This window comes from Pseudomonas sp. P116, assembly GCF_020149425.1.
GTDB classification, from domain to species: Bacteria; Pseudomonadota; Gammaproteobacteria; order Pseudomonadales; family Pseudomonadaceae; genus Aquipseudomonas; species Aquipseudomonas anatoliensis.
This window is the reverse complement of the sequence record NZ_JACVHB010000001.1, coordinates 166,873-272,566: the sequence shown is the minus strand read 5'-3', so window position 1 is coordinate 272,566 and position 105,694 is coordinate 166,873. Positions and strand designations below refer to the sequence as shown.

The 105,694-nt window shown below is 56.2% G+C and carries 140 protein-coding genes, 2 tRNA genes and 5 pseudogenes (2 of these 147 running past the window's edge); 79 read left to right on the top strand and 68 right to left on the bottom strand.

The window, feature by feature from the left end; translation table 11 throughout:
- The 3 genes in view from rbsK to ICA15_RS01570 are tightly spaced (at most 31 nt apart) and all read left to right on the top strand, a layout consistent with a single transcriptional unit that may run on beyond the window.
- Positions 1-818 carry the 3' portion of a ribokinase gene (rbsK, locus tag ICA15_RS01580; protein ID WP_150616644.1) on the top strand. Its footprint begins 100 nt before the window's first position, so 818 of the gene's 918 nt are visible here — the last part of the coding sequence; the start codon falls outside the window, past its left edge; the stop codon is at positions 816-818.
- Positions 815-1,219, top strand: a complete 405-nt coding sequence (gene rbsD / locus ICA15_RS01575; RefSeq protein WP_150601458.1) for a D-ribose pyranase — start codon at positions 815-817, stop codon at positions 1,217-1,219. The genes rbsK and rbsD overlap by 4 nt, the downstream gene beginning before the upstream one ends.
- A 31-nt stretch (positions 1,220-1,250) precedes the next feature.
- Positions 1,251-2,279 (top strand): nucleoside hydrolase, encoded by a 1,029-nt coding sequence (locus tag ICA15_RS01570; RefSeq protein ID WP_150616642.1) that lies wholly within the window; start codon positions 1,251-1,253, stop codon positions 2,277-2,279.
- A gap of 30 nt (positions 2,280-2,309) precedes the next feature.
- Here the strand turns inward: ICA15_RS01570 and ICA15_RS01565 are convergent, their stop codons facing one another.
- On the bottom strand, positions 2,310-2,516 hold the full coding sequence (locus tag ICA15_RS01565) for a hypothetical protein (protein ID WP_150616641.1): 207 nt from the start codon (positions 2,514-2,516) through the stop codon (positions 2,310-2,312).
- A 132-nt stretch (positions 2,517-2,648) separates the two neighbouring features.
- On the opposite strand from ICA15_RS01565, the gene ICA15_RS01560 reads away from it, so the two are divergent.
- Entirely contained in the window at positions 2,649-2,954 is a 306-nt protein-coding gene (locus tag ICA15_RS01560; RefSeq protein ID WP_150601526.1) for a hypothetical protein, read from the top strand.
- A gap of 165 nt (positions 2,955-3,119) precedes the next feature.
- Complete coding sequence (locus tag ICA15_RS01555; RefSeq protein WP_150601461.1) at positions 3,120-3,437, top strand: I78 family peptidase inhibitor; 318 nt, start codon at positions 3,120-3,122, stop codon at positions 3,435-3,437.
- A gap of 72 nt (positions 3,438-3,509) precedes the next feature.
- Here the strand turns inward: ICA15_RS01555 and ICA15_RS01550 are convergent, their stop codons facing one another.
- Together ICA15_RS01550 and ICA15_RS01545 are read right to left on the bottom strand one after the other, a co-directional pair.
- The gene (locus tag ICA15_RS01550) at positions 3,510-3,722 is read right to left on the bottom strand and encodes a cold-shock protein (protein WP_007905882.1); all 213 of its coding nucleotides are present in this window, start codon (positions 3,720-3,722) and stop codon (positions 3,510-3,512) included.
- Positions 3,723-4,009: 287 nt separating this feature from the next.
- Complete coding sequence (locus tag ICA15_RS01545; protein WP_150601462.1) at positions 4,010-4,312, bottom strand: hypothetical protein; 303 nt, start codon at positions 4,310-4,312, stop codon at positions 4,010-4,012.
- Positions 4,313-4,684: 372 nt separating this feature from the next.
- Between ICA15_RS01545 and thrS the strand changes: the two genes are divergently transcribed.
- From thrS to ICA15_RS01480, 13 genes and pseudogenes are all read left to right on the top strand, one after another.
- On the top strand, positions 4,685-6,607 hold the full coding sequence (gene thrS, locus ICA15_RS01540; protein WP_042558692.1) for a threonine--tRNA ligase: 1,923 nt from the start codon (positions 4,685-4,687) through the stop codon (positions 6,605-6,607).
- Positions 6,607-7,158 carry a translation initiation factor IF-3 gene (infC, locus tag ICA15_RS01535; protein WP_176469887.1) on the top strand — a complete coding sequence of 184 codons (552 nt, stop codon included), beginning with the start codon at positions 6,607-6,609 and terminating at the stop codon, positions 7,156-7,158. Before thrS ends, infC begins: the two co-directional genes overlap by 1 nt.
- Positions 7,159-7,217: 59 nt before the next feature.
- Positions 7,218-7,412 carry a 50S ribosomal protein L35 gene (gene rpmI / locus ICA15_RS01530; RefSeq protein ID WP_002553160.1) on the top strand — a complete coding sequence of 65 codons (195 nt, stop codon included), beginning with the start codon at positions 7,218-7,220 and terminating at the stop codon, positions 7,410-7,412.
- Between the two features lie 28 nt (positions 7,413-7,440).
- Positions 7,441-7,797: a 50S ribosomal protein L20 gene (gene rplT / locus ICA15_RS01525; RefSeq protein WP_042558693.1), complete on the top strand. Its 357-nt coding sequence runs from the start codon at positions 7,441-7,443 to the stop codon at positions 7,795-7,797.
- A gap of 109 nt (positions 7,798-7,906) precedes the next feature.
- On the top strand, positions 7,907-8,923 hold the full coding sequence (gene pheS, locus ICA15_RS01520; RefSeq protein WP_003226365.1) for a phenylalanine--tRNA ligase subunit alpha: 1,017 nt from the start codon (positions 7,907-7,909) through the stop codon (positions 8,921-8,923).
- Positions 8,924-8,949: 26 nt separating this feature from the next.
- Positions 8,950-11,328, top strand: coding sequence for a phenylalanine--tRNA ligase subunit beta (gene pheT, locus ICA15_RS01515; RefSeq protein WP_210555610.1), 2,379 nt, complete (start codon positions 8,950-8,952; stop codon positions 11,326-11,328).
- A gap of 3 nt (positions 11,329-11,331) precedes the next feature.
- Positions 11,332-11,634 (top strand): integration host factor subunit alpha, encoded by a 303-nt coding sequence (gene ihfA / locus ICA15_RS01510; RefSeq protein ID WP_002553164.1) that lies wholly within the window; start codon positions 11,332-11,334, stop codon positions 11,632-11,634.
- The gene (locus ICA15_RS01505; protein ID WP_003179985.1) at positions 11,615-11,971 is read left to right on the top strand and encodes a MerR family transcriptional regulator; all 357 of its coding nucleotides are present in this window, start codon (positions 11,615-11,617) and stop codon (positions 11,969-11,971) included. Before ihfA ends, ICA15_RS01505 begins: the two co-directional genes overlap by 20 nt.
- 89 nt (positions 11,972-12,060) lie before the next feature.
- Positions 12,061-12,137 (top strand) — tRNA-Pro (locus tag ICA15_RS01500).
- A 730-nt stretch (positions 12,138-12,867) separates the two neighbouring features.
- Positions 12,868-13,530 (top strand): inovirus Gp2 family protein, encoded by a 663-nt coding sequence (locus tag ICA15_RS01495; protein WP_047300475.1) that lies wholly within the window; start codon positions 12,868-12,870, stop codon positions 13,528-13,530.
- A gap of 142 nt (positions 13,531-13,672) precedes the next feature.
- Positions 13,673-13,969, top strand: a complete 297-nt coding sequence (locus ICA15_RS01490; RefSeq protein WP_047300476.1) for an ArsR/SmtB family transcription factor — start codon at positions 13,673-13,675, stop codon at positions 13,967-13,969.
- Positions 13,970-14,025: 56 nt separating this feature from the next.
- The gene (locus ICA15_RS01485; RefSeq protein WP_047300477.1) at positions 14,026-15,036 is read left to right on the top strand and encodes a zinc-dependent alcohol dehydrogenase family protein; all 1,011 of its coding nucleotides are present in this window, start codon (positions 14,026-14,028) and stop codon (positions 15,034-15,036) included.
- Between the two features lie 250 nt (positions 15,037-15,286).
- A pseudogene (locus ICA15_RS01480) lies at positions 15,287-15,781 on the top strand (IS5 family transposase); the annotation flags it as partial.
- Positions 15,782-16,030: 249 nt separating this feature from the next.
- Here ICA15_RS01480 and ICA15_RS01475 read toward each other — a convergent pair.
- A pseudogene (locus ICA15_RS01475) lies at positions 16,031-17,047 on the bottom strand (IS110 family transposase).
- Positions 17,048-17,128: 81 nt separating this feature from the next.
- On the opposite strand from ICA15_RS01475, the pseudogene ICA15_RS01470 reads away from it, so the two are divergent.
- A pseudogene (locus ICA15_RS01470) lies at positions 17,129-17,608 on the top strand (transposase); the annotation flags it as partial.
- A gap of 256 nt (positions 17,609-17,864) precedes the next feature.
- Here the strand turns inward: ICA15_RS01470 and ICA15_RS01465 are convergent.
- Positions 17,865-18,485 (bottom strand): glutathione S-transferase family protein, encoded by a 621-nt coding sequence (locus tag ICA15_RS01465; protein WP_047300479.1) that lies wholly within the window; start codon positions 18,483-18,485, stop codon positions 17,865-17,867.
- Positions 18,486-18,897: 412 nt separating this feature from the next.
- Here ICA15_RS01465 and ICA15_RS01460 point away from each other — a divergent pair, with 412 nt between their 5' ends.
- From ICA15_RS01460 to ICA15_RS01420, 8 genes and pseudogenes are all read left to right on the top strand, one after another.
- The gene (locus ICA15_RS01460; protein WP_047300480.1) at positions 18,898-19,491 is read left to right on the top strand and encodes a TetR/AcrR family transcriptional regulator; all 594 of its coding nucleotides are present in this window, start codon (positions 18,898-18,900) and stop codon (positions 19,489-19,491) included.
- A 113-nt stretch (positions 19,492-19,604) separates the two neighbouring features.
- Positions 19,605-20,639 carry an NADP-dependent oxidoreductase gene (locus tag ICA15_RS01455; protein WP_047300481.1) on the top strand — a complete coding sequence of 345 codons (1,035 nt, stop codon included), beginning with the start codon at positions 19,605-19,607 and terminating at the stop codon, positions 20,637-20,639.
- A gap of 442 nt (positions 20,640-21,081) precedes the next feature.
- Entirely contained in the window at positions 21,082-21,543 is a 462-nt protein-coding gene (locus ICA15_RS01445; protein ID WP_010562382.1) for a (2Fe-2S)-binding protein, read from the top strand.
- 1 nt (position 21,544) lies between these two features.
- Complete coding sequence (locus ICA15_RS01440) at positions 21,545-23,737, top strand: xanthine dehydrogenase family protein molybdopterin-binding subunit (protein WP_170058769.1); 2,193 nt, start codon at positions 21,545-21,547, stop codon at positions 23,735-23,737.
- 10 nt (positions 23,738-23,747) lie between these two features.
- A complete protein-coding gene (locus ICA15_RS01435) occupies positions 23,748-24,968 on the top strand; it encodes a cytochrome c (RefSeq protein WP_047300482.1) in 1,221 nt (406 codons plus the stop codon).
- A gap of 13 nt (positions 24,969-24,981) precedes the next feature.
- Positions 24,982-26,187: an XdhC family protein gene (locus tag ICA15_RS01430; protein ID WP_047300483.1), complete on the top strand. Its 1,206-nt coding sequence runs from the start codon at positions 24,982-24,984 to the stop codon at positions 26,185-26,187.
- A 28-nt stretch (positions 26,188-26,215) separates the two neighbouring features.
- Positions 26,216-26,554 (top strand): putative quinol monooxygenase, encoded by a 339-nt coding sequence (locus tag ICA15_RS01425; RefSeq protein WP_047300484.1) that lies wholly within the window; start codon positions 26,216-26,218, stop codon positions 26,552-26,554.
- Positions 26,551-27,422, top strand: a pseudogene (locus ICA15_RS01420) (radical SAM protein). The gene ICA15_RS01425 and the pseudogene ICA15_RS01420 overlap by 4 nt, the downstream one beginning before the upstream one ends.
- Here ICA15_RS01420 and ICA15_RS01415 read toward each other — a convergent pair.
- The 14 genes from ICA15_RS01415 to ICA15_RS01345 form a co-directional block, all read right to left on the bottom strand.
- The gene (locus tag ICA15_RS01415; RefSeq protein WP_038443632.1) at positions 27,400-27,999 is read right to left on the bottom strand and encodes an NTP transferase domain-containing protein; all 600 of its coding nucleotides are present in this window, start codon (positions 27,997-27,999) and stop codon (positions 27,400-27,402) included. The pseudogene ICA15_RS01420 and the gene ICA15_RS01415 sit on opposite strands and share 23 nt — an antisense overlap.
- A 412-nt stretch (positions 28,000-28,411) precedes the next feature.
- Positions 28,412-28,717 (bottom strand): ArsR/SmtB family transcription factor, encoded by a 306-nt coding sequence (locus tag ICA15_RS01405; protein ID WP_047300485.1) that lies wholly within the window; start codon positions 28,715-28,717, stop codon positions 28,412-28,414.
- 138 nt (positions 28,718-28,855) lie between these two features.
- Positions 28,856-29,839, bottom strand: a complete 984-nt coding sequence (locus tag ICA15_RS01400) for an LLM class oxidoreductase (protein WP_047300486.1) — start codon at positions 29,837-29,839, stop codon at positions 28,856-28,858.
- Positions 29,840-29,905: 66 nt separating this feature from the next.
- Complete coding sequence (locus ICA15_RS01395; RefSeq protein WP_010562392.1) at positions 29,906-31,030, bottom strand: alkene reductase; 1,125 nt, start codon at positions 31,028-31,030, stop codon at positions 29,906-29,908.
- A 63-nt stretch (positions 31,031-31,093) separates the two neighbouring features.
- On the bottom strand, positions 31,094-32,593 hold the full coding sequence (locus ICA15_RS01390; protein ID WP_047300487.1) for an aldehyde dehydrogenase family protein: 1,500 nt from the start codon (positions 32,591-32,593) through the stop codon (positions 31,094-31,096).
- Positions 32,594-32,853: 260 nt separating this feature from the next.
- Positions 32,854-34,245: an NAD-dependent succinate-semialdehyde dehydrogenase gene (locus ICA15_RS01385; protein WP_047300488.1), complete on the bottom strand. Its 1,392-nt coding sequence runs from the start codon at positions 34,243-34,245 to the stop codon at positions 32,854-32,856.
- A 93-nt stretch (positions 34,246-34,338) separates the two neighbouring features.
- On the bottom strand, positions 34,339-34,632 hold the full coding sequence (locus tag ICA15_RS01380) for a DUF1330 domain-containing protein (protein WP_010562395.1): 294 nt from the start codon (positions 34,630-34,632) through the stop codon (positions 34,339-34,341).
- 10 nt (positions 34,633-34,642) lie between these two features.
- Positions 34,643-35,320, bottom strand: a complete 678-nt coding sequence (locus ICA15_RS01375) for a type 1 glutamine amidotransferase domain-containing protein (protein WP_047300489.1) — start codon at positions 35,318-35,320, stop codon at positions 34,643-34,645.
- 265 nt (positions 35,321-35,585) lie between these two features.
- A complete protein-coding gene (locus ICA15_RS01370) occupies positions 35,586-36,227 on the bottom strand; it encodes a TetR/AcrR family transcriptional regulator (protein ID WP_047300490.1) in 642 nt (213 codons plus the stop codon).
- A gap of 221 nt (positions 36,228-36,448) precedes the next feature.
- Positions 36,449-36,946 (bottom strand): RadC family protein, encoded by a 498-nt coding sequence (gene radC / locus ICA15_RS01365; protein ID WP_047300491.1) that lies wholly within the window; start codon positions 36,944-36,946, stop codon positions 36,449-36,451.
- A gap of 52 nt (positions 36,947-36,998) precedes the next feature.
- Entirely contained in the window at positions 36,999-37,919 is a 921-nt protein-coding gene (locus ICA15_RS01360; RefSeq protein WP_210555423.1) for a hydrolase or metal-binding protein, read from the bottom strand.
- 98 nt (positions 37,920-38,017) lie between these two features.
- Entirely contained in the window at positions 38,018-39,022 is a 1,005-nt protein-coding gene (locus ICA15_RS01355) for a YqaJ viral recombinase family protein (protein WP_047300493.1), read from the bottom strand.
- An 81-nt stretch (positions 39,023-39,103) separates the two neighbouring features.
- A complete protein-coding gene (locus tag ICA15_RS01350; RefSeq protein WP_047300494.1) occupies positions 39,104-40,072 on the bottom strand; it encodes a DUF932 domain-containing protein in 969 nt (322 codons plus the stop codon).
- 77 nt (positions 40,073-40,149) lie between these two features.
- Complete coding sequence (locus ICA15_RS01345) at positions 40,150-40,479, bottom strand: hypothetical protein (RefSeq protein ID WP_080963908.1); 330 nt, start codon at positions 40,477-40,479, stop codon at positions 40,150-40,152.
- A gap of 295 nt (positions 40,480-40,774) precedes the next feature.
- Between ICA15_RS01345 and ICA15_RS28480 the strand changes: the two genes are divergently transcribed.
- Together ICA15_RS28480 and ICA15_RS01335 are read left to right on the top strand one after the other, a co-directional pair.
- Positions 40,775-41,089, top strand: a complete 315-nt coding sequence (locus ICA15_RS28480) for an AlpA family transcriptional regulator (RefSeq protein WP_318010466.1) — start codon at positions 40,775-40,777, stop codon at positions 41,087-41,089.
- On the top strand, positions 41,086-42,519 hold the full coding sequence (locus ICA15_RS01335) for a YfjI family protein (protein WP_052906063.1): 1,434 nt from the start codon (positions 41,086-41,088) through the stop codon (positions 42,517-42,519). Before ICA15_RS28480 ends, ICA15_RS01335 begins: the two co-directional genes overlap by 4 nt.
- A 116-nt stretch (positions 42,520-42,635) precedes the next feature.
- Here the strand turns inward: ICA15_RS01335 and ICA15_RS01330 are convergent, their stop codons facing one another.
- From ICA15_RS01330 to ICA15_RS01290, 9 genes and pseudogenes are all read right to left on the bottom strand, one after another.
- Positions 42,636-43,331: a hypothetical protein gene (locus ICA15_RS01330; RefSeq protein WP_170058774.1), complete on the bottom strand. Its 696-nt coding sequence runs from the start codon at positions 43,329-43,331 to the stop codon at positions 42,636-42,638.
- 75 nt (positions 43,332-43,406) lie between these two features.
- Positions 43,407-43,673: pseudogene (locus tag ICA15_RS01325) on the bottom strand (integrase); the annotation flags it as partial.
- A gap of 47 nt (positions 43,674-43,720) precedes the next feature.
- Entirely contained in the window at positions 43,721-45,130 is a 1,410-nt protein-coding gene (locus ICA15_RS01320; RefSeq protein ID WP_047300497.1) for a site-specific integrase, read from the bottom strand.
- 308 nt (positions 45,131-45,438) lie between these two features.
- On the bottom strand, positions 45,439-46,590 hold the full coding sequence (locus ICA15_RS01315; RefSeq protein ID WP_215731552.1) for a tyrosine-type recombinase/integrase: 1,152 nt from the start codon (positions 46,588-46,590) through the stop codon (positions 45,439-45,441).
- Complete coding sequence (locus ICA15_RS01310; protein WP_215731554.1) at positions 46,491-46,907, bottom strand: hypothetical protein; 417 nt, start codon at positions 46,905-46,907, stop codon at positions 46,491-46,493. Before ICA15_RS01310 ends, ICA15_RS01315 begins: the two co-directional genes overlap by 100 nt.
- 49 nt (positions 46,908-46,956) lie before the next feature.
- Positions 46,957-47,388, bottom strand: coding sequence for a hypothetical protein (locus ICA15_RS01305; protein ID WP_210555611.1), 432 nt, complete (start codon positions 47,386-47,388; stop codon positions 46,957-46,959).
- A gap of 51 nt (positions 47,389-47,439) precedes the next feature.
- A complete protein-coding gene (locus ICA15_RS01300) occupies positions 47,440-47,595 on the bottom strand; it encodes a hypothetical protein (RefSeq protein ID WP_210555612.1) in 156 nt (51 codons plus the stop codon).
- A 49-nt stretch (positions 47,596-47,644) separates the two neighbouring features.
- Complete coding sequence (locus ICA15_RS01295) at positions 47,645-47,953, bottom strand: ead/Ea22-like family protein (RefSeq protein ID WP_047302523.1); 309 nt, start codon at positions 47,951-47,953, stop codon at positions 47,645-47,647.
- A gap of 70 nt (positions 47,954-48,023) precedes the next feature.
- Positions 48,024-48,350 (bottom strand): hypothetical protein, encoded by a 327-nt coding sequence (locus ICA15_RS01290; RefSeq protein ID WP_060766147.1) that lies wholly within the window; start codon positions 48,348-48,350, stop codon positions 48,024-48,026.
- Between the two features lie 95 nt (positions 48,351-48,445).
- On the opposite strand from ICA15_RS01290, the gene ICA15_RS01285 reads away from it, so the two are divergent.
- On the top strand, positions 48,446-49,090 hold the full coding sequence (locus ICA15_RS01285; RefSeq protein WP_210555613.1) for a hypothetical protein: 645 nt from the start codon (positions 48,446-48,448) through the stop codon (positions 49,088-49,090).
- A gap of 15 nt (positions 49,091-49,105) precedes the next feature.
- On the opposite strand, the gene ICA15_RS01280 is transcribed toward ICA15_RS01285, so the two are convergent.
- The 19 genes from ICA15_RS01280 to ICA15_RS01190 form a co-directional block, all read right to left on the bottom strand.
- Entirely contained in the window at positions 49,106-49,633 is a 528-nt protein-coding gene (locus ICA15_RS01280; RefSeq protein WP_210555614.1) for a hypothetical protein, read from the bottom strand.
- Entirely contained in the window at positions 49,630-50,268 is a 639-nt protein-coding gene (locus ICA15_RS01275) for a hypothetical protein (protein ID WP_210555615.1), read from the bottom strand. The genes ICA15_RS01280 and ICA15_RS01275 overlap by 4 nt, the downstream gene beginning before the upstream one ends.
- A gap of 42 nt (positions 50,269-50,310) precedes the next feature.
- Positions 50,311-51,306: an RNA-directed DNA polymerase gene (locus tag ICA15_RS01270; protein WP_210555616.1), complete on the bottom strand. Its 996-nt coding sequence runs from the start codon at positions 51,304-51,306 to the stop codon at positions 50,311-50,313.
- 374 nt (positions 51,307-51,680) lie between these two features.
- On the bottom strand, positions 51,681-52,034 hold the full coding sequence (locus tag ICA15_RS01265) for a four helix bundle protein (protein ID WP_210555617.1): 354 nt from the start codon (positions 52,032-52,034) through the stop codon (positions 51,681-51,683).
- 57 nt (positions 52,035-52,091) lie between these two features.
- Positions 52,092-52,685 carry a DUF1566 domain-containing protein gene (locus ICA15_RS01260; protein ID WP_210555618.1) on the bottom strand — a complete coding sequence of 198 codons (594 nt, stop codon included), beginning with the start codon at positions 52,683-52,685 and terminating at the stop codon, positions 52,092-52,094.
- Between the two features lie 118 nt (positions 52,686-52,803).
- On the bottom strand, positions 52,804-53,280 hold the full coding sequence (locus ICA15_RS01255) for a hypothetical protein (protein WP_210555619.1): 477 nt from the start codon (positions 53,278-53,280) through the stop codon (positions 52,804-52,806).
- A 56-nt stretch (positions 53,281-53,336) separates the two neighbouring features.
- Positions 53,337-53,651, bottom strand: coding sequence for a hypothetical protein (locus ICA15_RS01250; protein ID WP_210555620.1), 315 nt, complete (start codon positions 53,649-53,651; stop codon positions 53,337-53,339).
- Positions 53,652-53,720: 69 nt separating this feature from the next.
- Entirely contained in the window at positions 53,721-54,314 is a 594-nt protein-coding gene (locus ICA15_RS01245; protein WP_210555621.1) for a hypothetical protein, read from the bottom strand.
- A 9-nt stretch (positions 54,315-54,323) separates the two neighbouring features.
- Positions 54,324-54,995 carry a 3'-5' exonuclease gene (locus ICA15_RS01240; protein WP_210555622.1) on the bottom strand — a complete coding sequence of 224 codons (672 nt, stop codon included), beginning with the start codon at positions 54,993-54,995 and terminating at the stop codon, positions 54,324-54,326.
- Positions 54,992-55,858: an ATP-binding protein gene (locus ICA15_RS01235; RefSeq protein ID WP_210555623.1), complete on the bottom strand. Its 867-nt coding sequence runs from the start codon at positions 55,856-55,858 to the stop codon at positions 54,992-54,994. Before ICA15_RS01235 ends, ICA15_RS01240 begins: the two co-directional genes overlap by 4 nt.
- Positions 55,859-55,868: 10 nt before the next feature.
- Complete coding sequence (locus ICA15_RS01230) at positions 55,869-56,009, bottom strand: hypothetical protein (RefSeq protein WP_210555670.1); 141 nt, start codon at positions 56,007-56,009, stop codon at positions 55,869-55,871.
- Entirely contained in the window at positions 56,006-56,500 is a 495-nt protein-coding gene (locus tag ICA15_RS01225; RefSeq protein WP_210555624.1) for a hypothetical protein, read from the bottom strand. The genes ICA15_RS01230 and ICA15_RS01225 overlap by 4 nt, the downstream gene beginning before the upstream one ends.
- A 157-nt stretch (positions 56,501-56,657) precedes the next feature.
- Positions 56,658-56,810 (bottom strand): hypothetical protein, encoded by a 153-nt coding sequence (locus ICA15_RS01220; protein ID WP_210555625.1) that lies wholly within the window; start codon positions 56,808-56,810, stop codon positions 56,658-56,660.
- On the bottom strand, positions 56,807-57,064 hold the full coding sequence (locus tag ICA15_RS01215; protein WP_210555626.1) for a hypothetical protein: 258 nt from the start codon (positions 57,062-57,064) through the stop codon (positions 56,807-56,809). Before ICA15_RS01215 ends, ICA15_RS01220 begins: the two co-directional genes overlap by 4 nt.
- Before the next feature lie 21 nt (positions 57,065-57,085).
- A complete protein-coding gene (locus ICA15_RS01210; RefSeq protein WP_215731547.1) occupies positions 57,086-57,277 on the bottom strand; it encodes a hypothetical protein in 192 nt (63 codons plus the stop codon).
- Positions 57,278-58,096: 819 nt separating this feature from the next.
- On the bottom strand, positions 58,097-58,336 hold the full coding sequence (locus tag ICA15_RS01205; protein ID WP_210555627.1) for a hypothetical protein: 240 nt from the start codon (positions 58,334-58,336) through the stop codon (positions 58,097-58,099).
- 517 nt (positions 58,337-58,853) lie between these two features.
- A complete protein-coding gene (locus ICA15_RS01200; protein ID WP_210555628.1) occupies positions 58,854-59,201 on the bottom strand; it encodes a hypothetical protein in 348 nt (115 codons plus the stop codon).
- A complete protein-coding gene (locus ICA15_RS01195) occupies positions 59,191-59,517 on the bottom strand; it encodes a hypothetical protein (RefSeq protein ID WP_210555629.1) in 327 nt (108 codons plus the stop codon). The genes ICA15_RS01200 and ICA15_RS01195 overlap by 11 nt, the downstream gene beginning before the upstream one ends.
- Before the next feature lie 34 nt (positions 59,518-59,551).
- Complete coding sequence (locus tag ICA15_RS01190) at positions 59,552-60,343, bottom strand: helix-turn-helix transcriptional regulator (RefSeq protein ID WP_210555630.1); 792 nt, start codon at positions 60,341-60,343, stop codon at positions 59,552-59,554.
- A gap of 108 nt (positions 60,344-60,451) precedes the next feature.
- On the opposite strand from ICA15_RS01190, the gene ICA15_RS01185 reads away from it, so the two are divergent.
- The 12 genes from ICA15_RS01185 (at position 60,452) to ICA15_RS01130 (ending at position 66,100) form a co-directional block, all read left to right on the top strand.
- Positions 60,452-60,646 (top strand): Cro/CI family transcriptional regulator, encoded by a 195-nt coding sequence (locus tag ICA15_RS01185; protein ID WP_028236757.1) that lies wholly within the window; start codon positions 60,452-60,454, stop codon positions 60,644-60,646.
- Positions 60,647-60,675: 29 nt separating this feature from the next.
- On the top strand, positions 60,676-60,876 hold the full coding sequence (locus ICA15_RS01180) for a hypothetical protein (protein ID WP_039012569.1): 201 nt from the start codon (positions 60,676-60,678) through the stop codon (positions 60,874-60,876).
- A gap of 19 nt (positions 60,877-60,895) precedes the next feature.
- Positions 60,896-61,108: a hypothetical protein gene (locus ICA15_RS01175; RefSeq protein ID WP_210555631.1), complete on the top strand. Its 213-nt coding sequence runs from the start codon at positions 60,896-60,898 to the stop codon at positions 61,106-61,108.
- A gap of 82 nt (positions 61,109-61,190) precedes the next feature.
- Positions 61,191-61,862, top strand: coding sequence for a GIY-YIG nuclease family protein (locus ICA15_RS01170; RefSeq protein WP_210555632.1), 672 nt, complete (start codon positions 61,191-61,193; stop codon positions 61,860-61,862).
- On the top strand, positions 61,862-62,668 hold the full coding sequence (locus ICA15_RS01165) for a phage replication protein (RefSeq protein WP_210555633.1): 807 nt from the start codon (positions 61,862-61,864) through the stop codon (positions 62,666-62,668). Before ICA15_RS01170 ends, ICA15_RS01165 begins: the two co-directional genes overlap by 1 nt.
- A complete protein-coding gene (locus ICA15_RS01160) occupies positions 62,658-63,464 on the top strand; it encodes an ATP-binding protein (protein ID WP_064361115.1) in 807 nt (268 codons plus the stop codon). Before ICA15_RS01165 ends, ICA15_RS01160 begins: the two co-directional genes overlap by 11 nt.
- Positions 63,464-63,640, top strand: coding sequence for a DUF1382 family protein (locus ICA15_RS01155; RefSeq protein ID WP_210555634.1), 177 nt, complete (start codon positions 63,464-63,466; stop codon positions 63,638-63,640). Before ICA15_RS01160 ends, ICA15_RS01155 begins: the two co-directional genes overlap by 1 nt.
- Positions 63,637-64,098, top strand: a complete 462-nt coding sequence (locus ICA15_RS01150) for a hypothetical protein (protein WP_210555635.1) — start codon at positions 63,637-63,639, stop codon at positions 64,096-64,098. The genes ICA15_RS01155 and ICA15_RS01150 overlap by 4 nt, the downstream gene beginning before the upstream one ends.
- Positions 64,095-64,493, top strand: a complete 399-nt coding sequence (locus ICA15_RS01145; RefSeq protein ID WP_210555636.1) for a recombination protein NinB — start codon at positions 64,095-64,097, stop codon at positions 64,491-64,493. The genes ICA15_RS01150 and ICA15_RS01145 overlap by 4 nt, the downstream gene beginning before the upstream one ends.
- On the top strand, positions 64,493-65,104 hold the full coding sequence (locus tag ICA15_RS01140) for a recombination protein NinG (RefSeq protein WP_210555637.1): 612 nt from the start codon (positions 64,493-64,495) through the stop codon (positions 65,102-65,104). Before ICA15_RS01145 ends, ICA15_RS01140 begins: the two co-directional genes overlap by 1 nt.
- The gene (locus ICA15_RS01135) at positions 65,101-65,796 is read left to right on the top strand and encodes a hypothetical protein (RefSeq protein ID WP_210555638.1); all 696 of its coding nucleotides are present in this window, start codon (positions 65,101-65,103) and stop codon (positions 65,794-65,796) included. Before ICA15_RS01140 ends, ICA15_RS01135 begins: the two co-directional genes overlap by 4 nt.
- A gap of 139 nt (positions 65,797-65,935) precedes the next feature.
- Positions 65,936-66,100: a hypothetical protein gene (locus ICA15_RS01130; protein ID WP_210555639.1), complete on the top strand. Its 165-nt coding sequence runs from the start codon at positions 65,936-65,938 to the stop codon at positions 66,098-66,100.
- A gap of 207 nt (positions 66,101-66,307) precedes the next feature.
- On the opposite strand, the gene ICA15_RS01125 is transcribed toward ICA15_RS01130, so the two are convergent.
- Together ICA15_RS01125 and ICA15_RS01120 are read right to left on the bottom strand one after the other, a co-directional pair.
- The gene (locus ICA15_RS01125; RefSeq protein WP_083352060.1) at positions 66,308-66,772 is read right to left on the bottom strand and encodes a type II toxin-antitoxin system HicB family antitoxin; all 465 of its coding nucleotides are present in this window, start codon (positions 66,770-66,772) and stop codon (positions 66,308-66,310) included.
- Positions 66,773-66,822: 50 nt separating this feature from the next.
- Positions 66,823-67,005, bottom strand: a complete 183-nt coding sequence (locus tag ICA15_RS01120; RefSeq protein WP_210555640.1) for a type II toxin-antitoxin system HicA family toxin — start codon at positions 67,003-67,005, stop codon at positions 66,823-66,825.
- Between the two features lie 178 nt (positions 67,006-67,183).
- Between ICA15_RS01120 and ICA15_RS01115 the strand changes: the two genes are divergently transcribed.
- The 20 genes from ICA15_RS01115 (at position 67,184) to ICA15_RS01020 (ending at position 79,527) form a co-directional block, all read left to right on the top strand.
- A complete protein-coding gene (locus tag ICA15_RS01115) occupies positions 67,184-67,498 on the top strand; it encodes a phage holin, lambda family (RefSeq protein WP_162276419.1) in 315 nt (104 codons plus the stop codon).
- On the top strand, positions 67,495-67,872 hold the full coding sequence (locus ICA15_RS01110) for a hypothetical protein (protein ID WP_210555641.1): 378 nt from the start codon (positions 67,495-67,497) through the stop codon (positions 67,870-67,872). Before ICA15_RS01115 ends, ICA15_RS01110 begins: the two co-directional genes overlap by 4 nt.
- The gene (locus tag ICA15_RS01105) at positions 67,841-68,029 is read left to right on the top strand and encodes a hypothetical protein (protein ID WP_318010465.1); all 189 of its coding nucleotides are present in this window, start codon (positions 67,841-67,843) and stop codon (positions 68,027-68,029) included. The genes ICA15_RS01110 and ICA15_RS01105 overlap by 32 nt, the downstream gene beginning before the upstream one ends.
- A 53-nt stretch (positions 68,030-68,082) precedes the next feature.
- On the top strand, positions 68,083-68,274 hold the full coding sequence (locus tag ICA15_RS01100) for a hypothetical protein (RefSeq protein ID WP_210555642.1): 192 nt from the start codon (positions 68,083-68,085) through the stop codon (positions 68,272-68,274).
- Complete coding sequence (locus tag ICA15_RS01095; protein ID WP_210555643.1) at positions 68,271-68,459, top strand: hypothetical protein; 189 nt, start codon at positions 68,271-68,273, stop codon at positions 68,457-68,459. Before ICA15_RS01100 ends, ICA15_RS01095 begins: the two co-directional genes overlap by 4 nt.
- Before the next feature lie 69 nt (positions 68,460-68,528).
- Entirely contained in the window at positions 68,529-69,086 is a 558-nt protein-coding gene (locus ICA15_RS01090) for an HGGxSTG domain-containing protein (RefSeq protein WP_274611372.1), read from the top strand.
- A complete protein-coding gene (locus tag ICA15_RS01085) occupies positions 69,073-70,374 on the top strand; it encodes a terminase large subunit domain-containing protein (protein ID WP_210555645.1) in 1,302 nt (433 codons plus the stop codon). Before ICA15_RS01090 ends, ICA15_RS01085 begins: the two co-directional genes overlap by 14 nt.
- A 7-nt stretch (positions 70,375-70,381) precedes the next feature.
- Positions 70,382-71,845, top strand: a complete 1,464-nt coding sequence (locus tag ICA15_RS01080) for a DUF4055 domain-containing protein (RefSeq protein ID WP_210555646.1) — start codon at positions 70,382-70,384, stop codon at positions 71,843-71,845.
- Positions 71,838-72,881 carry a minor capsid protein gene (locus ICA15_RS01075; RefSeq protein WP_101158911.1) on the top strand — a complete coding sequence of 348 codons (1,044 nt, stop codon included), beginning with the start codon at positions 71,838-71,840 and terminating at the stop codon, positions 72,879-72,881. The genes ICA15_RS01080 and ICA15_RS01075 overlap by 8 nt, the downstream gene beginning before the upstream one ends.
- A gap of 83 nt (positions 72,882-72,964) precedes the next feature.
- Positions 72,965-73,663 carry a hypothetical protein gene (locus tag ICA15_RS01070; protein WP_210555647.1) on the top strand — a complete coding sequence of 233 codons (699 nt, stop codon included), beginning with the start codon at positions 72,965-72,967 and terminating at the stop codon, positions 73,661-73,663.
- Positions 73,664-73,669: 6 nt separating this feature from the next.
- The gene (locus ICA15_RS01065; RefSeq protein WP_210555648.1) at positions 73,670-74,722 is read left to right on the top strand and encodes a coat protein; all 1,053 of its coding nucleotides are present in this window, start codon (positions 73,670-73,672) and stop codon (positions 74,720-74,722) included.
- Between the two features lie 212 nt (positions 74,723-74,934).
- Complete coding sequence (locus ICA15_RS01060; RefSeq protein WP_210555649.1) at positions 74,935-75,489, top strand: hypothetical protein; 555 nt, start codon at positions 74,935-74,937, stop codon at positions 75,487-75,489.
- A 40-nt stretch (positions 75,490-75,529) separates the two neighbouring features.
- Positions 75,530-75,919: a DnaT-like ssDNA-binding protein gene (locus tag ICA15_RS01055; RefSeq protein WP_210555650.1), complete on the top strand. Its 390-nt coding sequence runs from the start codon at positions 75,530-75,532 to the stop codon at positions 75,917-75,919.
- 3 nt (positions 75,920-75,922) lie between these two features.
- Positions 75,923-76,282, top strand: coding sequence for a hypothetical protein (locus ICA15_RS01050; RefSeq protein WP_210555651.1), 360 nt, complete (start codon positions 75,923-75,925; stop codon positions 76,280-76,282).
- On the top strand, positions 76,282-76,857 hold the full coding sequence (locus tag ICA15_RS01045; protein ID WP_210555652.1) for an HK97 gp10 family phage protein: 576 nt from the start codon (positions 76,282-76,284) through the stop codon (positions 76,855-76,857). Before ICA15_RS01050 ends, ICA15_RS01045 begins: the two co-directional genes overlap by 1 nt.
- Complete coding sequence (locus ICA15_RS01040) at positions 76,854-77,249, top strand: phage tail terminator-like protein (RefSeq protein ID WP_210555653.1); 396 nt, start codon at positions 76,854-76,856, stop codon at positions 77,247-77,249. The genes ICA15_RS01045 and ICA15_RS01040 overlap by 4 nt, the downstream gene beginning before the upstream one ends.
- Positions 77,250-77,257: 8 nt before the next feature.
- A complete protein-coding gene (locus ICA15_RS01035; RefSeq protein ID WP_210555654.1) occupies positions 77,258-77,740 on the top strand; it encodes a DUF1983 domain-containing protein in 483 nt (160 codons plus the stop codon).
- A 67-nt stretch (positions 77,741-77,807) separates the two neighbouring features.
- Entirely contained in the window at positions 77,808-78,728 is a 921-nt protein-coding gene (locus tag ICA15_RS01030) for a phage tail tube protein (RefSeq protein ID WP_210555655.1), read from the top strand.
- Between the two features lie 71 nt (positions 78,729-78,799).
- On the top strand, positions 78,800-79,285 hold the full coding sequence (locus ICA15_RS01025) for a hypothetical protein (protein ID WP_210555656.1): 486 nt from the start codon (positions 78,800-78,802) through the stop codon (positions 79,283-79,285).
- Positions 79,286-79,287: 2 nt separating this feature from the next.
- Positions 79,288-79,527, top strand: coding sequence for a hypothetical protein (locus ICA15_RS01020; RefSeq protein WP_210555657.1), 240 nt, complete (start codon positions 79,288-79,290; stop codon positions 79,525-79,527).
- A 162-nt stretch (positions 79,528-79,689) separates the two neighbouring features.
- Here the strand turns inward: ICA15_RS01020 and ICA15_RS01015 are convergent, their stop codons facing one another.
- On the bottom strand, positions 79,690-80,166 hold the full coding sequence (locus ICA15_RS01015; protein WP_210555658.1) for a hypothetical protein: 477 nt from the start codon (positions 80,164-80,166) through the stop codon (positions 79,690-79,692).
- A gap of 147 nt (positions 80,167-80,313) precedes the next feature.
- Between ICA15_RS01015 and ICA15_RS01010 the strand changes: the two genes are divergently transcribed.
- Genes ICA15_RS01010 through ICA15_RS00965 form a run of 10 tightly spaced genes read left to right on the top strand, consistent with a single transcriptional unit; the run spans position 80,314 to position 90,932 of the window.
- A complete protein-coding gene (locus tag ICA15_RS01010) occupies positions 80,314-80,655 on the top strand; it encodes a superinfection immunity protein (RefSeq protein ID WP_047297603.1) in 342 nt (113 codons plus the stop codon).
- 53 nt (positions 80,656-80,708) lie between these two features.
- The gene (locus tag ICA15_RS01005) at positions 80,709-83,612 is read left to right on the top strand and encodes a phage tail tape measure protein (protein ID WP_224450797.1); all 2,904 of its coding nucleotides are present in this window, start codon (positions 80,709-80,711) and stop codon (positions 83,610-83,612) included.
- A gap of 19 nt (positions 83,613-83,631) precedes the next feature.
- Positions 83,632-84,216, top strand: coding sequence for a hypothetical protein (locus ICA15_RS01000; protein ID WP_210555659.1), 585 nt, complete (start codon positions 83,632-83,634; stop codon positions 84,214-84,216).
- Positions 84,216-84,818, top strand: coding sequence for a hypothetical protein (locus ICA15_RS00995; protein WP_210555660.1), 603 nt, complete (start codon positions 84,216-84,218; stop codon positions 84,816-84,818). The genes ICA15_RS01000 and ICA15_RS00995 overlap by 1 nt, the downstream gene beginning before the upstream one ends.
- 2 nt (positions 84,819-84,820) lie before the next feature.
- Entirely contained in the window at positions 84,821-85,219 is a 399-nt protein-coding gene (locus tag ICA15_RS00990) for a DUF6950 family protein (protein ID WP_210555661.1), read from the top strand.
- Positions 85,216-88,296, top strand: coding sequence for a DUF1983 domain-containing protein (locus ICA15_RS00985; RefSeq protein WP_210555662.1), 3,081 nt, complete (start codon positions 85,216-85,218; stop codon positions 88,294-88,296). Before ICA15_RS00990 ends, ICA15_RS00985 begins: the two co-directional genes overlap by 4 nt.
- 3 nt (positions 88,297-88,299) lie before the next feature.
- Positions 88,300-88,656 (top strand): hypothetical protein, encoded by a 357-nt coding sequence (locus tag ICA15_RS00980; RefSeq protein WP_210555663.1) that lies wholly within the window; start codon positions 88,300-88,302, stop codon positions 88,654-88,656.
- Positions 88,653-89,315: a hypothetical protein gene (locus ICA15_RS00975; protein WP_210555664.1), complete on the top strand. Its 663-nt coding sequence runs from the start codon at positions 88,653-88,655 to the stop codon at positions 89,313-89,315. Before ICA15_RS00980 ends, ICA15_RS00975 begins: the two co-directional genes overlap by 4 nt.
- Before the next feature lie 24 nt (positions 89,316-89,339).
- Complete coding sequence (locus ICA15_RS00970; protein WP_210555665.1) at positions 89,340-90,449, top strand: tail fiber domain-containing protein; 1,110 nt, start codon at positions 89,340-89,342, stop codon at positions 90,447-90,449.
- A 60-nt stretch (positions 90,450-90,509) separates the two neighbouring features.
- Complete coding sequence (locus tag ICA15_RS00965) at positions 90,510-90,932, top strand: cell wall hydrolase (protein ID WP_210555666.1); 423 nt, start codon at positions 90,510-90,512, stop codon at positions 90,930-90,932.
- Positions 90,933-90,938: 6 nt separating this feature from the next.
- Here ICA15_RS00965 and ICA15_RS00960 read toward each other — a convergent pair whose 3' ends face one another.
- Positions 90,939-91,268 (bottom strand): hypothetical protein, encoded by a 330-nt coding sequence (locus ICA15_RS00960; protein WP_210555667.1) that lies wholly within the window; start codon positions 91,266-91,268, stop codon positions 90,939-90,941.
- A gap of 224 nt (positions 91,269-91,492) precedes the next feature.
- On the opposite strand from ICA15_RS00960, the gene ICA15_RS00955 reads away from it, so the two are divergent.
- Positions 91,493-91,561: transfer RNA gene (locus ICA15_RS00955), tRNA-Pro, on the top strand.
- Between the two features lie 69 nt (positions 91,562-91,630).
- Here ICA15_RS00955 and ICA15_RS00950 read toward each other — a convergent pair.
- The 3 genes from ICA15_RS00950 to ICA15_RS00940 are packed head-to-tail and all read right to left on the bottom strand — an operon-like array spanning position 91,631 to position 93,571.
- Positions 91,631-92,758 (bottom strand): tyrosine-type recombinase/integrase, encoded by a 1,128-nt coding sequence (locus tag ICA15_RS00950; RefSeq protein WP_224450853.1) that lies wholly within the window; start codon positions 92,756-92,758, stop codon positions 91,631-91,633.
- Positions 92,680-93,093 carry a hypothetical protein gene (locus ICA15_RS28515; RefSeq protein ID WP_224450796.1) on the bottom strand — a complete coding sequence of 138 codons (414 nt, stop codon included), beginning with the start codon at positions 93,091-93,093 and terminating at the stop codon, positions 92,680-92,682. Before ICA15_RS28515 ends, ICA15_RS00950 begins: the two co-directional genes overlap by 79 nt.
- A gap of 43 nt (positions 93,094-93,136) precedes the next feature.
- Entirely contained in the window at positions 93,137-93,571 is a 435-nt protein-coding gene (locus ICA15_RS00940; RefSeq protein ID WP_210555425.1) for a hypothetical protein, read from the bottom strand.
- Positions 93,572-93,686: 115 nt separating this feature from the next.
- On the opposite strand from ICA15_RS00940, the gene ICA15_RS00935 reads away from it, so the two are divergent.
- A complete protein-coding gene (locus ICA15_RS00935) occupies positions 93,687-94,265 on the top strand; it encodes a hypothetical protein (RefSeq protein WP_210555426.1) in 579 nt (192 codons plus the stop codon).
- Positions 94,266-94,337: 72 nt separating this feature from the next.
- Here the strand turns inward: ICA15_RS00935 and ICA15_RS00930 are convergent, their stop codons facing one another.
- On the bottom strand, positions 94,338-94,661 hold the full coding sequence (locus ICA15_RS00930; RefSeq protein ID WP_210555427.1) for a hypothetical protein: 324 nt from the start codon (positions 94,659-94,661) through the stop codon (positions 94,338-94,340).
- A gap of 193 nt (positions 94,662-94,854) precedes the next feature.
- Between ICA15_RS00930 and ICA15_RS00925 the strand changes: the two genes are divergently transcribed.
- Entirely contained in the window at positions 94,855-96,432 is a 1,578-nt protein-coding gene (locus ICA15_RS00925; protein WP_210555428.1) for a hypothetical protein, read from the top strand.
- On the opposite strand, the gene ICA15_RS00920 is transcribed toward ICA15_RS00925, so the two are convergent.
- On the bottom strand, positions 96,369-97,190 hold the full coding sequence (locus ICA15_RS00920) for a hypothetical protein (RefSeq protein WP_224450795.1): 822 nt from the start codon (positions 97,188-97,190) through the stop codon (positions 96,369-96,371). The genes ICA15_RS00925 and ICA15_RS00920 overlap by 64 nt on opposite strands.
- Positions 97,191-97,238: 48 nt before the next feature.
- Between ICA15_RS00920 and ICA15_RS00915 the strand changes: the two genes are divergently transcribed.
- Together ICA15_RS00915 and ICA15_RS00910 are read left to right on the top strand one after the other, a co-directional pair.
- Positions 97,239-97,760, top strand: coding sequence for a hypothetical protein (locus ICA15_RS00915; protein WP_210555429.1), 522 nt, complete (start codon positions 97,239-97,241; stop codon positions 97,758-97,760).
- A 146-nt stretch (positions 97,761-97,906) separates the two neighbouring features.
- Positions 97,907-98,446 (top strand): hypothetical protein, encoded by a 540-nt coding sequence (locus ICA15_RS00910; protein ID WP_210555430.1) that lies wholly within the window; start codon positions 97,907-97,909, stop codon positions 98,444-98,446.
- On the opposite strand, the gene ICA15_RS00905 is transcribed toward ICA15_RS00910, so the two are convergent.
- From ICA15_RS00905 to ICA15_RS00875, 7 genes are all read right to left on the bottom strand, one after another.
- On the bottom strand, positions 98,437-98,829 hold the full coding sequence (locus ICA15_RS00905; protein WP_210555431.1) for a hypothetical protein: 393 nt from the start codon (positions 98,827-98,829) through the stop codon (positions 98,437-98,439). The genes ICA15_RS00910 and ICA15_RS00905 overlap by 10 nt on opposite strands.
- Before the next feature lie 72 nt (positions 98,830-98,901).
- Positions 98,902-99,423: a hypothetical protein gene (locus ICA15_RS00900; protein WP_210555432.1), complete on the bottom strand. Its 522-nt coding sequence runs from the start codon at positions 99,421-99,423 to the stop codon at positions 98,902-98,904.
- A 7-nt stretch (positions 99,424-99,430) separates the two neighbouring features.
- Positions 99,431-99,994: a siphovirus Gp157 family protein gene (locus ICA15_RS00895; RefSeq protein WP_210555433.1), complete on the bottom strand. Its 564-nt coding sequence runs from the start codon at positions 99,992-99,994 to the stop codon at positions 99,431-99,433.
- The gene (locus ICA15_RS00890; protein WP_210555434.1) at positions 99,991-100,740 is read right to left on the bottom strand and encodes a hypothetical protein; all 750 of its coding nucleotides are present in this window, start codon (positions 100,738-100,740) and stop codon (positions 99,991-99,993) included. Before ICA15_RS00890 ends, ICA15_RS00895 begins: the two co-directional genes overlap by 4 nt.
- 157 nt (positions 100,741-100,897) lie before the next feature.
- A complete protein-coding gene (locus ICA15_RS00885) occupies positions 100,898-101,092 on the bottom strand; it encodes a hypothetical protein (RefSeq protein ID WP_210555435.1) in 195 nt (64 codons plus the stop codon).
- A complete protein-coding gene (locus tag ICA15_RS00880) occupies positions 101,089-101,280 on the bottom strand; it encodes a hypothetical protein (protein ID WP_210555436.1) in 192 nt (63 codons plus the stop codon). Before ICA15_RS00880 ends, ICA15_RS00885 begins: the two co-directional genes overlap by 4 nt.
- Positions 101,277-101,714 (bottom strand): hypothetical protein, encoded by a 438-nt coding sequence (locus ICA15_RS00875; RefSeq protein WP_210555437.1) that lies wholly within the window; start codon positions 101,712-101,714, stop codon positions 101,277-101,279. Before ICA15_RS00875 ends, ICA15_RS00880 begins: the two co-directional genes overlap by 4 nt.
- 182 nt (positions 101,715-101,896) lie before the next feature.
- Between ICA15_RS00875 and ICA15_RS00870 the strand changes: the two genes are divergently transcribed.
- The gene (locus tag ICA15_RS00870; RefSeq protein WP_210555438.1) at positions 101,897-102,235 is read left to right on the top strand and encodes a hypothetical protein; all 339 of its coding nucleotides are present in this window, start codon (positions 101,897-101,899) and stop codon (positions 102,233-102,235) included.
- 673 nt (positions 102,236-102,908) lie between these two features.
- Here ICA15_RS00870 and ICA15_RS00865 read toward each other — a convergent pair.
- The gene (locus ICA15_RS00865) at positions 102,909-103,094 is read right to left on the bottom strand and encodes a hypothetical protein (RefSeq protein WP_210555439.1); all 186 of its coding nucleotides are present in this window, start codon (positions 103,092-103,094) and stop codon (positions 102,909-102,911) included.
- Positions 103,095-103,545: 451 nt separating this feature from the next.
- Between ICA15_RS00865 and ICA15_RS00860 the strand changes: the two genes are divergently transcribed.
- On the top strand, positions 103,546-103,860 hold the full coding sequence (locus tag ICA15_RS00860) for a DUF1654 domain-containing protein (RefSeq protein WP_210555440.1): 315 nt from the start codon (positions 103,546-103,548) through the stop codon (positions 103,858-103,860).
- A gap of 56 nt (positions 103,861-103,916) precedes the next feature.
- Here ICA15_RS00860 and ICA15_RS00855 read toward each other — a convergent pair whose 3' ends face one another.
- From ICA15_RS00855 to ICA15_RS00840, 4 genes are all read right to left on the bottom strand, one after another.
- On the bottom strand, positions 103,917-104,354 hold the full coding sequence (locus ICA15_RS00855) for a DUF6941 family protein (protein WP_210555441.1): 438 nt from the start codon (positions 104,352-104,354) through the stop codon (positions 103,917-103,919).
- A complete protein-coding gene (locus tag ICA15_RS00850; RefSeq protein WP_210555442.1) occupies positions 104,351-104,758 on the bottom strand; it encodes a helix-turn-helix domain-containing protein in 408 nt (135 codons plus the stop codon). Before ICA15_RS00850 ends, ICA15_RS00855 begins: the two co-directional genes overlap by 4 nt.
- Before the next feature lie 7 nt (positions 104,759-104,765).
- Complete coding sequence (locus tag ICA15_RS00845; protein WP_210555443.1) at positions 104,766-105,188, bottom strand: hypothetical protein; 423 nt, start codon at positions 105,186-105,188, stop codon at positions 104,766-104,768.
- Between the two features lie 122 nt (positions 105,189-105,310).
- Positions 105,311-105,694, bottom strand: partial view of a helix-turn-helix transcriptional regulator gene (locus ICA15_RS00840; RefSeq protein ID WP_210555444.1) — the end only. It continues 483 nt past the right edge of the window; the window shows 384 of its 867 coding nt (coding positions 484-867); its start codon lies beyond the right edge, outside the window; its stop codon occupies positions 105,311-105,313.

Below are 105,694 nucleotides of genomic sequence, written 5' to 3'. Positions count from 1 at the left end.
TCGCCACCGTCTCTGGCGGCAAGGGCGCCAACCAGGCGGTGGCTGCCGCGCGCCTGGGCGCTCAAGTGGCGATGGTCGGTTGCGTTGGTAGCGACGACTACGGCGTGCAGTTGCGAAACGCGCTGCTGGCCGAGCAGATCGACTGTCAGGCGGTCAGCGTCGTCGAGGATTCGAGTGGCGTGGCGCTGATTGTGGTCGATGACAACAGTCAGAACGCGATCGTGATTGTCGCCGGTGCCAACGGCGCCATGACGCCGGCGGTGATCGACCGCTTCGATGCTGTGTTGCAAGCAGCCGACGTTATCATCTGCCAGCTCGAGATTCCGGATGCAACCGTGGGCCATGCGCTCAAGCGTGCGCGTGAACTGGGCAAGACCGTAATCCTCAATCCCGCCCCTGCCAGCCGTCCATTGCCGGCAGACTGGTTCGCAGCCATCGATTATCTGATTCCCAACGAAAGCGAAGCTGCTGCCTTGAGCGGGTTGCCGGTTGATTCGCTGGAAACTGCAGAAAGCGCGGCAAGTCACCTGATCGCGATGGGCGCAGGAAAGGTCATCATCACCCTTGGCGCTGAGGGCTCGTTGTTCGCCAACGGCAAAGGCTTCGAGCATTTCCCGGCGCCGAAAGTGAAAGCGGTCGATACCACGGCGGCGGGGGACACCTTCGTCGGTGGTTTTGCCGCTGCGCTGGCCGCCGGCAAGTCCGAGGCCGAAGCGATCCGCTACGGGCAGATTGCCGCCGCTCTGTCGGTTACTCGCGCCGGCGCGCAGCCTTCCATTCCAACCATGTCCGACGTACAGGCCTTTAAACCCGCATGAAAAAGACTCCTTTGCTGAACGTCGCGCTGTCGCGACTGATCGCATCTCTGGGCCATGGCGACATGGTGGTGATTGGTGATGCCGGCTTGCCGGTGCCGCCGGGTGTCGAGCTGATCGACCTTGCGCTGACCCATGGCGTCCCGGACTTCGTCAGCACCCTGAAAGTCGTGCTCAGCGAGATGCAGGTGGAAAGCCATGCGCTGGCCAAGGAAATCTTCGACAAGCAACCGACGGCGTTGCCCGTGCTCGACGCGTTGAATGATGAAGGCGCACTGGGTCGTCGCGATCTGCTCAGTCATGAGCAATTCAAGGTTCTTAGCCGACAGGCACGAGCGATTGTTCGTACAGGCGAATGTCAGCCGTACTGCAACATCGTTCTGGTGGCTGGTGTAACGTTCTAACTTTCGATTTCACATGCACAAGGAATGCGCCATGCAACGCTATGCTCAAAAACTGCACCAACTGCTCCGGAGTCTGCTGCTTTTGTCCCTGATATCTGCAACCGGCGCTCACGCGGCGGAAAAAATCGACCTGATCATCGACACCGATCCGGGTGCCGACGACGTGGTTGCCTTGCTGTTCGCGCTGGCTTCGCCAGACGAGTTGAACATCCGTGCGCTGACCACCGTGGCCGGCAACGTACGCCTCGACAAGACTTCGCGTAACGCGCGTCTGGCTCGCGAGTGGGCAGGGCGCGAGGATGTACCCGTCTACGCCGGCGCGCCGAAGCCGCTGATGCGTACGCCGATCTACGCCGAGAACATCCATGGCAAGGAAGGCCTGTCGGGTGTCACCGTGCACGAACCGAAAAAGGGCCTGGCTGAAGGCAGTGCGGTCAATTATCTGATCGATACCCTGAAAAAAGCCAAGCCGCACAGCATCACCATTGCCATGCTTGGCCCGCAGACCAACCTCGCACTGGCTTTGATTCAGGAGCCCGAGATTGTGCAGGGCATCAAGGAAGTGGTGATCATGGGTGGCGCGCACTTCAACGGCGGCAACATCACCCCGGTGGCGGAATTCAACCTGTTTGCCGATCCGCAAGCTGCTGAAGTGGTACTCAAGAGCGGCGTGAAGCTGACCTATCTGCCACTGGACGTGACCCACAAGATTCTTACCAGCGATGCGCGTCTGAAGCAGATTGCTGCGCTCAACAACAACGCGAGCAAAATTGTCGGCGACATCCTCAATGAGTACATCAAAGGGGATATGGAGCATTACGGCATTCCGGGTGGCCCGGTGCATGACGCAACTGTCGTGGCTTATCTGCTCAAGCCAGAACTGTTCACGGGTCGCTCGGTGAATGTCGTGGTTGATAGTCGTGAGGGGCCGACCTTCGGTCAGACCGTCGTCGATTGGTATGACGGTCTCAAGGCTCCGAAGAATGCATTCTGGGTGGAAAATGGCGACGCTCAAGGTTTCTTCGATCTGCTGACCGAACGCCTGAAACGCCTGAAGTAAAACCCCGCCCGCAGGTGAGAGCCTGGGGGTTTATTCCCCCAGCGCGTGCTCGGTCTGTTCGACCGGGTACCGCTCGAAAATCTGCTTGATGAATTGCTGGGCCGCTTCGGTGCCCAGCTCTTTGACCAATAGATCGATACCAATAAGCGCCAACTCTTCGGTGGACCCCGGGCTGTAGGAACTGTGTCCGTCTGCCCATTTGGCTTTGATGTCGGCGTCGATGCTTACACTGGTCATGATGAGGCTCGAAAAGTCGGGAGGTCTGTGTACCGAGTTAACCATTTTGTCGGGCATTTGGCACTGCGACTTAGGCATGAGCGCAGTGCTATGCGACACTTGGTCTTTTCCTGCGAACTCAAGGACAGTGCTGTGCAGATCGATTTGAATACCCCTGACGGCCTTACGCTTGATGCTGTGCGTCGATTGCTGGCCTCGGCCAGCGATGATGAACACACGCAGTTGCGAGTGACCAAGGGCGGTATGGCTTACATCTCTTCAGGTGTGACGGGCGGGCAGGATATCGATGGCTTGTTGTTTCGTCTGGAAACCTGGGCCAAGGGGTCGGGTTACGTTGGCAATGTCGCGGCCAGTGACGAGGTGTGGGTGATGCAGATTTTCAATGCGCTCAAGGATAATTGGCCGAATCCGCCATTCGACTACATCGACGTTTACTGAGCTCGTTAATATTCAGTCACGATTGATTGAAGAGCCGCGTGCGCCTCTCAGGCACACTCGGCGTTTTTCCGATTGTGGGGCAGGGTGATGGCATTTGTCATGAAACCAAACGCCGGATCGGCGGTCGCACGATCTCAGCTAACTATTTGAAAACAAGGAGGCTTCATGCCTTTGAAGTTCGCATCACTGGGTGCACTAATGGCCGTTGCCATGTTGGCCGGTTGCAGCACAACCTCCAGCGAGTCGGCAAAGGATCCTGTGGCGACCGAAGCCGGTCATAGCCGCTGTGAAGCAACGGCTGCGGAGTTCGCCATTGGCAAGAAAGCTTCGCCCGCCCTGTTGGAGCAGGCCCGCGCCAAGGCCGGCGCGCAAAATGCCCGCTTCCTCAAGCCGGATGACATGATCACTCTGGAATACCGCTCTGATCGCTTGAACCTGAATACCGACAACAGTCTGGTGGTTACTCGCGTCAACTGCGGCTGATAGCCGGCAGCTTTTGTTGCAGGCATAAAAAACCCCGTCACATGGACGGGGTTTTTTTAGTGCGCGTAGAAATTACTCTGCGCGAACTTGTGCTGCTTGCATACCCTTTTGGCCTTTCTCAGCCACGAAGGAAACGGTCTGGCCTTCTTTCAGGCTTTTGAAACCGTCGCTTTCGATAGCTTTGAAGTGTACGAACAGGTCGTCACCGCCACCTTGAGGAGTGATGAAGCCGAAGCCTTTTTCATCGTTGAACCACTTAACGGTGCCGGTTTGGCGATTAGACATGGTGTATCTCCAAGAAACATATATTTTTCAGTACTGTGCTGCTCAGGCCAACTGGGCACACCGGGATATCATAGTCGAAATGTTCACTTTGTAACCCCCCGGACGTGCTGTTTGCCAATCAGTCGTGTTTTCTTTACGAGTCTTTTCGTCTGAAAGCCCCGGTTTAAAAGGCTTTCATCGAAAAGTAAAGACTATAAAAAAACCTGTAAAACCTGCATAAATCGATCAGAAAAGCTCAAATCAGCAGCTTTTTCTCAGGTTAAACCCGGCCCAAAATGAATTTTTTGTCACTTTTTCGCCGGGGTGTTGGCCTTGCATTTGGCAATCTGGCCCAGTGCTTTCTGTTGCAGTTCAGGCGTTGCCTTGTTGTCCATCAAAGCCTGAATGTCACTCGCCGGATAAGACTTGATGGCATCAGCGCCACACGCGCAGTGAGCCTTCGCCGCTGCAGCGCCGATCTGAGGCGTCGCGGCCTGCGAGCATTGCGCCATGTATTTCTCACGTTCGCCCTTTGGCCAGTCTGCGTGAGCGCTCAACGGCAGCAGCAGAACGATAGGGGCGACTACTGCGAACAGTTTATTCAGACGCATGGAAGGATGCTCCTTGTGGGTCAATGTCTTGTTATCTGATGGCTGAATGGCCAATCAAGTTCAGCACTCTGGCATAAAACGGACGATTTGCCTCACGGCAAGCCCAGAGTACATCGGCGACCGTTCATCTGTGCTAGCATGCCCGACTCGGGCGTTTGCAGGCTTCGGATGACCCTTGGTCCCGGCAGCGGCGGCGCACGAAAATTCCCGATTTGAATCCCAGTCACTCTGGTTCGGTTTTCCGGTTGGCCGCAAGGCTCCTGCCGCTGTAAGGCAGGCGTTCGTCATTGAATGGCCTGGATCGGATCTTGTACTGGCTCATCCCAACCCACGTGACCTTTGGTAGGGGTCACCACTAGGAGAGGAGGCGCCATGCCAACTATTACTCTTCCCGACGGCAGTCAACGTTCATTCGATCATCCGGTTTCCGTAGCCGAGGTCGCCGCATCCATTGGTGCTGGTCTGGCCAAGGCCACTGTGGCCGGCAAGGTCAATGGCCAACTGGTTGACGCCAGTGACATCATCGACAGCGACTCGACGCTGCAAATCATCACGCCAAAGGATGAAGAGGGGCTGGAGATCATTCGCCACTCTTGCGCCCACCTGGTTGGCCATGCGGTCAAGCAGCTGTACCCGACGGCTAAAATGGTCATCGGCCCGGTCATTGACGAAGGCTTCTATTACGACATCGCCTTCGAGCGTCCTTTCACTCCGGACGACATGGCTGCCATCGAGCAGCGCATGCAGCAGTTGATCGAGAAAGATTACGACGTCATCAAGAAAGTCACTCCGCGCGCCGAAGTGATCGAAGTGTTCAAGGCTCGCGGCGAAGACTACAAGCTGCGTCTGGTCGAAGACATGCCGAACGAGCAGGCCATGGGCTTGTACTATCACGAAGAATACGTCGACATGTGTCGCGGCCCGCACGTGCCGAACACTCGTTTTCTGAAGTCCTTCAAACTGACCAAGCTGTCGGGCGCTTACTGGCGCGGCGATGCCAAAAACGAGCAATTGCAGCGCGTTTACGGTACTGCATGGGCTGACAAGAAGCAGTTGGCGGCCTACATCCAGCGTATTGAAGAAGCCGAAAAGCGCGATCACCGCAAGATCGGCAAGCGCCTGGGCCTGTTCCACACTCAGGAAGAGTCCCCAGGTATGGTGTTCTGGCACCCGAACGGCTGGACTCTGTACCAGGTGCTCGAGCAGTACATGCGCAAGGTGCAGCGTGACAATGGCTACCTTGAGATCAAGACGCCGCAAGTCGTTGACCGCAGCCTGTGGGAGAAATCCGGGCATTGGGCCAACTACGCCGACAACATGTTCACCACTCAGTCGGAAAATCGCGACTACGCCATCAAGCCGATGAACTGCCCGTGCCACGTGCAGGTGTTCAATCAAGGCCTGAAAAGCTACCGCGAACTGCCAATGCGTCTGGCCGAATTCGGGGCTTGCCACCGTAACGAGCCATCGGGTGCGCTGCACGGCATTATGCGCGTGCGTGCATTCACTCAGGACGATGCTCACATCTTCTGCACCGAAGAGCAGATGCAGGCCGAGTCCGCTGCGTTTATCAAGCTGACCATGGACGTTTATCGCGACTTCGGCTTCACCGATGTCGAAATGAAACTGTCCACTCGTCCGGAAAAACGCGTTGGCTCCGACGAATTGTGGGATCGCGCGGAAGCTGCATTGGCCGCAGCCCTTGACAGTGCGGGCCTTGCGTACGATCTGCAGCCGGGTGAGGGTGCGTTCTACGGTCCGAAAATCGAGTTCTCGCTCAAAGATTGCCTTGGCCGTGTCTGGCAGTGTGGTACTCTGCAGCTCGATTTTAACCTGCCTATCCGTCTGGGAGCCGAATACGTCTCCGAAGACAACAGTCGCAAGCACCCGGTAATGTTGCACCGGGCGATCCTTGGATCCTTCGAACGATTCGTCGGAATCCTGATCGAGCACTACGAGGGTGCATTCCCTGCGTGGCTTGCTCCGACCCAGGCAGTGATCATGAACATCACTGACAAACAGGCCGATTTTGCCGCCGAGGTTGAAAAAACTCTCAACGAAAGCGGATTTCGTGCCAAGTCTGACTTGAGAAATGAAAAGATCGGCTTTAAAATCCGCGAGCATACTTTGCTCAAGGTTCCCTATCTCTTGGTTATCGGGGATCGGGAAGTCGAGATGCAGACTGTCGCTGTGCGTACTCGTGAAGGTGCTGACCTGGGCTCGATGCCCGTCGCCCAGTTCGCTGAGTTTCTCGCGCAAGCGGTTTCCCGGCGTGGTCGCCCAGATTCGGAGTAATTACTATTAAGCGTGAAATGAGACAAGATAAACGAGCTGCACCGAAAGCCCCGATCAACGAGAATATCTCGGCACGCGAGGTTCGGTTAATTGGGGCTGAAGGTGAACAGCTTGGGATTGTGTCAATTGAAGACGCGCTTCTTAAGGCTGAAGAGGCCAAACTGGATTTGGTGGAAATTTCCGCCGATGCAGTACCCCCTGTTTGCAAACTGATGGACTACGGCAAATCGATCTTCGAGAAGAAGAAGCAGGTTGCCGCAGCCAAGAAAAACCAGAAGCAGATTCAGGTTAAAGAAATCAAGTTTCGTCCAGGGACGGAGGAAGGGGATTACCAGGTAAAACTGCGCAACCTGGTACGTTTCCTGAGTGATGGGGACAGGGCCAAGGTATCCTTGCGATTCCGCGGCCGTGAGATGGCCCACCAGGAGCTGGGGATGGAACTCCTCAAGCGAGTTGAAGGTGACTTGCTCGAGTACGGTTCGGTCGAGCAGCATCCTAAGATGGAAGGACGCCAACTTATCATGGTCATCGCCCCGAAAAAGAAGAAGTAATCAATAGGGCACGGCAGGCCTTCTGATTATGTTTATCAACTGAATGCGGAGTACCGAACATGCCAAAGATGAAAACTAAAAGTGGTGCTGCTAAGCGGTTTCTGAAAACTGCTAACGGTATCAAGCACAAGCACGCTTTCAAGAGCCACATCCTGACTAAAATGTCGACCAAGCGTAAGCGTCAACTGCGCGGTAGCAGCTTGCTGCATCCGTCGGACGTCGCAAAAGTCGAGCGCATGCTGCGCCTTCGTTAATTTTAGTCAAGAATAGAGGAAGTAACTCATGGCTCGTGTAAAGCGTGGCGTCATGGCGCGTAAGCGCCACAAGAAAATTCTGAAACTTGCTAAAGGCTACTACGGTGCACGTTCGCGCGTATTCCGTGTTGCCAAGCAAGCGGTTATCAAGGCTGGCCAATACGCCTACCGTGACCGTCGTCAGAAAAAACGTCAGTTCCGCGCTCTGTGGATCGCTCGTATCAACGCTGGTGCTCGTGTTAACGGTCTGTCCTACAGCCGTTTCATCGCTGGCCTGAAAAAAGCGTCCATCGAGATCGACCGTAAGGTTCTGGCTGATCTGGCAGTGAACGAAAAAGCGGTGTTTGCTGCGATTGTCGAGAAAGCTAAAGCCACCTTGGCTTAAGTACCCCCGACAATCACCCGGCCTCACTTCCGTGGGGCCAGGTGGTAAACGTCTTAAATAGGGGAAGAGCCTTCAAGCTCTTCCCCTATTTTGTATCTGGAGTCTGTACATGGAAAACCTGGATGCGCTGGTCTCTCAAGCACTAGAGGCTGTGCAAAGCGCTGAAGATATCAATGCCCTGGAGCAAATCCGGGTTCAATACCTTGGCAAAAAGGGTGAATTGACTCAGGTGATGAAGACCCTGGGGAATTTGCCAGCAGAAGAGCGTCCGCAAGTCGGCGCCCTGATCAACGTTGCCAAGGAACGTGTTACAGGCGTTCTCAATGCGCGCATGGCCCTGTTTGAAGAAGCCGAACTGGCTGCCAAACTGTCTGCCGAATCCATTGACGTAACGCTGCCGGGCCGTGGCCAGACCTCTGGTGGTCTGCATCCGGTTACCCGGACTCTGGAGCGTGTTGAACAGTTCTTCACTCGCATTGGCTACGGCATTGCCGAAGGCCCTGAGGTCGAAGACGACTACCACAACTTTGAAGCGCTCAACATCCCAGGCCATCACCCGGCCCGGTCGATGCATGACACCTTCTATTTCAACGCCAACATGTTGCTGCGCACCCATACCTCGCCGGTACAGGTCCGCACCATGGAATCGAAACAGCCGCCGATCCGCATTGTCTGCCCAGGCCGTGTGTACCGCAGCGACTCCGATATCACCCACTCGCCGATGTTCCACCAGGTCGAAGGCCTGCTGGTCGATCGCGACATCAATTTTGCCGATCTCAAAGGCACCATCGAAGAATTCCTGCGGGTGTTCTTCGAGAAAGAGCTGGCCGTACGCTTTCGTCCTTCGTACTTCCCGTTCACCGAGCCATCCGCTGAAGTCGACATGGAATGCGTGATGTGCAGCGGTAAAGGCTGCCGTGTCTGCAAGCAGACTGGCTGGCTGGAAGTGATGGGTTGCGGCATGGTTCATCCGAACGTGTTGCGTATGTCCGGCATCGACCCGGAAGAGTTCTCCGGCTTTGCCTTCGGCATGGGCGTCGAGCGTCTGGCCATGCTCCGTTACGGCGTGAACGACTTGCGTCTGTTCTTCGACAACGACTTGCGGTTCCTCGCGCAATTTCGCTAGTCGTAACGAATTCTTAGGAGAGCAGGATGAAATTCAGTGAACAATGGCTGCGTGGCTGGGTTAGCCCGCAGGTAGATCGCGACGAGCTGGTTGCTCGTCTGTCGATGGCCGGTCTTGAGGTCGATAGCGTTACGCCGGCCGCCGGCGTATTCAGTGGCGTGGTCGTGGGCGAGGTGCTGAGCACCGAGCAACACCCTGATGCCGACAAATTGCGCGTTTGCCAGGTCAGCAATGGCGCGGAAACCTTTCAAGTTGTTTGCGGTGCGCCAAACGTGCGTCCGGGCTTGAAGATTCCGTTCGCCATGATTGGTGCCGAGCTGCCGGGCGACTTCAAGATCAAGAAGGCCAAGCTGCGCGGCGTCGAGTCCAACGGCATGCTGTGCTCGCAAGCCGAATTGCAAGTCGGTGAAGGCAACGACGGCTTGATGGAACTGCCGGCCGATGCCCCGGTGGGTGAAGATTTTCGTGTGTATCTGGAGCTGGAAGACGCCAGCATCGAGGTCGATCTGACCCCGAACCGTGGCGACTGCCTGTCCCTGGCCGGTCTGGCCCGTGAAGTCGGCGCGCTGTATGCCGCTCCGGTCACCCGTCCAGTGGTGCTTGCCGTTCCTGCCGTGCACGATGAAGTTCGCTCGGTAGAAGTGCTGGCGCCGGCCGCATGCCCGCGTTATCTGGGGCGTGTGATCCGTAACGTCGATCTGTCCAAGCCAACGCCGCTGTGGATGGTTGAGCGTCTGCGTCGCGCCGACGTGCGCAGCATCGACGCCGCCGTCGACATCACCAACTACGTGATGCTTGAGCTGGGCCAGCCGCTGCACGCATTCGATCTCGCCGAAATCAATGGCGGCATCCGCGTGCGGATGGCCGAAGAGGGCGAGAAGCTAGTGTTGCTCGACGGTCAGGAAGTCAGCCTGCGTAGCGATACGCTGGTCATCGCCGACCACACGCGTGCCCTGGCAATTGCCGGTGTGATGGGTGGCGAGCACAGCGGTGTCTCTTCGACCACTCGCGATGTATTCCTTGAGTCCGCGTTCTTCGATCAGATCGCTGTCGCTGGCAAGGCTCGTTCATACGGCCTGCACACCGACGCGTCGCATCGCTACGAGCGTGGCGTCGACTGGCAACTGGCCCGTGAAGCCATGGAGCGTGCCACTGGCCTGCTGCTGGAAATCACTGGCGGTGAAGCCGGCCCGATCATCGAGACCGTTAGCGAGCAACATCTGCCGTCGATCGCGCCGATCACCCTGCGTGCGCAGCGCATCACCCAGATGCTTGGCATGGAAATGGATTCGGCACAGGTCGAGCGTCTGCTCAGCGCCTTGGGTCTGAACATTTCTGCTGATGGAGCAGGGCAGTGGCGCGTAGAAGTGCCAAGCCATCGCTTCGACATCAGCCTGGAAGTTGATCTGATCGAAGAGCTGGCCCGTCTGTACGGTTACAACCGCTTGCCGGTTCGTTACCCGCAGGCGCGTCTGGCGCCACAAGCCAAGGCTGAAGCGCGCAGTGATCTGCCAGAACTGCGTCGCCTGCTGGTCGCTCGCGGTTATCAGGAAGCGATCACTTACAGCTTCATCGATCCACGGCAGTTCGAATTGTTCAACCCGGGCGTCGAGCCGCTGTTGCTGGCCAATCCGATCTCCAACGACATGGCTGCCATGCGTTCGTCGTTGTGGCCAGGTCTGGTCAAGGCGCTGCAGCACAACCTGAACCGCCAGCAAGATCGCGTGCGTCTGTTCGAAAGCGGCCTGCGCTTCGTTGGTCAGCTCGAAGGCCTGAAGCAAGAGCCGATGCTGTCCGGTGTTGTCTGCGGTAGCCGTCTGCCGGAAGGCTGGGCGCAAGGTCGCGACACTATCGACTTCTTCGACGTCAAGGCTGACGTGGAAGCAGTGCTGGGCTTCGCCGGCGCGCTGGATTCGTTCACTTTCGCTCCGGGCAAACACCCGGCGCTGCACCCGGGTCAAACCGCGCGCATTGAACGTGAAGGGCGTGAAGTCGGTTTCATCGGCGCCATCCACCCGGAATTGTCGAAAGCCTTGGGTCTGGACCGTCCGGTCTTCGTTTTCGAGCTGGTTCTGGCTGAAGTGGCGCTCGGTAAAATGCCGAAATTCCACGAGTTGTCGCGCTTTCCTGAAGTGCGTCGTGACCTTGCACTGATCGCGCACAAAGACGTCGCAGCCTCGGCTGTACTGGACGTAATCCGTGAAAATGCAGGCGAATGGCTCACAGATCTCAGGCTGTTTGACGTATATCAGGGTAAAGGTATTGATCCTGATAGAAAAAGCCTTGCAGTTGGCTTGACCTGGCAGCATCCATCGCGCACTCTTAATGACGATGAGGTGAATTCGACGACGCAAAATATCCTCACCTCGCTCGAACAAAGGTTGAACGCCACGTTAAGGAAGTGACGTATGGGGGCTTTGACGAAAGCTGAGATGGCGGAACGTCTGTATGAAGAGCTGGGCCTGAACAAGCGGGAAGCCAAGGAATTGGTGGAACTGTTTTTCGAAGAAATCAGGCACGCTCTTGAAGACAACGAGCAGGTCAAATTGTCCGGTTTCGGCAATTTCGACCTTCGGGACAAGCGCCAGCGGCCTGGCCGCAACCCGAAAACGGGGGAAGAAATCCCGATCACGGCTCGCCGTGTGGTCACCTTTCGTCCAGGGCAGAAGTTGAAGGCCCGAGTTGAGGCTTATGCTGGAACCAAGTCATAACGACGAACTACCCGTCATCCCGGGCAAACGCTACTTCACCATCGGTGAAGTCAGCGAGCTGTGTGCCGTAAAGCCACACGTGCTGCGCTACTGGGAGCAGGAGTTTCCTCAGCTCAACCCCGTCAAACGCCGCGGAAACCGCCGGTATTATCAGCGCCAGGACGTGCTGATGATCCGGCAGATCCGCGCGCTCCTTTACGATCAGGGGTTCACCATCGGCGGCGCACGCTTGCGCCTGTCCGGCGATGAAGCCAAAGACGACACCACCCAATACAAGCAAATGATCCGCCAGATGATCGCCGAACTCGAAGATGTGCTGGTGGTACTCAAGAAATAAAAAGCTGCGTTTGAATACTTCCAGTTTTCAAAAGCTTGCGATATATTCTTGAGCGTTCTTCGAGGTGAAGAACGAGATGCAAAACCAGTCGGGGCGTAGCGCAGTCCGGTAGCGCACTAGCATGGGGTGCTAGGGGTAGAGTGTTCGAATCACTCCGTCCCGACCATATTTTTCAATGACTTAGCCCGGTGCCGAAAGGTCCGGGCTTTGTTGTTTCTGAGATTCGAACGCTTTGGTCACCGTTGGGTCACCGTTAGCGAAAAGCTGGTAACCCTCTTTATGTAGCTCATCGCGCTGAAGTCAGCCAAAGCTGATTAATCTTGGTGGTATTCCGCGCCAAAATGAAACCGTGTACTGATGCCTCGTTAGCCCTAAGCGCCTTAGCCTTCGGCATCAGGCTAAGCGCCGGTCCATGTATCATGCGGTCCTCCGCTTTGCCTTGCTCGTTAATTACAAAGGACACACGATGCCCTCGCTAAGCGTCCACCAAGTTTGCGGCCGGCACTCCTGCTGACCGTGTGGCTCCAATCTGTAGTTTATTTCCAGAGCATCTGAATCACTGCTGCCGTCCTATTCTTGCCGAGATCTCTGGCAGTTTGCCGCCCCACTCCCTTGCAGGAGTGGGGTGGTGGGTTTCGGTATTAGTATTATTTATATATCCATATGTTAGACATGGATTCATTGAGGTAGAGCTTGCATTTCTCATAGCCGTCATCAACCTATAGATCCTACCCATACATCCATTCAAGGCAGCCATCCCATCACGCTCATCCCTCAAGAAGGGATGAGCTCAGCCAGTGACTGAACAAGCTCCTAGCGCAGTTACACCTGCAGAACGAACTGTAAAAATTTACAGAATCCACTGAGTTGATGTACCTACTCAGTGGATCATTCCCATGACATACCAGCCCAAGCGTCACCCTGACAACAGCAATCTCCACCTACACTGCGAGAGCACCTTCCGTGGGCTACCCGTGCTGACCGCGCACGTGCCCTTCATTACCCAATACCTCGAAGGCGTCTATGAAACCACTCGGTTGGCGCTGAGCGCTCACCGTCGAGTGTTCGCGTTACGGTTCGACCTGCATTTCCCAGATGACGACTCCGTCCCTGAATCAGATAACACTGTCATTTCCAGATTTGTCGATTCGTTGACCTTCAGAATCCAATCAGCACGGGAGCGTTCCAGGCGACTGAATGGTTCTGCACATCAGACACAAGTGCGCTGGTGCTGGGTCAGGGAGATCGGGCGAGAGGGTAGACCGCATTACCACTTCGTCCTATTGCTTAACCGGGATGCGTACCACACCGTGGGATACTTTGACTCAGCACGAGAGAATACATACGGCCGCATTCATGCTGCATGGGCCAGTGCGTTGAGAATGCCTATCGATGATACCAATGGCTTGGTGCATATCCCTGACAACGCTGAGTACCAACTCACTCGGAATGATCCAGTGGTGATGGACCAGTACTTTCGTCGAGTGAGCTACCTCTGCAAGGCAGCTACCAAGGTGTACGGCAATCGCTGTCGTGTGTTTGGTTGCAGTAGAGGGTGAGTGAGCCAGCGCTGCAGACCAAGGTGCCCATCAGTAGTGTTGTCGGTTTAACAGAAAACCCGTTTACCCAAAGTCTGGGACACCCTCACGGTTAATAGATTAATTGTTGATCATTTCGTAAAAAAGCGTAACATTGCCAGCCATGATACTCGAACAGCTCAAAGCCCTGGGCAATGACACTCGCATGCAAATGATGGAGTGGCTCAAAGACCCACTTAATAATTTCCCACCTCAGGATCATGGCGATCCTGCCATAGGGGTGTGCGTAACCCATTTGCAGCACAAGGCAGGGCTTTCGCCTTCTACCGCGTCTGCACACTTAGCAATATTGCAGCGCGCAGGCTTCGTGCTAACCACCCGCATCGGAAAGTGGACTTACTACCGGCGCAATGAGCAGGCGATTGACGACTTTGCGGCTAGGCTGATCATCGAGTTGTAATTTTTGAGTTATCATTTCGTTATTTCGCGTAATTAGAAAACATAAGGAATCCCCCCATGAGCAGCAAAACGATCTTCGTCCAACCCGGTGGTGGCTATGAAAACGTTGTGGTTGGCAGCAGCGAAGTCCGAGCCGCAGCGCGTGGCGAAATCACCGTACGCCTCCACGCCAACTCGCTCAACTACCACGACTTCGCGGTGGTCAGCGGCATGTGGGGCCCTAGCGAAAAACGCATCCCCATGGCCGATGGTGCAGGTGAAGTCATTGCTGTCGGCCCAGATGTCACTGAATTCAAGGTGGGTGACTCGGTCGTCAGCACCTTCTTCCCGGAGTGGATCGACGGTGCGCCACTGGTTGAAGGCTTTGTTAGCGTGCCAGGTGATGGCATTGACGGCTACGCTCGCGAGCAAGTGACGGCCAAAGCCACATCGTTCACCCTCGCGCCTACTGGCTACAGCCATGCCGAAGCGTCGACGCTTACCACCGCCGGCCTTACTGCATGGCGCGCGTTGATGGCCGATGACTCACTCAAGCCGGGCGACACCGTGCTCGTTCAAGGCACTGGTGGCGTTTCAATTTTCGCCCTGCAGTTCGCAAAAATGGCCGGTGCTACCGTCATTGCTACCTCTTCAAGCGACGAAAAACTTGAACGTCTGACAGCGCTAGGCGCTGATCATGTGATCAATTACCGCAAAGACCTTAACTGGGGCGAAACTGCACGCGCTCTAACGGGTGGCCGTGGTGTTGACCACATCATCGAAGTCGGCGGCCCTGCGACGCTTGAGCAATCGATGATTGCAATTCGGGTCGCTGGTCACATCTCCGTCATCGGGATATTGAGTGGCGTAAGCGGTGCAATGAATTTTGTACCGGCACTGATCAAGCAAGTGCGTCTGCAGGGTGTATTGGTGGGTAGCCGCAGCCAACAGCAAGACATGATCCGTGCCATCAATGCTAATGGCATGCGCCCCATTATTGATCGTCATTTTCCGTTGAGCCAGATTGTCGAAGCGTTCAAGTATCAGGAAACCAATCAGCATTTCGGCAAAATCTGCCTGGATATCTAAGCGACACATCGTCAGAGGACGCATGCGACGTGTGCCTCTGGCTTTTCAGTCAAGGCTCGTCCTTTCGACAAACGACTCATCGCCCCAGATGTTGAGCCATCCGCAGGATGTCGGCCTCGGTGGCCTGTGGGCTCTTAGGGAAACTCTTATATGGACGCCTCCCGAAGCTCAAGGGGGTATTCGTGCTGACGTATAGGTAGGAGCAGTCTTATATCCGGCCTGTTTGTGCAGGCCGACAAGCCTACTCGCCCTGATAGAATCTGCTGACGAGGCCGAATATGCTGGCAAACGTAAGCAGACCCGCCGCGAGCGCTTCCTGATCGAGATGGGTCAGGTAGAGCCCTGGAAGGGCTTGCTTGCCTTAATCGAACCGCATTATCCAAAGGGCGAAGGGGGCCGTCCGGCGTATCCGTTGCTGGCCATGTTGCGGGTTCATCTGATGCAGAACTGGTTCGGCTAAAGCGATCAGGCGATGGAAGAGTTCCTGTATGAAACGACGATTCTGCGCCAGTTCGGGGGGTTGAATCTGGATAGGATTTCCGATGAAACCACGGTCCTCAATTTCCGTCGTTTGTTGGAAAGACATGAGTTGGCGGGCGGAATTTTGCAGATCCTCAATAGCTATCTGGGTGATCGTGGCCTGCTGATGCGTCAGGGCTCGGTGGTCGATGCGACGATCATTCACGCGCCGAGTTCGACCAAGAACAAGGACGGCAGACGCGTTCCCGAAATGCATCAGACGAAATGTATGGTCAGCCCACCTCCCGCAACCCAGCGTGATGAACGGTAAAACATGCTTGCGCTAATGTATCCGGGCTCATGGTGAGCACGGTCATTAGCGCTCGGCCCTTGATGAGAAGTCGCTCCCAACAGTCCTTGATAAAAGGATCAGCTACGAACAAAGCTATCTTCGTCTTCAGGTTTTCAGTCGGGATGTTTGCCGTTTATCGTCATCATCACTGTCGTCGCAAAAGCCGGTGGTAATTCGGTTAGATCAAGCCGTTTGTTGCACGTTGTAGCTACCGCCTCGGGCTAACACAGCCCAGACGATTCTTGCCATTTTGTTGGCTAGCGCACAGGCGACCTTGTTCGGCGGCTTGCGAGCCAAAAGCTTTCTTACCCAGGCTCCGAGCGCATCGTTTCGCTTGTCGATTCGGATCATCAGTGCGTGAGCGCCTTGCACCAGTAGGCAGCGCAGATACTTGTCGCCGCGTTTGCTGATGTCGAGCAAGCTCGTCTTGCCACCGGTTGAATACTGTCGAGGCACCAACCCGAGTGAGGCGGCAAAGTCGCGCGAGCTTTTGTAAGTCGAAGCGTCGCCGACATCCGCCAGCAGCGCGCTAGCGGTGAGAGGGCCGATGCCGGGGATGCTCAACAAGCGCATGCCGGCTGCGTCCTCAGACAGTTGCTGTTTGATCTCGACATCGATGGTTTTGATATCTCGAGTCAGGCGTTGAATATCGAGCAGCATTCGCTCAACCGCATTGCGCAGTCGAATCGGCAGTTCGTGGTTTTCCATTAACGCCGGTACCTGCTCCAGAGCCGCATATCCAACGGGGAAAATGATGCCGAACTCCAACAGAAAGCCGTGCACCTGGTTGATGATTCCCGTGCGATTATCCACCCAAGACTTGCGCAGCTTGTGCTCGGTCGACAGGATTTGCTGCTCAAGGGTCTTTACCGGAACCGAGTGGGTTCTGGGTCGCGACGCTGCTTCGCAGATGGCCTCTGCATCGATAAAATCATTCTTGTTGCCGGGGACGTAGGCCTTTACATGCTGCGCCGCGATTAATTGCACTCGATGGCCTAAGCTTTCGATCTGCCTAGCCAGCCACTGCGAGCCGCCGCAGGACTCCATGGCAATTTTGCAGGTTGGCAACTGCGTCAGATACGGCAGCAATTGGCTACGATTGAGCTTCTTGCGCAAGAGCTGGTTTCATCTGGCGTCCTGGCCATGCAAGTGGAAGGTGTTCTTGCCGATATCGATACCCAGAAGCGTCACGGTATTCATGAGAGATCCTCCTCCGGTAAAGAGAGAAACCCGGTAAGTCTAGACTCACTGGGTTTCTCGAGCAGGGCTGACCATCTCATTAAAGGAAATATGTATTTCTTCAGGATGAAAGTGCACGTCGGCTTCGACGCCGAATCAGGCTTGGTACATGGCCTGGTGGGGACTGCGACGAATGTGGCGGACATGACGCAGGTCGATCAGTTATTACACGGCGAGGAAACTTACATGTGCGGCGATGCGGGTTGCACCGGCGTGGACAAGCGTCTTGAGCATCAGAATCGCAAGATGATCTGGTCGATTGCCGCCCGGCCCAGCAGCTATAAAAAGCAGGCGGAAACGAGTTTGATCGGCCGCCTACGCCGCAAGATCGAACACGCGAAAGCGCAGGTACGGGCCAAGGTTGAGCACCCATGTCGGGTGATCAAGCGCCAGTTTGGCTATACGAAAGTGCGCTTTCGCGGTTTGGCGAAAAACATCGCTCAGCAAACGACCTTGTTCGCGTTGTCAAATCTATGGATGGTGCGAAAGCGGATGTTGAATGCGGGAGAGGTGCGTCTGTAATGCGGGCTGATCGCCCTGAAACAGCACGATCAGAGGAAAGAGCCGTGAATTAAAAACAGGAAGCGTCTGTTTTTCGGCCGACTTGGAATTTCTTGAACCTCAAGCAGCGAGGGCATCAAAAATCGGTGGGTATTTCAGACCTTCCCTAGATGTTGAGCCATCCGCAGAATTTCGGCCTCAGTGGCCTGTAGGCTCTTAGAGTAAGTAGCCATGGCAGGCTTAGAGTCAGCCACGGCTGTGTGTTAAAAAGCTCAACTCAGTTAGCGTCTATATTCAGTGCTCGTTTATAGCTAGTCTGATTTTCAAGGTTGCGAATATAGCTCTCGATATGTGGGAATTTGCTCCCGGATTTGAGCCAGTTGAGCGCGCCTTTCACGACAAACCCCAGCATGAAGTCTGCTCCGGTGAGTCGCTCTTCGACTAAAAACGTCCTACCATTCAGGTAGTCGTTTAAATATGAAAAAACTTTATTAAATTCTTTTTCAGCGTAATCATTAAGAAACTTGAGATCGGTTCCGGATTGTATTTCAAACTCATTAAATACTTTCAGCAAGAACGGAAGCATTGCTGAACTTTCTGAGAAGTGAATCCATTGTATATAGTCGATGTGCTCAGGCGAAAGTTCATCTGGTGCTAAATGAGGAGCGAATTTTTTTATCAAAAGCTCCGTGATCGCGCCAGACTCCGCAATTATCTTTCCATCCAGTTCTATAACTGGAGACTTGCCAAGGGGGTGAATAGCTCTCAGAGCCTGGGGGGCCAGATGGGTTTTTTCATCACGCTGATACCGGATAATTTCATACGGTTCGCCTATTTCTTCCAGTAACCACAGAATGCGAATCGACCTTGAGTCATTAAGGTGATGAAGTCTTATCATGATTTTTACGCCTTTGAGTAATCACCGTAAGGTGGTGTCACGTTGCGTGAGGCTATCCACAGGTTGATATTCCAACTCGCAACGAGTGAGTGGGAAATTGTATCTGTCGATATGCGACCAGTCTACTAGATCAATAATTTAAGTACTCTCATATCCATCGAGGTCATATCCCGTCCGGCTTGGCGCGGATCTAAATTCATAGGTTAATCTCTAATGGAAGGGCAGTGCCTCCAGAAGCCTAAGGCGCTTTAGGCAAGCTTAGGGTTGGTTCTTGCAAGGATTGCCGCGTTGTCGGGCCGCCGAATGTGAGGTGGCGCGTATGTTGTTTTGTGCGGCTGTGAGAGACAATTGCTATGATTTCATCAGCAATCTCATATAGACGACTGGTCTATTTTTTTGGTATCTTGTGCAAATGAAACCACGCTATGATGCTACGCGCCAACATTTGCTCGACACAGGCCACCGAATGATGGTGGTCAAGGGATTCACCGGTGTTGGGCTTAACGAGATTTTGCACGCGGCAAGTGTGCCGAAGGGCTCGTTCTACCATTACTTCAAATCCAAGGAGCAGTACGGGCAGTCCTTGCTCGAGGATTACTTTCGCAATTATTTGGCGAATATGGACGAGCGCTTCGCCGTGACGGGGAATACAGCTCGTGAGCGACTCATGGAGTACTGGCAGAAATGGCTTGATAGCTATTGTGAGCCCTGTGATGAGCAAAAGTGCCTGGTAGTTAAGTTGAGCGCCGAGGTGGCGGATCTTTCGGAGGTGATGCGTATCACTCTTCGCGACGGAGCAGATCAAATAATTGAACGTATTTCTGGTTGTCTCGAGCAAGGGCGCCTCGACGGTTCCTTGCCTCAATGTGATGCTTACCTAACCGCTACGGCCCTATACCAGCTTTGGCTTGGTGCAAGCCTGCTGAGCAAGCTGCACCGTAATAGTCGGTCGCTAGAAAATGCCATGGCAACTACTCAGGTCATGCTGGCCTCTGAGAAGGCTTGATTGCGAGATCGCCCACCCACAGGTGGGTTGCTTTACCTGAAAAATAGCAGACTGGTCTAATCTATTGTCTGTTGATACGACTGTTTTTTCAACACCAGCCAAGGAATTTGAAGATGCCCCAATCAAAGCAAATCAATCGAAGCGTTGTTCTGGCGTCGCGTCCACATGGTGCGCCTGTCGAAGCGAATTTTCGTATTGAACAAGGCCCAATTCCTGAGCCCGCAGAGGGGCAGGTACTTCTGCGTACTATCTATCTATCACTCGATCCTTACATGCGTGGTCGCATGAGTGATGCGCCGTCCTATGCCCCTCCAGTCGAAGTGGGCGGGGTAATGGTGGGTGGCACTGTATGTCGTGTGGTTGCCTCAAAGCATCACGCCTATAAAGTGGATGACTGGGTTCTGTCTTTCAGTGGTTGGCAAGACTATGCCTTGTCCGATGGTAGCGATCTGACCCCGCTAGGTGAGACGGCGGCGCATCCGTCTTATGCCTTGGGAATATTGGGCATGCCAGGTTTCACTGCCTACATGGGGTTGCTGGACATTGGCCGACCTACGGCAGGTGAGACTCTGGTGGTTGCTGCTGCCACCGGGCCGGTCGGAGCAACTGTGGGGCAGATTGGGAAGATCAAGGGGTGTCATGTTGTAGGCGTTGCAGGCGGGGAAGAAAAGTGCAGGCATGCCGTGGAAGTTCTGGGTTTTAATGTTTGCCTGGATCACCGTGCGCCAGACTTCGCTGAGCAACTGGCTAAGGCTTGCCCAGCGGGTATTGATATCTACTTCGAGAATGTCGGCGGAAAAGTATTCGATGCGGTACTGCCGCTGCTGAATCCAAAGGCCCGAGTGCCTGTCTGCGGTATTATCGCGCATTACAACGATACTGCTTTACCGAACGGGCCAGATCGTTTACCTGCATTAATGGGCACCATTCTACGGAAGCGCATTAATGTACAAGGATTTATTATTTTTGATGATTATGGTCATCGTTATAATGAGTTCTTTAAAGAGATGTCAAGCTGGTTTGCTGATGGTCGTATTAAATATCGTGAGGAATTAGTAGTCGGATTAGAAGAGGCGCCTAAAGCATTTATTGGACTGCTAGAGGGTCGTAACTTTGGAAAGTTAGTTGTTTGTGTGAGTGACGAATAACTTATTATTGATGTGTCCGTAGAGTTTTTACCCTGCCATTGTTACTACTCTTTGGCAGGGTTTTTTTAAAAAAACAGTCCGTTTTAAGTGATCGGCTAGGAGGTGTGATTATGAATTCCCGCAGCAATATGTCGCACAAATTACACTCCGCGTTTTGGCGCGTTGTGGTTGGTTGTATAGGTCTTTATCCGACACTTTTAATTGTGCTGAGTTTGTTGGGTCCACTCACGCGTAATCTCAGTTTTCCATTAATGGTGCTGGTTGAGGTGGTGGTGTTGGTCCCTGTTACCCAACTCGTATCTTTTCCACTTGCGGGGTGGTTGGTTTCTCGTTTGAGGCGTATTGCTTAATAAAAGCTGCTGAATATTTTTAATATATCCCTGTGTGCTGATTAGTAATGAAGACTGTCGGCTCATTAAAAATACTAGTCTGAGGAATGAAGATGCAAACGCTAATCATCAATGGACAGTCGCACCAAGTCGACGTGCCGCAGGATATGCCTCTGCTTTGGGTCTTACGCGATGTGCTTGGCCTCACCGGGACAAAATACGGCTGTGGTATTGCTCAGTGTGGCGTTTGCACCGTGCATCTTGATGGTCAGCCGATACGTTCGTGCGTGACCCCTGTAGCTGCTTTGACGGGCCGCTCAATCACCACCATTGAGGCCATCGGTGAGACTGCTGTCGGTCAAGCCGTTCAACAGGCTTGGCTGGCGCATGAGGTGGTGCAATGCGGTTACTGTCAGTCAGGGCAGATCATGGCGGCCACTGCTCTGCTGCAGAGCCAGCCCGCGCCAGACGATCAGGCGATTGATGCTGCAATGGCAGGCAATCTTTGTCGCTGCGCCACCTACACCCGTATTCGCACAGCCATCCACAGTGTTGGCCGTGTAGAGGAGGCGTGAGATGAAGAAGACAATCGAAATGAATGTTGATATGTCCCGTCGCCGTCTCTTGCAAGGCAGCGGTATCGCGGTCGGCGGCTTGGTGTTGAGTACCTGGCTACCGCCGTTGGTGTCCAAAAGCGCTGCCTCCGAGGCTGCTGCTTTAGGCCGGCTGGGTGATCGCTCCGCTGAGGGGTTCGGGGCCTTTGTGCGGGTGGGCCCAGATGGCGTGGTCACGGTGATCTCGCCGAAGATTGAAATGGGTCAGGGCGCGCAAACTGGTATTGCAATGATGGTGGCGGAGGAGCTTGAGGTCGATTTGGATAAGGTAGTAATCCAGGAGGCCCCACCGAACTCCGCACTGTATACCGATACCCTGCTTCAGTTTCAGGCCACTGGTGGCTCGACCTCTACCCGTTACACCTGGGAGCCGCTGCGTCGGGCGGGCGCTACAGCGCGCATCCTGTTGATTCAGGCGGCAGCGCTGCAATGGCGCGTCGCGCCGAGCCTGTGTCATGCGCAGAATGGCCAGGTGTTTGGCCCCAAAGGCCTGCAGGCTGACTACGGCGATTTGGTCGAGGCCGCTGCGACGCTGCCGTTGCCCGACGCGGTGCCGCTGAAAACCCCCGAGCAGTTCAAGCTGTTGGGCACTCCCGCGCAACGCCTGGACACGCCCGCGAAGGTCAACGGCAAGGCGCGCTTTACCATTGACCTGCAAATCCCCGGGATGCTGGTGGCCTCCAGCATCACCTGTCCGGTGTATGGCGGACGGCTGCGTTCGGTTGATGAAACTGAGGCGCGACGGGTGTTAGGGGTGCGCGACATCGTGCGTTTGGACAATGCCGTGGCCGTTACCGCAAGTAACTTTTGGGCCTGCCAGCAGGCCATCAAAGCGTTAAAGATCGAGTGGGAACTTGGGTCGAACGCAACTATAGGCTCAAAGCAACTGGACCAGGAGCTGCTAGCCGCAAGTAGCCGTGATGGCGTGGTCGCTAAGCGCACAGGCGATATTGAGCAAGCCAAACAGGGATCTTCCAGCCAGTTCGAGGCCGTTTACGAGCAAGCGCTGTTGTCGCATTCGCCGCTTGAGCCCATGAGCTGCGTGGCTCATGTGCGTAAAGATGCGTGCGAGCTATGGGTGGGCACCCAAGTGCCGGTCTTCGCCCAACAGACGGCCGCCCAAGTCACCGGGCTGCCTGTGGAAAAAATCCAGGTGCACAATCAATTGATCGGTGGGGCATTTGGCCGGCGTCTGGAGTTCGACTTCATCACCCAAGCAGTGGCCATCGCGCGTCAGGTCGATTACCCGATCAAGCTGGTCTGGAGCCGTGAGGAGGACATGACCCACGACCTCTATCGGCCGCTCTATGCCGATCGTATGCAAGCCGCCCTCGATAAGCAGGGGCGTCCGCTGGGCTGGGAACACCGTATCGCTGGTGCCTCGATTCTCGCCCGCTATGCCGGCGGCTTGCCTCCCAGCGGCGTGGATGCCGATGCCGTTGAAGTCGCGGTGGAGCCCATCTACCGCCTGCCGCATTTGCAGGTTCGCTATATCCGCCAGGAGCCGAGTGTCGTGCCCGTGTCCTGGTGGCGAGGCGTGGGCCCTCTGCGGGGGACGTATGCCCTGGAGTGTTTTATTGATGAGCTGGCGCACAATGCCAAGGCCGACCCGGTGGTCTACCGTTTGGAGCTGTTGGCGGACCAGCCACGTGCCCAGGCGGTGCTGCGCTTACTTGCTGAGAAGAGTGACTGGTACCAGTCTTTACCTGCTGGGCAGGGTCGTGGTGTGGCAGTAAGTTCGGTGTTTGGCAGCTATGTAGCAACTCTCGTTGAGCTTGAGATGCAGGGCGAATTTGGCTTGCGCATTAAACGCTTGATCAGTGTTGTGGACTGCGGCTTCGCGACTAACCCGACGTCGGTCTTGGCGCAGGTTGAAGGAGGGACATTATTCGGTCTGTCTGCTTCGTTGTTCAACGAGATTCTTATCGAGAACGGTCAGGTTCAGCAGACCAACTACCACAACTATCGGCAGCTGCGCATAAGTGAGGCGCCAGCAGTTGAGGTGCACCTGCTGTCTAGCCTGGAAGCACCGGGCGGAGTCGGGGAAGCCGGTACTGCGCTGATCGGTCCAGCTTTGGTTAACGCTCTCTACGCTGCTTCCGGTACGCGCATTCGTCGGTTACCACTTAGCCGTGCTGGCTACTATCCGGTTTGAGGAGTTACTCATGAATATGATAACAAGCTGGCTATTGCTCGCTAGCGGATTCCTGATGGCGCAGTTTGCGTATGCGCAGGACGACTTACTCGCTAGGGGCGAGTATCTTGCGCGCGCTGCAAATTGCGTGGCTTGCCATACCGTGCCCGGTGGTAAACCCTTCGCCGGTGGTGTCGAATTTAAGCTGCCATTCGGCTCGCTTTTTTCGCCCAATATCACTCCAGATAAGCAAACTGGCATCGGAGCCTGGACTGATGATGAGTTCGTTAGCGCGCTGCGAACCGGCGTGGGGCGCGATGGCAAACACTACTATCCAGCATTCCCTTATACGTCCTACAGCAAGATGTCGCGTGACGACATCCTGGCCATCAAAAGCTATCTCGATAGCCTGGAGCCAATCGAGCAGGTGGCTCGAGAGAACCAACTGAACTTCCCGTTCAATCAGCGTTGGGGGATGTTTTTCTGGAATATGCTGTTCCTGGACGACAAACAATTTCAAACCGAGGCCCAGCACTCTAACGAGTGGAATCGAGGCAAATACCTAGTGGAAGGTCCTGGCCACTGTGGTGAGTGCCATTCGCCTCGGAACCTGTTCCAAGCTGTCAGCAAAGACCGTTCGCTTGCCGGTAACCTGATACAGGGTTGGAACGCTTACAACATCAGCTCTGACCCGATACATGGCGTCGGTGCCTGGCCCACGGACGTGCTGGCGCGTTACTTGAAAGACGGCGCGGCGCCCGGATTCGGGTTGTCCACCGGGCCGATGGCGGAGGTGGTGGAGCACAGTCTGAGCCATCTGACCGACGCCGATCGTCACGCGATCGCCGTTTATCTCAAGGACTCACCGGCGCGCAGCGAAGGTGTGGCTCGTCCGCAGCAGGCTAAGCTTGCACCGCAGGGGGGCGACAATGCCCTTGGCAACAAACTGTTCGCCGAAGCCTGTTCTAGTTGTCACCGCTGGGACGGGGCCGGAAACCAGAGTCAGACGGCCATGCTACGGGGTCTAAAGACGGTCAACGATCCTGCCGCCAGTAACTTGCTGGGCATCCTGCTAAATGGGCATGGTTCGACCGACACCCGGGTAGATCGACGCATGCCGTCGTTCGGGACCATTTACTCCGACCAGGAATTGGCTGCGCTGAGCAGTTTCGTACTGAAACGCTTTGGCGAGACTGGTGCGCAGGTATCTGAGCAAGCTGTGGCCAAGCGCCGTACCGAGTCCCTTCATTGAGCCGAGGTGCCTCATGTCTGGTTTGATTCCACTGCTGGATGTACTCCTGGCGGAGCGCAATGCTGGCCGAGAAGCGGTGCTTGCGACCGTGGTAAAAGTCGACGGCTCTGCGTATCGGCGACCAGGAGCGCGGATGCTAGTCTCGCGCTTCGGCAGGCCCGAGGGGACCATCAGTGGTGGCTGCCTTGAGGCGGAAGTCGCCAGAAAAGCCTGGTGGTTAACTGAAACTGGGCCTGCACTGCGTAGCTACAGCACCTCCGAGGCGGATGAGGGCAGTGAGGAAGCGCTTAGTTTCGGGCTGGGCTGCAACGGTAAGGTTCACGTATTGTTCGAGCGGCTGCCTGCCAGTGGACCTTGCGCGTTGATTACTGCGTTGCTTGGCGTTCGCGACACCCAGCAACCGGCGGCCATCGCCACGGTGATCGCCAGCCCGGCTGATGGTTCACACCGGTTAGGTGATCGCCTGTTATTAGTGTCAGGACAAAGCGCCGAGGGCGAGTTGCTGCAGTCGGCGCTGGCTGAGCAGATCAGGAGTGATCTCCAACAGACCTTGGTGCGTGGAAAGTCATCCCGATATCTTTACCCGAATGGCACCGACAAGATTGAAGTGCTTATGGAGTACCTGCCGCCCGTGCGGCGTTTGGTAGTGTTTGGTGCGGGCCATGATGCCCAGCCGCTGGTGCGCATGGCCAAGCTCTTGGGCTGGCATGTGACAATCATCGATGGGCGGTCACACTTTGCCCGAGCAGAGCGTTTTCCCGACGCTGACCAGGTGCTGGTTGGCGATGTTGAGCAACCTTTCGCCTACCGTGAACTTGTACGCGGCGCAGCGGTGGCGGTGATGACTCACAGCTTGGTGCAAGACGCGCACTGGCTGCAGGGAGTGTTGCACAGTGAGCCCTGTTATGTAGGGCAGTTGGGCCCGCGTGAGCGCACCGAGCGCCTGCTGGCCGGTATCCACGAGCAGCAGGGCGAGTTGCCGGGGCTGGCGTGTTTGCATTATCCGATTGGCCTGGACCTGGGCGGCGACACTCCGGAAAGCGTGGCTATGGCGATGCTGGCGGAAATTCAGGCGGTGCTCAATGGTCGCAATGGTGGCAGCCTGCGTTTCAGGTCCGCGAGTATCCATGATAGCGACCCAGTGCTGATCGCTAGCGAGACCGAAACCGAAATCGCTTTTGCTGCAGAGGCTTATCGGCGGTTCGCCGTGCAGCCTTGACGACTAATCAACCGAGGAACCTATCAGGATGAATCAAGCCATACGCGTTGTAGCGATACTGACCGCCAAAGGCGGCAAAGAGCAGCAGGTCGAGCAGATTCTGCGAGCTTGCGTGCAGCCCTCGCGGGCCGAAGACGGTTGCTTGTCTTACGTCCTGAGTCGGTGCATTGAACAGGTCGGACGGTTTGTCTTCGTCGAGCGCTGGGCAAGCCATGAGGCGATAGCGCTTCATCGGCAGATGCCCCATTACACGGCCATGGCCAATGCCCTTGGCGAGCTGCTGAGCGATCGTCAGGTTTATGTGCTGGAGGCGTTGGCTGAGGATGGCGAGTCAGCCACTGGCTTCGACACGGACGTGGCTGGGTGATCGTCGATCGACAGGGTCGGCGTTTCCGCAAACTTCGCCTGAGCCTCACGGCTGCCTGCAATTACGCCTGCACCTACTGTGTGGCCGATGGCCGCCGCTTGGTGGCCGCGCGTGATGAGCTGACGGCCGCGTCGATGCTGCGCGCCGTCGAACTGCTCAGGGATGTCGCCGGTATCGACGCGCTGCGCATTACCGGCGGTGAGCCGCTGCTGAGTGATCGGCTGGAGCCTTTTCTGCAGGGCATCGGTGCGCTAGCGTTGCAGGACATCAGCCTGACCACTAATGGACAATTGCTGGCCGGCAAGTTGCCGTTATTGCGCAGCGCGCGCCTTCCGCAAGATCGCAAAGGGCGGCGATCTGCAGACGGTGCTTAACGGCATTGAGCTGGCGCGTCGATCTGGTATGAGCATCAAAATCAATATGGTGCCGATGCGTGGCAGCAACTTCGACCAGGTCATGCCCATGTTGGCGTTCTGCCTGGAGCAGGGCTACAACTTTTCGTACCCAGTTCGTCGGCCAGCGCGAGCTGATGGAGCTTATCGGCGAGTGTTATGTCTTCACACAAACCGAGGCAGCGCTAGATGCCACTGCGCTGCGTTATAGCGTGGGCGAGCGCGGGGCGTTCGGTATTATTGCCAACGAAAGCGCGCCCTTTTGCCGGAGCTGCAGTCGTCTGCGGTTGTCGTCTACGGGCTGGTTATACGGATGCCTATCATCCAATCGCGGACATTTTATGGGCGCGCTGTTGGATCTGCCGACTGAGCAGGCGCAGCCGCAACTGAAAGGGTTGCTCAGTCGTGCGCTGCAGGACAAACAAGACGCCACTTTTACCGGCAGTGCCCTGATTATGAAATCGGTGGGTGGCTAAGGTCGGCCGGCTTGTCGACGTCCAGCAGGATGCCCCTGTCAGCAAGCGTCACTTCTATCACCTGTTGCGCATGGGTGGCGATTAAAGCCTTGGCCCCATTCTCCCCTTGCAGTTGCATCAGCTCCGGCCAAAAGCGCCGGCCGAACAACACGGGGTGTCCGCGCTGGCCATCGCAGTAAGCGACAACAATATGTTCAGCGTGCGCATGCGCGCGCAACTGCAACAGCGTTGCGAGAGTAATCCACGGCATATCCCCGAGCAGCACCGCCACCGCAGTGGCCTGCGTATTTGCCAGGCTCTGGATGCCGGCGGCCAGGCTTGAGCCCATGCCCTGTTTGGCGTGGGCCGCACGTACCAGATGAATGCCATGCGGAATAGCCAAGGCCTCTGCATCATCCTCAGCCTTTAATACGACTCGAACATCGCTGAAGGCTTCTTTCGCGCGCAACAACGTCGCGCGCAAAAGGCTGTTGCCGTCTGCCAGTTGGGCAAGGCGTTTGTCGCTGCCGAAGCGTTGCCCGGAGCCGGCGGCGAGCACTAGGCCGACATACTCAGGCTTGCGGTGCGGTTCTGTCATGTTGAAAAAATCCTATGCTGCCCCCTGAAGAAGAGGGTCGGCCGTAAAAGACCACTAGGAGGCTTCGCGCTTCTCTCTGGCATGTGCAGTATTTTGCGTATACCGCTCCGGTTTCAGAGTGATTAAGTGACAGTTTGGCGAAACCAAAGTGCGTTTCCACTGGGTAGTGAAGAACGCCGCGCCACAGGTCAAGTTGTTCGATCTGTCGAACCTGCACATGTTCTGGCTGGCCGGTATTTGCTGATCACCCCAGGCGAGATGGGGGCGTAATGCAGAGTATGCCCGCTACGAAATGCTCGCTGCGGCTAAAAACTCATAAATGAACGGGTGATTTGATCGTTACTTGGTCAGATTGCTATTTTTGAAATCGGCAAGCACTGAAATCAGCCAGAAATACAAGGTTTCTTCAGCCTTAGATTTTTTCTTGCAGCGCCTTGAAAAAGGCATCGATATTTTCGTCGTGGCGTTTGTAGTAGGTCCAGGGGCCGATCCGCTGCGATGTCACCAATTGCGCGCGCTGCAGAGCTGCGAGATAAAGCGATGTGGTGGACTGCGAGAGGCCCGTGCGCTCTTGGATGATACTGACGCACACGCCTACCTTTTCTGGGTCGACCTCCTGCTCTGGAAAGATTGTCCTGGGATCCTTGAGCCAATTGAGGATGGCAAGGCGCATCGGGTTTGCCAATGCTTTCAGTGCTTCGTTGACGTCAATGGTCATAGAATTTTGATACCTGTTTTTTGCGATATTTAGATATCTTCCGGGTTTGCGCAGAAAAATGGAAGGTATTGACGTGACCTCTGCGCCCGCCGTCTGTTGCAAGGACTGGCCGCTCCTGGCTGAAGTATTGTTGCTCTGTCAGGCAGCACTATCAGAAGCCTGGACGCCGAATTGCGGGACGATATGCTTGCCAAGTTCCTCGATAACCTCTGCTGCGGGGCGTTTACCATACTTAAGGTTCAGGATGACGTGATCTACACCGATTTCCTGAAGTGTATCCAGCAAGGCCCGAAGGTGGTTACGTCCTAGTCGGAATCCTAGATGGATATGCGAGGGCGGCGTGGACGGGTGTTCGTCCAGGTCGATGTAAAGCGATTGCAAGAACGGCTTGTAGATAGTGCCACACTGTTTAACTATTTCCTGTCGCCAATCCTCCACGATCAGTCGCTGTATTTTTGGCGGACGTGGATAGTTGATCCATCCATGGCTTTCACGTGCGATCCAATCGAGTGGCTGGCGGCTGTGTCCGGTTACGAATAGCGGTATTTCCCGAGTCGTAGGTTTGGGAACGAGGTCGGCCCCCAGTAACTCGCCGCGACTCCAGCGAATGGGCTCGAAGTGTGTTCGATGGGCTTGGCGTATCACATTGAAGTTTTCTTGAAAGGTCTCGCCACGCTTTTCTGGATCAATGCTGAATGCGGGAAACTCCACGGGACGATCGCCAGAGGCTACTCCCAGGAGCAAGCGACCTCCGCTCAACTGATCAATGCTCGCTGCGGCCTTTGCCGTGTGCAAGGGATTACGCAAAGTAAGGGCGATGGAGGCGGTACCTAGTGCGATTTTTGTTGTATGGGCGGCCATGTAGCCCAGATACACCCAAGGGTCGAAAACCTGGCCGACATCGCCGAAGCTTGGGTCCCTGAGTGGGACGTCGCGAAACCAGAGCGCCGAAAAACCAAGTGCCTCTGCACGTTTGGCCAGCGCGACCTGATCTAGCATGCTCGGTGTATCACCTTCGAAAGCCTCTAGGGGAAAGAACAACCCAAGGCTTAGATGACCCTGCCTGAAGGTTCGTTTGAATCCCCTATGCTCTTGGTAGGGGATCGTGCTCGGTTGGTACATGCTTAACTTCCTCGGTCAGCAAACGCTGAGCCACGCCCCTGAGTTATGGGGCGTGGCATTGAGCGTTTAGGATTTGTAAGTCGGGTAGTCGGTGTAGCCCTTATCGGTACCGCCGTACATGCTGCTTGGATCAACTGGGTTAAGCGGCCAGTTGTTGGCGATACGAGCGGGCAGGTCGGGGTTCGCAATGAAGGGGCGACCAAAAGCGATCAGGTCGCCCCAGCCAGCTTTTATCACGCGATTTCCTCGTTCAGCGGTGTACTTGCCGGCATAGAGAATCTTGCCGCTGAAGGTCTTACGAACATCTTCCCGGAACGTCTCAGGCAGCTCGGGTGCGTTTTCCCAATCGGCTTCGGCGAGCGACAGGTAGGCAATGCCCACTTCCTCGAGGATCTTCACTGCCTCGATGTAGGTTTGGTGAGGATCTTCTTCGACCAGGCCAAGGTATACGCGGTCTTCGTCTGTGGTCGCGAACAGCGGGGCGAAGCGAACGCCCATGCGCTCCTTGCCGACGACACCAGCAACGGCCAGGGTGATTTCGCGCAGGAAGCGAAGACGGTTCTGCAGCGAACCGCCATATTCATCATCACGCTGGTTGGTATGGGCCGAAATGAACTGGTTTACCAGGTACCCGTTCGCGCAGTGAAGCTCCACCCCGTCAAAACCTGCGTCCAAAGCATTTCGGGCTGCTTGGGCGTAGAGCTCAACCAGTTCCTTTACCTCCTTGGTGGACAGGGCTCGTGGGGTCGATGGGTCGGCCAGTGCACCCGTGCCGGGGCCAGTTTCGATGAACACCTTGACGTTGTCCGCGCGGATGGCTGATGGCGCGACGGGCGCTTCACCACCGGGTTGCAGCGATGTGTGCGACACGCGGCCTACATGCCAAAGTTGAGCAAAGATCACCCCCCCTTCGGCGTGAACAGCGTCGGTGACCTTACGCCAGCCTTGTATCTGTTCTGGGCTATGAATGCCGGGTGTCCAGGCATAACCCTGTCCTCGGGGTTCGATCTGTGTGCCCTCGGTCACCATGAAGCCAGCACCGCTGCGCTGACGGTAATATGTGGCCATTAGGTCGTTCGCAATATTGCCGGGTTGGGAGCTGCGCGAACGCGTCAGTGGCGGCAGAACGATACGGTTCTTGAGGGTGTATGGGCCCAGCTGAGTGGTTTTAAAAAGTTCTGATTGTGTCATTTCGTTTACCTGCATATCTAAAATATTCGATGTTATAGGTCAAAAAAACATGGATCAGCGAGGTCAGAAGAGCCCGAGCGGTGCTTCGTTGAGGCTGACGTAGATGTTCTTCTTCTGGCTGTAGGCTTCCAGCATTGACTTGTGAGTTTCCCGTCCTAGGCCAGATTTCTTATAGCCACCAAAGGGGGCGTGGGCAGGGATCTCATGGTAGGTATTTACCCACATACGTCCGGTTTCCACCGCGCGTGCCACACGTAACGCCCGGTTGATGTCTTGGGTCCAGACTGCACCCGCTAGGCCGTACTCGGAGTCGTTGGCCATGGCGATGACCTCCGCTTCATCCTTGAAAGGAATGACGCACAGAACAGGGCCGAAAATTTCCTCGTAGGCGACGCGCATATCGTTGCGAACACCGACCAGAATCGTTGGCTGGATGAAGAAGCCGGCATCGTAATCGGCACCTGTAAGACGACCGCCGCCGATCAGTACCTCGGCACCTTCCTGTTTGGCGATATCAACGTAGCCGAGGATCCGTTCCATCTGGGTCTTGCTGACCTGTGCGCCCATCATGGTGTCTGGGTTCAATGGGTCACCCACACGCACAGCTTCGAACTTATGCTTGAGCTCAGCCAGGAATTGCTCGTAGATGGACTCGTGAACGAACAGCCGTGCGCCGGATTCGCAGACTTGGCCTTGGTTCCACAGGATGGCGAGGACTGCGCCTTCCACGGCCTTGTCCCAGTTCGCATCGGGGAAAACGATGTTGGCCGACTTGCCGCCCAGTTCAAGGGTGGCAGGAATGATTTTCTTCGCTGCCGCATTGGCGACGAGTTCGCCGACACGCGTCGAGCCAGTGAAGGCAAGCTTGCGCAGGTCTGGATGATCCAGTAGCGCCTGGCCAACTGAGGTGCCTAAGCCTGTGACGATGTTGACCACGCCGGCCGGAAGTACCTTGGCGAAGATCTTCGCCAGTTCAAGGATGGTTACCGGGGTCAGCTCAGAAGGTTTGATGACTACGGTGTTACCCGCCGCGATGGCTGGAGCGATCTTCCAGGCGGCCATAAGAAGCGGGAAGTTCCACGGAATCACTTGGCCCACGACGCCGAGGGGTTCACTGAGCGCGATGCTGAGTGTTTGCTCATCCAGCATGACCGCCTCATCCGATTGGCTGCGGATTGCGCCGGCGAAGTAGCGGAAGTGATCAATCGCCAGTGGGATGTCGACGGAGCGACTTTCACGAATGGGTTTGCCTACATCAAGGGTTTCCAGAACGGCGAACCGATCGGCATCGGCTTCCAGCAGGTCGGCGATCTTCAGCAACGCATTGGCGCGTTCCGCTGGCGAGGTGGTACGCCAGGTCACGAAGGCGCGTTTTGCGGCCTGCACCGCGCGGTCGACGTCGGCAGCTGTGGCGTCTGGGATGTTGGTGAGAATTTTTCCGTTAGCGGGGTTGATAATGTCGAGGGTTTCACTGTTTTCGGCCGCCACCCACTGGTTGTCGATAAACAGGCCGTAGCTGTTGTCGGGAAGGTAGCTCGGATGGGTATCACTGGAATTTTGCATGGGTTACCTCCTGAGGTAAGTGCTATGGGTTTGGTTGAGATTATTTGAGATATTGATATATGTCAATATGCAGTTGTGTATTCGCGCAGGCATTCCTATCGCCGCACCTTTTCAGCCTGCTTCTGGATCGGCGGGGAGCGCGCTGTGCTGCGCGCCAGGCTTGGCTACGTAGTCCAGCCCCCCCCCGATCTCTTCATCAAAGAGGGGGGGCTGCTGCATAAAAGCACTGAGGCCTGTTTGCGTTGAGGTGAAGATGTAAGTCAGAACGGCGCGTCGATATCCATGACGTTAATCAGCTTGTGGTTGACGAATTCCTTGATTCCCAAACCAATCAGCTCGCGACCGTAACCAGATCTTTTGATTCCGCCGAAAGGTAGGTCGGCTTTCGATGACGTTGGGTGATTGACGAACACCATGCCTGTCTCGATGCGCTTAGCAACCTCAACACCATGCTGGGCGTCTGCGGTGAATACCGAACCACCGAGCCCGAACGGAGAGTCGTTGGCGATAACTATCGCGTCTTCTTCGTCTTTAGCTTGTAGGATCATCGAGACCGGACCGAAGAACTCCCAGTAGTAGGCAGGGTTATCAGGCGTCAGGTTGGTCAGAATGGTCGGTTGAACAAATGCACCCTTGCTTGGTACCTTGGGCCCAACCTCGGTGGCCGTAGCACCGTAGTTGACTGCTTCACGAATCTTCGCGCGGATTTCGTCGGCGGCAGTTTGAGATGACAGGGGGGCTAGATTTGTTTCCGGATCGAACGGGTCGCCGGCCTTCAGTTGTGCTACACCTTCGGCATAAAGGCGCAGGAACTCGTCGTAGACTTCTTCCACTACAATCATGCGTTTGGATGATATGCACACCTGTCCAGCATTCCAGTGACGGCCTACAACAGCCCACTTCACGGTCTTTTTCAGTTCAGCGTCGCGCAGAACTATGAAGGCATCTGCCCCCCCCAGTTCCAATGTAGATTTCTTCAGTGCCTTGCCAGCCTGGGAGGCGATGATGGCACCTGCGCCTTCGGAACCGGTCAGTGCCACCCCATGTACTCGAGAGTCGTTGAGGATTGTCTCGATTTGCTGGCGAGTTGCGTACATGTTGCTGAATGCGCCAGCAGGTAGACCAGCATCAAGCAGTAGTTGTTCGAAAGCTTCGGCACATTGCGGTACGTTTGAAGCATGTTTGAGCAGCACGGTATTACCCGCTGCCAACTGCGGTGCGAGAATGCGAGCAATTTGATAGTAAGGAAAGTTCCATGGTTCAATGGCCAGGATAGTGCCCAACGGCTCATGGACCAAGATTGCTTCACCCTCGGCTGGGTCGGCTACCGGCAGCTTCTGCGGAGTTAACAAAGCTTCTGCATGTTTAACGTAATACTCAAAGATACTTGCTGAGATTTCTACTTCACCTAATGCTTCGGCAGTGATCTTGCCCATCTCCAGTGTTAGCAACCGGGCATAGTCGTTTGCTCGCGCGCGCAGCAGGTCGGCAGCTCGCTGAAGGACGGCCCCACGCTCTGCGATTGAGCAATTCTTCCAGACAAGAAATGCGTTGTGAGACGCCTCAAGAGCCTGTTCAATCTGAATATCTGTTGCATCTGGAAAACTTTTTAGAACTTCACCTGTATAGGGATTAACGGATGCGTATGCCATGCTGTTTCTCCAGTAATTTTAAGTAAATTTGATTTGTTAATGAGGCTGTTAAGTAGACAGAAACTAAACTGCGGGAATATTTTGGTGCATTTACTAATGATTGATGCCATCAATCAGGAATACTCGGTAAACCGCACCTTTAAGACGATGTTGCAGTGCCTCTTGGTAGGCGGGGCTGGAGTACCACTCTCGAGCTGCTGCTATGTCCGGAAATTGAAGAATGACTGCGCCCTCAATCGGTCCGCCTTCGAGCACCTCCAGTTGGCCGTAGAAGGCCAATGGTGTGAGGTTCCGACCCTGGCGTGCCGCCGGTGCTTTACGGGCATAGAGTTTCAACTCAGCCTCGTCGGTGGTGTGTTCACGTGTGAAGACTACGTAGGCGGACATTGACGTAGTCTCAGGCCAACAGCTTGAGCAGCGAGTGAGCCGTAGCTTCAGAGGAAGCAGGGTTCTGGCCAGTAACGAGCAACCCATCGACTTCGACATGAACCGTCCAGTCGGCACCCTTGGTATAGCGCCCACCATTTGCCTTGAGCATGTCCTCTACGAGGAAAGGCACGATTTGAGTTAGACCCACCGCAGCTTCCTCGCTATTGCTGAAGCCGGTTACTGTCTTGCCTGCAACCAGTGGTTTGCCATCTGTACTTTTGACGTGGCGCAGAACCGCTGGTGCGTGGCAGACAGCTCCGACAGGTTTGCCGGATTGGACGGATTTCTCGATCAGAGAGATGGAAAAGATGTCTTCCGTAAGATCCCACAGTGGGCCATGGCCGCCTGGGTAGAACACAGCGTCGAAATCTGTAATGGAAATCTCGCTTAACTTACGGGTGTGGGCCAGCTTGTGGATTGCGACCGGATCTGTATCAAAACGGTGAGTGGCTTCGGTCTGGAAGTCGGGTTCGTTGCTCTTTGGATCGAGTGGCGGCTGACCACCCTTAGGGGATGCCAAGATGAGTTCTGCACCTGCGTCAATGAAAGCGTAATAGGGCGCAGCCAACTCTTCGAGCCAAAACCCAGTCTTCTCGCCGGTGTTGCCAAGTTCGTCATGTGAAGTGAGGACTAGAAGGATCTTCATGCTATTTACCTGTCGGTGTAGGGTTTTAATGGGTTTCTGCTTTTACTAGCCCCGTCCGCTGATGTGGAGTTTATTTCACGGAATCGGCACAGAACTCTGGAGTAATCGGTTCGATTTTACTAAGCGTCGGCTAGTCGCCGGGTGCAGACTTCCTTGTGCTAGCGGAGTTTGATCAGTTGAGAACTTCCTAGACGCCAAGACGAAGTGCGCAAGGCCTACTGGCAATATTGAGCATGTCTAGATTCTAAATTAATAGACCAGTCACTTATTTTTCGGATAACACTTTAGCCCTATAGGTGTTCTTCTCCAATGGAGTTGGTTGTTCCAACAAGTGTCGGGTAGCGTTTCGTGCATCTTCTAAGGGTATTCTGTCTCGAGTGATCTTGGCTCGCAGACTCGCACCTAACCAGAGCTGGTACAACATGGTTGCCGTACTCTGTGCATCTAAATGGGTGGGCAATGATTTGTCCACGATTCCATCGTTAATAGCATCAACCAGTCGCGCAATGACCCGGTCAGTACTTTGTAGTAGAACTAAACGCATGGGTTCTGACAGATCGCTGACTTCTGCTGCCAGCTTCACGGCTAGGCATTTGCTTTGCGGGTCGCAGGTTGATTGTGTCTCCAACCAGTGCTCCCAGTAGCTCATGAGACGCTCCGCGGAGGATGTCAAAGAGCCAGTTAACAAGCTCTCTAGTTGCTCCATGTACCCGCAGAAGTAGTTCTCCAATAAGGCTTCGCCGAAGGACTCTTTGGATGAAAAATAGTGATAGAACGAACCCTTGGGCACATTTGCAGCCTTCAGGATCTCGTTCAAGCCAACTGCTGCGAAGCCCTTGCCCGCGATGATTGCCTGGGCAGTACCCAGAATGTGTAGACGTACGTCGGTCGTTGTAAGTGGGTTCATAGGTGTACTGTATGACAAAATAGACCAGTCGTCTACAGTTGAGTGCTTCTCCTGGCGAGCTGGCAGTGCTGGAGGGCTTACTGGTTTCCCACACGGTTTTTTCCATCTCGCAATTCATTGGATATTAGTCGGATTTAACGCAAAAAAATTGCCGAGGCAGCCACCTCAGTGGCGTCCTTTGGACTCAACCAAAGGCAACCATAGAGGCGGTTAGCATCGTTTTACAAATAACCCCGCTCAGCCAATGACACACAGCCCTCATACCCCACAATGACATGATCCAATGTTTGGGTACCGACCATGTTCAGGGCGTTCTTGAGCGTTGTGGTGAGCGTGCGATCGGCTTGGCTGGGTTCAGGATCGCCCGATGGATGATTGTGAACCAGAATTACGGCCGCGGCGTTGTGCTCCAGCGCGATCTTGACCACTTCCCTTGGGTACACGTAGGCACCATCCAGCGTGCCTCGGAACAGCTCTCGGAAACCAATTACCCGGTGTTTGGTATCGAGCAGCAGTAGCGCAAAAACTTCGTGCTCGTGGTACTGCAGCAGTGTTTGCAGGTGGCTGAAGACCTGCTTCGGCTCAGTCAGTGCCCGGCCTTTAGACAGACGACTCATCGCGAGTTGTTGCGCCATCTGCAGGATGTCGATCTCGGTGACTGGTGATTCCATGACATAGGTACCGGTCGTTTCACCGGCTATGAGCTTGTGATATTTCATGCGGGTATTCCTGTACGAATGCGTGGGAACGGAGGGGTATTGAGACGCGCGGTTACTGGACGGTGGGTTTGCTGTTGTGCCGCGTGGCTTGGGATTCCAGCTTTTGGGCCAGTGATGTTTTTGCAGGCGCTGCCCGTTGGGCTTGGGGCTCTACAGGGCTGGGCTGATCTTCAATGACGGGGAAGAGCTCCTCGACGACGGCACCGGTGTCCTCCTCGCTGTCCTCAAAGGCCCCATTGTTAAAGCCCCGACGGGCCGCGTGATCCAGTGCTCCCTGGTCAAAGCCAGAGGCTTGCCGGGATTCATCCAGTTGCTTAGCCTCCAGCAAGGCATGTTCCATACTCAGACCTCTGCGTACCGTGATGTCTACGTAGAAAATCGGGGTACCGTGGCTCTGCCGAGTGGACTTACCACGCAGACGCAGCTCCAGCGGCAGACAGGCCAGGCGATTGCCGGAGATTGCGCTGAAGTACTGCAGGCGTGCCGCCAGGGTGCGGATGCTGTTAAAACCTGTAGTGCGAAACACAAAGCTGCCCAGCGGATCATCGTCACCGACCACCACGTTGAGTCGGCCGTAAGGCTTGCAGGCATTGCCTTGGGCCAGTGAGCAGCCATCCGGTGAAGGGCAGGACAACGACTCGATGCCGTCCTTGGTCAAACGCTTGCAGGTCTCACCATTTCCGACGCACACCGGCCGACCGGTGTTACGGTCGAACAGGCTGTAGTCAGCCCGAAAATTCAGGTCCGGCTCGTTGAACATTAAACGAATCGGAATGCTGCGCAGTTTGCCATCTTGGCCATTACGCAGTTCCTCATTGAGCGGGTGCAGCAGCCAACCGTCGCGGTTTTGTACCTGCGAGGTAAGGGTGAACTGATCGTCTTTCTCGGGCAGACGCTTGCCGTTTTTCTCGACGACTTTGCCGATGGAAATGCGCCCGAGCACCGGTGGGGTAATGGCTAAACCTTTGAGCATGGGAGTTCTCCTGTATCTGAAATAAAAACGCCACCGAGACCGCGCAAACGGCCAGGGTGGCGTTGGAGAGAAAGGGCATGGGAAGAGCGAACGAACGTTCAGGCCAGCAGAAAACGCCGACTGCCGATTTTGGTGGTCGAGTAGCGCATTTGCAGATAGGGCTTTTCTTTCAGCAGACGGGGGATATCCAGGGCCACGCTGTCTTTGGCCTTCTTCCAAGTGATGCAGCCGGTTGCGAAGGTCGCCCGACTGGCATCGCCCATGGCCTGTTGCAACGTTTGCTTGAGCTGAGCTTCCTGCGTCTCCTGCAGAGCAATCGATTCGCGCACGCTCTGCAGTTTGGTAAAGGTCGTACAGAGCAGAGTGTCCTGGCTGAAGTCCAGGCTTTGCCCACTGTCCTGTGGATACAGGCAGCGCAACGCCTGCTCCGCCGAGGCCGAACCGTCTGCCGGCGGCGGGGTATCACTGACGACGTAATCCCAGAACAGCTGCTCCAGGTCGATCAGCCGAGCAATCAGCGACTCGTCGCGTTCGATGCGATGGATCTCCAGGTGCTGACCACCCAGCAAGACCGCTACATCCGCCGCCTGCTTGCCAGTCACGGCCAGCTGGTGCATGACCTGCAACTGAACATACTCCGGCACGCCCTCTTTCCAGAGACGCGCGCCGTTTATGCCTGCAGTTTTACATTCAAGGATTTGTACATCGTCTGCACCGATCACCTCTCGGTCGATGTTGGCCAGCATCCAGGGCAGTTTAGGATCCGGATGCTGCAGCACTGCATTGATACGTCGTACTCGGTTACCGCTACGCTTGCTGTAATGCCAGGCGACGATGGGTTCCAGCACATTGCCCCAGTAGGCTGGACTCTCCTCATCCTGCGGATCGAGCTTGGGCAATGGTTCGTCACGGCCAGTTTTCTCCATCCACAGCTCCAGCTGAGATTTGTAAGGGTTAAGGCCTATGGCAGCGGCGGCATCCGAGCTGCCGATGCCTTGTTTACGTACAGCCAGCCAGTCTTCTCGGGGAAGTTGTTTGGACCCCACCAGGCGCAAGGCGGGGCGGGGTTTGCTGCAGGGTTGTTGCAGCGATTGCGTTTCCATGATGTTTTCCTATCTGGCATAAAAAACGCCCGGCCAGCAGGAACTGACCAGGCGTTTTAATAGATGAGTAGGTGAGTGGGGCTAGGCGACAAGTTGCAGCGCTGCGTTCAGTGCGCGCTCTTTGAGGACGGCCCCGGCACCGAACCACGCAGAGTCCATTCGATATTCGGTACTCCTGGCGCGCCGCTCATGATCGACATACTCCGTCACGGCGTTGAGTAAGCCCCACGCAGTTCCTTGAGCAGATTCAAGCGTCGCTCCACGACCTTGGCCTTCGTACAGCCATTGGACTTTGCGCAGTGCTCGCTCATTCGGCAGAGCTTCCGGCAACGGGCTGTTCGGGTTGACGTCGCAAAGCACATTCATGAAGAAGCCCATCGCCTCATGCCACTGCACCTTGCGTTCCGCCAGGGCGCGCATGCGGTACATAAATTCATCCCATTGGGAGACGGCGATGCCGAGTTGCTTCTTCACGGCCTGCGGATCAAAGCGGGTGTTGTGCGGCACCTTGATTGCGCGGGTGGCACCGTTCAGGGAAATGGTCAGGGTGTTATTGCAGACCACCCGAACAGTGGTTGGAGTGGCGGTGGTGGCCAGGGTGCCGTCGCAGGAGGTGGCCAGCAGCAAGTAGCCATTCACCTGGTCGTTGCCCTTTAGCGTCGTGCCTTGCCCAGTACGGGCCAAGGCCCAGAACTTGCGGCCACCTTTGAGTATCCCAGCTGTTTCCAACTCGTAGCCTGAGACCTCAGTCAGATCCCGGTAGAACTCCAGCACCTCACGAGGCTGCACAACTTGGTAACGGTTGGAAACCACCGACAAGGGCGCCTTGGTGTCGGAGCGATACAGCACCTTCTGTTCAGGGAAAGAGAGAATCGAGCCCAAGGGACCGATGCTCTCGGATTTGAAATGCACCGGGCTGTCCTGGATCTTCCAGTCCATACCCGCTTCACGTTGCCAGACTTCGAGCGGTTGTTTTTGCGTCAGGCGGTTTCCCAAACCATGCCAAGGGGTAGCGCCAACGTAGGCCATTTGTTCGACGAGATGAGCCATGGGAGTGATTCCTTTGGTTATGTGCCGGCATAAATGCTGCAATCGCGCAGCATTGGCCTAAGAATTTTGTAAGAGGATTAGGCTGGTAGGTTGAAGCGATGATTGCAGGCGAGACAGAGGTTGTTGGCGAACACATGGCGATCGAGTTTTTCGCCGAGCTGAGCACCGAGGGCGCAGCCACCTGCACCTCCAGCGAGCCCGCCGAGGATGGCACCAGAAACTGCGCCGAGGGTGATGCCAAGCGGGCCGGCAATAGCGCCAACAGCAGCCCCCATCTGGCCTGTTGCCAGAGCGGCGCTCGCACCACGAGCGGCTCCGCCGACGGTTCCAACAGCTGCGCCAATCTTCATGGCCGTTTGTAAAGATGCGATCTTGGGGGAGTTACACAAAGGACATTGCAATGACATGGTTCTGAGTTCCATGGGGTGGATGTCATGGCAGTGATGTAGGACTAAATTTTTTTTGAATCTGATCCTTCGTGGGCCGGCTATAGCTGCTATTACTGCTACGGAATAGCAGCTATAGCAGCTATAGCTCAGCTTGTGAGGCTTGCCCTGAAGGCTGGCCATTGCTTCTAGATCAATTTTTGTTGCTCGCGTCAAGAGGTCTGCTTGAGTAAAAAATTACATTAAGCAGATGGTCAAATGACCCATGGGGATCGTTATAGATTCACTCATCGATTAGGAACTTGAGGCAAAAACGATGAGCTTAACGGGCATGACAAGCTGTGTTTCTAGGGTGCTGAGGTTGAAGCATGTACAGGAACGAGTTGGACTGGGTAGGTCCACAATTTACGATCGGATGAATCCGAAGTCGCCAAGGTATGACAGTACTTTCCCCAAGCCCATCAAGCTGGGCATCGCTGCGATAGGTTGGATTGAGGCTGAGATTGATGCCTGGATTAAATCAAGGATTACTGCTGGATGGGGGAGCGCTTCAGGCAGAGTTGTGCCTGAGAGCGGGAAATCAGCGGGATGCTACAGCGGCAGTCAAGGGACTGATGAGGTGCAGCAGTGAGTATCGTCCTGAGTGCAGTGAAGCTTCATGAGAGTCTCCCGAGGGTAGGGGCACGCTTTCCGCGCTTTGTTCCTTGTGCCCTGCTAGCAGCTGCAGTTAATGAGGCGGAAAAAAATGTCCAAGCCCCGAGGGCGCTAATATTCTCAGGTGCGTTGACGGCTATTTCACTGGTGTGTCAGGGGCTAATAGATGTTTGCAAACCAACTGGCCAGTGTGTCCCGACATCCTTAATGTTGTTGACAATAGCTGGGTCGGGCGAGCGAAAGTCGACTGCGGAAAATGTTTTTTTAGGTCCAATTCGTGAATTTCAGCGCTTGGAGTATAAAAGATACCAAGAAGCTGTTGTCGAGTGGAATGTTCAGCTAGAAATGTGGAGGGAAAAAAGAAAAGTTATCTTAAAGAAGATAAACAAGAATACAGATAAAGGTATTAATTCCAGCGAGGAAGAGTTGCTTTTTAGTGCGCATGAGAAGTCAAAGCCTTTGGGGCCAAGGCAGTACAAGATGGTTTATGATGATGCGACATCAGAGGCACTGTTCTTTGGCCTGTACAGTAATCTCCCGTCTGCGGGGTTAATATCTAGCGAAGGTGCCGGAATTCTTAATGGTGGAGCACTGAATGATCTTTCTAAGCAGAACTCATTGTGGAGTGGCGACTCTATAACAGTTGATCGCGTTTCTGTTGAAAGTTATCAGGTTACAGATTCTCGCTTAACTATATCCGTTATGCTGCAAGCGTCAGCATTTAAAGAGTATATGGAGCGTCGTGGCGAAAAAAGTCGTGGGTCAGGGTTGTTGGCTAGGTTTTTAGTTTGTCATCCTGAATCGACGCAAGGTACTAGGACAATAGGTGATGACACGTTATCGTGGGAGAGATGTAATGATTTTTCTGCGCGTATTGGCGAATTGCTTATTCTGAATCGAGCATTGTTAGACTCTCCGAAAAAAGAGAGATTAACTGTGCGTTTTTCTCAGGAGGCCGAAGAAAGATGGCGGGATGTATTTAATGAGATAGAAACAGGTATTGTTGAGGGTGGCAGATTTGAGGGCGTCGCGGATCACGCTTCAAAACTGGCCGACAATATCGCTAGGATTGCGGCGTTGTTGCACTTTTTTGACGGCAGGCAGGGGGGGATTTCGTGTGAGGTACTAGATTTTGCTGTTGATTTATGCTGCTGGTACTCAGATCAATTCTTTAAAATATTTGTTCCTCCACCACAAAAAAATATTGATGCGGATGAATTGTTGGAGTGGCTATGTAGTTATTTTGGTAAGAAATATGGTGAGATCAGGAAGAATAAAATTCTTCAGTATGGGCCTGGTAAGTTGCGAAATAAGCTTCGTCTGGAGCATGCTTTAGATGTACTTAAGGAAAGAAGGTTGATTGATGTTGTTAGGTATAAAGGAGTTGCGTATATTGATTTAATTTAATTTAATTTAATTTAATTTGATTTGATTTGATTTGATTTTTTGGGTGTTAATTTTTTCACTGTGCTTGGCTGCGCGCCGTGTTGATTGTTACGGCGCTTCGGATTATAGGGAGGGATTCAACTCTCTGGTGAATCAAAAACCTTGATGACTTCTTCGTCTTCCCGTATCAAGTTGATCACTTTAGAAATCAGATCTTTTATGTCGTTCGGGATGGGAATGTTGTTTTCGTTAGCTTGTATTGATAGTTCGCTTGCGATGTCGTTTGCGGCATCGTAAGCGTTTCGCCAGCCTCTTCTTGGTCTTTTTTTATTCAGTAGTATTATAACTAATTTCTCAAAATCTAGTGCGTTTTGTGCTTTTTTACGGCCGCCCTTTTGGGCGCGCTCAGCTCTTTTATGATTTATCGGGTCGGTAAGTCCGAAAAGGTAGGCTAGAAAATACTTGGCTTCTGATAAAGCCGCCCAGGCTTTGCTTTCTAAATTTTTGTTTAGGAAGTATTGGCTTAGTGCTGTATAGATAAGAGATAGCTGTAGTGAGTTGTCTTTTTTTGTGGCTAGATCTTTGCTGAGTATTATGTCTGTAGCTAGTTTTGTTATTGTGTTTTTAGATATATTCCCGTTAAGAAGTACTTCTAGGTACGTGTCTATAATCTCTTGGCTGTTTTCTTCCCCTTGCACATTGAACATGTAGTCGTCAATTACACGTGTTAGGCTGTCTATTGAAACTTCTATTGTTTTATTTTCAATGATTGCGGGCGCTGTGTTTTGGAATGCGTCTTCGTTCAGGTCATTATTTGATGAGTCTTCTTTCATGGGCTGCTGTCCATTTATACGTTACTAGTGGTTGGTCTTAGGTATCAGTCAGCAAGTGCTAAATTGAAGTAATTTTTAGGCTGCAGTTGGATAGGGTGATACAAATCTACTCCGGTCATTCATGAGTAAGCGCCTTTTATCGAGAAAGTCCGAACGAGAGTACGCCCCTTCAGTCTGGTCGTGCTCGTCATGCGCCAGCGCCATTGCACAAACCTCACGTGGGTAGTGAGTACATTCACCCGCCCAGTCACGAAATGAGGATCGAAAGCCGTGTCGAGTGATGTGTTCGTATCCCATGCCATGTAGGAGCGTTCGAATGGCGTTTGCGTGCATCATTCCTGCATACCCTAGACTGGGAATAGATATACGAATGTAAGCGTCTTGCCAAGTCACCTTGCGTGACTCAGACGAGTGCATGTCGCAAGATAATTGTTTTTTGATGCAAGGATTTTTTTGTTGGCATCCATACCTGTTAAATTTTCTAAGTATTCACCGAGTAATTCCCATGCGGCAGCCATTTCGTCAGCATAGCTGTGACGCTGATAAGTACGTTTTACTTTGTTTTCCTCTGTGTGGTTGAGGCAGCGTTCAGCTACTTCGGGGAGCACGCCCAATGCTGTCATGACTGTGGCGCCCGTGCGTCTTAAGTCGTGTGGCGTCCATTTTCCGCCGGGTAGCAATAGTGCCTGCGCTTTTGCGCTTCGGCGACTCATCGTGCCCTGATCAGGTTGACGCTGCCTATCCCCTAACTGCTTGGTCGCTGTCTTAGAGCAGACTGGGCCGCTGTCGTCGGTGTTGGGATAGCACCAGGCAGAGTTACCGTTATACGCTTGAACGCGCTCGAACTGCCTGACGGCGAACGGTGACAGAGTGACGCTATGGGGTTTGCCGTTCTTGCTGTTCTCGGCAGGAATCAGCCAAGAGCCATTGATCAAGTTTAGATGCTCCCAACGTGCGCCAAGCAGCTCGCCAATACGGCAGCAGGTGGAAAGAGCAATCCAGATAGCGGCCTCGGTGGTAGGCAGCAATCCGGCTTCGGGGGCTAACCTAGCTAAAGTGCGGATTTCTTCATTGCTCAACACCCGGTCGCGCTCGACATCCTTGCCGCCGATTTTAGCCTTGCGGATGCTGGCGGTAGGGTCGTATTCAATCAAGTCGCGATCCACTGCAAAGCGGAACATTTGGCGCATCAGGGAAAAGGCAATTTTCGCAGCGCGATTGACTCCGCGAGCGAGCATGGCGTCGGTAACTACTGTGATGTGGCTTTTTTTGATGTCTGCTACAGCCAGACTTCCTAAGAACGGTAGGACGTCTTTTTCAAACATGCGACGCACCTCTGCGCCTTTATCTTTGCGGTTGATCAGGTCAACCCTGGCCCAGTGCTCGAATAGGTCGGCAACAGTTTTACGTGCGGCCTGACGAGCCTGCTCGGCTTCCGTAGCTGCTTTCTCGGCGGTTAGACGTGCCAACTCCGCATCTCGGGCTGCGATTCGGGTCGCGTCCTCAGCATCCAGATGTTCACGTAAGTTGCGAGTTCCACTCTGGTAGAGGCGTGACCACTCTCCAGCTTTATTTCGTGCTTCCTTGAGGGTAAGCCCATCGGTGCCATTGGCGTCATATGCACCAATGGGCAGAAATACTCTTCCACCGCTGGTGTCGGTGTACCTGAAGTAAAACAGGCGTTCGCCATCTGGGCGAAGACGCGCCATGAATCGGCCGCAGCCGCGAGGAGCATCCTCGATCAGCCAGGTAGGTTTGGCTGGTTTTGTGCCCATCTGTTTGTCGGTGATCGTTGCCATTTTCGCTTCCCCAGAAAGGCCAGGTTCCAATTGGTCACCGTTGGGTCACCGTTTCTCGCTGGCTTTGGTGGCATGCTATCGGAAGTGGTTGGACTGTGTAAATTGCATAGGCCCAGTAAATACAGTGCTTTAGGTCTTTTTATTGGATTTATTTAGACTGGTTTGGACTATGGTTTACCTTTATGGGGTGCTAGGGGTCGAGTGTTCGAATCACTCCGTCCCGACCATATAATTCAATGACTTAGCCGCTTTCGAGCGGCTTTGTTGTTTTTGCCATAGTGACTTTTCAAGTGACCCTGGCCTTTTCCTCATGCCTCCCTCCTTTTCAGAATCGTCAGCGCTGGTGCGCGCGAGTCGGTTGCTGATACCTTATTTGCCGCCGCAATGAGCTGATCCAATTCCGCCGCCGAGTAGTGGCTGGTGATGCTCCCGTTCTTGTGGCCGAGCAGCGCTTTCCGATCCTCCTCAGTCACGCCAGCCGCACGCAGCCTTCTCCCAAAGGTGTGCTTCAAGTCGTGAATTCGGATTCTGGCAAAGCCGTCATGTGCCGGCCGCAAGAATTTCTCCTGCCACTTCTTCGCCGCTCGAATCCGCGCCTTCTTCCAGGCAGAGTCATTCATGCGGTGAACCGTCGTTTCATTCCCATCACCATCTGGCTTGCCAAACGGGAAGACATAGAGCGGATGCTTGCCGCGCTGCTTCTCGATCACTGACTTGGCAACGTCATTCATCACGACCAGACGCTCGTCTCGGTTCTTCACGCCAGACCTGGCGCTTCTACCCCCAAATCCCGCAGGTATCAGGAACACGCTCGTTCCTAGCTCAGGTACCGCAATCTCCCAATTCCACTGAAGCTTGCAAACTTCCTGCTCCCGGCAACCTGTATTGACCTTGAACATAGCCATGGTCTGAAGGTGCGCCGGGAGTTCGGCGAACAGGATCGACTGCTCTTCCCATGAAAGCGGGTAGGGCTTTCGGCTGTTCGTCTTCTCGTCCAGCAGGGAAATCATCGGCACCACGTCCAGCAGTGGCCGTCGTTCCTCATCACGCCACTTTCGCGCGCAAAGGTTCAACACGCGGATGACCCGTTGAAGCGCGATATTCACTGTCCGGTTCGTGACCGGTTTCCCTACCGCTGGATTCAGCTTCGACTGGATGTAAGGCGCGAGGGCATCGTCATCGATGTGGGTCAGCGGCATATCGCCAATGAACGGGTCGAGCTGCTCCATATAGGTGGCCGAGATGTGAATTGAAGCCTGATCCTTCACTTCCAGCAGGAAGCGAGTTGCCGCCTCCCGCCACGTCCTGACCCGCCGGACGCCGTACACCTTCTGCTGGCGCAACTGCTCCAGCTTATGAATCAGGTACTGCTCTGCTTCGGCGCGGTTACAAGTGCCAGTACTCTCTTGAATTCGTTCTCCTCTGTACTTTTTGTCGATCTTCCAGATGCCGTTCGGCATTTGCTGGAGGCCGGTGATTGCTTTTTGGGCCACGGCGTTGCTCCTTTCTTCTTGCCCTGGCGCTCGCTGCGAGGGCGATTGTTGTCCTGATTCGCCGCTTTTTCAATCGACTTGCGCTCGACATAGGCGTCCGCCCATTCATCAAGCTCGATCCGGTCGAAGGCCACACCTTGTTTACCGATCGGGAATTCCCGAACGCTTGGGCGAACTGTTTTGTTGAATTCGTCCCGGCACATGCCGAGGTAACCAGGAGCATCGCCAAACCTGATGAAGCGCGGTTGAATGCTGCTGGCCTTTGCCGCTGTGGCGTTTGCCATGTGATGCTCCATGCCGCGCGTGGCGGCAGAAGGTGGTGATGGGGTGGTGTTATTCGTCTTCGTCAGAATCGAAGTCGTCTTCGTCATGGCTGACGCTGATCGGCAGTTTCCCGAGGCGCTCAATGGCGAGCACGAGGCCGATCCGCAAACCCTTGGCCATGTCCTTTGTCAGAGCGATCTCGACGGGATCTTCGGTGCCGAGCTGGAGCGTCACGCCTTCCTTTGCGTTGTCGCTGATGATCTGCAACTGGTCGGCCTGTCGCTTGTGCCACGCCAGTAACGACTCGATCATTTCACCGACGTCCTGCGGGGCGTTCACCGATCCCTCCAGCGCACCGGTGACCAACTTCTTCAGTTCCGCCTTCTCTTCTTCGGCGCGTTCGAGCTGATCGTCTGCGGCAAGCGGACCGCCGACCATTGACCAGCTGCTGGCGAACACCTGGGACTGGTCCATGATGGCTTTGATATTTTTCTCAGACATGCGAATACCTCGCCCGCCGTACACCGGCAGGCTGTTGAGTTGGGGGAGGGGTTACTGCTGGGCGCGGCGCTGGAAGTCAGTGCAGCGCACGATCACCGTCTGGCCGTCGTTCGAAAGCGGCGGCATGGTGCTGAAGGGAAGGTGGCTGCAATTGCGGAGGGCGTGGGCACAGGTGGCGCACATGCCACCTTTGGGTTGATGGTTCATCGCCACGGCCCTCGGTAGATGTGCTGGAGCATGAACAGGGTGGCGAAGATCATAGTAGGTGCGCTCCTGCTTCGAGGAGGCCGTCGCGGTCTTCGCGCAGGTTGTCTCGTTCCTTCCGCAGCTCTTCGTTCTCGGCGATGAGGGCCAAGACTGCGGCAGGATTAGCGGCTGCAATGAAGTCGGCGTCGGCGAGTGGCTGAGTGCCAGAACCATGCAACTGCGCCGGACCAGCGTTCTCCCACGACCAGTAGGCTTCATCACCTTCGTACGAAACGCTGACTTCGTTGCCGTCGCTGCGATCCCATGGTCCGGGCGTTGCGGCCTCGGCCAGCTCTTTTAGTTTTGAATGGTCGCTCATGAGGTCACCGCTGCAACAGAGAGGAAGATCAAGCCCCAGAGGCAGGCGCTTATGGCTGCTGCTTTGAGCATCATGGCGTCACCTCTCGGCGCGCCCACCAGCAGACCGGGCCGTCGTCTGTGTCGTGAATAGCCAGGCAGAACCAGCCTTCGCCTTCAGGGCGGTCAGGCTCCCAGTAGCTGAAGTCCGGATCACCGGATTCGAAGTATCGATCGGCAACGGACTCGTCGGCGTACTCAAGACGGGCCTGCGTAACCTTCAGGCCTTGTTCGGCCACCCAGGCCTTGACCTTGTCGCCGTCACCCTCGTCGAAGTCGGGCATATCCGGGTGCTGGAAAGACCCCGTTTCGTCGCGCAGGACCGGTGCTGGCTGGATCAATTTGATTTCTTCAGACATGACTTCGTCCTTGCCGCTATAGCGGCTGACTTTGAAGGGGGAGGGTGTTTCGACTATTGTGTTTCTAAAGTTTTTTATAAAAAGGGTGGGATATCATGAAAAAGCAAGTTTTAGAGGTGTATTTAAGAGAGCTCGAAACTCAATCGCGGATGGGCTTTCTGGCAGCTAATGATTTGAATAAAATAAACGCACTTCCAATAGAGAAAATACAAGAATTTAAGGGCAGGGATAGAGAGTTATTTATTTCTGAGCATTTTCGATTAGTGCACAGCCTTCTCACTCATTCCAGTAATGTTTCAAGGATTATTTGGCCTCCAGCGCTATCTAAAAAACAAAATTGTTTTTGCGGAAAGTCAAAAGCAAAGGGATTGACATGCAGCACCTGTCTGGCTAGAGACAGATCATCAAAAATGATAATCGCTCTCCAACTGGAGGATCCAAACCATGTTTTAAAAAGCCGGACACTGCGCGATCATCTTGAACATTTCGACGAGCGAATAGATCACTGGGTTCAGACGAGTGAGCGGATGAACTATGTACAGGATTACATAGGCCCGAAAGGCGAAATGGGGGGGATAGATAATTCAGACATGATGCGCCAATACGACCCGACGATTGCTGAGTTCACCTTCAGAGAGGAAACGTACAGCCTAGTCGATCTTATAGCCGGACTAAAAGATATCCACGATAGAGCGGCATCAGCGCTTTTAAACACGAAAGATATCGCAGCGAGCTTCTAACATTTCGCGCGCTATTCAGTTGTCGGTACCGGTGTAGGTGCGCCAAGGCACCTTCACGCCGTTTACGAGGAATCCCCAGTCACCGCGCCACTTGCTGGTGATGAAGAGGGTGATGACGCCGCTGGGGCCGACTTCGTCGATTCGGTGATACTCGCCGTGCAGCAGTTGCGCGGTGTCGCCCGGCTCACGCCAGTATTCAAGATCGGTGTGTCCGCCGGCTTCCCAGAAATGGCGCCGCTGTTCCTTGTAAAAGCCGCGCAGGATGATTGTCCGGGCGTTCCACGGGTGATCGTGCAGATCCCGGTCTTCATCCGGCCGCATGATGTGGTGGATGCGGAACGACCAAGGGCACCACCAGAGCGCGGGTTTGTGCGTCTCCCGGCTGTACGGGTTGAACAGCCACCAGCGGCCCATGTACATCTCGGTGCCGTCGGCGGACATGATGTGCTGGTACGGGGTGAGCTTGGCGCGGGCGATGAGCCAGTCGGCGATGGCCGGGCGCGCGAGTACCTTGGCGACCAGGCGCCAGAAGAGATTGATCATGCTGCCTCCTGCTGCTGTTCCTGGCGCAGCGCGTGCTGCACCGCTTCAACAACGCGGCGCAGGTAGGTGAATTTGTGGTTCTCTTCGACCGCTTTGCCGTCGAGCGGGTAATGCCATTCATCACCGAACAGTTCTGTCAGTAACCTGCTTTGATGCCAGCACTCGTTAGCGCTCTCTATGCCGCGCAGCTCGTCGATGTCGCGCCAAAGCTCTCGGGCTTCGTCTTTACTCAGCTCACCCAGCTCCCACTCATGGCGCCCTGTCTGTTGCCGGCGGCGCTGAACGATGCACTTCTTGGCCAGAGCGTGGAGGGCGTTACCGCTGAACACCGTGGGGCTGATCCCGCGATCCAGGCAGTTGAGGATGTAATGCCAGTCGCAGTCGGCGACAAACTCCGCGACCGTGCGCGGGCCCATACCTCCCCAGTAGGCGTTCCAGCTGTTGTCCCAGCAATTGATCGTGATCTTGCCCTGGGCGGTCTGATAGCTCGGGTCGGATTCAGTAGGGCAGTCGCGGCGGCCGAAGTCTTCGAGGAATACGGTAATCGGGTCAAGCCGCGGTGCGCCGGTGATTACCAGCTTGGTCACAGTCGAGCGCTCAATCTGCAGCTCGGCCGGTTTGTTTTCTGTGGGCATGGGCGTCCTATGCCGGGGCATGCCCGGGCGGTGGAGGGTGGGTTACGACTTCTTGAAGGTCTTGGTCAGCGCCGCGTTGACGCTGTTGCCGCGTTTCAGCACGACATTGGCCAGTGCTGCCCGGTCTTTCTGGCTGTGACTGGCTTGGCCAAGGAGGCCGAAGTAGCTGTTTGCGGTCTCGCGCAGATCCTCGACGGGTGCTGCGGCAACCCGCTTCAGTGCTTGGGCTATCGACCGCTTCCGTGTTGCCCGGCGCCATGGCTTGATGACGTGCCCGACGAAGTCGACGCCTCGGTCTATCGGCTGCAGGATGGTCTTCGTTGGGTTCAACTTGGCGCCAAGGCTGGGCAAGAATGCTTCAACCTCTGCCAGCCATGCGTTGAGCTGCTGCGGCGATTCATGCAGAAACACGAAGTCATCGACGTAGCGGATGTAGTGCTTGGCGCCGAGCTGGTGCTTGGCGAACTGGTCGAGTGCGTCGAGATAGATGTTTGCGAAGAACTGCGATGACAGGTTGCCGATCGGAAGGCCGAGGCGCGCAGGCTGCGCTGTCAGGCGCTTATGCTGAGGCACTCGGTTGAACAGATGCGGTGGGCTACGCAGCACGTAGTCTTCACGCGGGTCGTGCATCAGGATCGTTTCAGCCAGTGCCAGCCACCAGGGCTCGGTGATCTTCTTGGCCAGCTGCTGGCGCAGCACCTGCTTATCTATCGCGACGAAGAAGTTGGCCAGGTCACACTTGAGGTAGAAGGTCGGCTTCGACCAGTTCTCGCTGGCACTGCGGATCTTCGATTCAAGCCGCTTCGCGGCGTACAGCGTGCCGCGTCCAGGGATGCACGCACAACTGTCCGCTATGAAGCTGGCGTAGAAGCGCGGTGCCACATGGTTGTACATCAGGTGGTGGACGACGCGGTCCCGAAATGCTGCCGCCCAAACCTCGCGGGCTTTCGGCCGGGTGACCACGAAACAGATGGAACGGCCTGGCCGGTAGGTGCCGGCGATCAGGTCGTCGTGTAGCTCCAGCAAGTTGATCTCCATGTCCTTCTCGAAGTGCCGGGCGCTCGCGGTGTTCCGCTTGTTCCGGCGACAGTCGTAATACGCTTGGACAAGATCCTCGAACTGGAAGGGTGCAACACTTAAATCTGCGGACCGGGCGCGCGACGCGCTCGTTGTTCTTGTCGTTGTTGTTGAGCCAGCCATCTTCAAAGTCCATGTTGTAGGCGTTGTTGGCGGAGAACTGCGACCTATCGAGCTATCTACATCGCCTTGCCGAAGGCGGAACCGATCAGCAAGGAAACTGCACAAGACCTACACGGACGCTTTAGACCGGCGGTTTCTTTTGTGTGCATGGCGGTGACCCAGAGGTCAGCGGCTCGACCAGATTTTGCGCACAGACGCGAGAGCCTTGGCCCTCACGCAGCGGGCGCGGTTGCGGACTTCTTCCAGGCATTTGCCTGTCGGCCTACAGAGGCCGTTAACTTCATTGCTTTGGCGTGCTGCCCCTTGCTGATGAACGCTTTGTTGGTAAGCGCTCGCAGCAAGTAATTCAGCATCCAGATGCTTTCCAGCAGGAGGTTCAGGTGGGGCAGCTTGTCTCTCGACATATTGGCCCGGCCGATCAACACCAGAACCTGCAAGCACTCATCTCGAATCTTTGCCCCGACAACCTGTTTCAGGTCGCGAGGGATGTTGCGCACCAGATCAAGCGACATGCCGAGCAGTTCTTCTGCAACCTTGTGGATCTCCAGATCCATGTGAAGGGCCATCCTGGCCTCCTTGAAAAGCGAGGGCGCTATCGCGCCCATGAATGAAGGATTGAAGGATCAAATAAATCGTCTGCGGACCGGGCGCGCGACGCGCTCGTAGTACTTGCCGAGGAGGCGGGGCCAGCCATCTGCAAAGGCCATGGTGTAGGCGGTGTCGGCGGAGAACTGCGAGCTGGTCCAGTGGTAGCGCTTGCTGAATACATCCTTGTCGCCCAGCGTGACCTCCAGAAATGAAGCCTCGCGACGGGACATCAGATGGAAGTCCTTGTGGCCCTCGCGCTCGAAGGCGGCGCAGAACTGGGCCGCGGGGTAGGAGTCATCGGCGCCGATCAGGTCGTCCGTGTTGGCTCGACCATCCCAGGCACTCTTCGCACCGTTGAGTTCGTTGCCGTAACCACCCCATTCGAACTCGCCCTCAGCATCGGCGCCGGTCGGGACGATCAGGTAGTAGGGCTTGCCGTCGCCCGGAAACAGACCGCCATTCACGCCACCTTCTCCGGGCCAGATTTCACCTACAGCAGGAATGCCGCTCGCAGAAGTGACCGGTGCGGCGGCGATGGCCAGCGAAGCCAGCTTGAGCACCACCGATTCATCTGGGCTGCTGATCATCAGATCGCCACTGGTATAGGTGGTCAGTTGATTCGTTTGCATTGGATGCTCCTGTGAGCGAGTTGGGCGCAGGCCGCCGGCGCTACCCGGCAAGCTTCTGGTCTGAGCGTCGTCCTGACACTCCCGGGAATCGCCTGCATAAAAGCAATGAAGGAATGAATTACTGAATAGGAAGGCTGCGGACCGGGCGCGCGACGCGCTCGAGGTCCTTGCCGTAGCTGGTGAGCCAGCCAACTCCAAAGTCCATGTCGTAGGCGAAGTCGGCGGAGAACTGCGAACTCAGCCAGTGCCAACGATCCTCGCGCAGGGTGACCAAGCCTTCGGCCTTCGCTGCCATCAGCAGAGCGCCTTCGAGGTAGGACGGGATGTGTGCATCCAGATCCAGAGCCTTGACGGCGATATCGCTGCCGGCTTCAGCCATGGCGCGAGTGTTGGCGGCGCCGTCGCTAAGGCTCTTGGCGCCGGCAACGTCCTCGCCGTACTTGCCCCAGGTGCCGATCAGTTCGTTGTCGAGCAACACCAAGGCGCGCTCTTCGCCGTTCAGCCAATAGCGGGTAACGAAGGTGCCGCCTGCGAGAGGTTGACCGCGCTCTGGCAGGTCGGCGGCGGCTACGGATTGCTGTGCATGTTCAGTCATGGTTTTCTCCGGATGTGCGCCGCCCTCCGTGACCGGATGCGCAGCGTGGGTAGTGGTTATTCGTCGTGGGTGATGCGAAGGGCTTCGCGGTTGTAGGCGAGTTTCAATTTCCGCGACACGTTTTCGGGTATCACGTATTCGTGTCGCGGAGGCGGCTCAAGCAGTGGAAGGGCGCCGCCGGGGCCAAGGCCGTGCAGGTGGTGAATCATCAGCGTGATTGCCTCGCCATGTTCCTCGATGCCGCTCCAGGCCATCAGCTCAGCAAGGGCTTGGCGCGTACCGGGCAGGCAGTGCAGCCTGATTTCCTCTTCGCCGCGCTCCTTCCTCTTCGCCGCGGCTTTCGCTGAGCGATCTGCATTGCTCTTGGCCATGGCCTACCTCTTCTATTCCGCTGGCCGGCAAGTCCAGCCATGTCTGTCGTTTGCGTTGCTGGGGTCGAGCTATGCGGCGCATGAAGTACAGCCGCGCCGCGCCTTCGGATAATCGATGCCGTAATTGGCGAGAATCCGCTCGAGTGTTTTGTTGGCGATGCCGAGGCGACCACACACCTGCCGGCGAGTGATGCCCAGTTCAAGGAATGCCCGGATCCGCTCGGCGAACTTCGCGTCGCGGGCTTCCAGATGCTCCTCCCGGTCTTTACCGGTCAGGCGGCCGCGAGCTGCACTCTTGAACGTCAGGTCGTGGGCCTGGGCGATGTTGTAGAGCGTGCGGCGGCTAATGCCAAGCGCTTCAACGATCTCTGCCTGCGTGTGCGTCGGCACCATTTCGCGAATCCGTTCGAGCTGCTGCATGCGCTCCTGATGGCGAATATCTTGAGCTGACAGCGGTTGAGGCGGGGCAAGCGCCCGACGCCGAACGAATGGCTTCGGCGCCGGCGGCATCTGGGTGCTGTAGCTGACCGGCTTGGGTTTGTAGCCGATTGGCTCCGCCTCTTGGATCGTCCCGCCAGCGGATAGGAACTCTTCAACCTGGGCCGCCAGCTCGTTGGATTTTGGCCGAAGCGCTTCGACCATGCTGAGGTGGTTGCTGATCATGATTCATCCTCAGCGCAGTAGCGCCTTCCGAACAAATGGGTCAAGGTCCGGCTGATTAAGGAGCCAGCGCCTGTAGTCGCTAGGCAGATCAGAAAAGGCGGTACCTTTGTGTTTTCCGAATCCGATAACCGTGGGGATTCGCGCATCCTCTGAGATCTGCCAAAGCTCTTCCCAGTCGCTGACCGGCCGGCCACGTTCGGCAGCGAGCTGATCGAGAATCTTCACTAGCAGCAGACGGCAATTCCTCACGTCATCTAGCGCTGCGTGAGCGTTGCGGAGAAGGCCCGTGGCTTCGGCACGGTAGTGAAGGTAGATCATCGCCGACTGAGTGTGGCTGTCGGCGTTCGGCCAGAGTTTGGAACTCAGCGCCCGCGTGCAGATGCGCTTTACATCCGGCTCGCCAATGACGCGCCAGTCGTAATCCACGTTGTGACCGATCAAATACTCAACATCGCTCGGCAGGTTGAAGTCGGTGTGCGGGTGAAAGCCGGCAAGTTCTTCGTCGAGGATGTGACTGGTCGCCAGAGCGCTCAGCTCGATCGGCTTTCCAGGCTTGTATCGCTGCAGGAAATCTGCCGTTACCGCGAGGCTGCTGATATTTTCCAGCTGAAGCCAAGCCGCTTCAATTAAATGTGGATCGTTAAGGCCCGTTGTTTCGCTGTCGAAGATGTATGCGGTCATGCCGATTGCCTTTGTGATGAGAGTTCGTTTTTGCGTTTGTCTTTTGCTGACACGACCTGTTGAACTAGGTCGTCAAAGCCGACGGCAATCGCCTTGGCCGCATTGAACGCGGACTGGAGAGAGGCCATGTCCTTGGCTGAAGCTATATCAGCCAAAGCATCCACCAGCAGCTCCTTGGCCCTTTCTTCTGGGTTCAGACCAGAGTTCAGCCAGGTCAGCAGGCGCGAACCGGTGTATGCGCTGATCAGCTCAGGCTGGTCGAACAGCTTCGTCCGGTCCTTGCTGGCCGTTGCGGTGTGGCCGTCGTGGGTGAGGTCCAGAACCACGGTGAATTCGTAGTCGGTGCCGTCGCGCTGCTCGGACTTCATGCCCAGCTTGAGGATCTTCTTGCCCTCGCCTTGAACCGTTTCCGTCTTGCTGCGCATGGTGCAGATGATGTGCATAGAGCTGGTGAGTATCTTGTCCGTAAGCTTCCGGTGGCGCGGCGTGGTCTCATTCCAGGCCGCCCAGGTGTTGCCCCGGAACTTCTGGTGGGCCACTGTCTCGTTCTGCTCCAGGCACCCCCCGGAGCCGGTCCACTCATGCGAGTAGCTGTCGATGATTAGGGTTTCGTACCCGGCCTGCTCGGCGGCGGCGATGACTTCGATGTAGCGCTCGGGAGAGTAGGGGGCGTGTAGCTCCATCGCGTCGAAGTCAACAAGGTCAGCGTAGAGCGAAGCGCTCCCGTGTTCTGTGTCGAGAACCGCGATACGCCCACCCAGGCCCTGAGCCAGGAGGAGAGCGGAGTAGGTTTTGCCTGATCCAGACGGCCCGGCAAGTGCCAGCCGTAGCTTGGCCTGCTTGCGTTCGGCTTTCTTGAACATTTGAGTTTCCTCAGATTGGTTGGTTGTCCCACTGCCGCTGGATGCGGCGGGCTTCGTCTTCGTACTCTTTGCGCTGGTCGCCGGTGAATCGCTCAGGCGAGAAGGCGCCGACCGTCATCCAGTCGAGCTGGGCGGACATTGCCGGGCTCATACAGCCCTCCTGTGGCTCAAACCCATCAACTGGGCTGCCTCGGCCATGGTTTGTGGCTGGATCACTCCTAGGTTGCTGGCTACTCGCTTGAGTACCACCAGGTCATCCAGTGTCCGCGCCTTGTCGATGTATTCTGCAAGGGTGACCAGCTTCGACTTGCTGTCTGTCAGCGCCATGGCGAGGTGCACTAGGCTGAGCTTGCGAACGTCCCGGCCTACAGCTCTGCTGACCGACTCGAAAACCTGCTCCAGCTTCTTCTTGGCGTAGTTCGCCTCGACCTGTGCGCGCTTGCGGTCATCGACTGCTGCTGCAAGCCTGGTCTCCAGGTCCAGAACCAACTCAGCCGACCCTCCAAGCCGTTCAATGCGCTCGCGCTCGGCTTGGCGGTGGGCAGCATCGAGTTCTTCTCGCTCGATCTTGGCGGTTGGCGCGGCGTGGGCAATCGTCCGCAGATCTGCAGCCGATAAGAGGGATTTGCTTTCTTGAGACATAGAGCCTCCATCACAGCCACATGATGGCCGCGTTACTGGGCGTTGTTTGGGGGAGGTCAGGCCAGAAGGCTGAGGACGAGCATTACCATGATGGTGATCGTGAGTACCGGGAATGAGCCACGCCAAATTGCGAGGCGACGAGCACGCCGATAGGAACTCATGACAACCTCGCAATCAGCATGCCGCGTGGTGTTTGCTGCAGACGGATGGGCTTAGGCAGGTCGCTGACCAAGATGAAGCCCTGCGCGATCAGGGCGCTGGCTATTGCTGGGCGGCTGGTGGCGATGACCGCCGTAAGCGAGTTCTTCATGATGCCCTCCGAAGATGCGTATCGCGGCGATTGGTGTCGGAATCCTTGGCTTTGCGGTTGAGGCGAATGGACTGGATGCGGCTGATCAGCAGGTCAAACTCTTGGCGACGGATATCCCCGTTGCTCAACGCGTAGAGCGCCATTCCTTCGGCTCTCGCCATGTCAGTTTCTGCGTGATGGTTGCATGCTGGAGCCCAGTTTTTGGCAGACTCAAGCTCAATATCAAACATGTCTTTTGCGCCCTTATCGAACATGGCGACCTCCAGTGTTTGGGGTTAGGCGGTGGCCGGAACGGCTTCACGAAAGCGCGAGGGGCTCCAGTCGCACGACTCATCCGCAGGGATGTGGCCGAACATCGCGGTGCAGCGCTTGCAGTGCACGCAGTCGCCGCAGGTCTTGCCCTCGGGCAGGTTCATCTGATCGGCGTTGTCCGCCGACCGTGGATACGGCGCTCGTTGCTCGGCCATGATTTGCTCCATGTGGTTGATCCAACAAAACTCGGATGCACTCATCCGCTCCGCTGGTTGCCGTTGGGCGCGGAGGGGAGTGCATTCGGGCGGTGTCGGGGAAGGGGTTGCCGGTTACTTGTCCGGCGCTGATGTCACCAGCAGATCCAGTGGGCTATACCCGCTGCGGGGCGCTGACAAGGCGCGCTCTCCGGGGCCGATATTCTCTCGTCGGCCCAAGCGCCCGACGCTGTAGCGGCCGGGTAGGCTGTTGCTCGGCAACGGCTGGTTAACGCTTCATGGCGGTATCTCCTATTGCTCGCTCACTGGGCAGGCAGTGGCCACCTAATGAATGGATGCTCGTCTTTCCGAGCTGTCGCACCGGCTACTCAAGGTGTTAGGAGGCAGTTTCCAGGCGTAAAGCACGCTCCCAAACTACAAAAGGACCCGCTTTCGTGGTGGCTTTCGCCGAATAAGTGATGCAGATGCCCGGTGCTGATCTCCGGGTTGAGAGTCATGCCGAGGTCAACGGCTTGCGCCTACCTCAATATCAGTTATTACGAGCCGGTACCGCGCGGGCATAAAATAGTACTTAGCCGGTCAGCGCTCACTCTCGGAACTGTTAGTTTTTAAACCTGCCCATCAGCCTGGGCGTGCATCCGCATCGGGGTGTGATCTGGCCGGAGCTGATCCCGGCATATGGGTAGATTATCCCGCTACCCCATCAAGCGGTGTCGTCGCATCAGCCTGCGCATTCAGATCACACCCCGATGCGCTCTCATAGAGAGGATCGGGCACAAAAAAGCCCGAAGTTATCGGGCTTGATTTGTTCAGTGATTTCTATCGCCTGCCGCTAGGCAGATCCATATAACGAACGAAGAGATATTTGCCGCCACCCATGGCGAAATAGAGCCAGCCACGCTTGAGCTCTGGGTCGTCCTCTGAGCTGCTGACTTCGTTCCAGCAGAAACCCGGCTCAATCTCAACGCCGCGATGTTCTTCGACAATCCTTACGACGTTCCACTCGCCGAACTCGCCTGCTTTGGCGATTAAGCGCTCCATGAATTCGCTGGCTTCCACTTTGGACCTCCAATCTATTTTCGATGTGATCAGTATTGCATGTTCGATTTCCAATGCCGCCTCATCGAAGCGGCATCAGTAAATCTGTGGTCTTGCTATCCGCTCCATGCTCGGCGCCGCGGTTTCCCCACCTGGCCGGCGTCACACATTTCGTGTTCGGTGTTCTTCGCCGGCTGGCTTGCATGGTTTGGCGTCCTCCCATTAGGGGAGTCCGGCAGGTTCCAGAGCCTGCATGGAGATCGAAGTTTGTGTTTCGCGCTATGCCCGTTTCCGGGGATCGATCCGCGAAGATTCCAAATTGTGAAAGAACGGCGGGTCTGTTGAGGCCCTTCGCAGTGGCTGTGTGTCGCTGCGATGGGTAAACAATACCTCCGGTATTGTATGCGGTCAATACCGCCGGTCATGTATTTTTTAAAAGGCATGAAAAAACCCGCTCAGTGGCGGGCTGCGGATCAGATCGGGAAGGGCAGAAACAAGAAGCCCGGCGCTGGGCCGGGCATTTTTGTTTAACGAAGCATCAGGCGTGAATGAATTTTGCCGCCGTGAATGCTATTACCGCCAAGGCGATGGCTGTACTGATGAACCACTTCGTTTGCGAAGTGAAACCTTCTGCGATCGCAGTTTTCAGGTCGGCAATGTCTGTTTTAGTGGCTGCAGCCTTCTCAAGGCTTTCAAGCTTAGTCTCCACGCGCACAAGCTTCTCCCGAATATCTTGGGATACTTTCTCTAGTGCCGCTACACGAGCTTCCATTGAGCCACCTCCATCATTGCCCCCAGTATTGCCCGGCCCACCTCTTTTGTCATCCGATGATGGAAAGGCAAGAACGTTGTTGCCATTCGAGTCGATGATAGAGTTACTGCTCACCTGCCACTCTCCTGGTCTCGGCCTGGGCAATCATGCGGATCAATGTTTCAGAAAGATGCTTGGCGGTATCGAGGGGCATCGATACGGCGCCGACATCTAGTCTGAAAATCTCAACATCTCCGGACTGTCTTTCCGTCCCATCTGGAACGGGCACAAATTTTGAGCTCTTAACGTTTATCGAGGTTCTGCCGAATGTGAGGTGTATCGCCTCCTGGCCGTTCCAAGAAATCGCAAACGCATCGAACTGGTCAACCTGCTCATCCATGTAGCTGCCGGCTTTGATGTGGTTGATCATTACCCCGGGCTGGTCGCTCAAACTTGCCTCCTTGCGCTAAGCGCAGATGAATTGGTCACAGCATCCCGCCGCGCCACACGACGCGTCCGATGATCCGCACTTCGTTTATTTCGCCATCTCTCAAAATCTCGTCGCCGTAGCGCGCCTTATCCGAGTTGTCGCTACGGATGATCCAGCCCTCGATGTCCGACTTCACCAAGCGCTTCACGATCGTGCCTTTGGTCGCGCTCTGCATGGCGAAGATCTGACCGTCTTTCGGTTCGATCTTCGACTCATCCACCAACAGCACGTCGCCGTCGTTGATGGTCGGTTCCATGCTGTGTCCGTTGGCATAGATCACATCGAGGTGGCGCTGATTGAGGTTGTTTGCGCGCAGCCATGACGACTTGAACGCCATGACGCCGCGAATCTCGACGTGAGGGTTGTCATCGCCGTCGCCGGTAGATCCTCGCGCAGTCAACTGCAGCACGCCCGTATAACCAGGCTCGTTTCTGAGATCGAAGCTCCGCGGCGGAATGCGAACATCTTCGGCCTCACGGTGAGCAGGGCGCATATCTGGGAGCGATGCGGCCATCTTCTCAATCTGGGCAGCGAGGGTTGGACTGATATCTGAAACGGGGACATGAAGCGCTTTCGCGAAAACTACGGCAGCGTTAACGCTGAGCGCAGTGCGCCCATTCATGAAGTGGCTCACAGCGCCTTGGGTAACACCGTCACCGAGTTCGGCTGCGAGTTTTTCTTGAGTGAGCTTCAGCTCCCCACGTTTTGCTTGGAAAAGGGATTTCAGGCGGGCGCTGTCTTGCAGCTGCCAGTCTGATAGCGGTAGCCGTCGGGAGTCTTTTTTCATTGAGTGATGTTATTACCCACGGTATTTACTTAACCAATATCGCCGGTATTGACTGTTAACAATACCGGCGGTCATACTTGCGGCGAAATCTACGCAGAGGACGCCGCAATGCGCCGAATCCCACTCACCGAATTTGCCAAAGAACACGGCCATACCAAGGCCGCGCAGCTGCTCGGCTGTACGCAGGGCGCCCTCAGTAAGGCGATCCGCGTAGGTCGTGATGTGTACGTGACCCTCGAAGACGACGGCAGCTTGTCGGCGCAAGAGCAGCGTCCGTTCCCGTCCCAGAAATCCGCCGCATAACCAATTTCAACAGCCAGGAGCATCGAAGCATGTACATGGACCCCAATCAAAAGCGCGCCATCCCGGTGAAGGTTCGTTTTGAACCAGTGCTTGATCGGATTCTGCGTAAGGCCGCGACCAAAACCCGTATGCAGCACGCCACCTACCTCTACGAAATCATCGAGTGGGCAGTGGCCAATGGCGTGATCGAGGAACTCATGCAGGACAAACAAGAAGATATCGCGGGCTGAAGCCCCTTTGGAGGGCCAAATGACCGTAGAGCTGGAAAGGCTGCCTCCGCAAACGCGGAAAAGGGTGGAGGAGTTGATGCGCGCCAATGGCTGGAGTTTCAGCCATGCCATCAACGCAATGATGGAAACCGCGATCGCATGCGGTGCGCTCTCTGAAGTGGGGCGCAAGAAAGCCAAGGTGCTGAAGTTGGTGCCCCCAATGAGGGCCTCTGGCAGGGACTCTTCGGGGTAATCCAGAGGGCCTCTGCCAAATTCGGGACGAAAAAAAGCCGGGATTGCAGCCCGGCTCTCTTAAAACGCTTGTGGAGCAAATCATGCACCAATCAATCCAAACGATCAATACCCCGGCCAGTGTCGCGACACAATTTGGCAACGGTGAAAACGTGTCGCGTACAGATGAAATCGCCCGGGAGATTCTTTCAATCCAGGCGGGTACAGCGCCGATGGGTGTCGTTTATGAATGGGCCTTCAAGGTCGTTGCACTCGCAAGCCAGAAGGTCGGATCAATTGATCTAGGCGACTTAGACCACATGGATCGTGCCCAGGCTCGCGCTGCTCTGGATGAGATTGAATCCGGACGCGAATACCTGCGTGGGATTGCGCCGGCGTTTGACAACTACCCGTATATCGCTGCGGTGATGAAATTTCACCTGAGCGCTCTCTTCTACGCGGAAGCAACCCTGATTCCTTTCTACATCCTCACCAACAAGACCGCCGTAGCGCGCAAAGACGAATCAACCAGCACCTACATCGTTCGGCACCCCATGACGGGCCTGATCAAGATTGGACGCACGAATGATGTTCCTGGCCGTCTCAAATCTCTGCAAACGGGAGCCGGGGCCATTCTCGCTACGCTGGCGGTGATACCGAGCGACGTTGAAAGCAAACTGCACAAAAAATTTGCGGCCTTTCGGCGGCATGGTGAGTGGTTCGAGGATGTTGGCGGTGCTATCAGCGACTACGCGAAAACCAGGGAGGCTGCGTAATGGCCCGTGCACGCAACATCAAACCCGCATTGTTCAAGAACGAAATCCTTGGCGTAGCCGACCCAATGGCAACGCTTCTCTTCGAAGGGCTGTGGCTGCTCGCCGACAAAGCTGGACGCCTCGAAGATCGCCCGATACGAATCAAGGGGGAGCTTTTCCCGTACCGCGATGGGCTGGACGTTGAGGGGCTTTTGAGGTTCCTCGCAAACGAAGGTTTTATTGTTCGGTACTCAGTCGGACCGAAGCGTTACATCCAGGTTGAGAACTTCGACAAACATCAGAACCCGCATCGTAATGAACCGGAGTCAGTTATCCCTTCTGTATCAGATGGTTGTATCACTACCGATTTTGGCGGAAGTACTTCTGCCATTCTCGGTAGCGCTCCGGCTGATTCTCTGATTCCTGATTCCGGATCCCTGACTGCTGATTCCCTCACCGCGTCAACGCCTTCGGCATTGCCGACTTCGCCGAGTGACGACCTCTTCCCGAAGTTCTGGAAGCTGTACCCGAACAAGAAGGGTAAGGCCGCAGCTGAAAAAGCCTGGAAGAAGCTCAAGGTCACTGCTGACCTGTTCGGCCAGATTGCTGAAGGCCTGGCTGCGCAAGTCGTTTGCGAGGCATGGGTCAAGGACGGCGGGAAGTTCATTCCCCACCCAGCGACATGGCTGAACGGCAAGCGCTGGGAGGACGAGGTGAAAGTCGCCAGCAACGTGCACCCGTTCCCGCAATCCCGCCACACCGGTTTCGCTGAACGCGATTACACCTCCGGATTGAAGCAACGAGAGGACGGCAGCTATGCGCTCTGAGCCAGTCCAAACCACTCCCGAACTGCCGTCGGGCACTCGCATCCAGCCTGCCGAGTGCGAAACTCACGGCGCGTACGAGCAGAAGGTTTATGCCGTGCTGGGCCGCGAGCTCAGAAGCAATTGCCCTGAGTGCAGCCGTATTGCCCGCGAGAAAGCCGACGCGGCCGAGAAGGCCAACAAGGCCATGGAACTGCGCATGTCCCTCGCTCGCAAGCTGGGCGATGCGCTGATCCCGAAACGCTTTACCACTCGCACCCTGGGCAACTACCAGGCCGAGAACGACGGCCAGCGCAAAGCCCTCCGGTTCTGCCAGCACTACGTGCAGATCTTTGACGAGATCCTGAAGACTGGTCGCTGCATGGTGTTGATCGGCAAGCCCGGTACCGGGAAAACGCACCTCGGCGCCGGCATGGCCAACGAGCTGCTGCACAACACGTCACGCACGGCCGTGTACCGCACTGTCGGCGCAATCCTTCAGGCGATCCGCTCCACGTATGACAAGCACAGCGAACGCAGTGAGGCCGAGATTCTTTCGAGCCTGATCGATCCCGATCTGCTGGTGCTGGACGAGGTTGGCGTGAGCAAGGAGCAGCCGAGCGACTTCGAGCTGACGACCCTGTTCGCAATCATTAATGGCCGCTACGAGCAGGAGCGCCCCACGGTGGTGATCTCCAACCTCGAAGCCAGCCAGTTGCCGGCCGCCATGGGTGACCGCTGCGTCGACCGCCTGCGCGAGGGCGGAATGATCGTTGTCCCGTTCGATTGGGAATCCCAGCGCGGCAAGGAGGGTTTCTGATGCGAGCCAACGTGAAAGACCTTCGCGCCGTTCTGATTCTGGCGGAGACATTCGCCAAACACGGTGTGCTGTTCGTGCCAATGCCTGTGGCAGACGCCCAAGAGTTCGAAGAACTCAAGACCAAGGCCTGGCAGAAGCTGGATGAAATGGAAGCCGAAGCGGAGCAACGGACATGACCATCGACAAACAAGAACTTCAGAAGCTGCTGTGGGCCGAAGCTGCGTCGTACCGCACCGACTGCGCAGACTGGAAGCGCAACACTGAGGCTCTGCAGGAATTCCTCGGTGAGAAGACGGTGGAGGAGGTGGCGCTGGAGCTGCTGGAAGAAAATTCGGCCTTGCGTTCGGATATCGAAACTTGGGGTCTGAGCATCCAGGCCGAACGGAACGGCCACAGGGCCGAGAAGGAAGGCTTGCAGAAAGAACTGGATCGGCTGAAGGGGCCGGAATTTGCTGAAGAGCTGGCCGAGCTGCGCAAAGACGCGGAGCGGTACAGGTGGCTTCGCGACTCAAGCCAGTACGACTGGGATGTCATCTACGGGAAGCTTGAGCTTCGTATTGCAACGTCCCACTACGACTCCAGCGACCTTGGCGCATGCATCGACGCTGCCATGACCAAGGCGGTGCAGCCATGACCGAGTTCGCAATCCGCAGCCAGCGCGATATCAGCCGTCTGATGGGCGTCCTGCACGCAACCGACTTCACCAAACCCAAGATCGTGGTCATCAAGGACGAGAAGCGCCCTGACATCTGCAACCGCAAGATGTGGGCAATGCTCAAGGACGTATCAGAGCAGGTGGTCTGGCACGGCAAGAAGCTGACCAGTGAAGACTGGAAGTGCCTCTTCAGTGCCTCGCTGGAGAAGCAGCGCGCAGAGCCTGGCCTCGACGGTGGCTTCGTCGTGATGGCCGTATCGACCCGCAAGCAGTCGCAGAAGTGGTTCAGCGATCTGTTCGAACTGATGCATGCCTTCGGCGCTGAGCATGACGTGCGCTGGACTGAGCAGGACAAGTGGGGAGGGCGGTATTGATGCGAACCGCCATCAAGGAACCGAAGGCCCCGAAGCCGAAGAAGTGCAAGAACCCAGCGTGCGGCATCAGCTTCCCGCCGCAGCGCCTGGGGCAGGCAGTGTGCAGTCCAAAGTGTGCGCTGGCCATGGCGCCGGCGAACAGCGAGAGAGCCAGTAAGGCCATCGCCCAGCGCGACCGCCGCGAGATCCGGGTGCGCAAGGAGAAGCTGAAGAGCAGGGCAGATCACCTGCGAGAAGCACAGGCGGCCGTGAACGAGTACGTCCGCCTGCGTGACGCGCACCTGCCGTGCATCAGCTGCGACTCCATGCCGAACGACAACGACCTGATGACGGGCAGTCGCTGGGACGCTGGGCACTACCGATCCGTCGGCGCCTGTCCGGAGCTGCGATTCGAGCCGCTGAACATCCACCGCCAGTGCGTGAAGTGCAACCGCAACCTGTCCGGTAACGCGGTCGAGTACCGCATCCGGTTGGTGCAGCGCATCGGCGCCGAAACAGTGACATGGCTTGAAGGGCCTCATGAGCCCCGCAAGTACACCGTCGAAGAAATCAAATCCATCAAGGCCGAATACCGGGCCAAGACCCGCGAACTGAAGAGGGCTGCAGCATGATCTATCCAAGCGTTCTGAACGCAGTTGTTTCGGCCCTCGCGGCTGAGGCGATCGACAACACCAGCAAGCAGGCGTGGCAGAAGCTGTACAACTCTGCCGACGAGGATGAGGGCGGCGATCTGGCGACTCTGGTCCGTTCCCGTGGTGCCGACAGCATCGACCGCACTCAGGTTGATTGCTGGGTATCCGCGCGGCTGCACAGCGCACTCGAGCAGAAGCATTGGGATGCGCTGGTGGCGAAGTACAGCACCCACAAGGGACGCAAGGTGCAAGCCATTGCGGCAATGCAGGCCCAGATCAACACGCCGGCGCCGAAGCTGTTCCTGTTCAAGGCGACCACTGCTTGGGCTATCCCGCAGCTGAAGGGCGCGCGACCGAAGGTGGCGACGTCCGTATCCGTCGAGATCCCGATCGATGCGCCAGAGTGGCGCCGTGAGGCTGTGGTGAAGGCTGCGCTGGCCGCCGGTCAGGCGAAGGTGAAGCGTGACAGCTCCCGATCCGCCGACATGATCGTGCTCAAGGACAGCTTTTACGACATGAACACCTGGGATAACGACGGCACGCCGGAGTCAACTCGCCGCCGGTGGCGTCAGGATATCGGCAAGGCAGCTGATGACCTGGTGAACGAGGCTCTGGCACACGCCGCCGACATTCTCGGAGGCGAAGGTTTGCTGATTGAACAAGCTGCGTGATTGCCTGTTGACATCAGTGAGCGAATGAGCGAAATTAATCCCATCCTGTCATTCCTGCGCGTATCGAGGAGTGACAAACGAAACCCGGCCACCGCGCCGGGTTTTTTATTGCCTCGAATTAAGCCTGCTGGAGGTGTGCGTGAAGCTGAAAGCCAAAAGCAATCTGCTGGAGCACGCCAGAACGGCTTGGGAGGCGGTCGCACGCCAAGTTGGCGAGACCGACTTCTCGCGCCATCCGCGCACCGGCGAGTATCTGCATCCCGGTGTCGCCATGGGTTGGCGCATCCACAAAAAGAATCTGTAGTTTCACCTGTAGCCAGGGCAGCCTTCGGGAAGGCCTGGACGTCGATAGCCGGATAGTGCGACGCACGGATCAACGCCGGCAGCCCGCGCACTCTGACCTCACAATGCTTTCAGGGTGGCGCGAGACAGGATCAGCGAGATCGATGCAAATGGGCGTCGACGCTGGGATCGTCTTTGGCCGACAGCTCGGAAAGACGAGCGCACCTATTCAGGGTCTCGGAGCCAAACCTTTTGGAGGTCGCCCGGTGCCAGCGGCAAATGCATGCTCCTTCACGATCTGCAGTCGAAGGCCGAACTGATCGAGAGCGTCCTCCAAGCTTTCCATCTTCGACGTGTGCTCGAAATCAACAAGCCGAGCGGCTGCTGTAGGAGAGATACCCAGCATCGCAGCCAGGTCTGCTTTTGATTTTCCGGTGTGGATCAATTGATTCCAGAGGATGATTTTTGCCAGCGTGACGGCCGAAAGCCGCACGTGGTGATCGCCCTGTCCGGACGCGTGAGGAATTTCACGTTTTTGATCCACGTAAATCGAGAGCGCCAAGGTAAGCCCATCGGCAGCATTTTCCAGCAGCTCCTCCAGCGTATCCCCAGCGCTATGAGCTTCTGGGATGTCTGGGCATGTCGACCAGAAATGATCGGACTCTTCGTGAGCGACGATTTTGTAGTTGTACATAAATTTCCTCTGTTGAGAGCTGACTTGTCGCGAGCAGATGAGTTGGGGCCTCATTTGAGGCCCAGTTGTTTGATTATCTCTTTCCGAAGCCCTTCACCTATTTCCTTAGATCCGTGGCTTGGAAAGATCGCTTGTCGGTCCTTGTAGCGAATCTTGAAGTGGCTGCCTTTTGCTGACTTCGAAAACTCGACCCCTCGGGCCTCCAACCATCTTCTGAACTCGCTGTACTTCATCAACCCTCCTTTGTGTGTTGATGGAGCCAGTTTAAACACATAAGTGTTTAGTGTAAACACTTATGTGTATTTCCCCTCGCGTTCGGAAACGGAAATTCTTAATTCGGCTTCCCTGCAAATATCTGCACAGGCCGATCAATCTAATCTCCCCAAGGGGGAGGCAACCCGGATGCCAAACATGCCTGACAAGCCAGACACATGGGCCAAGATCTGGCTGGCGTTGAGCAATCCGCTCTGGCAGGGCGTGATCATGTCCATCACCGTATCGTTGCTTCGAGTCATGTACGACGCGAAGGAAACCAGTAAGCGCCGTATCGTTTTCGAGGCGCTGATCTGTGGATCGCTGAGCTTGGTCGCGTCCAGCATTATCGAGTGGATGGCCTGGCCTTCCAGTCTGTCGGTTGCTGCCGGTGGCACGATCGGCTTCCTTGGCGTGACAGCCATTCGCGAGCTGGTGACCCGCTTCCTCGGTCGCAAGGCGGATGCCGCATGAAGGCCTTCGCTGCAGCAATCATCATCGCCCTGGTCGGCCTGCTCCTCATTGGGATTCAGCAATCGCGCGTCGTCGCCCTTCGCGGGGAGGTGGCATTCGAAGCCAGCGAGAAGAAGAAGGCGGTCGACGCCAACCTCGAAAGCCAGGCCACGATCACCACGCTACGCGCCGAGGCCCAGCGCAACGCCGATTACCAGAAAGACCTGAGCAAGCGCTTGCAGGCTAGCCAGGCCAAAGCCAGAAAGGCGGAGAAGAACTTTGAAGACCTCAAGCGCAACAGCAAGCCTGTTCGTGATTGGGCTGCTCAGCCTCTGCCTGACGGCCTGCGCGGGAAAGCCGCCAGTGGTAACAAAGACACAAGCCGTAAGAATTGAAGCCCCTGAGCTGATCCCCTGCGAGCGGGTGGACCAAGACGAAGCCGACCTTCGCCTAAACGGTGACGTGTGGGAATTGAAGAACCAAGCCATCAACCTGCTCGACACCTGTGCAGATCAAGTGGACGCGCAGATCAAGCGCAGTCAGAGCAAGTAGGTCGCGACACGTTTCGAGAGAGTGCAAATTGTGTCGCGACACTGGAGCAGAGAATGACCAACATAACCCGCCTGCGCCACGCGCTTCCATTGAGCGCGGACATCAACAAGGCCGTGACAGATCTGGACGCCGCTATCGCCAAGGCGATCGATGAGGCCAAAGCTGCCGGCTTGCCTCAAGGGCTGGTGGTGGCGATTCTCCACGGACAGGCTCACGCCCAGACTCACGAAATGGTGAAGGCATGAGCGCAGACATCCACGACATCGCCGACCAGCGCCCGCATTTAACCGTAACGGCTCATGACGGTGTGCACGTACTGCCCTGTGAGCTGATCCGATCAGTGATCGCCGGCGACAAGCCATCCGCCATCCTGAGTGAGCCGGTAGTGCAGCGGATCATTGAAGAGTGGTTTAAGAACCTAACCGAATGATCGTTGAATGGCGTTCGAACGACGTTCAATGACCCGTTCTGCGAAACACCCCATGAATGAGGCGTGACCATGGCCCATTGCGGCGCAAAGAAGCGCAGCAACGGGGAACCATGCAAGCGACACGCTGTACCGGGTTCCTCTCGCTGCAAGCTACACGGCGGAGCGGCCACCAAGGCCAACAAAGGCAATCAGCACGCGCGGAAGCACGGCATCTACTCCGACACCCTGACTGACGATGAGCATGGTCTGTGGGATGACATCGGCATTGGCACGTTGGATGACGACATCAAGATCGCCAAGCTCCAGCTGCGACGTGCACTGATAGCCCAGGCCAAGGCTGAGGCGGGCGATGGTCTTGTTCTCGATATGGAGAGCATCAGCACACAAGCAACTGATCCGCAGGAAGAGGGCGAGGATCCGAAAGAGCCGGGCCGCCCATCAATGACAACCCAGCGTCGACGCCAGGGCTACGAGGACATCATCAACCGCCTGCTTGGCCGTATTGGTGACCTTGAGTCGAAGCGCGCCGACATGATCAAGAAGCTCGACCCTGAAGACGACGGGCCATTGCCTCAGCGCATCGAAGTGGTGGTGACTGACGCGAGACGACCGAATGCCGAGCCTTAACGTACCCCAAGCACAGTTTCTGGCACTGCCTCACAAGTTTCGCGCATTCGTGGCCGGGTTCGGATCTGGTAAGACGTGGGTTGGCTGCTCCGCGCTTGGGAAACACTTTTGGGAGTGGCCGCGCATCAACGCCGGTTACTTCGCTCCAACCTACGCCCAGATTCGAGACATCTTCTATCCGACAATGGAGGAGGTGGCGCACGACTGGGGCCTTCGCACTGAGATCAACCAGTCGAACCATGAGGTCCATGTCTACAGTGGTCGGCAGTACCGCGGCACTGTGATATGCCGGTCGATGGAGAAGCCGCAGACCATCGTCGGCTTTAAGATCGGTCACGCCCTAGTGGATGAGCTGGACGTGATGAGTCTGATCAAGGCTCAACAGGCATGGCGAAAGATCATTGCCCGGATGCGTTACAACGCCCCAGGCTTGCGCAACGGGGTTGACGTAACGACGACCCCCGAGGGTTACAAGTTCGTCTACCAACAGTTCCTCAAACAGGTGCGCGACAAGCCTTCACTCGGCGACATGTACGGTCTGGTGCAGGCAAGCACGTTCGACAACGAGTTGAATCTACCGCCTGACTATATCCAGTCGCTGATGGAGTCTTACCCGCCGCAACTGATTTTGGCCTACCTCAACGGCCAGTTCGTCAACCTGACATCGGGCTCGATCTACCACGCGTACGATCGCAAGTTGAACAGCTGTTTCGACACTGTGCAGCCCGGCGAGCCGCTGTTCATCGGCATGGACTTCAACGTCGGAAAGATGGCGGCGATTACGCACGTAAAGCGCGATACCGGCCTGCCGCGTGCCGCTGATGAGCTGGTTGATGGCTACGACACGCCCGACATGATCAGGCGCATTAAAGAGCGCTACTGGCGCTACAACGGCCAGGATTACGAGAAGACCTGCGAAATCAGGATCTATCCGGATGCCTCGGGAGGTTCGCGCAAGTCCGTGAATGCCAGCGAGACGGACATCGCCATTCTCCGGCAGGCGGGATTCTCAGTGATCGCGCCGGCGGCTAACCCGCCAGTGAAGGATCGAATCAACGCGATGAACGCCATGTTTTGCAATGCCCAGGGCGAGCGCCGCTACCTGGTGAACCCGCTCACCTGCCCGACCTATGCGGACGGACTGGAGCAACAGGTGTGGGCGCCCAATGGTGAGCCAGACAAGAAATCCGGCGTCGACCACGCGAACGACGCGGGCGGCTATTTCATTCACCACGACTACCCGATCATTAAGCCGATGACCCATATCCCCGTCACCTTCACCTTCTGAGGCCAATATGCCCAACTACAGCGCCAAACGGCAGGAGTACGACGACGCCTTGCCCGGTTGGCAGCTGGTCAAGCGTTGCGTCAAGGGGCCGCGAGAGGTTCGCAAGTACAACGAATACCTGCCCATGCCGGATCCGCTCAATCAGTCGCCCGAGAACATCGCGCGGTATGAGCAGCTGAAGAAGCGCGCCATGTTCCTGAACGTGGTTGGCCGCACTCGCACCGGTTTGCTCGGCGCGGTGTTCCGCAAGACGGCCGAGATCGAGCTCCCATCGGCAATTGACTACCTGATCGAAAACGCCAGTGGTGACGGGTCGAGCCTTGAGCAGTTGAGCAAGGAGTCGACCGGCGAATGCCTCGACACAGGGCGCGGCGGGCTGCTGGTGGACTTTCCAAAGGTTCGGCTACCAGAAGGCCAGACTGCACTGACCGTGGCCCAAGCGGCCAATTCGCGCGCCTTCATTCACTTCTACTGCGCAGAGAGCATCATCAACTGGCGCGAGGACGTGATCGACGGCGTGCGCCGGCTGACCTTGGTGGTGTTGCACGAGAAGATCAACGAGCCCACTGCCGACGGGTTTGAGTTCACCGCCAAGGATCAGTACCGGGCGTTGATGCTGCGTGACGGCAAGTACGTGCAGAGCGTGCACAGCTCCGACAACCCGGAAGGCGAAGAGACAATGCCGGCGGACAAGGCAGGCCAGCCATTCCACCACATGCCGTTTCACTTCTTCGGCTCCGAGAACAACGACGCGAGCATCGACAAGGCCCCGCTCGAGGACTTGGCCGAGGTGAACATCCTCCACTACGGCAACAGCGCCACGGTGGAAGAGTCGGGTTTCATCGCATCGCAACCCACGCTGTTCATCACCACCGACATTGACCCGGACAGTTTCATCAAGCTGAACCCGAACGGTATGCAGATCGGCTCACGCAGGGGTCACAACCTCGGCAAAACCGGCTCCGCCATCTTTCTACAGGCTGATGAAAGCCAGCTTGCCCGCGAGCTGATGAAGGACAAGGAAGAGCAGATGCTCATGATCGGCGCCCGCATCGTCCAGCAGGGCGGTGGCGCCGAGACGGCAGAGGCAGTTCGCATCCGCTACAGCTCGGATAACTCGGTGCTGGGCACGATCGCCGGCAACGTATCCGAGGCTGTGCGGCTTTCCCTGTTCGATGCCCAGCGCTTCATGATGGATGCGATCGACGAGACCGGGACCGTCTTCTGGCTCAATCAAGAGTTCTTCGATCAGGTCATGGACGCGCAGTCGATCCTGGCTCAGATGCAGCTCTGGCAACAGGGCATCATCGCCAAGAAGGACTTGCGCACGAACCTGCGTCAGGCGGGTGTGCTGGAGTCTGACCGCACAGACGACGACATTGACGACGATCGCGAGGGCGAGGCGCCGGTGCCGGGTAGCGAAGACGACCCGCTGAAACCGAACGAGGCGCCAGAGGTGAAGGATGAGTAGTGAGGGCTATCTGACGGATGCCACCACTCGGCACCAGGTGTACGTCCAGCGATACGCCGGCGGCAACCTGAAGCGGGTGGCGTCATTCATCAGCAAGGCCATCAATACGGCGAAGGCTCGCGTGGCGGCAGGACTGAGCGCCTACGGCACGCGTCGGTATACCTCGCAGATCGAAACGCTCCAAGGAGATTTGCGGGGCATCTACGACGACATGAAGGGCAGGGCTCAGCTCGACCTCGGCGAGTTCGCGGTCTATGAGGCTGAGTTCAACGGCAAGATGCTGGGCAAGGTCATTAAGGCCGTTGTGCAGTTCAACGTGCCATCAGCTGAGATGGTGAGCGCGGCGGCACTGGCTGACCCGATGTTGCTGGAGGCTCGCAAGGGTGTGCAGCGGATCAGCATCAGCGGTGCGCTTGACCAGTTCGGCACGAAGAAGGCAGCCGAGATCATCGGCGAGATTCAAATCGGCTCCAGCCTGGGCGAGACCAGCCAGCAGATCGGTCGGCGTCTTACCAGTATCCACCAGTTGCATCAGGATCAGGCTTCATCGCTCGTTCGCACCATGACCAACCATGTCGCCAGCACGGCGCGCATGGAAACGCTCAAGGCCAACGACGACATCCTGCAGGGCTGGCGCTGGATCTCCACGCTCGACAGCAAGACCAGCGCCATGTGTCAGGCGAGGGATCAGCACATCTACGGATGGGACGACCCCAAGCCACCCGGCCACTGGAATTGCAGGTCAGGCGCGCTGCCAGTGCTGAAAGATCAGTTTGCCCGCGAGATTCCCGGTTCTACCCGGCCCTCAATCGGCCCTGACGGCGTCACGCTGGTCTCCAGCAAGACGAGCTATCAGGAGTGGCTTTCGCGCCAGCCTGCTGCGTTCCAGCGAGATATCCTTGGCCCGAACCGCTACGCGCTCTTCACCAAGGGCGAGCTGACGCTGGAGAAGTTCGTGGATGACAACGGCAAGACGCTGACCCTTCAACAGCTGAAAGACCTTGAGCCGCTGGCTTTCGAGCGAGCAGGGCTCTGACAAAGAACCACACAAACGACCGGCCTTGAGCCGGTTTTTTTATGCCTGAGGCTGAGCCAACGGCAAATCATCCGGGGGATGACATGAAGTACAAGATCAGCAAGGCTGAATACGAAGCGCTCGATGCGGCCATGCAGGCGCTCTACAAGGCGATGGGCGATGACTTCGTTCTCTTCGTTGAGGGCTTGCCTACGGGCAGCGATGACCTCGAAGGCTTGCGCAACCAAGTGCAAACGCTACTCACCGAGAAGAAGGAAGAAAAGCGCAAGCGCGACGCAGCCGAAGCGGAGCAGCGACGCCTGCAAGAAGAATCGCAGCGAGCGAACGGCGAATACGAGCAGCTGTACACCAGCTCTCAGCAAGCCCTTGAGCAAGAGCGCACCCGATTGGCTGAACTGACCCAGAGCATCGAGCGCCGCGACCTGACGTCGGCAGCCTCGAAGGTTTCCAGCAGTATCGCCGACGGCGAGAACGCCGAAATCCTCGCTGAGTTCGTCCAGCGCCGCCTGAAGATCGTAGACGGGCAGGTGAAGGTCACGGATGCCGCCGGCAACCTGACCATCGCCAGTCTCGAAGACCTGGCAAAAGAATTCCAGCAAGCGCCGCGCTACGCATCGCTGGTGCGCGGAACGAAAGCGAACGGTGGCGGGGCTACCGGGGGTAGTGGTGGCGGGGCCACCAAGCAGTTGCACGAAATGAGCGATGCCGAGCGCATCCAACTCTCCAACGAAAATCCGACCTTGTTTAACCAAATGGTTCAACAGGCAAAATCCAAGGAATAAGGCCCCATGCCAATCACCACCATCGGCAATATCATCACCGGCAATATCCCGGTGCTGACTTCGTACCTGACTGAGGACCCGGTAGAAAAAACCGCGTTCTTCCAGTCCGGCATTCTGACCCCAACCCCTTACGCGTCCGAGATCGCACGCGGCCCGTCGAACATCGCGAACATTCCTTACTGGAAGGCGATCGATACATCGGTAGAGCCAAACTACTCGAACGATGTTTACGCCGACGTTGCGGAGCCGCGCAACATCGAAACCGGCGACATGATGGCGCGCGTTGCGTACCTCAACGAAGGCTTCGGTCAGGCCGACCTTACCGTTGAGCTGACCAGTAAGAACCCGCTGCAATCCGTAGCGGCTCGCCTGGACAACTTCTGGCAGCGCCAGGCTCAGCGACGCCTGCTGGCGACTTCGCTGGGCATCTACAACGACAACATCGGTGCTACCGACGCATCGCACACCCAGAACGACATGGTGATCGACGTGTCCGCAGCTGGCGGCTTCGATGCCGGTGCATTCATCGACGCAACCCAGACCATGGGTGACGCGCTGATGAGCGACAGCGGCCAGGTTCTCGGCGTGATGGCGATGCACAGCTTCGTGTATGGCGACATGCGCAAAAAGCAGCTGATCGACTTCATCCGCGACGCTGACAACAACACTCAGATCGCGACCTACCAAGGTTACCGCCTTGTGATCGACGATCAGATGACCGTCATCGGTAGCGGCAGCTCGCGCAAGTTCATCAACGTGATCTTCGGCCAAGGCGCGATCGGTTACGGCGAAGGCAATCCAGAGCACCCGACAGCCTACGAGCGCCAAGAATCGCGCGGTAACGGTGGTGGTGTCGAAGTCTTGTGGAGCCGCAAGACATGGCTCCTGCACCCGCTGGGGTACAGCTTCCTGTCTGCGACCATCACCGGCAACGGCACTGAAACCACGCCGCGTTCTGCGTCTTGGCAGGATCTGGCGCTGGCGACGAACTGGAGCCGTGTGATGGAACGCAAGCACATCCCGATCGCGTTCTTGGTCACCGGTGTGCCGGCGCCTTAATCCATAGGGGCGGTTCGCCGCCCCACTCAGGAGTAAATGCCGATGGCTACCCCAAAAACTGGAAAGGGCTTACCCCGATCTCTGCGGACCGCAAAGCCGGCCGCAGCGACGGTTCAGGTCGCCGCCGATGCAACTAACGGCATCGCTGCCGGCGACCTTCAGGCCGCGCTCAGTGCGCTGGCAGCCCGAGTAAAAGCACTGGAGACACCGTAATGACCGATAACAACGTTAAGAAAACCCGGTTCGCCGGATTGGAGCAGGACGAGAATGGTCAGGTCCGACTGAAGTCGGACGATGTGGCCGATTCTGATTTGCTCGGTCATGGCACGCCTGAGAGCGGCGGCGAGCTCAACGGTGGCGGCGAATTGCAGGCTCAATTCGCAAAGCTCAAAGCTGAGAATGCCGGCCTGACCTCTCAGCTGGAAGAAGTGGGGAGACTGGCCGCCGGCCTTGAAGCAGGCGTACTGAATCCTGTTGAAGGCGAAGGCCCAGCGATGCGCCTGTATCAGACCCTGTCCGGCATCCAGTCGAGCATGCAAGGCTTGGCAGATGCCCGCGACGCTGCGGTAAGTAAGTCTGATGAGCTGCAGAAGCAGGTCGATGACTTGCTGGCACAGGCAGAGAAAGATCGCTTGGCCGCCGCGACCGACCCGCTCGAAGAGCTGACTGTTGTGCAGATCAAGGAACAGCTCGACGCCAAGGGCGTGGCCTACAAGGTCAACGACTCGAAGCCTGAGCTGCTCGCTCTGCTGAAAGCCAACAAGTAACACTCGGGGCTTCGGCCCCACTCATTCAAGCGGAGGCCTGATGGCTACCTACATCACCGTGGCGGACGTTGACGCCGAGCTCGGGCCTTCATGGGCTCCAGATGACAAAAAGGCCCGGGCGGTCCTGCAGGCCAACGCCTATCTGACCTCGCTAAACCTGACTGGCGTTGATATGGACGCCATCCCTGAAGAGGTGAAGCAGGCCGGCGCCGAGCTGGCGGTTGTCGCCTCCGAGGGCAAGCTGTACCAGCAGCACACAGAGGGATCGCTGGAGGCCAAGACGGTGAAGGCCGGATCGGTGACCACCAGCAAGACGTTCGCCTCGATCGATACCACCAAATCTACCGCGCTGCCCGATGGCGTCCAGTTCGCACTGGGGCTGCTCGCGCCATGGCGTGCCAGCGGCTTCAGCTTCAACGTGTACAGGTGACCCATGGGCCTACGTGAAGAGATCCAAGCTGATCTGGCCGAGGCCTTCGACACTGATCTGGCGGACGCCGTGCAGCCATTCAGCGGCGGCGTGACGCTGCCGGGAACGTGGGATCCGGTCACTGAGGCGGCGGGCGACCCTGTTGTGATCGCCTACACCGGCCGGGGCGTGTTCGACGCGTTCAAGATTGCTCAGGTCGATGGCGTGAACATCCGCGCCACCGACCAGCTGCTGATCGCGCTGACCAACGAAACGATCGGCGGGGTTCCGGACATCGGACACAAGATCAACGATTTCGACGTGGTCAACGTCCAGACCGACCCGGCCGGCGGCCATTACGAGATCCAGCTGAGGAAAGTCTGATGGCCAATAAAGCCGGCTGGAGCCATAGCCTCACGGACTTCGCCGATCAGGCTGGCGAGGACATCACCCAAATGGCACGCGTCATCGCCACCGCCATGCTCACGGAGGTGGTGAATCGCTCGCCGGTGGGCAATCCTGACCTGTGGCAGGCCAACGTGGCGTTGCGCACGAAGAACGTGGCGTTGGCGGATGCGTATGACGCGAACGTCGACGCACGTAACGCGGCGCGCACCGGTGGCCGAGCCTTCAAGAAACTGACCAAGCGCGAGCGCGAAGAGAACTATTTCGTCAAAGCGCAGGCGGCGGGGAAGGGGTACATCGGCGGCACGTTCCGAGGTAGTCACCTGGTATCGATCGGCACGCCCGACATGACCGTGACCGACAACATCGACCCGTCCGGCCGCGAAACGATCAGCAAGGGCAGCATGCTCATCAAGGCGTCGGGCCAGTTTCCCGTCATCTACATCCAAACGAACAGCCCCTACGGCGAGATGTTGGAACTGGGGCATTCCACGCAGGCGCCCGGCGGGGTTTATGACCTCGCGTTCATCGGCGTATCCGAGGCCTACAAATGACCTTCGAGCAAATCAGGGCGCTCATCACCGCGCGCATGGTGGCCTTCACCGGCATTGAGCAGGCGCGGATCGATTACCCGAACCAGCCGGAGGTGTTCACGCCGCCGGCGACCGGCCTCTGGTGCCGGCTGAATATTCAGTACGCCTCGGCCTTCATGGCTGGCATGGCTGACCGGCCACACACCCGCAAGCCCGGGCAGATCAGCATCCAATGCTTCGCCCGCGAGCGAACCGGAACCAAGGCCATCAACGAACTTGCCGACGCGCTCGAAGCGCACTTCGCCTACTGGATGTCCGGCGACCTTGAGTGCATGGAAGCCAGCCAAGTAGTGGCCGGCGAGTTCGAGGGCTTCTACCAAATCAACGTCAACATCCGGTTTCGCGCCGGCTGAGAGGGAAAATGCAGAGCGCAAATTATGTGCCGGGTGTCTCCGGTTGGAAGATCGACAAGAGCGGCCGATTCGTACTCAACGACGGCAACCAGCGAATCATTGCTACGAGCCCGATGATCATCACGGCCGGCCCCGGGCAAACCAACGATCAGGCCAATGATTCAATCCGAGCAAGCATTACGAGTGAGACCGAGGCTCGATGCAAGGTCGATGAAGCGGTGGCCACTCACATCGGCGCCATGGAATGCAGTCTCTCCAAACCTTTCGTTGTTGTCGATGGCGTGATGTACATCCGCCAGGCATCCATCAAAGAAGCCGATCTCCAAGCCAAGATCGGCGACAACTGGTCGGTCAAGATGGAGTTGCGCAAAGGCAAATATGTGGCTGCCGGTATCGGACTTGGCATCGCGTCGCAGTCTCAGGTTGATGCTGATAAGTGCCGCATTCACTGCATGTGCGGCGGCGGTCCTGCCGGATTCGAGCAGACATAAACAGCCCTTTGATCCTTCCAGCCCCGCCTTGAGCGGGTTTTTTTATGCCCGCGAATAGGAGGCTCCAATGAGCTCTGGCGCAAAAGTTGTAAGCCACATCATCAAGGAGGTGACGCCAGGCGTTACCCCCGTCGGCACTTGGGACACGCTGCGCCTCACCGGCAACGCGCTAACCCCGACCGTCAACACCGAAGTCAGCGACGAAATCACCGACACCCGCCTGAGCCAGGGCTCGGTGGCTACCAGCATCGATATCGGCGGCGATCTGACGGCCGAGTTCTCGTTCGGCTCTTTCGACCAACTGCTCGAAGCTGCCTTCTACGGCGTCTGGACGGCTGACGTGCTGCGCGTGGGCGATACTCGTCACACTTTCAGCATCGCCAAGGGCTACAACGACGTCGGCGTCTATGGCGTGTTCAAGGGCGCGCACGTCTCGACTTTCGCGTTGGACATCCCGTCCGAAGGCAAGGTGACCGCCACGTTCAACATGGCGTGCCTGGACTACACCGACGGCGACACCCCGATTGTCGTTTCGCCGAATGCGCCGACCACCACGCCGTTCCTTTCGAACAACAACGTCGGCACGATCCTGGTGAATGGCCAGTCGCTGGAAGGCGTGGCCTGTGTCTCGGCCATGACCGTAAACCTCGACAACAGCCTGCAGGCTCAGCGCTGCCTTGGCTCCGATCGTCTGGGGCCGGGCGCACACATCGCCACCGAGGCGGCGGTCACCGGCAGTATCACGCTGGCCTGGTCGAAGCGCGCGTGGGAGATCTGGAAAAACACCTTCACGCGGACGCCGATCGCAGTTGTGTTCCCGATCACCGACTCGCTGGGCAACAAATACACGTTCAACTTCCCAGCAGTGGAAGTGGACGGTGAGCTGCCGAATGGTGGTAAGCGCGACCTGATCGAGGTCACGCTCAACTATACCGTCGCCAAGCTCAGCCCGACCATCACCCGCGAAGCGGCTGATCCAACCCCGTAAACCCTTTGGTTCCCTCGGTTCAAACGCCGGCCGGGGGAGCTCTTTTATTGGCGTGGCCTTGAGGAACTGAAATGGCTCTGCAACTGGGCAAGAAGAAGCCGGCGCTCGCTGGTGAGCGATGGGTGAAGTTTGACGACGATACCAAGATCCTGCTCGCCAGCATCGACAACCCTGAATATCAAGTCGCCCTCGAGCGCATGTGCCGTCGGATCGTGCGCAACGACGCGCGGTTTGAAGAAGGCCAGGTGGGTGTGATCGCTGGCGAAATGACCGAGCACCAGAACCACGCAATGCTGCTCAGCCACTTCATCGTGAAGGACTGGGAGGGCGTGCTGGACGCCGACGGCAAACCGATCAAGTACAGCCCAGCGGTGGCTGCTGAATTGCTCGAAAACAACATCGAATTCTTCATCTTCGTCCTGCGCGAAGGCGCGCTGGCTGCAAATGACGCCGCCGAGGAGCGAGCTGAGTCGGTGGGAAAGCAGTCGCCCGCTTCGAGTGGGAGCAAGATTGGGGCGGGGAAAGCGAAAAGCGCAGGGCGGTCTACTCGCGCCTGAAGATGGCCATCCCCGGCGAGCCAGAGAATGACCCGCTCACCGCCTACCTGCTCAACTTGTACCGGAACGTTTCTCGCGGCCGCCGGTACATCGCCGGCATGGCTGGGGCGTTTCCGCTGCCGCTTTCGGCGCGGGAGATATCCGACTGGCTGGAGTCTCACCCATCACCGCTGCCGCGCGATGAGATTGATGACGTGATGTTTGCGCTGGATGCGGTGTGCTTGGCTGGGGATGATGAGTGAACGCTTGAGGAGGGGGCTATGAAAAGGGAAAGCTTGGTTCGCATTCGCTGCATAAGAGTCGCGACGACTGCAGGCGAGTGCGGCGCCCTGGGAGGCACCGCATTGGATATTCCCGATTATCAACAGGGGCATATCTTTCATGAGTGCTACGCCAGAGCGGATTTAGCTGACGTAGAAACGGAAGATGTTGCTCTTGTAATCCATCACGAGCCTTCCTGATTTGATGACCAGAATTCCGATAATGAGACTCTGGCCTATACCTCCTTCATCAATAAGGGGGGATGAAAAAACATCAGTCTCGTATTGGCTTCCGGTTTCGGGAAGGAAGATGTGGGCTAGATGTTTAGTCGAATCTATCCAGCCCGAGGCGCTGCGCAACCTGGCTGTATCTATCTGAGGGCAACCGGCTTCGGCAATTAGCTCGGGCGTCGCAAAATTGAAGTCAGCCCCAGTGTCTAAAAGCGCATAAACGGGCTTGAACCCCGTAAGTTCTCGCGCCCCGGCGCCATGGTCTGGGTCGTGCCTAAGCGCCGCCACGATGACCGGGCTGCCTGGAGGGAGTGTGTACACATTACCGTCTCTTCTCGCAAATTTGATCGTCGCGAATTTGGCTCCATCCGGTATGGCATAAGCGCTCAATTTTATCTCCTTGAAAAGTTCGTATATTGATCGGCGGCAGAACGCTACTACGCAGTTCGCTTTTGAGCTACTGGGCATTCGTACAGCCCGCTTTGGCGCTTACTGCGGATGGTGGTAGATTGCAGCCATTACTCAGGGAGGTTTGGCATGCAAAACGATACCGGTCCACTGGGAGTGCTGGTCCTGTTGTTCGTGGGATTTTTGGTCTACTTCATGCCAAGTCTCAACGCGCGCCACCGCCGGCACCCAAATTTCAATTCGATCCTTCTGTTGAACCTGTTCCTTGGCTGGACGCTAATTGGCTGGGTGGTCTCCATCGTGTGGTCGGCGTCTTCCATTCCGCCGATTGAACCAATCAGGGTTCGCCCTGAGGCGGAGGCTTCTGAGGACAAGTATCAAAAGATAGAGCGGCTCGGCGGGCTAAAAGAGAAAGGCCTGCTCACTGAAACTGAGTACGAGGCTGAAAAAGCCAAAATCTTGCAGAGCTGAATGCCTGCACAAATGACCCGCTTCGGCGGGTTTTTTTATGCCTGGAGAATGGTATGGCTCAAACATCGCGCTTGGTTTTGGAGATTGATAGTCGGGACGCAGAGCAGAAAGCTGCGGACACGCGAAAGGCTCTGGAAGCCCTTGAAAACGTCGGCCTTCGCGTCAAGCCTGCGATGGATAAGGCCGGTAATGGTATGGAGGGAGCGGGGAAGAGTGCCGACAAGGCCGCGAAATCGCTCTCTTCCGAGCGAGATGAAATCGAATCTCTCCTTGGCCGAATCGATCCGCTTACAAAAAAATTAGGGGAGCTTGACCGCCAAGAGCAGGAGCTGGCTCGTCATCGCGCTTCCGGGAACCTGGACCTCGATACCTACACTGATTATCAGTCGAGAATCAGTGCAACCCGGGCCGAGCTCACGCGCTTCAACGATTCCATGACTCGGACGGGAAACACCTCAAAGCAAACTGCCGCCGCAATGAGAATGTTGCCGGCTCAGTTCTCAGACATTTTCGTATCGCTTCAGGGGGGGCAGGCACCGCTGACCGTTTTCCTGCAGCAAGGCGCTCAAATCAAAGACTCGTTTGGCGGGATCGGCGCAGCTTCCAAAGCGTTGGGCGGCTACCTGATGAGCCTTGTGAATCCATTCACTGTTGCGGCATCGGCGGCGGGCGCCCTGGCACTCGTGTATTACGATGCCGAAAAAGAGGTCAGCGCCTTCAATAAGGCTCTGTTTTCAGGTTCGGCAAGCTCCGGGCAGACTTCGGCGAGTCTTTCGAAGATCTCAAAGGACACCGCGACAATCACTGGCAACCTGTCTCAGGCCAAAGACGCCGTGGTGGCGCTCGCCGCCAGTAGCGGACTCAGCCAGGTCCAGTTCAAGAATCTTGCCGAGGCATCAGCTTCAATTTCAGAGTTCACTGGAAAGGGCGCGGGTGAGGTTGCCAAATCTCTGGGAGACATGGGCGACAACGCTACCAAAGCGGCAGAGAAGATCAGTGCCCAATATGGATTGCTCACATCCGCTCAGTACGAAGTGATCGTCGGCCTGGACAATCAGGGCAAGAAGCAGGAAGCACTCGATTCCCTAAGTGAGTCGCTGAACCAAAATGCTCAAGAGCGGCTGAAGAAATATCGCGACTCACTTTCAGAGGTCGAGCGCGACTGGAACGATATAGGCACCGCTATCAGCAATGCTTACTCCAATGTCAAAAGCTCACTTTTCCCAGATCTGAATCAGGAGATTGCGAATCTGGAGAAGGTTCTGGAAGGGCGAAAGTCCGGAGGCTTTCTATCGAGCCTCTTCAGCGACGAGCTCGGCCCGGACAGCCAGTCCACAAAATTCATCGAGGCACAGCTTAAAGCTCTGAAGCAGCAGCGTGATTTAGCTGCCTCGAAAGCCGAAATTGATGCCTCCGCAACTCGCCAGAACCAAGAACGTATCGCCGCCGAAAGCAAGTGGGCCTCAATTACCAGCAAAAACATGTCGGATCAGAAGAAGTTGGCGCTGGAAATTGCCGAAGCGAGGAAAGTCGGTGTCGAGGCCGGCAAGTCACAGGCGGTGATCGACAAGGAAGTAGCCGATATCCAGGCAAGGTTCGATAAGAGCCAGCCGAAGGAAAAGGCTTACAACGAAGACGCCGGCATGAAGGCGCTCGACCAAGCCCGCCAGCAATATGCCGTGCTGCAACAGCAGAACTCGCTGATCGGCGTGCAGAAAGGTGAGGTCGATAAGCTAGGCGCCGCCGGGCAGGCGCTGGTGAAGTGGGAGCAGGAACTCGCCGACATCAAGGGTAAGCAGATCCTGACGGCCGACCAGAAGGCTCTGGTTGCGAACCAGGAGCTGATCACCGCCCAGCTGAAAAAGAACGCCGCGCTTGAGAAGGAAAACCAGCTCAAGAAGATATCCACGGAGGAGACGCAGAAGCTCGCGGCATTTCAGACCAATCTGGCCAGCCAATTGGCAAAGGCACAGACGGGCTTGGACAACAACCTCGCCGGCATGGGGATGGGCGACCAGCAGCGTCAGCGCTTGCAGGAACAGCTCAGCATTGAGCAGCAGTACCAGTCGCAAATGGATGCTCTGCAGCAGCAGCGCAACGAGGGGCGCATCAGCGAAAAGCTTTACAGCGAAGAGACTGATGCGCTCCGCTCAGCGCTGCAAACCCGTCTCGCCATGCAGCAGCAGTACTACACGGATGTGGACAAGGCTCAGTCGGATTGGGCGCTCGGTGCTTCGTCGGCATTTCAGACCTATTCGGAGCAGGCCCGGGACGTCGCCGGACAGACCCGCAACCTGTTCACCAACGCCTTCAGCAACATGGAAGACGGCATCATCCAGTTCGTTAAGACCGGGAAGTTGTCGTTCAAGGATTTGGCGGACGGCATCATCGCCGACTTGATCCGCATTCAAGTGCGCCAGGCGGCGGTGGGTATCTTCGGCACGATCTTCAGCGGGCTGACCGCCGGTGGCGCTGCTGCCGGCAACGGCCTTGCGGCCGGATCGGCGGGCGCAACGTCTTCCACGCTCGGCGCATCTGCCGCTGGCTACAGCTCGAAGTTCGGCTTCTCCGACGGTGGCTATACCGGTGACGGCGGCAAGTTTGAGCCGAAGGGCGTCGTGCACGGCGGCGAGTTCGTTGTCCGCAAGGAAGCGGTCAGTCAGCCAGGTGCTCGGGAATTTCTCGAGCGCATGAACGCAAACGCCAAAGGGTACGCGGATGGCGGCTACGTCGGCGCTACCGCTGCGGGATCTACCTCCAATGTCGTTCCGATCTCGTCGGGGTCGTCCACTGCTCCGGTCATCCAGCAGAGCTTCAGCTTCCAAGGCACTCCGGATGACGCCACCGTCAACATGGTGAGGGAGGCAGCAATGCAGGGCGCCAAGGGCGGCTACGAGCTGGTCGTGCGCGACCTGAAAATGAACGGAACCATCCGCCAGCTGATCGCGAGGCGCTAAGCAATTTAAGGAGTACTGCATGGCTCTCACGTGGCCGGCTTCGCTGCGCCCGTCAGAAATGACGTGGGGCATCGTCAACAACAGCAGGGCGTTTACCTCGACGCTCTCGAACGCCCAGCAGATCGTCGGCTACCCGGGCGCCTATTGGCAGTGCACCTTGACCTTCGGATTGCTGACCAGAGAGCAGGAGCGACAGCTAACCTCTTTCCTCGGGAAGCTCGACGGCATGATGGGTACATTCAACCTTCCGGCATTCACCCGCCATCGCACCAACAGCGTCGGAGCGCTGGCCGTGGTCACTGGCAATGCTCAGGCGCGATCGATGGTCATCGGCGGCGCGCCGGCGAATGCTGCTGTGTTCGCTGAAGGCGACTACATCACCATCGCGGGCGAGATGTTCGAGGTTACCGATGCGGCATCGGCGAACGCGCAGGGCAGGGTGACGGTGTCAGTCAACAAGCGCATCCGCAAGACGCTCACAGCCGGTACCGCTGTCGAGTACCTCAATCCGTATTCGGAAATGCGCATGACTACCGACACTTGGGCAATGTCCATCAAGCCGGTGATCGCGAACGGCAGCTACCAATTCAGGGAGGCTTTCTAATGCCATCAGCATTTCCGTTCAGCCAGAGCGTTGTGAACATCATCGCCACCGGCCGCTTCATGCCTGTCTACGCCGTGCAGCTCGACCTCGTCGACGGCATGGTATTCGCGCACACCGGTACCGGTGATCTTGTGGTCGATGGCATCACTTACCTCGGGGTCGGCAATTTCGGCCAGGTCAGCCAGTCGCAGGAGAGCGACAACTCCGGATCGCCAATGTCGGTCGAGCTGACGCTCAGCGGGCTGGATGCCTACATCCTCTCAGAGACGAACGTCCGGGGCTGTCGAGGGCGAATGGTAAAAGTCATATTCGTGGTGTTCGACGAGACCGGCAACTACGCGGCGGACATTCTGTTCTCTGGTCGCATGGACGCGGCGAAGTTCTCCTTTGCCGGCAATGGCGAGGACGGCAACAGCATCACTGTCCCGGTCATCGATCGCATGGCCGAGTGGAGCCGTACCGGCACCGAACGATTCACCGATGAAAACCACCGAGCGCGCCATCAGGGCGACCGATTCTTCTACGCCATCGCCCAGATGTCCGAGTGGCCCATTTATTGGGGCTCGAAGAAGGACGCACCGACATTCACCTATGGAAGCTAGCCATGCGCTACCGAGACTGGACAACCCGTCTGAACGAAACGATCAAGGCCGCCCAAGAGCGGCCTTTTTCATGGGGCGAATTTGACTGCTGCCTGTTCGCCGCCGACTGCACGGCCTCGGTGTGTGGTGTCGATCCGGCGGAGAACTACCGCGGCAAGTACACGACGGAGACCGGCGCCAAGCGGCAGTTGAAGAAACAGCACGGCAGCCTTGAGGCTGCATGGGATGTCCACTTCGCCCGGGTGCCGCTGGGTTTCATCCAGCGCGGCGACGTCGTGCTGTACGACGCACCAGGCGGCCGAAGCATGGCCGTTTTCTGGGCTGGAGATTACTGGGCTGCAACCGATGACGGTGCGGCTCGGGTTGAGTGCGAGCCATTGGCCGTGTGGAGAATTGAATGAGCGGCGGCGTTAAGAAACTCGCTTCAGTCGTCATCGGCGCGGTGGTTGGCTTTGCTCAGGGCGGCCCATGGGGTGCTGTGGCTGGCGCGGCGCTTGCCTTTTACGCAGCAGAGCAGCAGGAAAAGCTCAACACCAAGTCGCCGCTGCGCGACAACGAGCCGTCCGCCCAGACCGTACGCTCCTCGAAGGCGCCGGTGCGCTACATCCTTGGACGCGTTTCCACCGGTGGCGTGCTGGTGTGGGCGCAGGAGCAGGCTGGCGATCAAGGGGAGGGCGAATGGCTGCACCTGGTGTACGTGCTTTGCGAAGGGGCGATCGATGCCCTCGAAAACATCTACCTTGGCGAAGAGGAAATTGGTTCGTTCGGTCCGTTCGCCACCTACGAGCTCGTCGTCGAGCCGACGCAGGTGAATGCATTCCTCAAGGCCAACTGCCCGGACTGGAAAGACTCACAGATCGGTCGTGGTTTGTCCTTTGTACGCATCTCTCTTTTTTACAGCGCCGAAAAGTTCCCGTCCGGCATTCCGGACACTCGCTTTGTCGTGCGCGGCCGCAAGGACATTTACGATCCCCGGAGCAACACGGCGGGCTACAGCGCAAACACTGCGCTGCATCTGCTGTGGTACCTCCGCGCCCGCTGCGGGGTTCCTGACGATGAAATCGTTTTCGAAACTTTCGCCAGTGCTGCGAACGTGTGCGACGAGGCCGTCACCAATGCGGACGGCTCTACCAGCCAGCGCTACCGGAGCGGTTGCGTGATCGGTGCAGACGAGCAGCGAACCGGCGTCCTGCAGAAGCTCGAAGCCGCTGCTGGTGGCCACCTGATCCGAGTTGGTGGTCGCTGGATGTTCCAGGCCGGCGCCTACTACGGGCCGTACGACTTCGAAATCACTGAAGACATGGTGATCGGCACCGTCACCGGCAGCACAGAACCCACCAATGACTCGGCGATCAACACGGTTCGCGGTACGTTTATCGACCCGTCCCAATCGTGGACAGAGACCGATTACCCCGAGGTCAGTGTTGCCGAATGGATTGTTGAAGACGGCGGCGAGGCGGCGGAAACGCTGACCTACTCCTATGTCACTGACCCCTATCAGGCCCAGCGGCTGGCGAACATGGAGCTGCGCCGGCGCCGTGCTGGTGGCGCTATCAGCATCCCGATGAACTTTGCGGGCTACAACTGCCGGCCGGGCCGGGTCGTGCGTGTCAACCTGCCTTCGCTGAACATCCTCGGCGAGTTTATCGTCTCTGATTGGTCAATGGGCGACCGCGAAGGCTGCACCGTTCAGGTCAAGCAATACGAGCCTGCGATATTCGATGATGCGGTGGGGCAGCCGTATAACCCGATCGGATTTATCAATTTGCCATCGGGCGGTCTTGGTTCTCCAAGCGCGCTGACGTGGACTCAGGACACCACCGCCGAGGTAATTCAGGGTCTCCTGTCCTGGCTGCCGCCTAGCGGCATCGTGAAGGAATACATCGTTATCGTGCGCCAGGGTACGACAGCGATTCAATCGCACAACGTGCCGTCGACCTCGACAGAGTGTGCAATCAATGGCTTGCCGTCAGGCAACTACACGATGAGCGTGGCCGCCGTAGGGCCCATGGCCCGATCGGGTGAGGTGACGATCACCGTCAGCATCAATGGCCCACCCATCCCGGAAAGCTGCGTGGTGCAGTCTTCTATCGACAGCATCGTGCTGATTCCGAGCAACTCGCAAAACGGACTGAACGGAGGCACCTACGAGTACTTCTTTAGCACGTCACCGACAGCCACCTCTGCTGATGCCGAGTATCTGGGGCAGGGGCTCTCCTTCACTCACACGGGGCTGGGCTTCTGGACGAACTACTACTATTTCGTCCGCTCGTCGAACGCCTACGGGAAGAGCTCTTTTCTTTATGTTCCGGCACAGACCTCAAATGATGTTTCGGCCTACCTCGCGGCACTTGCCGGGAAAATCACGGAGACAGAGCTAGGTGAGGATCTGCTGGCAGAAATCGAGAAGATCCCAGGCCTGCAGGAGCAGATCGACGCACTGGATGGGCTGAAGGGCTACGACCCTGAAGTGCCCTACGTCGAGTACGACCTGGTGGTGCAGGGCAAGCGGATCTATCAGGCCACTGGCCCGGTTCCTATCCAAACCCCGCCGCCGAACCCGCTTTACTGGCTCGACGTCGGGCAGACGGTGGAAACAGCCAATGGCCTTGCCCAGCAGGTGGCAACCAACACTGCCGAGATTACAGATCTCGACGGTGTTGTTACTGCTCAAGCCACAGCGTTCGAAGCCCTGCGTGCCTCCTCTCGGGAAGATGATGGGGCTGGAGATCTCGCGGACGCCATGAAGGGCTGGACCAGTACGGCTTCAATTGCTGAGGAGAGCAAGGTTCGCACTTCTGAGAATGAGGCGACAGCCCGGCGGCTGGTCACGTTTGACGCGAAGGTTGCGGCAAACGAGGCGAACATCACCGAGTTGACTCAGGTGGTTTCTACCACTAACTCGGCGACGGCTACGAAAATTGACCAGCTCAATGTGTCGGTTGCACAGCAAGGATCTGACATTCAGCAGAACGGCTCAGCTATCCAGCAGAACACTGCGGCGATTCAACAGACCTCGACTGCTTATGCGGACACCGCCGGCAAACTGAACACGATGTGGTCGGTAAAAATGCAGGTCACGGCGAATGGGCAGTACGTCGCCGCGGGTATCGGCCTCGGCATCGAGAACACTGGCGCCGGGCTGCAAAGCCAGTTCCTTGTGAGCGCTGACCGTTTCGCCATCGTCAACACCATTGCCGGCGGTGCCATTGCGGTGCCGTTTGCAGTTCAGGGCGGGCAGGTTTTCATGAACTCGGCCTTCATCATGGACGGATCAATCACCAACGCGAAGATCGGAAATTACATCAGCTCTTCCAACTACATCGCCGGCCAGCAAGGCTGGATCCTGAACAAAGACGGCACACTCGAAATAAACGGCATCGTTCCAGGGCAGGGGCGTCTGGTGATCAACTCACTGAACGTTTCGGTCTACGACGCCAACAACGTGCTGCGTGTTCGTCTCGGCTATCTGGGGTAATCAATGGCTCTATTTGGCCTTCGTGTCTTCAACGAGAGCGGTCAGCTCGCCATGGACACCAACAGCTTCACCTATCAGGTGATTTGGCAGGGCGTGATTGACTTCAGCGGGACTGTGCCCAGCTACACAATTGCGATACCTGGTTTCAACCCTGCCAATTGCGTGTTCATGATCATCCCGACGAGAGCACAGGACGTGCAATCTTCGGAGACCGACGGCAGCGGGAATCAAAAGTCCTACCCGTATGTCACGACCTCGGTGAATCAGGTTGTTGTAAGACCTAAAAACCCTTCCTCCAGCGCTTCCACGATTCAATCAAGGATCGTCGCCAAAGGGTACGCGATCAGGTATTCGACATGACCTTTGGATTCCAAAGCATCAATGACAATTCATTTGTCCAGATCGATTCGGAGGCACCCAGGCTTTGTGTGCTCACCAAGGGCACCTATTCAGGTGTGGCAAGCGCATCGGGCACATTTGCTCGGGCGGTTACCAGTCAAGATCCGCCCATGGTTTTCATTCGGCCTGATCAGGGCGGAGCGATTCAAGTTCCAATTTCGGTCTGGTTTACCGGTGGTCCGGGTAACTGGACTGGTTTTGCGATGAATGCCTCGCGAGTCAATGAAACCCTAAGCGGTCAGTACTTCGTGGCTGCATGGGCGTCTATGGGCACAGCTGCGTACGGTATGAGGCTGTGGGACGGTGCTGGATCGCTCGTTTACGACAGCGGAGCGCCCGCGGTGGTTGTGACATTTGCCGGCGGGAACTGGACGTACCTCGGTGATGAGATCCTCACAGTTGGACGTCGCTATATCTGGACGATCAACAAAGCCCTTGGGGTTGGCGAGTACGTATCTTTAAACCCCTTCGCAATGAACTGCCACAACAATGCTTCGGGTGGGGGATGCGCTCTCGGCGTCGACTACGCAAACGGTCGAATCGTGATGTACAGCCTCGCTACGACTGCGTGGACCGACCAAGGCCACCGCCCATTTCTCTGCGCCAAATTGCTGGCCTGAACCTTTCATTTCTGGAGATACACAATGTCCTGGTATAAAACGGGAACGGTCTCTGTCACCCAAAATACCAACGCGGTGATCGGTACAGGCACTGCATTCATTGCTAACAGTCGGGTCGGGGACGGATTTCGCGGACCAGACGGCCGCTGGTACGAAGTGACCAACATCGCGAGCAATACAGCCCTGTCGATCTCTCCGAACTACGAAGGCCCGACAGTGGCCGGCGGCTTCTATTCCATCATGCCGGTGCAGGGATATCCCAAAGATCTGTCCGACCAGGTGCGGAATTGGGTCAACACCTACGGCCCGAAGATGGCAGCGCTCGGCACCACCGGTAATTACGACATCCTGCCGGTAATCAAAGGAGGTACGGGCTCGAACACCTTGAATACAGACGTGGTTCCAGAGGGGGCGACGAACAAATATTTCGCCGGGTCCAGAGTGCTAGCGTCCTTGTTAGATGGGTTGAGCACAGCCAGCGCAGCCGTAATCGTTGCGGGTGATAATGTTCTTTCAGCACTTGGGAAGCTTCAGGCGCAAATAACCGGTAGAGCGCTCAAGGGCAATAACAACGATATCACTGGTCTGTTAGCGACTGCCTACGTTCGCACAAGCGGCACAACCAATGTGGCGCAAGGTCAGGGGCTATATCAGCTTTGGAATACCGGCGCGGGTGGGTTGGTCGGATCGGGTGATTGGGTTTGCAACCAGGGTGGCGGCACGGGCGGCTTCAGTTGGCGCTCTGTTAATCTAAATAACACCCTAACCGGCCCCACCATGACCTACACCTACGCCGGGAACCTGAATGTTCCAGGTACAGTAAGCCAAGGTTCGGACCGTCGCCTGAAGACAAACGACGTTGAAATTCTAGATGGCCTTGATCGAATCCTGCAAATCCGCCCGGTCGAGTTTGACCGTCGTGACTTCCTTGACTCCACTGAATACCCACACCATGAAGTGGGGGTAATCGCTCAGGAGCTTTACGAGATCACGCCGTTGCTGGTCACCCCAGCGAAACCGGATGTTGAAGAGGACATCTGGCGGGTAAATTACACTGGGCTGATCCCCTACCTGGTATCGGCTATCAAAACTCTGAAGGCCGAAATTGAGGAGCTGAAGTCAACACCTCAATAGAACCAACGGTACAACACCAAACCCGCCATCGAGCGGGATTTTTTTTGCCTGGAGAAAAGCATGACCGTCACTGAAAGAGAGCGCGACATTCTTGCCCGCACGCTGTGGGGCGAGGCGCGCGGCGAAGGCGCGGCCGGACAAGTGGCCGTGGCGTGGGCAATTCGCAACCGGGTCTTCGACGGCAAGGAGAAGTCATGGTGGGGAGAAGGCTACGCGGGCGTTTGCCAGAAGCCGTACCAGTTCAGTTGCTGGAACAAGACTGACCCGAACTATCAATTCCTGATCGGCGTGAAAAAGATACCGTTCCGAGAGCTGGCCCAATGCCGGATCGCGGCTGATCAAGTGATTGACGGCAAGGTGGCGGACCCTACCGGCGGCGCCACGCACTACTACGCCACCAGCATCAAGGCGCCAGCATGGTCGGCGAAGGCCAAGCAGACCTTGAAGCTCGGGCACCACATCTTCTTTAAGGATGTCCCGTAAGGGCGATCATTCTTCCTCGCTATCGCGCAGCTCCCTAAGCAGGCGCTGATGTTCACTGTGCAAATATTGCCTTTGATGTTCCACGTCAGCAAAGCTGCGCTTCTCTCGGAGTAAATCCGTTTCTGCTGACATCAGCTTTGCCCGCAATGAGTCCCTCTCCTGCGTGATTGCGTCGTTCGCCTGCACCAGTCCCTGGACGTTTTCGAGTGCTCGCGCCAGTTTAAGGGTGAGCGCCTCGAATTCGTTCTCATACATCCTGAGCTGGTGACGGCAGGTTTCGAGCGGCTCGGGGGTTCCGAGCCAGTCGTCGGTGTCTTCTATATAGAGGGGATCCACGGGAATGCCTTGCTGAGTACTGTTTGTATATACAGTAATCGAGGAGCTGCGGGTGGGCGAGGGTTAGGCGACGAGCTGTAGGGTTTTGGATTGGTGCTCGGTCGGCAGGACGCCGAGGAGGGGGCCAGGAAGGCTAAGTGACTTTTCGAGTGACTTCGTAAAACACGGTTCCGCACTGTTATGCATCGTTGCAGCGAGCGACAGGCGCGGAGGCTTGTATTTAGCGGGCTGTAGGGCAGTCCGCTTGCATGGGGTGCTAGGGGTAGAGTGTTCGAATCACTCCGTCCCGACCATATAATTCAATGACTTAGCCCAACTCTAGCCAGTTGGGCTTTTTCATTAGTGGGGAGTTTTTCGGGACTTCATCCAGTTTTCCTTTTCAGGATGGTCAGTACCGGCCCACGTGAGTCTGTTGCTGATACCATATTTGCAGCCTCGATCAGATGCCCGAGCTCAGCGCCCGAGTAGTGACTGGTGATGCTGCCGTTCTTGTGTCCCAGCAATGCCTTTCGGTCTTCCTGAGTGACACCTGCCGCCCGAAGGCGACGGCCAAACGTGTGCTTCAAATCGTGCACCCTGATGGATGCATACCCTGGGTGAGCGGGGCGAAGGTTTTCCTCCTGCCAGAGTTTTGCCGCTCTCACCCGCGCCTTTTTCCAAGCCGAGTCGTTCATTCGATGTAGAGCAGTGCCGTTGTAAGGGAAAACCCATTCCTTGCTCAGGCCGCGCTGCTTTTCGATGACTGACTTGGCTACGGAGTTGAGCACTACCAGTCGCTCGTCTCCGTTCTTCACCCCCGATCGCTCGTTGCGGCCGCCGAAGTCGGACGGTATCAGGAACACGCTGGCGCCAAGCTCTGGCACCGAGATCTCCCAATCCCACCTCAACTTGCAGACCTCTTGCTCGCGACAACCTGTGTTCACCTTGAACAGGGCCATCGTTTGCAGGTGAGCCGGCAACTCTCCGAAAAGAATCGACTGTTCTTCCCAAGTCATTGGGTAGGGCTCGCGAACCTTCTTCTTCAAATCCAGCTTGGCCAGCATCGGAACTGAATCAAGCCAAGGCCTGCGCTCCTCGTCCCGCCACTTTCTTGCGCAAAGCGATAGAACCCGAATCACCCGCTCGATTGAGATATTGATCGTGCGAGGCGCTACCGGCTTCAACTGCTTCCCGCACGGCAACACCATTCCTTTCAAACGATCTTTCACGAACGGCTCAAGTGCCTGGTCATCGATGTGAGTCAATGGCAGATCCTTGAGATAAGGATTCAAATACTTCAGGTGGTGCGCCGTCAGCTTGATTGACGGCTGATCCTTGCTCTCGATCAAAAACCTAGTTGCTGCTTCTTCCCAAGTTCTGGTTCGGCGCACGCCATACACCTTTTGCTGCCGAAGCTGCTCGAGGCGATGAATCAGGTACTGCTCTGCTTCTTGCCTGTCACCAGTTCCAGTGCTTTCTCGAAGTCGCTCACCTCGGAAAACCTTGTCGATTTGCCAGACTCCACCTTTCTGGTAGAGACCGGAGATCGCTTTTCTCGCCATGGTTTGCCTCCTTTGGCTTCACCCTGGCGCTCGCTGCGGGGGTGATTGTTGTCCTGATTCGCCGCCTTTTCAACCGACTTGCGCTCGACATAGGCGTCCGCCCATTCATCAAGCTCGATCCGGTCGAAGGCCACACCTTGTTTACCGATCGGGAATTCCCGAACGCTTGGGCGAACTGTTTTGTTGAATTCGTCCCGGCACATGCCGAGGTAACCAGGAGCATCGCCAAACCTGATGAAGCGCGGTTGAATGCTGCTGGCCTTTGCCGCTGTGGCGTTTGCCATGTGATGCTCCATGCCGCGCGTGGCGGCAGAAGGTGGTGATGGATTATTCGTCGTCATCCAGATCGAGGACGTCATCGCCGTTATGGCTGACGGTGATCGGCAGTTTCCCGAGGCGCTCGAGGGCGAGTACGAGACCGATCTTCAATCCCTTGGCCATGTCTTTTGTCAGAACGATCTCGAAGGGGTCTTCGATACCGAGCTGAAGCGTCACGCCTTCCTTCGCGTTGTCGCTGATGACCTCCAGCTGTTCGGCCTGTCGCTTGTGCCAAGCCAGTAACGACTCGATCATTTCGCCGATGTCCTGCGGGGCGTTCACCGATCCCTCCAGAGCACCGGTGACCAGCTTCTTCAGTTCCGCCTTCTCTTCTTCGGCGCGCTCGAGCTGATCGTCTGCGGCGAACGGACCGCCAACCATTGACCAGCTGCTGGCGAACACTTGGGCCTGGTCCATGATGGCTTTGATATTTTTCTCAGACATACGAATACCTCGCCCGCCGTACACCGGCAGGCTGTTTAGTTAGAGAGAACTTGTTAGATGGCTATTTGATATTTGCTGGAGTAGCTTGGGGTTTTCTGCCAAGGGGCGAGTGAGAATGCATAAATTTTTGTACCTGACACATGCCTCGTGGACTGAACCATGGGTTCATGGAGGTTCAATCCCTCTGGCGCTCGCAAGTAAGTACAAGCGAATGGATCGCGATGGTATTTACACGCCAGATGAAAACCTTATCCACGAGGCGGAAATAGATTTGCGCTCACTTCATCCGTTTGTGTCATTCGGCGCAAATCCAAATGTTAGAGATTTCACGTTCACGGGAAACACTTGCGGCGAAGTACCAATGCCCGAAGTAAGAAACGCGAACTTCTATACGGAGGACGGGCTGATCCAATCTTTCTGTAATGTCTTCGATGTTGAAATTGCTAACCGTTTCGGTAAGACCGCGTGTGTGCGAATTCACAACATTGAGAAGCTGCGGAAACATTTAGATAAGCGCTTGGGGCGCAAATCTAGATTTGGGAACTGCGAATACACGCATGATCACCAACGAAATCATTTCCTAAAATCTCATGATGACGCTTGGCAGCAGGAATATAGGTTTTTCTGGCCGAACAAAGCTGATTGCTCTGTTGAACTGCCGCCCGGGATCGCCGAGGTAGTGTGGACGGCGTAGTTCTAATCAGTGTGAGTAATTATCGCCACGGCCGCTTGTAGATGAGGTAGGCCATGTAGAGCGGGGCGAGGATCATGGCGTCACCTCGCGTCGTGCCCACCAGCAGACCGGGCCATCGTCGGTGTCGTGAATCGACAGGCAGAACCAGCCTTCGCCTTCCGGTTTATCCGGATCCCAGTAGCTGCAATCCGGATCATGGGAGTCGAAGTAGCGCTCCGAGATCTCGTCCGGCGCGTCCTCAATGCTGGTCATCTTCACGACCAGGCGCTGCTCGGCGATCCACTTCTTGCACTTATCGCCATCACCTTCATCAAATGGCGGCAGTTCCGGGTGCCAGAACATCCCGTTTTCATCGCGCACAACCGGCACCGGCTGAATCAGTTTTATCGTTTCCATGGGCGAACTCGTCCTTGCCGCTATAGCGGCTGACTTTGAAGGGGAGGGGTTTCAGAGCTATTAGATCAGTCTGTAATTCTGCAAATACTCAATTTGCACTGTGTAAGCAGAACGTCGGTAGGTAGTGAAATGTAGATATGTCGAAATGCCATCCACCTGCTTTAGAATCTGCTCCTCATCGGAGAGAGCAAACTTGGACGCACACAAGATTGAAACCCTGAAGCTAGAAGCGGAACGCATTGCTCTTGAGCGGTTTGGTGCAACTTCATCGGCGGAGATTGAGTCGATTCTCGCTGTGTTGTCTTACGAGCAGACGCTGCTCCAGAAGCATGGGAAGCGACAGCCTGCTGCTTATACGTGGCGCATGCTCGAAAAACACGGGATCGTTTCGGGCGTCGAGAGAGTGGTTATCCGTGAGGCAGAAACGCAAGGCTACAGAGCTCTACTCAGCCTTGGTTTACAGGATTTCGCATTTGAAGCCGTTGTGGTTAGGCATCCTGATATTTTTTCCCCGGAGGCAGTAGAGCATTCGGCAGCACGCCTACGCGACTTTGAGGACACGTTAACCGCCCGGTATAAATTTTGGTGGGTAAACCATAAGCAGACCTTTAAGGCCGAGTTTGACGGTGGCTATATTTGGTCGCCGAAAACCAATAAAAATGGCGCTCGCAACAAAACTTATGAAAATTTAACCCAGGTGGAGCCTGGGGATGTAGTGGTGTCCTACGCTAATGGACGGATCAAAGCTATTGGCATCGCAATCAATAATTACGCAGAAGCTCCAAAGCCAGAAGAATTTGGAGCGATTGGCGCAAGCTGGGCTGCTACAGGATTTTTGGTGTCGATCAACTGGATCGCACTATCGACTTCGATTTCGCCGAAGGCTCATATCGACAAAATCCTAAAACTTCTGCCGAAGAAAAATTCACCTCTCCAGTCAAATGGTAACGGTAACCAGGGCTGCTACCTGGCGGCCATTTCAGTTGCATTGGGTAGCGTAATTTTTGGCTTCTTGGACGCCCCTGATTTGGAAGCGGTAATTGCAACACAAGCCTTAGTTTCCGTAGATGGGACTGGGCTGGCAGGCAACGCTCGCTTGCCGGCGGAAGAATTACGTAAGGTCACTGCTGAGTACATTTGGAAAGCAGTCCAATATCTCCTTCAAGGTGTCCTGGCAGAGGATTTTGGACCCTCTATCGACTACGACCTGTTAGTTGACGCTAATGCCAGACTAGCTCCCAAGCAGGTCTTCGGCCTCGCTGCAACGGAAGCGTTGGGATTCAAGGTAATGCCCAAGCATTTCACTGCGGGAAAGGGGACCGTCTGTTTCGAGCTGTTGGAAGCTGCGGGTTACAAAGTCGTCCCCAAAGGTGAGCAAGTCGAGACGCTTGAAATACCCATAGACACTGAGGATAGGGAGTGGGCCGAGGGCCAAGTCAAGCTGGTGTACCACCTGAAACGTGAACGCTCACCGGGTCTTTCTAAAGCCAAGAAAGCTTCATTTATCAAGAAACATGGCCGGCTATTCTGCGAGGAGTGCGGAACAGATCCTGTCGAAGCGTACGGCGATTTTGGGGTGGCTTGTATTGAGGTTCATCATGAAGCGATCCAGGTCGCAGATATGGGCGAGCAGCACAAGACAACCCTGGATCAATTGCGATGCCTGTGCGCCAACTGTCATCGTGTTCTGCATCGCAAATTGAAGGCTCAGATTGTTGACCGTATACCGGCTAACGCTCTGCCCGACGTTATGTCCGCACCGCTTGGTTGATAGTCGGCTTCAGCTATCTCGCAAAAGAAAGAGCAAGCTGGTAACGCCTCGTTTCGGCGGGGTTTACCAGACGGAAGGTCACGTAGAGAGAATCGGATATTGGTCTTGCGGTCGCGATGCAGGTACGAGCCTGGGCCAAGTTCATCCTGAACACGGCAAAGCTCTTCAAATTGCTTCGGGAAGTCTTCGCGGATCGCTCGAAAGTAGCCTTCGCCACCTTTCACGCAGCCGATGCAGTTAGCGTTGTCGTAGCCCAGGCGGTACATCAGCGGTAACTCGATCCCTGCACGCTCGACCATTGCCTTGCAGTCCTCTTTACCAAGGCCGGCGTCTATCAGGGGCGCGATGACAGGGCGATTGGGGTTGCGCTCGCGGAAGTCTTCCAGACGGTCGACTTCTTCGGCGGTATAGCCAAACACCATTATGTCGCCCGGTTGCTTCCAGGTATCGAGCAGACGACGCTTCAGTAACTTGGTGCATGGCGCGCCGTTCCGGCTTTTCATGAATCGCTCGCGCCGGAACACCTGGATGATATCGGCGCCGTACTTCTCGTCACGCAGTTGCACGATTTTTTGTCCGAACCATTCTTGGCAGTTCAGAAGGAAGCGCCGGTTGTCTTCGTGCTCGTTTGCCAGGAGCGCGTTGATGATCTGCACGTCGTGTGTCGCGCAGTACTGTGTCAATGCCAGCTTGGTGGCCACCGCCGAGGCAGCGCCGCAGCTGAATTGGCAGACAATTCGGGGATGTTGTGCGGACATAGGGGATCCTCGCCGGTATAGTTCCGGGATCTACAGGGGAGTGGGGTTATGAGCTTGGAGGTGATTTTTTGTTGGATTGAAGCGCATCCAGGACTGGCGTCGTGGCTCCAAGCATTTCTTTCAGTACTTGCGATATGCGCAGCAGGGGCGCTGCCTATATGGCACGAGCGGGTTAAAGAAATTCGCCAGATTGAAAATACGATTACAAGCCTGATGTATCTCGCTAGCGAATTAACCAGCATCCATCGTCGACTGCTGAGAGCGCTTGAAAGCGAGGATGATTCCGCCGATTGGCGCTTTGGCAATAAAACACATGATCTCGAAATGATATGCGCGCTCGCAGCCGAGATTCCCGCAAGTATGGTTGTTGGTGAGCGAATGGCTTATTTGTTTGAAATTCGCAAGAGCTGTGAACATGCCAAGGATCTTGACTTCATTATTTCGGAGCCCAGTTTCGACAAATCACTAAGCGCCTACGACTTAGAGGACATGATTGCGCGACAGGTGTCCGAAGCAGAATCAATAAATGCATTATTCGAAGTTCTCAAGGCGGAGAAAAAGGCGCTTTGAATAGCTTGACACATTGCTCGTATGGTCGACGCTCATCGATATTTTAACCATCTAGATGCCGCCCTCCGTGACCGGTGGTGGCAATTTGGTTTGGGTTGGGGTATTACGAGTGACCGGCATGAGGTCGGGACAAGGAAAATTACGTTATGAAGGAAGAACTTTTAATTCCGCTAGTTGGTGCAGTTGTAGTCGCCATAATCGCTGGTTCCATTTCTCTTGCAGTCACAATTCTATCTAAGGATCAAAAGACATCAGAGTTTCGTCAGTTATGGATTGATTCCCTGCGGAATGATGTTTCTAAGCTTGCGGGCGTGATGCATATGATTTTAAGCTTTTCGAGGTTTGTTAAAAAGAAAGGAGCAGATCATGCTTATGAGTTTGCGGTATCAAGTAAGGAAGATTTTGTTGAGATAAATAATCTTATTACGCGCATTCGCTTGCGACTTAACGTTAAAGAACATAAGCATCTCTTAAAGCTTCTTCAAGAGATAGATGACACCGTTGAGTTTTCTAAAGAAAAAGGTGAGCTTCAGATAAGAGGCGTCGTTGATGAAACGCAAAAAATTCTTAAAACGGAGTGGGAAAGAGTCAAGAGGGGGGAGCGGTCATTTCAGATCTTGAAATGGTCTTCGGCAGCAATTCTCATCGCAGGTGTTTTCTGTTCAGCCTGGTATTTCTATCTGTAGCATGAATGGTCACTCTTCAATTGCTCTGGAGAAATAATTTCATCGTCTGGTTCGCCGGGGCGCTTAGACAAGTGCAGCAGACCGGCAGCTTTCAACTGTCGCAACACCTTTTCGCTAACAACATAAGGTGTTGTGACACCGCGCAGCATCCACGCCTGTGTTTCGAAATCAGCCGCGATCAGGTTCGTTAGCAGCCGCTGGTGAATGTCTTGCTGGTTGTTGATGCTGTGGGCGGCCATGACCCGCTTGAGGTCAGGCTTGAACACCCCGGCCACTTCAACCGTAAACTTCTCGACGCCCAAAGCAGCGTCCTTTGCTGCCGCCTTCTCGCGCTTCCTCCGCTGCTTCTTGGCTTCCTCCGTCAGTTCCTTTTCCTCGGCCATGGCCTACCTCTTCAATTCCGCTGGCCGGCAAGTCCAGCCAGGTCTGTCGTTTGCGTTGTTGGGGCCTTCGTTTCATCGAAATGCAGGCTTCAGCTTTGGGAAGTCGATCTCGTTGTCCCGGGTGATCCGATCAAGCATGTTGTAACTGATCGCCAGAGCCTTGCAGCACTGGCTCCGGTTCATGCCGCCGGCGATGCATTCATTGATCTGAGCGACCAATCGCGCTTCCACATCTGGCGGCGCTTTGTTCGGCGCGGTGCCGATTTTCTGCCGCACCTGGAACTTGATGGCGTGCTTGCAGGCGATCGCCTTCAGCGTGGCCAGCGCGATTCCTTCCCGCTCACAGATCTCGTTCCGGGTCAGCGTCTTGGCCATTTCACGGATTCGCGCAACGCGCGCAGTCGTTTCGTCCTTCACACTTGGGCGCTGAAAGCTTGGTGGATGCTTCCGCTCGGAGGTGCTGGTGAACTTGATCGGCGCCGGTTCTGGCACGTCGATCTTTCCACCAGCGGCCAGGTACTGGGCAATCTGAGCGGAAAGGTCGTTTGCGTCCTGACGCCGACGCTCGACGTCGTTGAGGTGGTTGCTGATCATGCTGGCCTCACTTGATCCGGATCGAGCTTTCGCCGCGCTCAAGGTGGGCCCAGGCCGGTTCCGGCAGCAGCTCATGCTCCGCGTCTTCGCCTGCATCGATGCGTTTGCGCACCGCATCGTTATGCTCGCGGATCTCCTTGAGCTTCACGGCGATAGTTTTCTTGTCTGGAGTGATCACGCTCTTCAACGTGACGAACTCGTCAGGAACTGCTTGCTCGTTGTCGACGATGACCCTCTCGGGCGAGAGCGCCAGTGTGATAGTGAACAGTGGTCGCTTGATCGACTTGATGTCTGCGGCCTCCATGTTCCGGCGCAGGTAATCGCTGAGTTGCCCAACGGTATTTTTCTTGATGCGCTTGAGCTCGTTCAGACGGTCGACCTCCTTGTCGATTGCGTCGATGTCACCCTCGATGTTGCGACGCAGCATGACGACGCTATCAGCCTTCACTTCGAACTCGCCTTTGATGCCGTCCATGGTGTCTTGGATGGCCTGGCGCAGTCCTTCGTCGTCGCTGTCAGCCAAGGCTGCGAGCTCGGCCATCTGCACATTCAGTTTGTAGAGATCGGTCATGCTGCGCCCTCCAAGGCATCTTCAAGGTCTGCTTTACGGGCGTCTTTGGCGCGCGTGAATTTGAGTTTGTGGGCAGCGCACTCTGGTTCGGTTTTGCGCAAGTCCAGCTTGCGCATCGCTGATTTGTAGAGCTGCTCCAACTCGTTGAGTGATTGCGCGGTACCGATCAGGCGGAGTGTTTCATTTAGCCAATCGCGGTATTCGGCAGCCAAACGTTCCTTCGCTTCGATCTTGTCCTCGGCGCGTTCAATTTCTGCTTCACCTAGGCGTTCGTTGACGTAGTGAATGTCGTCGTAAAGACCCAAGCGAACGTCGGCGGAGAAGCCGAGCTGACTCAGACACTTGCCGATCGCATCAGTGAGGGATTTCTTTGGGGCATCGAAGTCAGTGCTGATGCTCCCGAATTTGTTCTGAGTGATGAAAGGTGTGTGCCCGTAGTGCGTAATTGTCTTGCGCTCACCGTCGCCGCCCAAGTACCAAAGCGCGACCTTGAGGGTGTGCACCTGGGCATGTGCCAGCACCGAACCTTCTTTGTTCAAAAGTGGGCCGCCGATATCGAAGCGTTCCTCGATGACGTCGTAACCCCAGCCGGCACCGCATGGGCCGAACTGCTCAGTAGCGCGTTTAGCCAGATACTGGGCATTAACTGCAGTACCCGTGAAGCCGCCGAGACCGGTGTATTCCTTTGTGAATTTTGGGTCGGTCTTTTCGACCTCTTCCCATAGAGCTAGGTTAGGTGCAGACATGACTATCTCCCGCCGCGCAGGAGGGCGGCTTTGAAAGATGGGGTTTATTGAGTAATGCGATCGGCGAGGGTGCTGAGCAGCATCAGGAAGGTGAAAACGCCGAGGGAGGAGAACGCGCCGCGCCAGATGATCAGGCGGCGCGCCCATTGGCGAGCGGTCACGGCCGAACCTTCACGGCAATTCGTTTGCCCTTCATGGATGGCGCCAGGCGCTGCGGGAGATTAGCGACCAGCTCCTCGCGCTTGCGGCCGATCACCTCGTTGAAAGGAAGACCAAAGCCGAGCAGGGCAATCTTGTGTTCGATGTCTTCTAGCTGCTCGTCGATCAGCGATTTAACCGGTGCCGTACTCATGCGTCCTCCTTGCGCCGCTGACAGGTGTCACGCAGACGTTTGCAGTAGTGGTTGAACTCGTCGATGGTGATGGCGCCGTCGGTGAAGAGGCGGGTGATCAACCCCTGAACCAGAAGGCTGATGTCTTCTTCGCCGGCGGGCGCCGACACTCCATCAAGTGCTTGGTCGATCAGGATGTGCGGGCTCACAAGTCGCCATCCACATCGTCTTCAGCCTCTTCGTGCTCGGCAGCCACCGCATTGGCTGCGTGCGGACGGAGGAAGTCGGCGGCCAACGCCTCAAGTTGTGTCACCGGACTATTGCTGCCCAGCAAGTGCTTGGCATGGGTCAGCGCCTCGGCCGGGCTGCCTACGACCACCGCTAGCACCAGGTTGGCGAACGAGTCGCGATCATCAAGGCCGTCGATCTGCCGCTGATTCAGGTGCGTTTGTAGGTGTTCGGCGTAATCTGCCGAGGTCACCGTAAGAGCTACGCCAGATCGGCGCTTCCACGTTACGTCTGAGCCGCACACCAACTGTTCAGCAGCGTTTTCCAGCCATTCCTGTTGATCGTCCGATTCGCTCACTGCCGGAGGCAACTTCGCGTCGTACATGGCCTGACAGAGTTTCAGTGCTGCGTTCAAGGTCGCCTCCAGAGTGACGGGTGTTGATCCAACAAAACTCGGATGCACTCATCCGCTCCGCTGGTTGCCGTTGGGCGCGGAGGAGAGTGCATTCGGGTGTTGTCGAACGATTTGCAAAGCGGCGAGTTGAATTTTTTGATTTCACTGCCGATAAAGCGCAGAACTTCTAAGGATGAATTCCCATGCGTGTTATTTCGAAGACTGTCTGTCTAGTTGCTTTGGTCGCGCTCAGTAATTTAGGGCAGGCCCAAGCGGATACCGAGGATCACGACATTGCTATAACCATGGTGGCTATGGGGCGTATGTGTGCAGAACAAGAGCCCGGAATGAATTACTCGCTGCAGAACATCTTCTCCCTTCCAGATATAGCGGCAAATGCAGAACTGAAGAAGGAGATTCTTGCAGTTGATGCCAATCCGGCATTTCAGGATGAAATAAAGGCAGTTCAAGTGCAGGCCGCAGGGGATCCGTCGGCAGCAAAACATTTCTGCCCGAGCTATGCGCCGAAACCTAGCAAGTAATCTGTCCCAGGCCCGCTACTGGCGACGGCCTGGGTTTGTAGCATCAGATTGTCGACGTGCGTAGAGGTGGCCTACCTCATTCGGCCGATGCGCGGTGACATCGACGGCCTACTGTCCGCTGCCTGTATGAGTGATGGGCGCCGGCCTTCAGGCTTGCCGCGCCGCGCAGGTGAATCGCTCACGTTTACATGGCTGTCATTCCTCTGATTGAAGGCAACTGCCGAGAAATCCTCGGTAGTTGGTGGAGATGCAGGTGGGCGGTTATAGGCCGCAGTTTCGTCCGCATCGGAGAGTGATCGAAACACCGGGACGCTACCCCCGCTTGTTTCCCGCCGCGTTTCTGGTACTGGCTGGCAGACCCAGCTCAGGAGATTTACGGGGCTTTGCGATCCTAGCGCTGCAGCCCGCTTGGGCACGCTTCGATCACTCTCCGATGCAGCCTCTTTCGAGGTGATCGGGCCAGTCTCTCCCGGCTGTCCGTCGTACTCTTCCGACTGTCAGCGTTCTTGATTTGGCTCATTGGCTAAGCCTTCGCTTATACGGAGCGAAACGAACACTGCTTTGGAGTGCCCACAAAGACCGTATTGTCCGACGGTCGTGGCGGAGGCGGCTTAATCCCCGCTCAGGATTCTTTTACCGCCTGGCCCTGCCGCCAAGGCCAGCCAGTGAAATCTCATTCAGCAGCCTTGCAGTCGGCCGCCGTCATTCGATGGCCGTCTTCGCACTCAACAACGCGCACGCCGCTTTTGAGTCCGCGCTCTGCGTTGAGCCTGTTCGCCTCTCGGATGCAGGCGTTTAGGTCGGCATCAGCGAAGACCTGCAACTCTCCGCACAGGGTGATGTGAATTACCTTGTTCATTGCGTTGCCCTCGGTCGTTTTCCCAATGCACCCGTCACCAGGTGCATCAGTGAAAAATTCCGCTGATCCTTCGGCGCTACTGGCGCGGTACAGATCGATTCAAATTGTTCCTCCAGCCGCGGGCCTTTCGGCTTGTTCTCCCGCTGGAAAACTGCTTTCGACGTTTTACGCTGCACGCCCGGGTCAGTTGCCAACCCTCTGAACCGTTTAGGCCGGTTCATCGCTGCCTTTGAATCTGGGCCGGTGGTGATCCGGCAAGTTGAAGCTGTGTCGCAAAAGAGCGGCGGGTCTTGTCAGGCCCTTCGCAGTGACTGTGTCGCTGCGATGGATGCAAATTAACCGGCGGTTTCTTTGTAGTCAATACCGGCGGTTAATTTATTTTTCTCAAGGATTGGTTGTGCTTTGTTTTAACTGGATGGATATACAGCTATCAGGAGAGAAGTAGGTGGCAATGGCACAAGAACAAGACCGGCTCGAAAGCGTTGGTATGTCAGGCCTGGAGCGTCTTGGGCTCCGCGTCTCGTCAATGATCAATCACCCAGTCGCGCAGATTCAGCGCTGGGTGACGATCCATCGCCTGGACACGGACGGGGGCAGGGAGTGGGAGGAGGTAATGGGGCTACTGAACGAGACGGATGGGATAGACATGACGTTCAACGACGATTCGTCAGTGACGCTCAGGTGGGATCCTCAAGTCGAGGAGGGGCGAGTCGCCGAGGTGGAAAGTACGTTTGAAGTGGCGATGGAGCAGGCAGCTCCTTTTTGATAGATGCAAAAAGCCCGCTTGTGGGCGGGCTTCTTCTTTAGCGTACTTACTAGAAATTAAATAATTTGCATGCCTTCTGGAGCTGGCGATATCTGCATGCCATTGCATTCCAGATCTACCCCGTCAGCGATCACGGAAATTTTGATTTTGCCTGGCTCTTGGATATGCAAAGGCGAAAGCACGAACATAGCTTGCGCGGAAAGCCCTTTGGCGTCATCGATTTGATTCGCAGCCTGCTCGTGCATTTGCTCCAACTGTTCCTTCTCTAAGGCAACGTCAAATAGGACGGTTTCACCGATGGTGCCTTTGAACTGAAGAGACTCGAACGGATGGTCGTGTGTTGTATTTGCAGTTACCGAGACACACAATTTGGGCAGTACAGCGGGGAAAGCTGGAATGTACATGAGGTTGCCGATGATCCCAATGTACGAGCTTTTGTTATTGACCTCATACCGAATGTCATCGCAGAAAATAGAGTAGGCAAACCGGTTCATTTTTTAGCCTTCGCTTGGTAAATTTTTTCTTGCCGATCAAGCATCTCGTCAAGCTCATCCGCTGAGACGCCGAGAACCTCACGAAGCCTCTTGCACGTCGATCGCTGTAGATCAACATTTCCTTTTTCTATTCGTGCAACCTGAGCCTGAGTGGTACCCAGTAGTTCGGCGAGCTGCGTCTGATTCAAGCCTTTTTTCAAGCGCAGTGTTCTGACCGTTTTGCCTTCGTCAACCAGAAGATTATCAGCCAGCCACGTGCGAGCATCAACGATGCCCTCTTTGTGTTCCGCGCTTTCTTCAAGGCGTGCCATGAGACGCGAAAATGCAGTGTTTTTTTGGGCTAGAGGTGCTGGAAGGACGGATGCTTCGAATTTCAGCACAACACCAACACTGGCCGTACCCACTGATTCTTCACCAGCCCTCTGCCTCAAGCTGCTTATAGGCATCAAGGACGCGCTGTGTGACAGGGTGGTTCGGATCATAGTTAAATGCTCTCTCAACGACAGCTAATACGAAATAAAGGTCCTTTGAAGGGATGTAGGCGTAGATAATTCGATACTCAAACCCCTCCTTGGACAGTTCGAAATCCCTCAGCCTCCAAATATTCTTTCCCGTTCTGTAAAGGGAATAGACCTTTGAAACGCTGAATGTTGCTCCCAGCTCAGGCAGGTGCGGCTTGCCGCCGTACTGATCCCAGGAAAGCTTCTCGAGCAAATCCTGATCGCAACCCAGCTCCTGAAGGAAAACACCCAAGCGATACGCCGCTGGCGCATTCTCCTCAAGAATTTCTTCAAGATCGCCAGTGGCGTCGTCGCCAACTATTAGCTCGTACAATATATCTTCTCAGGTATATTCCCGCAAGGCGAGATGGCATTGATCGGTGCAAATCGGTGCTGTGCCGATTGCCATTAAAAAGCCATTTTTTACACAAAGTCGCGAGAGCGCGCCCCTCCTCGTTAAAGCAATTGAGCGTTCCAAGCGAGCAAAACACGAGCTTGAATGTAGGTGTCACTCGCCATGATTGTTTGCGGCGGGTGACGGTCATTGTCGGAAATCATTTTGATTTGATCATCGCCCAGCCACTGCAGTCGCTTGATATAAAGGTGACCCTCCCAAGAAAACATGTAGATCCCATCGCCTACGAATTCTCGGATGCTGATGTCTACCAGGAGCGGGTCGCGATGCTTGATCGTAGGCGCCATTGACTGGCCCCAGCCGGTCACCATTTTCAGATGGAAATGCTCTTTGAACTCGACACCCATCTCGCGCAGATGCTGGGGGCTCACCCGGACATCCTGCAGCATCTCGGGATAGTCATGCGGGATCTGACCGCCGCCCAT

Coding starts and splice junctions, on each gene's coding strand:
- ICA15_RS01360 (WP_210555423.1), bottom strand. CDS start 37,919: ATGCTCAAAGGTTTAGCCATTACCCCACCGGTGCTCGGGCGCATTTCC.
- ICA15_RS01320 (WP_047300497.1), bottom strand. CDS start 45,130: ATGGCAACGATCACCGACAAACAGATGGGCACAAAACCAGCCAAACCT.
- ICA15_RS01185 (WP_028236757.1), top strand. CDS start 60,452: ATGCGCCGAATCCCACTCACCGAATTTGCCAAAGAACACGGCCATACC.
- ICA15_RS01050 (WP_210555651.1), top strand. CDS start 75,923: ATGGGCCTACGTGAAGAGATCCAAGCTGATCTGGCCGAGGCCTTCGAC.
- ICA15_RS01555 (WP_150601461.1), top strand. CDS start 3,120: ATGCCTTTGAAGTTCGCATCACTGGGTGCACTAATGGCCGTTGCCATG.
- ICA15_RS01070 (WP_210555647.1), top strand. CDS start 72,965: ATGAAGTACAAGATCAGCAAGGCTGAATACGAAGCGCTCGATGCGGCC.
- ICA15_RS01090 (WP_274611372.1), top strand. CDS start 68,529: ATGGCCCATTGCGGCGCAAAGAAGCGCAGCAACGGGGAACCATGCAAG.
- ICA15_RS01210 (WP_215731547.1), bottom strand. CDS start 57,277: ATGGCCGAGCAACGAGCGCCGTATCCACGGTCGGCGGACAACGCCGAT.
- ICA15_RS01020 (WP_210555657.1), top strand. CDS start 79,288: ATGGCCATCCCCGGCGAGCCAGAGAATGACCCGCTCACCGCCTACCTG.
- ICA15_RS00895 (WP_210555433.1), bottom strand. CDS start 99,994: ATGACCGATCTCTACAAACTGAATGTGCAGATGGCCGAGCTCGCAGCC.
- ICA15_RS00885 (WP_210555435.1), bottom strand. CDS start 101,092: ATGAGTACGGCACCGGTTAAATCGCTGATCGACGAGCAGCTAGAAGAC.
- ICA15_RS00860 (WP_210555440.1), top strand. CDS start 103,546: ATGGCACAAGAACAAGACCGGCTCGAAAGCGTTGGTATGTCAGGCCTG.
- ICA15_RS01465 (WP_047300479.1), bottom strand. CDS start 18,485: ATGATAAGACTTCATCACCTTAATGACTCAAGGTCGATTCGCATTCTG.
- ICA15_RS01290 (WP_060766147.1), bottom strand. CDS start 48,350: ATGTCTGAAGAAATCAAATTGATCCAGCCAGCACCGGTCCTGCGCGAC.
- ICA15_RS01080 (WP_210555646.1), top strand. CDS start 70,382: ATGCCCAACTACAGCGCCAAACGGCAGGAGTACGACGACGCCTTGCCC.
- ICA15_RS01460 (WP_047300480.1), top strand. CDS start 18,898: ATGAAACCACGCTATGATGCTACGCGCCAACATTTGCTCGACACAGGC.
- ICA15_RS00910 (WP_210555430.1), top strand. CDS start 97,907: ATGAAGGAAGAACTTTTAATTCCGCTAGTTGGTGCAGTTGTAGTCGCC.
- ICA15_RS01430 (WP_047300483.1), top strand. CDS start 24,982: ATGTCTGGTTTGATTCCACTGCTGGATGTACTCCTGGCGGAGCGCAAT.
- ICA15_RS01255 (WP_210555619.1), bottom strand. CDS start 53,280: ATGACTGAACATGCACAGCAATCCGTAGCCGCCGCCGACCTGCCAGAG.
- ICA15_RS01270 (WP_210555616.1), bottom strand. CDS start 51,306: ATGGAGATCAACTTGCTGGAGCTACACGACGACCTGATCGCCGGCACC.
- ICA15_RS01400 (WP_047300486.1), bottom strand. CDS start 29,839: ATGTACCAACCGAGCACGATCCCCTACCAAGAGCATAGGGGATTCAAA.
- rplT (WP_042558693.1), top strand. CDS start 7,441: ATGGCTCGTGTAAAGCGTGGCGTCATGGCGCGTAAGCGCCACAAGAAA.
- ICA15_RS01490 (WP_047300476.1), top strand. CDS start 13,673: ATGATACTCGAACAGCTCAAAGCCCTGGGCAATGACACTCGCATGCAA.
- ICA15_RS01095 (WP_210555643.1), top strand. CDS start 68,271: ATGAGCGCAGACATCCACGACATCGCCGACCAGCGCCCGCATTTAACC.
- ICA15_RS01155 (WP_210555634.1), top strand. CDS start 63,464: ATGCGAGCCAACGTGAAAGACCTTCGCGCCGTTCTGATTCTGGCGGAG.
- ICA15_RS00970 (WP_210555665.1), top strand. CDS start 89,340: ATGTCCTGGTATAAAACGGGAACGGTCTCTGTCACCCAAAATACCAAC.
- ICA15_RS00865 (WP_210555439.1), bottom strand. CDS start 103,094: ATGAACAAGGTAATTCACATCACCCTGTGCGGAGAGTTGCAGGTCTTC.
- ICA15_RS01110 (WP_210555641.1), top strand. CDS start 67,495: ATGAAGGCCTTCGCTGCAGCAATCATCATCGCCCTGGTCGGCCTGCTC.
- ICA15_RS01115 (WP_162276419.1), top strand. CDS start 67,184: ATGCCTGACAAGCCAGACACATGGGCCAAGATCTGGCTGGCGTTGAGC.
- ICA15_RS01125 (WP_083352060.1), bottom strand. CDS start 66,772: ATGTACAACTACAAAATCGTCGCTCACGAAGAGTCCGATCATTTCTGG.
- ICA15_RS00855 (WP_210555441.1), bottom strand. CDS start 104,354: ATGAACCGGTTTGCCTACTCTATTTTCTGCGATGACATTCGGTATGAG.
- ICA15_RS01355 (WP_047300493.1), bottom strand. CDS start 39,022: ATGGAAACGCAATCGCTGCAACAACCCTGCAGCAAACCCCGCCCCGCC.
- ICA15_RS01330 (WP_170058774.1), bottom strand. CDS start 43,331: ATGAAAGAAGACTCATCAAATAATGACCTGAACGAAGACGCATTCCAA.
- ICA15_RS00940 (WP_210555425.1), bottom strand. CDS start 93,571: ATGTCTGAGAAAAATATCAAAGCCATCATGGACCAGGCCCAAGTGTTC.
- ICA15_RS01165 (WP_210555633.1), top strand. CDS start 61,862: ATGGCCCGTGCACGCAACATCAAACCCGCATTGTTCAAGAACGAAATC.
- ICA15_RS01550 (WP_007905882.1), bottom strand. CDS start 3,722: ATGTCTAATCGCCAAACCGGCACCGTTAAGTGGTTCAACGATGAAAAA.
- ICA15_RS00980 (WP_210555663.1), top strand. CDS start 88,300: ATGGCTCTATTTGGCCTTCGTGTCTTCAACGAGAGCGGTCAGCTCGCC.
- ICA15_RS01245 (WP_210555621.1), bottom strand. CDS start 54,314: ATGATCAGCAACCACCTCAGCATGGTCGAAGCGCTTCGGCCAAAATCC.
- ICA15_RS01065 (WP_210555648.1), top strand. CDS start 73,670: ATGCCAATCACCACCATCGGCAATATCATCACCGGCAATATCCCGGTG.
- ICA15_RS01395 (WP_010562392.1), bottom strand. CDS start 31,030: ATGACACAATCAGAACTTTTTAAAACCACTCAGCTGGGCCCATACACC.
- ICA15_RS01315 (WP_215731552.1), bottom strand. CDS start 46,590: ATGCCGAACGGCATCTGGAAGATCGACAAAAAGTACAGAGGAGAACGA.
- ICA15_RS00915 (WP_210555429.1), top strand. CDS start 97,239: ATGAGCTTGGAGGTGATTTTTTGTTGGATTGAAGCGCATCCAGGACTG.
- thrS (WP_042558692.1), top strand. CDS start 4,685: ATGCCAACTATTACTCTTCCCGACGGCAGTCAACGTTCATTCGATCAT.
- ICA15_RS00975 (WP_210555664.1), top strand. CDS start 88,653: ATGACCTTTGGATTCCAAAGCATCAATGACAATTCATTTGTCCAGATC.
- ICA15_RS00985 (WP_210555662.1), top strand. CDS start 85,216: ATGAGCGGCGGCGTTAAGAAACTCGCTTCAGTCGTCATCGGCGCGGTG.
- ICA15_RS01485 (WP_047300477.1), top strand. CDS start 14,026: ATGAGCAGCAAAACGATCTTCGTCCAACCCGGTGGTGGCTATGAAAAC.
- ICA15_RS01175 (WP_210555631.1), top strand. CDS start 60,896: ATGACCGTAGAGCTGGAAAGGCTGCCTCCGCAAACGCGGAAAAGGGTG.
- ICA15_RS01445 (WP_010562382.1), top strand. CDS start 21,082: ATGCAAACGCTAATCATCAATGGACAGTCGCACCAAGTCGACGTGCCG.
- ICA15_RS01040 (WP_210555653.1), top strand. CDS start 76,854: ATGACCTTCGAGCAAATCAGGGCGCTCATCACCGCGCGCATGGTGGCC.
- ICA15_RS01375 (WP_047300489.1), bottom strand. CDS start 35,320: ATGAAGATCCTTCTAGTCCTCACTTCACATGACGAACTTGGCAACACC.
- pheT (WP_210555610.1), top strand. CDS start 8,950: ATGAAATTCAGTGAACAATGGCTGCGTGGCTGGGTTAGCCCGCAGGTA.
- ihfA (WP_002553164.1), top strand. CDS start 11,332: ATGGGGGCTTTGACGAAAGCTGAGATGGCGGAACGTCTGTATGAAGAG.
- ICA15_RS01160 (WP_064361115.1), top strand. CDS start 62,658: ATGCGCTCTGAGCCAGTCCAAACCACTCCCGAACTGCCGTCGGGCACT.
- ICA15_RS00990 (WP_210555661.1), top strand. CDS start 84,821: ATGCGCTACCGAGACTGGACAACCCGTCTGAACGAAACGATCAAGGCC.
- rbsD (WP_150601458.1), top strand. CDS start 815: ATGAAAAAGACTCCTTTGCTGAACGTCGCGCTGTCGCGACTGATCGCA.
- ICA15_RS01030 (WP_210555655.1), top strand. CDS start 77,808: ATGAGCTCTGGCGCAAAAGTTGTAAGCCACATCATCAAGGAGGTGACG.
- ICA15_RS01035 (WP_210555654.1), top strand. CDS start 77,258: ATGCAGAGCGCAAATTATGTGCCGGGTGTCTCCGGTTGGAAGATCGAC.
- ICA15_RS01345 (WP_080963908.1), bottom strand. CDS start 40,479: ATGTCATTGCAATGTCCTTTGTGTAACTCCCCCAAGATCGCATCTTTA.
- ICA15_RS01215 (WP_210555626.1), bottom strand. CDS start 57,064: ATGTTCGATAAGGGCGCAAAAGACATGTTTGATATTGAGCTTGAGTCT.
- ICA15_RS01495 (WP_047300475.1), top strand. CDS start 12,868: ATGACATACCAGCCCAAGCGTCACCCTGACAACAGCAATCTCCACCTA.
- ICA15_RS01220 (WP_210555625.1), bottom strand. CDS start 56,810: ATGAAGAACTCGCTTACGGCGGTCATCGCCACCAGCCGCCCAGCAATA.
- ICA15_RS01150 (WP_210555635.1), top strand. CDS start 63,637: ATGACCATCGACAAACAAGAACTTCAGAAGCTGCTGTGGGCCGAAGCT.
- ICA15_RS28480 (WP_318010466.1), top strand. CDS start 40,775: ATGAGCTTAACGGGCATGACAAGCTGTGTTTCTAGGGTGCTGAGGTTG.
- ICA15_RS01180 (WP_039012569.1), top strand. CDS start 60,676: ATGTACATGGACCCCAATCAAAAGCGCGCCATCCCGGTGAAGGTTCGT.
- ICA15_RS01260 (WP_210555618.1), bottom strand. CDS start 52,685: ATGCAAACGAATCAACTGACCACCTATACCAGTGGCGATCTGATGATC.
- ICA15_RS01045 (WP_210555652.1), top strand. CDS start 76,282: ATGGCCAATAAAGCCGGCTGGAGCCATAGCCTCACGGACTTCGCCGAT.
- ICA15_RS01145 (WP_210555636.1), top strand. CDS start 64,095: ATGACCGAGTTCGCAATCCGCAGCCAGCGCGATATCAGCCGTCTGATG.
- ICA15_RS01170 (WP_210555632.1), top strand. CDS start 61,191: ATGCACCAATCAATCCAAACGATCAATACCCCGGCCAGTGTCGCGACA.
- ICA15_RS00965 (WP_210555666.1), top strand. CDS start 90,510: ATGACCGTCACTGAAAGAGAGCGCGACATTCTTGCCCGCACGCTGTGG.
- ICA15_RS01120 (WP_210555640.1), bottom strand. CDS start 67,005: ATGAAGTACAGCGAGTTCAGAAGATGGTTGGAGGCCCGAGGGGTCGAG.
- ICA15_RS01225 (WP_210555624.1), bottom strand. CDS start 56,500: ATGTCTCAAGAAAGCAAATCCCTCTTATCGGCTGCAGATCTGCGGACG.
- ICA15_RS00920 (WP_224450795.1), bottom strand. CDS start 97,190: ATGTCCGCACAACATCCCCGAATTGTCTGCCAATTCAGCTGCGGCGCT.
- ICA15_RS00905 (WP_210555431.1), bottom strand. CDS start 98,829: ATGGCCGAGGAAAAGGAACTGACGGAGGAAGCCAAGAAGCAGCGGAGG.
- rpmI (WP_002553160.1), top strand. CDS start 7,218: ATGCCAAAGATGAAAACTAAAAGTGGTGCTGCTAAGCGGTTTCTGAAA.
- radC (WP_047300491.1), bottom strand. CDS start 36,946: ATGAAATATCACAAGCTCATAGCCGGTGAAACGACCGGTACCTATGTC.
- ICA15_RS01305 (WP_210555611.1), bottom strand. CDS start 47,388: ATGTCTGAGAAAAATATCAAAGCCATCATGGACCAGTCCCAGGTGTTC.
- ICA15_RS01565 (WP_150616641.1), bottom strand. CDS start 2,516: ATGACCAGTGTAAGCATCGACGCCGACATCAAAGCCAAATGGGCAGAC.
- ICA15_RS01370 (WP_047300490.1), bottom strand. CDS start 36,227: ATGAACCCACTTACAACGACCGACGTACGTCTACACATTCTGGGTACT.
- ICA15_RS01010 (WP_047297603.1), top strand. CDS start 80,314: ATGCAAAACGATACCGGTCCACTGGGAGTGCTGGTCCTGTTGTTCGTG.
- ICA15_RS01000 (WP_210555659.1), top strand. CDS start 83,632: ATGGCTCTCACGTGGCCGGCTTCGCTGCGCCCGTCAGAAATGACGTGG.
- ICA15_RS00870 (WP_210555438.1), top strand. CDS start 101,897: ATGCGTGTTATTTCGAAGACTGTCTGTCTAGTTGCTTTGGTCGCGCTC.
- ICA15_RS01455 (WP_047300481.1), top strand. CDS start 19,605: ATGCCCCAATCAAAGCAAATCAATCGAAGCGTTGTTCTGGCGTCGCGT.
- ICA15_RS01435 (WP_047300482.1), top strand. CDS start 23,748: ATGAATATGATAACAAGCTGGCTATTGCTCGCTAGCGGATTCCTGATG.
- ICA15_RS01250 (WP_210555620.1), bottom strand. CDS start 53,651: ATGGCCAAGAGCAATGCAGATCGCTCAGCGAAAGCCGCGGCGAAGAGG.
- ICA15_RS00900 (WP_210555432.1), bottom strand. CDS start 99,423: ATGATCAGCAACCACCTCAACGACGTCGAGCGTCGGCGTCAGGACGCA.
- ICA15_RS01350 (WP_047300494.1), bottom strand. CDS start 40,072: ATGGCTCATCTCGTCGAACAAATGGCCTACGTTGGCGCTACCCCTTGG.
- ICA15_RS01405 (WP_047300485.1), bottom strand. CDS start 28,717: ATGACCATTGACGTCAACGAAGCACTGAAAGCATTGGCAAACCCGATG.
- ICA15_RS01135 (WP_210555638.1), top strand. CDS start 65,101: ATGATCTATCCAAGCGTTCTGAACGCAGTTGTTTCGGCCCTCGCGGCT.
- ICA15_RS00930 (WP_210555427.1), bottom strand. CDS start 94,661: ATGGAAACGATAAAACTGATTCAGCCGGTGCCGGTTGTGCGCGATGAA.
- ICA15_RS01280 (WP_210555614.1), bottom strand. CDS start 49,633: ATGATCAATCTCTTCTGGCGCCTGGTCGCCAAGGTACTCGCGCGCCCG.
- ICA15_RS01275 (WP_210555615.1), bottom strand. CDS start 50,268: ATGCCCACAGAAAACAAACCGGCCGAGCTGCAGATTGAGCGCTCGACT.
- ICA15_RS01505 (WP_003179985.1), top strand. CDS start 11,615: ATGCTGGAACCAAGTCATAACGACGAACTACCCGTCATCCCGGGCAAA.
- ICA15_RS01415 (WP_038443632.1), bottom strand. CDS start 27,999: ATGACAGAACCGCACCGCAAGCCTGAGTATGTCGGCCTAGTGCTCGCC.
- ICA15_RS01295 (WP_047302523.1), bottom strand. CDS start 47,953: ATGAGCGACCATTCAAAACTAAAAGAGCTGGCCGAGGCCGCAACGCCC.
- ICA15_RS01085 (WP_210555645.1), top strand. CDS start 69,073: ATGCCGAGCCTTAACGTACCCCAAGCACAGTTTCTGGCACTGCCTCAC.
- ICA15_RS01005 (WP_224450797.1), top strand. CDS start 80,709: ATGGCTCAAACATCGCGCTTGGTTTTGGAGATTGATAGTCGGGACGCA.
- ICA15_RS01385 (WP_047300488.1), bottom strand. CDS start 34,245: ATGGCATACGCATCCGTTAATCCCTATACAGGTGAAGTTCTAAAAAGT.
- ICA15_RS01190 (WP_210555630.1), bottom strand. CDS start 60,343: ATGAAAAAAGACTCCCGACGGCTACCGCTATCAGACTGGCAGCTGCAA.
- ICA15_RS01300 (WP_210555612.1), bottom strand. CDS start 47,595: ATGAACCATCAACCCAAAGGTGGCATGTGCGCCACCTGTGCCCACGCC.
- ICA15_RS01545 (WP_150601462.1), bottom strand. CDS start 4,312: ATGCGTCTGAATAAACTGTTCGCAGTAGTCGCCCCTATCGTTCTGCTG.
- ICA15_RS01425 (WP_047300484.1), top strand. CDS start 26,216: ATGAATCAAGCCATACGCGTTGTAGCGATACTGACCGCCAAAGGCGGC.
- ICA15_RS00890 (WP_210555434.1), bottom strand. CDS start 100,740: ATGTCTGCACCTAACCTAGCTCTATGGGAAGAGGTCGAAAAGACCGAC.
- ICA15_RS01240 (WP_210555622.1), bottom strand. CDS start 54,995: ATGACCGCATACATCTTCGACAGCGAAACAACGGGCCTTAACGATCCA.
- ICA15_RS01570 (WP_150616642.1), top strand. CDS start 1,251: ATGCAACGCTATGCTCAAAAACTGCACCAACTGCTCCGGAGTCTGCTG.
- pheS (WP_003226365.1), top strand. CDS start 7,907: ATGGAAAACCTGGATGCGCTGGTCTCTCAAGCACTAGAGGCTGTGCAA.
- ICA15_RS01055 (WP_210555650.1), top strand. CDS start 75,530: ATGGCTACCTACATCACCGTGGCGGACGTTGACGCCGAGCTCGGGCCT.
- ICA15_RS01285 (WP_210555613.1), top strand. CDS start 48,446: ATGAAAAAGCAAGTTTTAGAGGTGTATTTAAGAGAGCTCGAAACTCAA.
- ICA15_RS00935 (WP_210555426.1), top strand. CDS start 93,687: ATGCATAAATTTTTGTACCTGACACATGCCTCGTGGACTGAACCATGG.
- ICA15_RS01390 (WP_047300487.1), bottom strand. CDS start 32,593: ATGCAAAATTCCAGTGATACCCATCCGAGCTACCTTCCCGACAACAGC.
- ICA15_RS01235 (WP_210555623.1), bottom strand. CDS start 55,858: ATGTTCAAGAAAGCCGAACGCAAGCAGGCCAAGCTACGGCTGGCACTT.
- ICA15_RS01310 (WP_215731554.1), bottom strand. CDS start 46,907: ATGGCAAACGCCACAGCGGCAAAGGCCAGCAGCATTCAACCGCGCTTC.
- ICA15_RS01140 (WP_210555637.1), top strand. CDS start 64,493: ATGCGAACCGCCATCAAGGAACCGAAGGCCCCGAAGCCGAAGAAGTGC.
- ICA15_RS01060 (WP_210555649.1), top strand. CDS start 74,935: ATGACCGATAACAACGTTAAGAAAACCCGGTTCGCCGGATTGGAGCAG.
- ICA15_RS01440 (WP_170058769.1), top strand. CDS start 21,545: ATGAAGAAGACAATCGAAATGAATGTTGATATGTCCCGTCGCCGTCTC.
- ICA15_RS00995 (WP_210555660.1), top strand. CDS start 84,216: ATGCCATCAGCATTTCCGTTCAGCCAGAGCGTTGTGAACATCATCGCC.
- ICA15_RS01380 (WP_010562395.1), bottom strand. CDS start 34,632: ATGTCCGCCTACGTAGTCTTCACACGTGAACACACCACCGACGAGGCT.
- ICA15_RS01265 (WP_210555617.1), bottom strand. CDS start 52,034: ATGGCCCTTCACATGGATCTGGAGATCCACAAGGTTGCAGAAGAACTG.
- ICA15_RS28515 (WP_224450796.1), bottom strand. CDS start 93,093: ATGGCAAACGCCACAGCGGCAAAGGCCAGCAGCATTCAACCGCGCTTC.
- ICA15_RS01100 (WP_210555642.1), top strand. CDS start 68,083: ATGACCAACATAACCCGCCTGCGCCACGCGCTTCCATTGAGCGCGGAC.
- ICA15_RS01230 (WP_210555670.1), bottom strand. CDS start 56,009: ATGAGCCCGGCAATGTCCGCCCAGCTCGACTGGATGACGGTCGGCGCC.
- ICA15_RS01025 (WP_210555656.1), top strand. CDS start 78,800: ATGGCTCTGCAACTGGGCAAGAAGAAGCCGGCGCTCGCTGGTGAGCGA.
- ICA15_RS01075 (WP_101158911.1), top strand. CDS start 71,838: ATGAGTAGTGAGGGCTATCTGACGGATGCCACCACTCGGCACCAGGTG.